The 111,658-nt window shown below is 68.8% G+C and carries 101 protein-coding genes (1 of these 101 cut by a window edge); 32 read left to right on the top strand and 69 right to left on the bottom strand.

Going from position 1 to position 111,658, the window contains the following annotated elements; genetic code table 11:
• Positions 1-843: 843 nt before the first annotated feature.
• The 4 genes from ACZ5PO_RS04965 to ACZ5PO_RS04950 all read right to left on the bottom strand — a co-directional run bounded on the left by ACZ5PO_RS04965 (position 844) and on the right by ACZ5PO_RS04950 (position 7,511).
• Positions 844-3,105, bottom strand: a complete 2,262-nt coding sequence (locus ACZ5PO_RS04965) for a glycosyltransferase (RefSeq protein ID WP_464190876.1) — start codon at positions 3,103-3,105, stop codon at positions 844-846.
• Positions 3,099-4,175 carry an FkbM family methyltransferase gene (locus ACZ5PO_RS04960; protein ID WP_464190874.1) on the bottom strand — a complete coding sequence of 359 codons (1,077 nt, stop codon included), beginning with the start codon at positions 4,173-4,175 and terminating at the stop codon, positions 3,099-3,101. Before ACZ5PO_RS04960 ends, ACZ5PO_RS04965 begins: the two co-directional genes overlap by 7 nt.
• Positions 4,176-4,446: 271 nt before the next feature.
• The gene (locus ACZ5PO_RS04955; RefSeq protein ID WP_464190872.1) at positions 4,447-6,690 is read right to left on the bottom strand and encodes a glycosyltransferase; all 2,244 of its coding nucleotides are present in this window, start codon (positions 6,688-6,690) and stop codon (positions 4,447-4,449) included.
• A complete protein-coding gene (locus ACZ5PO_RS04950; RefSeq protein WP_464190870.1) occupies positions 6,684-7,511 on the bottom strand; it encodes a hypothetical protein in 828 nt (275 codons plus the stop codon). Before ACZ5PO_RS04950 ends, ACZ5PO_RS04955 begins: the two co-directional genes overlap by 7 nt.
• A gap of 208 nt (positions 7,512-7,719) precedes the next feature.
• On the opposite strand from ACZ5PO_RS04950, the gene ACZ5PO_RS04945 reads away from it, so the two are divergent.
• Positions 7,720-9,129, top strand: a complete 1,410-nt coding sequence (locus ACZ5PO_RS04945) for a DUF5939 domain-containing protein (RefSeq protein ID WP_464196678.1) — start codon at positions 7,720-7,722, stop codon at positions 9,127-9,129.
• A gap of 93 nt (positions 9,130-9,222) precedes the next feature.
• Here the strand turns inward: ACZ5PO_RS04945 and ACZ5PO_RS04940 are convergent, their stop codons facing one another.
• The 8 genes from ACZ5PO_RS04940 to ACZ5PO_RS04905 all read right to left on the bottom strand — a co-directional run bounded on the left by ACZ5PO_RS04940 (position 9,223) and on the right by ACZ5PO_RS04905 (position 17,437).
• Positions 9,223-9,984, bottom strand: a complete 762-nt coding sequence (locus ACZ5PO_RS04940) for an SDR family NAD(P)-dependent oxidoreductase (protein WP_464190867.1) — start codon at positions 9,982-9,984, stop codon at positions 9,223-9,225.
• Positions 9,985-10,005: 21 nt separating this feature from the next.
• Positions 10,006-10,716, bottom strand: a complete 711-nt coding sequence (locus ACZ5PO_RS04935; RefSeq protein WP_464190865.1) for an ABC transporter ATP-binding protein — start codon at positions 10,714-10,716, stop codon at positions 10,006-10,008.
• A complete protein-coding gene (locus tag ACZ5PO_RS04930; RefSeq protein WP_464190863.1) occupies positions 10,706-11,431 on the bottom strand; it encodes an ABC transporter ATP-binding protein in 726 nt (241 codons plus the stop codon). The genes ACZ5PO_RS04935 and ACZ5PO_RS04930 overlap by 11 nt, the downstream gene beginning before the upstream one ends.
• Before the next feature lies 1 nt (position 11,432).
• Positions 11,433-12,521 carry a branched-chain amino acid ABC transporter permease gene (locus ACZ5PO_RS04925; protein ID WP_464190860.1) on the bottom strand — a complete coding sequence of 363 codons (1,089 nt, stop codon included), beginning with the start codon at positions 12,519-12,521 and terminating at the stop codon, positions 11,433-11,435.
• Positions 12,522-12,613: 92 nt separating this feature from the next.
• Positions 12,614-13,480 carry an ABC transporter permease subunit gene (locus ACZ5PO_RS04920; RefSeq protein WP_464190858.1) on the bottom strand — a complete coding sequence of 289 codons (867 nt, stop codon included), beginning with the start codon at positions 13,478-13,480 and terminating at the stop codon, positions 12,614-12,616.
• A 93-nt stretch (positions 13,481-13,573) separates the two neighbouring features.
• Positions 13,574-14,824, bottom strand: coding sequence for an urea ABC transporter substrate-binding protein (locus tag ACZ5PO_RS04915; RefSeq protein WP_464190856.1), 1,251 nt, complete (start codon positions 14,822-14,824; stop codon positions 13,574-13,576).
• Between the two features lie 177 nt (positions 14,825-15,001).
• Positions 15,002-15,997 (bottom strand): acetamidase/formamidase family protein, encoded by a 996-nt coding sequence (locus tag ACZ5PO_RS04910; protein ID WP_464190853.1) that lies wholly within the window; start codon positions 15,995-15,997, stop codon positions 15,002-15,004.
• A 12-nt stretch (positions 15,998-16,009) separates the two neighbouring features.
• Entirely contained in the window at positions 16,010-17,437 is a 1,428-nt protein-coding gene (locus ACZ5PO_RS04905; protein ID WP_464190851.1) for an amidase, read from the bottom strand.
• A 533-nt stretch (positions 17,438-17,970) separates the two neighbouring features.
• On the opposite strand from ACZ5PO_RS04905, the gene ACZ5PO_RS04900 reads away from it, so the two are divergent.
• Both ACZ5PO_RS04900 and ACZ5PO_RS04895 read left to right on the top strand, forming a co-directional pair.
• Positions 17,971-19,164 (top strand): transporter substrate-binding domain-containing protein, encoded by a 1,194-nt coding sequence (locus ACZ5PO_RS04900; RefSeq protein WP_464190849.1) that lies wholly within the window; start codon positions 17,971-17,973, stop codon positions 19,162-19,164.
• Positions 19,161-19,757, top strand: coding sequence for an ANTAR domain-containing response regulator (locus ACZ5PO_RS04895; RefSeq protein ID WP_464190847.1), 597 nt, complete (start codon positions 19,161-19,163; stop codon positions 19,755-19,757). Before ACZ5PO_RS04900 ends, ACZ5PO_RS04895 begins: the two co-directional genes overlap by 4 nt.
• Before the next feature lie 18 nt (positions 19,758-19,775).
• Here the strand turns inward: ACZ5PO_RS04895 and ACZ5PO_RS04890 are convergent, their stop codons facing one another.
• Positions 19,776-20,744: an SDR family NAD(P)-dependent oxidoreductase gene (locus tag ACZ5PO_RS04890; protein ID WP_464190845.1), complete on the bottom strand. Its 969-nt coding sequence runs from the start codon at positions 20,742-20,744 to the stop codon at positions 19,776-19,778.
• A 135-nt stretch (positions 20,745-20,879) separates the two neighbouring features.
• Between ACZ5PO_RS04890 and ACZ5PO_RS04885 the strand changes: the two genes are divergently transcribed.
• Positions 20,880-21,464 carry a TetR/AcrR family transcriptional regulator gene (locus ACZ5PO_RS04885; RefSeq protein ID WP_464190843.1) on the top strand — a complete coding sequence of 195 codons (585 nt, stop codon included), beginning with the start codon at positions 20,880-20,882 and terminating at the stop codon, positions 21,462-21,464.
• 297 nt (positions 21,465-21,761) lie between these two features.
• On the opposite strand, the gene ACZ5PO_RS04880 is transcribed toward ACZ5PO_RS04885, so the two are convergent.
• Positions 21,762-23,144 (bottom strand): aminotransferase-like domain-containing protein, encoded by a 1,383-nt coding sequence (locus ACZ5PO_RS04880; protein ID WP_464190841.1) that lies wholly within the window; start codon positions 23,142-23,144, stop codon positions 21,762-21,764.
• A 360-nt stretch (positions 23,145-23,504) separates the two neighbouring features.
• On the opposite strand from ACZ5PO_RS04880, the gene ACZ5PO_RS04875 reads away from it, so the two are divergent.
• The 9 genes from ACZ5PO_RS04875 to ACZ5PO_RS04835 are packed head-to-tail and all read left to right on the top strand — an operon-like array spanning position 23,505 to position 30,692.
• Positions 23,505-23,987 carry an MSMEG_0572/Sll0783 family nitrogen starvation response protein gene (locus tag ACZ5PO_RS04875; protein WP_464190838.1) on the top strand — a complete coding sequence of 161 codons (483 nt, stop codon included), beginning with the start codon at positions 23,505-23,507 and terminating at the stop codon, positions 23,985-23,987.
• Positions 23,988-24,033: 46 nt separating this feature from the next.
• Positions 24,034-25,104 carry a Nit6803 family nitrilase gene (locus tag ACZ5PO_RS04870; protein WP_464190836.1) on the top strand — a complete coding sequence of 357 codons (1,071 nt, stop codon included), beginning with the start codon at positions 24,034-24,036 and terminating at the stop codon, positions 25,102-25,104.
• On the top strand, positions 25,013-26,149 hold the full coding sequence (locus tag ACZ5PO_RS04865; RefSeq protein ID WP_464190833.1) for an MSMEG_0568 family radical SAM protein: 1,137 nt from the start codon (positions 25,013-25,015) through the stop codon (positions 26,147-26,149). Before ACZ5PO_RS04870 ends, ACZ5PO_RS04865 begins: the two co-directional genes overlap by 92 nt.
• Positions 26,146-26,688, top strand: a complete 543-nt coding sequence (locus ACZ5PO_RS04860; protein ID WP_464190831.1) for an MSMEG_0567/Sll0786 family nitrogen starvation N-acetyltransferase — start codon at positions 26,146-26,148, stop codon at positions 26,686-26,688. Before ACZ5PO_RS04865 ends, ACZ5PO_RS04860 begins: the two co-directional genes overlap by 4 nt.
• A complete protein-coding gene (locus ACZ5PO_RS04855; RefSeq protein WP_464196676.1) occupies positions 26,688-27,668 on the top strand; it encodes a sll0787 family AIR synthase-like protein in 981 nt (326 codons plus the stop codon). Before ACZ5PO_RS04860 ends, ACZ5PO_RS04855 begins: the two co-directional genes overlap by 1 nt.
• A complete protein-coding gene (locus ACZ5PO_RS04850) occupies positions 27,668-28,822 on the top strand; it encodes an MSMEG_0565 family glycosyltransferase (protein WP_464190829.1) in 1,155 nt (384 codons plus the stop codon). Before ACZ5PO_RS04855 ends, ACZ5PO_RS04850 begins: the two co-directional genes overlap by 1 nt.
• Entirely contained in the window at positions 28,815-29,102 is a 288-nt protein-coding gene (locus ACZ5PO_RS04845; RefSeq protein ID WP_464190827.1) for an MSMEG_0570 family nitrogen starvation response protein, read from the top strand. The genes ACZ5PO_RS04850 and ACZ5PO_RS04845 overlap by 8 nt, the downstream gene beginning before the upstream one ends.
• A 16-nt stretch (positions 29,103-29,118) precedes the next feature.
• Complete coding sequence (locus ACZ5PO_RS04840; protein ID WP_464190825.1) at positions 29,119-30,396, top strand: MSMEG_0569 family flavin-dependent oxidoreductase; 1,278 nt, start codon at positions 29,119-29,121, stop codon at positions 30,394-30,396.
• A gap of 38 nt (positions 30,397-30,434) precedes the next feature.
• Positions 30,435-30,692 (top strand): hypothetical protein, encoded by a 258-nt coding sequence (locus tag ACZ5PO_RS04835; RefSeq protein ID WP_464190822.1) that lies wholly within the window; start codon positions 30,435-30,437, stop codon positions 30,690-30,692.
• 59 nt (positions 30,693-30,751) lie between these two features.
• Here the strand turns inward: ACZ5PO_RS04835 and ACZ5PO_RS04830 are convergent, their stop codons facing one another.
• Entirely contained in the window at positions 30,752-31,321 is a 570-nt protein-coding gene (locus tag ACZ5PO_RS04830) for a dihydrofolate reductase family protein (RefSeq protein ID WP_464190820.1), read from the bottom strand.
• A 51-nt stretch (positions 31,322-31,372) separates the two neighbouring features.
• Here ACZ5PO_RS04830 and ACZ5PO_RS04825 point away from each other — a divergent pair, with 51 nt between their 5' ends.
• On the top strand, positions 31,373-31,945 hold the full coding sequence (locus ACZ5PO_RS04825; RefSeq protein WP_464190818.1) for a TetR/AcrR family transcriptional regulator: 573 nt from the start codon (positions 31,373-31,375) through the stop codon (positions 31,943-31,945).
• 124 nt (positions 31,946-32,069) lie between these two features.
• Here ACZ5PO_RS04825 and ACZ5PO_RS04820 read toward each other — a convergent pair whose 3' ends face one another.
• The 16 genes from ACZ5PO_RS04820 to ACZ5PO_RS04745 form a co-directional block, all read right to left on the bottom strand.
• Entirely contained in the window at positions 32,070-32,393 is a 324-nt protein-coding gene (locus ACZ5PO_RS04820) for a VOC family protein (protein WP_464190815.1), read from the bottom strand.
• Positions 32,394-32,856: 463 nt separating this feature from the next.
• Complete coding sequence (locus ACZ5PO_RS04815) at positions 32,857-34,113, bottom strand: beta-ketoacyl-[acyl-carrier-protein] synthase family protein (RefSeq protein ID WP_464190813.1); 1,257 nt, start codon at positions 34,111-34,113, stop codon at positions 32,857-32,859.
• Between the two features lie 26 nt (positions 34,114-34,139).
• On the bottom strand, positions 34,140-34,838 hold the full coding sequence (locus tag ACZ5PO_RS04810) for an ABC transporter ATP-binding protein (RefSeq protein ID WP_464190811.1): 699 nt from the start codon (positions 34,836-34,838) through the stop codon (positions 34,140-34,142).
• Positions 34,825-35,550, bottom strand: a complete 726-nt coding sequence (locus ACZ5PO_RS04805; protein WP_464190809.1) for an ABC transporter ATP-binding protein — start codon at positions 35,548-35,550, stop codon at positions 34,825-34,827. Before ACZ5PO_RS04805 ends, ACZ5PO_RS04810 begins: the two co-directional genes overlap by 14 nt.
• Positions 35,550-36,584: a branched-chain amino acid ABC transporter permease gene (locus ACZ5PO_RS04800; protein ID WP_464196674.1), complete on the bottom strand. Its 1,035-nt coding sequence runs from the start codon at positions 36,582-36,584 to the stop codon at positions 35,550-35,552. The genes ACZ5PO_RS04805 and ACZ5PO_RS04800 overlap by 1 nt, the downstream gene beginning before the upstream one ends.
• A gap of 5 nt (positions 36,585-36,589) precedes the next feature.
• Positions 36,590-37,456 carry a branched-chain amino acid ABC transporter permease gene (locus tag ACZ5PO_RS04795; RefSeq protein ID WP_464190807.1) on the bottom strand — a complete coding sequence of 289 codons (867 nt, stop codon included), beginning with the start codon at positions 37,454-37,456 and terminating at the stop codon, positions 36,590-36,592.
• A 10-nt stretch (positions 37,457-37,466) separates the two neighbouring features.
• Positions 37,467-38,624, bottom strand: a complete 1,158-nt coding sequence (locus ACZ5PO_RS04790; RefSeq protein WP_464190805.1) for an ABC transporter substrate-binding protein — start codon at positions 38,622-38,624, stop codon at positions 37,467-37,469.
• A gap of 122 nt (positions 38,625-38,746) precedes the next feature.
• Entirely contained in the window at positions 38,747-40,348 is a 1,602-nt protein-coding gene (locus ACZ5PO_RS04785; protein WP_464190803.1) for a class I adenylate-forming enzyme family protein, read from the bottom strand.
• Between the two features lie 50 nt (positions 40,349-40,398).
• Positions 40,399-40,917, bottom strand: a complete 519-nt coding sequence (locus ACZ5PO_RS04780; protein WP_464190801.1) for a MaoC family dehydratase — start codon at positions 40,915-40,917, stop codon at positions 40,399-40,401.
• Between the two features lie 172 nt (positions 40,918-41,089).
• Positions 41,090-42,346 carry a beta-ketoacyl-[acyl-carrier-protein] synthase family protein gene (locus ACZ5PO_RS04775; RefSeq protein WP_464190799.1) on the bottom strand — a complete coding sequence of 419 codons (1,257 nt, stop codon included), beginning with the start codon at positions 42,344-42,346 and terminating at the stop codon, positions 41,090-41,092.
• 30 nt (positions 42,347-42,376) lie between these two features.
• Complete coding sequence (locus ACZ5PO_RS04770; RefSeq protein WP_464190796.1) at positions 42,377-43,120, bottom strand: ABC transporter ATP-binding protein; 744 nt, start codon at positions 43,118-43,120, stop codon at positions 42,377-42,379.
• Positions 43,117-43,920: an ABC transporter ATP-binding protein gene (locus ACZ5PO_RS04765; RefSeq protein WP_464190794.1), complete on the bottom strand. Its 804-nt coding sequence runs from the start codon at positions 43,918-43,920 to the stop codon at positions 43,117-43,119. Before ACZ5PO_RS04765 ends, ACZ5PO_RS04770 begins: the two co-directional genes overlap by 4 nt.
• The gene (locus tag ACZ5PO_RS04760) at positions 43,917-44,918 is read right to left on the bottom strand and encodes a branched-chain amino acid ABC transporter permease (protein ID WP_464190792.1); all 1,002 of its coding nucleotides are present in this window, start codon (positions 44,916-44,918) and stop codon (positions 43,917-43,919) included. The genes ACZ5PO_RS04765 and ACZ5PO_RS04760 overlap by 4 nt, the downstream gene beginning before the upstream one ends.
• Complete coding sequence (locus ACZ5PO_RS04755; protein WP_464190790.1) at positions 44,915-45,769, bottom strand: ABC transporter permease subunit; 855 nt, start codon at positions 45,767-45,769, stop codon at positions 44,915-44,917. Before ACZ5PO_RS04755 ends, ACZ5PO_RS04760 begins: the two co-directional genes overlap by 4 nt.
• A gap of 10 nt (positions 45,770-45,779) precedes the next feature.
• Positions 45,780-46,922, bottom strand: coding sequence for an ABC transporter substrate-binding protein (locus ACZ5PO_RS04750; protein ID WP_464190788.1), 1,143 nt, complete (start codon positions 46,920-46,922; stop codon positions 45,780-45,782).
• A gap of 182 nt (positions 46,923-47,104) precedes the next feature.
• Positions 47,105-48,685, bottom strand: coding sequence for a class I adenylate-forming enzyme family protein (locus ACZ5PO_RS04745; RefSeq protein ID WP_464190786.1), 1,581 nt, complete (start codon positions 48,683-48,685; stop codon positions 47,105-47,107).
• A gap of 202 nt (positions 48,686-48,887) precedes the next feature.
• Here ACZ5PO_RS04745 and ACZ5PO_RS04740 point away from each other — a divergent pair, with 202 nt between their 5' ends.
• Both ACZ5PO_RS04740 and ACZ5PO_RS04735 read left to right on the top strand, forming a co-directional pair.
• Entirely contained in the window at positions 48,888-49,679 is a 792-nt protein-coding gene (locus ACZ5PO_RS04740; protein ID WP_464190784.1) for a TetR/AcrR family transcriptional regulator, read from the top strand.
• 165 nt (positions 49,680-49,844) lie between these two features.
• Complete coding sequence (locus ACZ5PO_RS04735; RefSeq protein WP_464190782.1) at positions 49,845-51,200, top strand: AmpG family muropeptide MFS transporter; 1,356 nt, start codon at positions 49,845-49,847, stop codon at positions 51,198-51,200.
• Positions 51,201-51,242: 42 nt separating this feature from the next.
• Here the strand turns inward: ACZ5PO_RS04735 and ACZ5PO_RS04730 are convergent, their stop codons facing one another.
• From ACZ5PO_RS04730 to ACZ5PO_RS04710, 5 genes are all read right to left on the bottom strand, one after another.
• Positions 51,243-52,781, bottom strand: coding sequence for an OpgD/OpgG family glucan biosynthesis protein (locus ACZ5PO_RS04730; RefSeq protein ID WP_464190780.1), 1,539 nt, complete (start codon positions 52,779-52,781; stop codon positions 51,243-51,245).
• A 153-nt stretch (positions 52,782-52,934) separates the two neighbouring features.
• Complete coding sequence (locus ACZ5PO_RS04725) at positions 52,935-53,948, bottom strand: NADP-dependent oxidoreductase (protein WP_464190778.1); 1,014 nt, start codon at positions 53,946-53,948, stop codon at positions 52,935-52,937.
• A gap of 312 nt (positions 53,949-54,260) precedes the next feature.
• The gene (gene tehA, locus ACZ5PO_RS04720) at positions 54,261-55,283 is read right to left on the bottom strand and encodes a dicarboxylate transporter/tellurite-resistance protein TehA (protein WP_464190776.1); all 1,023 of its coding nucleotides are present in this window, start codon (positions 55,281-55,283) and stop codon (positions 54,261-54,263) included.
• A 41-nt stretch (positions 55,284-55,324) separates the two neighbouring features.
• Positions 55,325-56,047 carry an alpha/beta hydrolase gene (locus ACZ5PO_RS04715; protein ID WP_464196672.1) on the bottom strand — a complete coding sequence of 241 codons (723 nt, stop codon included), beginning with the start codon at positions 56,045-56,047 and terminating at the stop codon, positions 55,325-55,327.
• Positions 56,048-56,246: 199 nt separating this feature from the next.
• Positions 56,247-57,056, bottom strand: coding sequence for a DJ-1/PfpI family protein (locus tag ACZ5PO_RS04710; RefSeq protein ID WP_464190774.1), 810 nt, complete (start codon positions 57,054-57,056; stop codon positions 56,247-56,249).
• A 241-nt stretch (positions 57,057-57,297) separates the two neighbouring features.
• Here ACZ5PO_RS04710 and ACZ5PO_RS04705 point away from each other — a divergent pair, with 241 nt between their 5' ends.
• The gene (locus tag ACZ5PO_RS04705; protein ID WP_464190772.1) at positions 57,298-58,224 is read left to right on the top strand and encodes a LysR family transcriptional regulator; all 927 of its coding nucleotides are present in this window, start codon (positions 57,298-57,300) and stop codon (positions 58,222-58,224) included.
• 189 nt (positions 58,225-58,413) lie between these two features.
• On the opposite strand, the gene ACZ5PO_RS04700 is transcribed toward ACZ5PO_RS04705, so the two are convergent.
• The 3 genes from ACZ5PO_RS04700 to ACZ5PO_RS04690 all read right to left on the bottom strand — a co-directional run bounded on the left by ACZ5PO_RS04700 (position 58,414) and on the right by ACZ5PO_RS04690 (position 60,727).
• Positions 58,414-58,734: a CYTH domain-containing protein gene (locus tag ACZ5PO_RS04700; protein WP_464190770.1), complete on the bottom strand. Its 321-nt coding sequence runs from the start codon at positions 58,732-58,734 to the stop codon at positions 58,414-58,416.
• Positions 58,735-59,050: 316 nt separating this feature from the next.
• Entirely contained in the window at positions 59,051-60,040 is a 990-nt protein-coding gene (locus ACZ5PO_RS04695; protein ID WP_464190768.1) for a zinc-dependent alcohol dehydrogenase family protein, read from the bottom strand.
• Positions 60,041-60,148: 108 nt separating this feature from the next.
• On the bottom strand, positions 60,149-60,727 hold the full coding sequence (locus tag ACZ5PO_RS04690; protein ID WP_464190766.1) for a TetR/AcrR family transcriptional regulator: 579 nt from the start codon (positions 60,725-60,727) through the stop codon (positions 60,149-60,151).
• A 237-nt stretch (positions 60,728-60,964) separates the two neighbouring features.
• Here ACZ5PO_RS04690 and ACZ5PO_RS04685 point away from each other — a divergent pair, with 237 nt between their 5' ends.
• Positions 60,965-62,680: a Na/Pi cotransporter family protein gene (locus ACZ5PO_RS04685; protein WP_464190764.1), complete on the top strand. Its 1,716-nt coding sequence runs from the start codon at positions 60,965-60,967 to the stop codon at positions 62,678-62,680.
• Positions 62,681-62,695: 15 nt separating this feature from the next.
• Positions 62,696-63,745: a phosphate ABC transporter substrate-binding protein PstS gene (gene pstS, locus ACZ5PO_RS04680; RefSeq protein ID WP_464190762.1), complete on the top strand. Its 1,050-nt coding sequence runs from the start codon at positions 62,696-62,698 to the stop codon at positions 63,743-63,745.
• A gap of 7 nt (positions 63,746-63,752) precedes the next feature.
• Here pstS and ACZ5PO_RS04675 read toward each other — a convergent pair whose 3' ends face one another.
• Positions 63,753-64,502: a glycosyltransferase family 2 protein gene (locus tag ACZ5PO_RS04675; RefSeq protein WP_464190760.1), complete on the bottom strand. Its 750-nt coding sequence runs from the start codon at positions 64,500-64,502 to the stop codon at positions 63,753-63,755.
• Positions 64,503-64,657: 155 nt separating this feature from the next.
• Positions 64,658-64,933, bottom strand: coding sequence for a hypothetical protein (locus ACZ5PO_RS04670; RefSeq protein WP_464190758.1), 276 nt, complete (start codon positions 64,931-64,933; stop codon positions 64,658-64,660).
• A 180-nt stretch (positions 64,934-65,113) separates the two neighbouring features.
• Between ACZ5PO_RS04670 and polA the strand changes: the two genes are divergently transcribed.
• Complete coding sequence (gene polA / locus ACZ5PO_RS04665; RefSeq protein WP_464190756.1) at positions 65,114-68,188, top strand: DNA polymerase I; 3,075 nt, start codon at positions 65,114-65,116, stop codon at positions 68,186-68,188.
• Positions 68,189-68,217: 29 nt separating this feature from the next.
• The gene (locus ACZ5PO_RS04660; RefSeq protein WP_464190754.1) at positions 68,218-68,952 is read left to right on the top strand and encodes a phosphodiester glycosidase family protein; all 735 of its coding nucleotides are present in this window, start codon (positions 68,218-68,220) and stop codon (positions 68,950-68,952) included.
• Positions 68,953-68,972: 20 nt separating this feature from the next.
• Here ACZ5PO_RS04660 and ACZ5PO_RS04655 read toward each other — a convergent pair whose 3' ends face one another.
• Positions 68,973-70,181 (bottom strand): MFS transporter, encoded by a 1,209-nt coding sequence (locus tag ACZ5PO_RS04655; protein WP_464190752.1) that lies wholly within the window; start codon positions 70,179-70,181, stop codon positions 68,973-68,975.
• 205 nt (positions 70,182-70,386) lie between these two features.
• Between ACZ5PO_RS04655 and ACZ5PO_RS04650 the strand changes: the two genes are divergently transcribed.
• Positions 70,387-71,091 carry a hypothetical protein gene (locus ACZ5PO_RS04650; protein ID WP_464190750.1) on the top strand — a complete coding sequence of 235 codons (705 nt, stop codon included), beginning with the start codon at positions 70,387-70,389 and terminating at the stop codon, positions 71,089-71,091.
• A 186-nt stretch (positions 71,092-71,277) separates the two neighbouring features.
• Positions 71,278-71,511 carry a hypothetical protein gene (locus ACZ5PO_RS04645; protein WP_464190748.1) on the top strand — a complete coding sequence of 78 codons (234 nt, stop codon included), beginning with the start codon at positions 71,278-71,280 and terminating at the stop codon, positions 71,509-71,511.
• Between the two features lie 27 nt (positions 71,512-71,538).
• Here ACZ5PO_RS04645 and ACZ5PO_RS04640 read toward each other — a convergent pair whose 3' ends face one another.
• The 7 genes from ACZ5PO_RS04640 to urtA form a co-directional block, all read right to left on the bottom strand.
• Positions 71,539-71,865 carry an FmdB family zinc ribbon protein gene (locus tag ACZ5PO_RS04640; RefSeq protein ID WP_464190746.1) on the bottom strand — a complete coding sequence of 109 codons (327 nt, stop codon included), beginning with the start codon at positions 71,863-71,865 and terminating at the stop codon, positions 71,539-71,541.
• Positions 71,866-72,059: 194 nt separating this feature from the next.
• Complete coding sequence (fmdA, locus tag ACZ5PO_RS04635; RefSeq protein WP_464190744.1) at positions 72,060-73,289, bottom strand: formamidase; 1,230 nt, start codon at positions 73,287-73,289, stop codon at positions 72,060-72,062.
• Positions 73,290-73,318: 29 nt separating this feature from the next.
• The gene (gene urtE, locus ACZ5PO_RS04630; RefSeq protein ID WP_464190742.1) at positions 73,319-74,008 is read right to left on the bottom strand and encodes an urea ABC transporter ATP-binding subunit UrtE; all 690 of its coding nucleotides are present in this window, start codon (positions 74,006-74,008) and stop codon (positions 73,319-73,321) included.
• 12 nt (positions 74,009-74,020) lie between these two features.
• On the bottom strand, positions 74,021-74,776 hold the full coding sequence (urtD, locus tag ACZ5PO_RS04625) for an urea ABC transporter ATP-binding protein UrtD (RefSeq protein WP_464190740.1): 756 nt from the start codon (positions 74,774-74,776) through the stop codon (positions 74,021-74,023).
• A gap of 10 nt (positions 74,777-74,786) precedes the next feature.
• Complete coding sequence (urtC, locus tag ACZ5PO_RS04620; protein WP_464190738.1) at positions 74,787-75,923, bottom strand: urea ABC transporter permease subunit UrtC; 1,137 nt, start codon at positions 75,921-75,923, stop codon at positions 74,787-74,789.
• A gap of 15 nt (positions 75,924-75,938) precedes the next feature.
• Complete coding sequence (gene urtB, locus ACZ5PO_RS04615) at positions 75,939-76,865, bottom strand: urea ABC transporter permease subunit UrtB (RefSeq protein ID WP_464190735.1); 927 nt, start codon at positions 76,863-76,865, stop codon at positions 75,939-75,941.
• Between the two features lie 236 nt (positions 76,866-77,101).
• The gene (urtA, locus tag ACZ5PO_RS04610) at positions 77,102-78,355 is read right to left on the bottom strand and encodes an urea ABC transporter substrate-binding protein (RefSeq protein WP_464190733.1); all 1,254 of its coding nucleotides are present in this window, start codon (positions 78,353-78,355) and stop codon (positions 77,102-77,104) included.
• A gap of 303 nt (positions 78,356-78,658) precedes the next feature.
• Here urtA and ACZ5PO_RS04605 point away from each other — a divergent pair, with 303 nt between their 5' ends.
• A complete protein-coding gene (locus tag ACZ5PO_RS04605) occupies positions 78,659-82,018 on the top strand; it encodes a hybrid sensor histidine kinase/response regulator (protein ID WP_464190731.1) in 3,360 nt (1,119 codons plus the stop codon).
• Positions 82,011-82,922, top strand: a complete 912-nt coding sequence (locus ACZ5PO_RS04600) for a response regulator (RefSeq protein ID WP_464190729.1) — start codon at positions 82,011-82,013, stop codon at positions 82,920-82,922. The genes ACZ5PO_RS04605 and ACZ5PO_RS04600 overlap by 8 nt, the downstream gene beginning before the upstream one ends.
• Before the next feature lie 88 nt (positions 82,923-83,010).
• On the opposite strand, the gene ACZ5PO_RS04595 is transcribed toward ACZ5PO_RS04600, so the two are convergent.
• A complete protein-coding gene (locus tag ACZ5PO_RS04595; RefSeq protein WP_464190727.1) occupies positions 83,011-83,265 on the bottom strand; it encodes a Txe/YoeB family addiction module toxin in 255 nt (84 codons plus the stop codon).
• Positions 83,262-83,516, bottom strand: coding sequence for a type II toxin-antitoxin system Phd/YefM family antitoxin (locus tag ACZ5PO_RS04590; RefSeq protein ID WP_464190725.1), 255 nt, complete (start codon positions 83,514-83,516; stop codon positions 83,262-83,264). Before ACZ5PO_RS04590 ends, ACZ5PO_RS04595 begins: the two co-directional genes overlap by 4 nt.
• Positions 83,517-83,901: 385 nt before the next feature.
• Between ACZ5PO_RS04590 and ACZ5PO_RS04585 the strand changes: the two genes are divergently transcribed.
• From ACZ5PO_RS04585 to ACZ5PO_RS04560, 6 genes are all read left to right on the top strand, one after another.
• Entirely contained in the window at positions 83,902-84,774 is an 873-nt protein-coding gene (locus ACZ5PO_RS04585; RefSeq protein WP_464190722.1) for a branched-chain amino acid ABC transporter permease, read from the top strand.
• Positions 84,775-84,777: 3 nt separating this feature from the next.
• Complete coding sequence (locus ACZ5PO_RS04580) at positions 84,778-85,914, top strand: branched-chain amino acid ABC transporter permease (RefSeq protein WP_464190720.1); 1,137 nt, start codon at positions 84,778-84,780, stop codon at positions 85,912-85,914.
• A complete protein-coding gene (locus ACZ5PO_RS04575) occupies positions 85,911-86,669 on the top strand; it encodes an ABC transporter ATP-binding protein (RefSeq protein ID WP_464190718.1) in 759 nt (252 codons plus the stop codon). Before ACZ5PO_RS04580 ends, ACZ5PO_RS04575 begins: the two co-directional genes overlap by 4 nt.
• 12 nt (positions 86,670-86,681) lie before the next feature.
• Positions 86,682-87,497: an ABC transporter ATP-binding protein gene (locus tag ACZ5PO_RS04570; protein ID WP_464190716.1), complete on the top strand. Its 816-nt coding sequence runs from the start codon at positions 86,682-86,684 to the stop codon at positions 87,495-87,497.
• Positions 87,498-87,617: 120 nt separating this feature from the next.
• Positions 87,618-89,435, top strand: coding sequence for an AMP-dependent synthetase/ligase (locus tag ACZ5PO_RS04565; protein WP_464190714.1), 1,818 nt, complete (start codon positions 87,618-87,620; stop codon positions 89,433-89,435).
• Between the two features lie 30 nt (positions 89,436-89,465).
• The gene (locus tag ACZ5PO_RS04560; RefSeq protein WP_464190712.1) at positions 89,466-90,662 is read left to right on the top strand and encodes an ABC transporter substrate-binding protein; all 1,197 of its coding nucleotides are present in this window, start codon (positions 89,466-89,468) and stop codon (positions 90,660-90,662) included.
• A 230-nt stretch (positions 90,663-90,892) separates the two neighbouring features.
• Here the strand turns inward: ACZ5PO_RS04560 and ACZ5PO_RS04555 are convergent, their stop codons facing one another.
• Positions 90,893-91,873 (bottom strand): hypothetical protein, encoded by a 981-nt coding sequence (locus tag ACZ5PO_RS04555; protein ID WP_464190710.1) that lies wholly within the window; start codon positions 91,871-91,873, stop codon positions 90,893-90,895.
• 219 nt (positions 91,874-92,092) lie between these two features.
• On the opposite strand from ACZ5PO_RS04555, the gene ACZ5PO_RS04550 reads away from it, so the two are divergent.
• Entirely contained in the window at positions 92,093-92,554 is a 462-nt protein-coding gene (locus tag ACZ5PO_RS04550; protein WP_464190708.1) for a YbaK/EbsC family protein, read from the top strand.
• Between the two features lie 139 nt (positions 92,555-92,693).
• On the opposite strand, the gene ACZ5PO_RS04545 is transcribed toward ACZ5PO_RS04550, so the two are convergent.
• The 17 genes from ACZ5PO_RS04545 to ACZ5PO_RS04465 all read right to left on the bottom strand — a co-directional run.
• The gene (locus ACZ5PO_RS04545; RefSeq protein ID WP_464190706.1) at positions 92,694-93,320 is read right to left on the bottom strand and encodes an FMN-dependent NADH-azoreductase; all 627 of its coding nucleotides are present in this window, start codon (positions 93,318-93,320) and stop codon (positions 92,694-92,696) included.
• A 12-nt stretch (positions 93,321-93,332) separates the two neighbouring features.
• A complete protein-coding gene (locus ACZ5PO_RS04540; RefSeq protein ID WP_464190704.1) occupies positions 93,333-94,901 on the bottom strand; it encodes an isochorismatase family protein in 1,569 nt (522 codons plus the stop codon).
• A 243-nt stretch (positions 94,902-95,144) separates the two neighbouring features.
• Positions 95,145-95,993: an MBL fold metallo-hydrolase gene (locus ACZ5PO_RS04535; RefSeq protein ID WP_464190702.1), complete on the bottom strand. Its 849-nt coding sequence runs from the start codon at positions 95,991-95,993 to the stop codon at positions 95,145-95,147.
• A gap of 39 nt (positions 95,994-96,032) precedes the next feature.
• On the bottom strand, positions 96,033-96,920 hold the full coding sequence (locus ACZ5PO_RS04530) for an amidohydrolase family protein (RefSeq protein WP_464190700.1): 888 nt from the start codon (positions 96,918-96,920) through the stop codon (positions 96,033-96,035).
• On the bottom strand, positions 96,917-98,035 hold the full coding sequence (locus ACZ5PO_RS04525) for a VWA domain-containing protein (protein ID WP_464190698.1): 1,119 nt from the start codon (positions 98,033-98,035) through the stop codon (positions 96,917-96,919). The genes ACZ5PO_RS04530 and ACZ5PO_RS04525 overlap by 4 nt, the downstream gene beginning before the upstream one ends.
• Positions 98,032-98,913 (bottom strand): AAA family ATPase, encoded by an 882-nt coding sequence (locus ACZ5PO_RS04520; protein ID WP_464190695.1) that lies wholly within the window; start codon positions 98,911-98,913, stop codon positions 98,032-98,034. Before ACZ5PO_RS04520 ends, ACZ5PO_RS04525 begins: the two co-directional genes overlap by 4 nt.
• Complete coding sequence (locus tag ACZ5PO_RS04515) at positions 98,913-99,935, bottom strand: xanthine dehydrogenase family protein molybdopterin-binding subunit (RefSeq protein ID WP_464190693.1); 1,023 nt, start codon at positions 99,933-99,935, stop codon at positions 98,913-98,915. Before ACZ5PO_RS04515 ends, ACZ5PO_RS04520 begins: the two co-directional genes overlap by 1 nt.
• Positions 99,936-99,937: 2 nt before the next feature.
• A complete protein-coding gene (locus ACZ5PO_RS04510) occupies positions 99,938-101,530 on the bottom strand; it encodes a xanthine dehydrogenase family protein molybdopterin-binding subunit (protein WP_464190691.1) in 1,593 nt (530 codons plus the stop codon).
• Between the two features lie 10 nt (positions 101,531-101,540).
• On the bottom strand, positions 101,541-102,020 hold the full coding sequence (locus ACZ5PO_RS04505; RefSeq protein ID WP_464190689.1) for a (2Fe-2S)-binding protein: 480 nt from the start codon (positions 102,018-102,020) through the stop codon (positions 101,541-101,543).
• Positions 102,021-102,039: 19 nt separating this feature from the next.
• Positions 102,040-102,858, bottom strand: coding sequence for an FAD binding domain-containing protein (locus ACZ5PO_RS04500; protein ID WP_464190687.1), 819 nt, complete (start codon positions 102,856-102,858; stop codon positions 102,040-102,042).
• Positions 102,859-102,874: 16 nt separating this feature from the next.
• Positions 102,875-103,318 carry an SRPBCC family protein gene (locus tag ACZ5PO_RS04495; protein WP_464190685.1) on the bottom strand — a complete coding sequence of 148 codons (444 nt, stop codon included), beginning with the start codon at positions 103,316-103,318 and terminating at the stop codon, positions 102,875-102,877.
• 235 nt (positions 103,319-103,553) lie between these two features.
• Positions 103,554-103,991 (bottom strand): SRPBCC family protein, encoded by a 438-nt coding sequence (locus ACZ5PO_RS04490; protein WP_464190683.1) that lies wholly within the window; start codon positions 103,989-103,991, stop codon positions 103,554-103,556.
• Positions 103,992-104,001: 10 nt separating this feature from the next.
• Positions 104,002-106,896: a flotillin family protein gene (locus ACZ5PO_RS04485; RefSeq protein ID WP_464190681.1), complete on the bottom strand. Its 2,895-nt coding sequence runs from the start codon at positions 106,894-106,896 to the stop codon at positions 104,002-104,004.
• A 25-nt stretch (positions 106,897-106,921) separates the two neighbouring features.
• Entirely contained in the window at positions 106,922-107,755 is an 834-nt protein-coding gene (locus ACZ5PO_RS04480) for a phosphoenolpyruvate hydrolase family protein (protein WP_464190679.1), read from the bottom strand.
• Between the two features lie 3 nt (positions 107,756-107,758).
• Entirely contained in the window at positions 107,759-109,969 is a 2,211-nt protein-coding gene (locus ACZ5PO_RS04475; protein WP_464196670.1) for a Tm-1-like ATP-binding domain-containing protein, read from the bottom strand.
• 1 nt (position 109,970) lies between these two features.
• Positions 109,971-110,753: an ABC transporter ATP-binding protein gene (locus ACZ5PO_RS04470; protein WP_464190677.1), complete on the bottom strand. Its 783-nt coding sequence runs from the start codon at positions 110,751-110,753 to the stop codon at positions 109,971-109,973.
• Positions 110,746-111,658: the 3' portion of a branched-chain amino acid ABC transporter permease gene (locus tag ACZ5PO_RS04465; RefSeq protein WP_464190675.1), read on the bottom strand. The gene runs 173 nt beyond the window's last position; only the last 913 of its 1,086 coding nucleotides appear in the window; the start codon falls outside the window, past its right edge — the gene reads right to left on this strand; its stop codon occupies positions 110,746-110,748. Before ACZ5PO_RS04465 ends, ACZ5PO_RS04470 begins: the two co-directional genes overlap by 8 nt.

The raw sequence follows: 111,658 nt of genomic DNA, 5'->3' as shown, positions 1-111,658 counted from the left end.
TCGTGTAGGGCTGCTTGCATTGCGCCCGCGCCTCCGCCTCGGTGCGCTTGCGGTCCTTCTCCGTATGGAAGGAAGCGACGCCCCAGCGCCCGATCAGGACGTCGCGCGAGATCCCGGCTGGAGCCGGTGCTCTTGCCGCGACGTTCGGGGACAGGCCTTCACCGCCACCGCAGCCGGCGAGCGCCAAGGACAGGAGGAGACTGCAAGCCGGTGCCGCAAGGGCCGGGCGCTGCGCGCTGCGCGATTCGATAGCTGTCTGTCTCATCTCTCCTCCATGATCACGTGGTACGGAACTGTCCGGACGTTACCGATGCTTTGACTCGGCCGCCACCCTTCGTGTCCGCCACCTATCTGCCCTGCGGAGGCTCGTCACCTCGACCTCTCCGGCCGCTTCACCACGGCAACGTGGACATCCGGCGCGACAAGCGCCGCGGGCAGAGGCGTCATGGTCCGACGCTTCTGATCAAGAAGTTCGCGGATCTCGCCCTCGTGATTTTGGGTCTGCTAGGCCTTACGCTTGGTTACCAGTATGGCTCAGGTTCGCTAACCTGGCTCGGTATACTAACTTTGGTGGTTGGCGCGGGTCTGCTCGTGCTAAAGATTATTCGCCGAAATCCTGGCTGAGGCACATTTTCGTCGGCGCAGGCAAAGGGTGCGGCTTCGGCGCCTTCATGCGCTGCTTCGCGGTTGCAATGCGAGATCATGCACACGTCTCGCCGTGGCAGGTTCTGCCGGCGTAGCGGCAGTTGGACCCGCCCCCACCAGTCCCTCCGCTTCGCTCTGTAGGGATACGGGTGGGGGAGGGCGCTCCAGCTTCTCCGCACCTTGAAGACAAAGACTTATCTAGCCGCTGGCCGCGCGTTCCGGGGCAGCTACGGCCGGCGCCACGGACTGCGTCTGCGCCTCGATATGCGCCAGCAGCCGCGTCTCCATGCGGCGCGCGAAGCTCCGGTGGTTGTCGCGGGTGCGGATGCGCTCGGCGCCGGCCTGGCCCATGCGCTCGCGCAGCCCGGCGTCGCGCATCAGCGTGCGCAGCGCCGCCTCGAGCGCCGGGACGCTTTCCGGCTCGACCAGGAGGCCTTCGATGCCGTCCTCGACGGTTTCCGGAAGTCCGCCGGCACGGCAGGCGATCACCGCTTTCCCGTATTGCATGGCCTCATGGTAGGCGAGGCCGAAGGACTCATAGAGAGCGGGAACGGCGAACAGGTCGCAGCTGCGGTAGTGGTCGTGCAGCGCCTGCGGCGCGCAGTAACCGTGGAACGTGACCCGTCGCAGCCAGGCCGCTCCGCGGTGCTCGCGCAGGAACCTCAGCTTGATCGGCGGCCCATCGTCGTAGGGCAGGGCATCGTTGCCGACGATGTGGCATTCCCAATCGGGGAATTCGTCGAGAATAGTCGGCAAAGCGGCGAGCAAGGTCTGGATTCCCTTGCGCTTTTCCAACCGGCCGACGAACAGCAGCTTGCGTCGTCCCTGGCGCGGGAGCGGCGGCAGGAACGTGCGCTCGATGCCCAGCGGAACCACCGACAGGTCGTGCAGCTCGGCCGGCGCAAGGCCGAGCAGGCTTTGGTAGATCTCCAGCACGGCGCGTGAGGGGGTGCAGATCATGGACGCGTTGCGCGCTTGCCAGAGATCGAGGCTGTTCCAGCGGTAGTGGTCCGCGTTGCACGGAAAGGTCTCGAGCTCCAGGTTCACCGCCAGAGGCGTCACCAGGTAGAGCGCCACCGGCCAGCGTCCGTCTCGGATGACCGCCAGCGCCTCCAGATCCCAGTTGCAGCCGACGATGACGTCGAACGGCTTGCCCGTGCGCTCGACCTCCTGGATGGCCTGATGGTAGTCGACCGCGGTCGCCAGGCGGCGGCTGACCGACGGCAGTGACGGGTCGTAGAAGGCCGGATCCTCGACGGCGGGCGAGCGCGAATGGACGGTGAAATCGATGCCGCCGGCCGCCAGCGGCGCGTCCGGGCGCGCGAACAGATGGACCTCGTGCCCCATGCCGTACAGGCCCTTGGCGAGGGCGTCGGTGTGCTGGCCGGGGCCGCCGTAGTGGGCCGTGCCGGGCAGCGTGCGCGAGATCAGGCCGATGCGCAGCTTGCGGTCCGGCTTGACGGCGCAGAACCCGACCCGCGGGCCCGGCGCCGGCGGATCGGTCCACAGGCGCCGTCGACCGAAAAAGCCGCGCCGCAGGCCTTCCAGGATGCCTGCGCCGGATAGGCCCAGGTACCAGAGCTTGCGCTTGCGGCCGATGGGCAGACTGCGTTGACGTATATGCAGGATGATGTGCTTCCAGCGCGCCGTCTTGGCGATCAGCAGAAGCTTTCGGAAGACCCCGTCGTAGCTGTTCTTGACGCAGAAATACGTGTCGCTGCGGAAGATCGTCGCCCACTTCCGCCTCAATGGGCTGGGCGCGGACGCGTGCCGGACGGCATTGCCGTCGAGGAACTTGATATCGTAGCCCTGCTTGGCGAGGCGGAAGCACATGTCCGTCTCGTCCAGATAGTAGGCGATATTCTCGTCGAAGCAGCCCACCTGGCGCACCGCGGCTGCCCGCATCGCGCAATTGCAGCCCATGACGCCGCGCACGACCCAGCCGCCGCTCGGCGCGAGGAAAACGCTGCCGTCCTGGGGCGACTGCTCCGCGTATTCGGAGGTCGATCCCCGGTAGAACTCGTGCTGGCCGCTGTAGGCATTGATGACCGGGCCGCCTGCCGCGGCGCAGTTGAGGTTGGCCGGGTCGGCGAAGAAGCGGCGATAGGCGACGAGCCACGAGCCCGTGGTGGGCATGGCGTCGTCGTCGATGAAGACGAGGATGTCGCCGGTCGCCTCCGCGACGCCGAGGTTGCGGGACCGGCTCAGGTTCGCAGTGGGGCAGCTCACCACCTTCGCCGCCCCGGTCCAGCCGGCGAGGAACTCCGTCGTCCCGTCCGTGGACGGGCCGTTGACGATGATCAGCTCGAAGTCGTCGTCGTCCAGATGGCTCAGCGCGTCCAGCAGCATCCTGAGGAACGGCTGCCGGTTGAGCGTCGACACGATGATGCTGGCGGATGGCAGCGCCGTGCCCGGAGTTGCCGCGATGTCCGGGCCGGTCGTCGACAGGGCCATCACCATGCGATGGTCCGGCGGAACATGCCGTCGGCCTTGACGAATGCGACGTCGACCTGGCCCAGCGCCCCATCGTGCGGCCGGCGGCCGTACTCGGTGATGTCGTAGACCTCGTAGCCGCGCTCGGCCATGAACATGATGGCTTCCCGCAGCAGCGGCTGGCGCGGCATGAACTCGAACAGCGCGATCTCCATGATGAAGAGCTCGGTGCGGCCGAACAGGGTCTCGGCGCCTGCCAGCGCCTCGAGCTCGTAACCCTGGATGTCGAGCTTGACGAGATCGGGCTGAAGCTTGCGGCACGGGCCTTTGAGCAGGCTGTCGATGGTCACCATCTTGGTGAGGCGCTGGCGCCCGCTCTTGAGCAGCGCGTCCTCGACCGGCGGGAGGAACGACGAGCCTCCCAGGTCCTCCCAGATGGTCTGCGCCTGCTTCCCCGGCGTGGCCGCCGCGCCGGCGTTGGCGAAGTGGCAGCCCGGCCGGTTCGCGAGCGCGGTCAGCGCCGCCACCATCTCGCGCTGCGGCTCGATCAGCAGGAACGGCATGTCGGGGAAGATCGACAGCGCCATCCGCGTCCAGTCGCCGGCGTTGGCGCCCACATCCACCAGGCCGCGGGGGGCGAAGCCCCGCGCTTTGACGTCCTCCAGGAACGAGCGCACGTTGCCGATCGGCCGTTGGATCGTGCCGGGCGCGCCATAATGGGGATCCGGCGGTCGGCGCAGATCCTCGATCGTCCGCTCGGTGGCGACAAGACGCTGCATCATCTGCTCGAGCAGCGCGGCGAGCTGGCCGAGCGCCGGCTCGACCGGAGGCGGCGCAGCCACGACAGGCGGCGCGAGCGACGGGTCGGCAGGCTCGTCATCGTTGGCCTGGACCATGCGGCCAAGCGCGAAGTCGCCCGCGTGGGCCGCGTCGAAGGCCGGTTGCGCGAAGCCCGGGTCGGCAGCCTCGTCGTGCGCGGCGTCGGCTGCGGCGGAATGCTCGATCGCGGGCTTGATCTTGGCGTCGAGAAAGCTGAGCGCGTCCGTGAGCTCGGCGGCTGAAGCAAAGCGCGAAAGGGGGGCGGGACGGGTCGTCATCTCGTCGCGTTCTCGGCTATCATTCGGCGCTGCTCCAAACGCGCTTCATGGCACGACCATAGCCATGGGCCGCGACCGCCGGAAGCACTTGCTCCGGCGCGCGGTGATGTGCGGTCATTTGTCCGATTTGGGCGACCGCGGCTCGTGCCCGGGCGTCAGCGACACCGTCCCGGTCGCCGTCGAGCGAGCGCGGCGGGTCAAGGTGTCGATCCGGAATGGCGCGTCAGATGTTTTCGCGCTGTTGGATGATCTCATCCAATTGCGGAATCCTCTAACCGTTGGCCACGCGCTCGGAGCTGGGCGCGGTCGGGGCCCGCGCCTCGATATGCGCCAGCAGCCGCGTCTCCATGCGGCGCGCGAAGGTCTGGTGATTGTCGCGGGTGCGGATGCGCTCGGCGCCGGCCCGGCCCATGCGCTCCCGCAGCGCGTCGTCGCGCATCAGCGTGCGCAGCGCCGTCTCGAGCGCCGCGACGTCCTCCGGCTCGACCAGGAGGCCCTCGACGCCGTCCACCACCGTTTCCGGCAGGCCGCCGGCGCGGCAGGCGATCACCGCTTTCCCGTACTGCATGGCCTCGTGGTAGGCGAGCCCGAACGACTCGTAGAGCGCCGGCACGGCGAACAGGTCGCAGCGGCGATAGTGCTCGTGCAGCACCTCGGTCGAGCAATAGCCGTGGAACGTCACCCGCGGCAGCCACGCGGCGCGGTGGTGCTCCCGCAGGAAGCGGGACTTGAGCGGCGGCCCGTCGTCGTAGGGCAGGGCGTCGTTGCCGACGATGTGGCATTCCCAGTCCGGGAAGGCGTCGAGGATGGCCGGCAGCGCGGCCAGCAGGGTCTGGATGCCCTTGCGCTTCTCCAGCCGGCCGACGAACAGCAGCCGCCGGCGCCCCTCGCGCGGGATCGACGGCAGGAAGGTCCGTTCGATCCCCAGCGGAACCACCGCGAGGTCGTGCAGCTCTGCCGGCCCGATGCCGAGCAGGCGCTGGTAGACCTCCAGCACGGCGCGCGAGGGGGTGCAGATCATCGAGGCATTGAGCGCCTGCCAGCGGTCGAGGCTGTTCCAGAGGAAGTTGTCGGCGTCGCGGGGCGACATGCCGAGCTCCAGGCTCACCGCCAGCGGCGTCACCAGGTAGAGCGCCACCGGCCAGCGGCCCGAGCGGATGAGCGCCAGCACCTCCAGGTCCCAGTTGCAGCCGATGACGATGTCGAGCGGCGTTCCCGCCCGCTCCAGCGCTTCGATCGCCCGGTGGTAGTCGGCCGTGGCCGCCAGGCGGCGGCTGACCGCCGGCAGCGCCGGGTCGTAGAAGGCGGGATCCTCGACGGCGAGCGCGTGCGAATGAACGGTGAAATCGACGCCGCCGGCCGGCAGCGGCCGCTCCGGGCGCGCAAACAGGTGGATCTCATGGCCGAGGCCGTAGAGGCCCTTGGCCAGGGCATCGGTGTGCTGACCCGGCCCGCCGTAGGGGCCCGCGCCGGGCAGCGCGCGCAGGATGAGGCCGATGCGCAGCTTGCGCTCCGGCCTGACGGCGCGGAACCTGACGCGCGCGCCAGGGGCGGCGGCCTCCGTCCACAGCCGCCGCGGGCCGAGGAGGCCGTGCCGCAGGCCCTCGGCGATGCCGACGAGCGACAGGCCGAGGTACTGGAGCTTGCGCCGCGGGCCGATGGGCAGGTCGGCGCGGCGGATCTGCAGGATGATGTGCTTCCACCGCGCCGCCCGCGCGATCATCAGCACCTTCCGGGCGAGGCCGTCGCAGCTGTTCTTGGCGCAGAAGTAGGTGTCGGCGCGGAAGACGGTGCGCCACCTGTCGCGGTACGGGCTGGGCGCGGACGCGTGGCGCACCGCGTTGCCGTCCAGAAAGCGGATGTCGTAGCCGCGGTGGGAGAGGCGGAAGCACAGGTCCGGCTCGTTCAGGTAGTCGGCGAGGTTCTCGTCGAAGCCGCCGACCTCGCGCACGGCGGCGGTGCGCAGGGCGCAGTTGCTGCCCATGACGCCGGGCACGACCCAGCCGCGGGTCGGAGCCTGAAAGACGCTGCCGTCCTGGGGCGAGGGCTCGGCGTATTCCGACCACGAGCCGCGATAGAACTCCAGCTGGCCGCTGTACGTGTTGATGACGGGGCCGCCGACGGCGGCGCAGGCACTATTGGCGGGGTCGGCAAAGAAGCGCCGGTAGGCCGTGAGCCACGACGCGGCGGCCGGCAGCGCGTCGTCGTCGATGAAGACCAGGATGTCGCCCGTCGCCTGGGCGATGCCCAGGTTGCGGGCCTGGCTCAGGTTCGCGGCCGGGCAGTTGACGATCTTCGCTGCCCCGGCCCAGTCGGCCAGGTACTCCGCCGTGCCGTCCGTCGACGGCCCGTTGACGATGATCAGCTCGAAGTCGTCGTCCTCCAGGTGGCCGAGGGCGTCGAGCAGCACCTTGAGGCGCGGCAGCCGGTCGAGGGTCGATAGGATGATGCTGGCGGAGGGCAGCACGGCGCCGGCGCCAGCCCGGACGGCATCCGGGAACGCGGCGATCACCATGCGCCGGCCTCGCGGAACATGCCGTCGGCCTTGACGAACGCGACACCGGCCCGGTCGGGTGGGCTGCACCCGAGGATGTCGTATACCGCATAGCCGCGTGCGGCCATGAAGGCGATGGCTTGCCGCAGCGGCGGCGTGGGCTGCCGTCGCGCCATCTCCACGATGAAGAGCTCGGTCCGGCCGTACAGGGGCCGGGCTTCCGCGAGCGCTTCGAGCCCGTCGCCGCGGAGGTCGAGCCTGGCGAGGTCAGGGCTGATATGCCGGTACGGCCCGTCGAGCAGGCCGTCGATGGCGGCGTCTTGGACGAGGTGGCAGCCCGGCCGATCGGCAAGCGCCGTCAGCGCCGCAGCCTTCTCCGGCCGCGGCTCGATCAGCAGGATCGGCGCATCGGGAAAGACCGAGAGCGCCGTGCGCGTCCAGTCGCCGGTGCCTGCCCCCACGTCCACCAGCCCGCGCGGCATGAAGCCTCGTGCCTTGAGGTGGTCGAGGAACGCGCGCGCCTCGTCGCTGGACGCCGGCGCCGGGGCGCGGCGCAGCTCATCGATCGCCTGCTCGTTGGCCACCAGGCGCTGCGTCAGCTGCTCGAGCTGCGCGGCGATCTCGCCGAGGGCCGGCTCGGCGGCCGGCGCCACCTGCGCGGGCGGGCGCCCGGGCTCATCGGCGTGCGCGGCGGCCAAGACCGCGACGCAGCCACCGTTGCTGGCGGCGGTTCCGGCGCCGTCGGGCGCGCTCGCCGGGGCGAGCTTCGCGTCGAGGAAGCTCAGGGCGTGGGCGAGGACCGCAGGTGGAGCAAAACGCGAGAGGGGGGCAGAACCGTTCATCAGGCCTCGTTTCACATCTCGTTGCCATGCCGCCCTAAAACGCGCTGTGTGACACGACCATATCGGTCGCCGCCGCCCGTCGGAAGCATCGCCGGTGCCCCCGACCCGCATCCATCTAATACCGCTGCACCGGGATTTTGATGGGGGCGGTGGACGGGTTGTTGTCCGGCGTGTCCCCTCGCGGCGCCGAATGGTCTATGCTGTGGTCATGCCGGATGCCGACGCGCTCTTCGAGGCCCTGCACCGTTCGGCCGCTCCCGAAGCGGCGGGGGCCGTCGCTGCGCTGGTGCGCACCGGCGGCGACGCGGCGCTGGCGCGCGTCAACGCGGTCCGTTTCGCCACCGAACAGGACCTGGACGAGGAGCAGGCCATCGCCGCGTTGCTGCATGCGGCGCGGCTGGGGCTGTTCGAGATGTCCTGGAACATCCTCTGCCCGAGCTGCGGCGGCGTCCTCGATGCCAACACCACGCTCAGGAGCGTGCGCCAGCAGGACTACCACTGCGCCTTCTGTTCCCTGACGAGCGAGCCGACCCTCGACGACACGGTGGAGGTCGCCTTCGCCGTGAGCCCGCGCGTGCGCCGCATCGCCGCGCACGAGCCGGACAGCCTCAGCTTCTGGGACTACCACCGCCAGGTCTTCTTCGGCTCCGGCGTGGTCTTCCCGGAGGGGCGGGCGTTCGAGGAGCTGAGCCGCGAGGCGACGCTGGAGGCGCTGGAGCTGCAGCCCGGCGAGAAGGCGATCCTGTCGCTCACCCTGCCGCCCTATCCGGTGATCGTCTTCGATCCGGTGAGCCACGAGGCCCATGTCATCGACGTCTCCGGCGATGCGGCGAACGCCCGCCAGGAGCAGGCGGTGGTGTTCAGCGGCGTGCGTGGCCAGGTCGGCCGCTCCGCCCTGGCGCCGGGGCCGCTCCGCCTGTCGCTCGACAACCGCACCGAGCGGCGCATCCTGCCGGGCGTGTTCGTGGCGCGGCCGGAGCTGGAGGGCCTGATCGGCGGGCGCCGCCCGTTCCTGACGGCCAAGCGCCTGCTCACCAACCAGACCTTCCGCGACCTTTACCGCACCGAGACGCTCGACGTGGAGCAGCGGCTCAAGATCCTGAGCCTGACCTTCCTGTTCACCGACCTCAAGGGCTCCACCCAGCTCTACGCCCGGGTGGGCGACCTCGTGGCCTACGACCTGGTGCGCGCCCACTTCGAAATCCTGAGCGAGATCGTGGCGTCGGAGGGCGGCGCCGTGGTCAAGACCATCGGCGACGCCGTGATGGCAACCTTCCCGGCGCCGCACCGGGCCGTCTCGGCGGCGCTGCGCATGCGCGCGGCCATGCGCCAGCTCAACGCGCGCCGCGGCGCCCAGGACCTGGTGCTGAAGATCGGCATCCACGAGGGGCCGTGCCTGGCGGTGAACCTCAACGACCGCCAGGATTACTTCGGCCAGACCGTCAACATCGCCTCGCGCGTCCAGGAGCTCGCCACCGGCGACAGCATCATCGCCACCGCCGCGGTGGTGAACCACGCCGACGCGGCGCGCGTGCTCACCGAGCACGGCGTCGCCGCCACGCCGTGGGACGTCAGCATCCGCGACGTGGAGGGTGTGCCGGTGTTCGCCATGGGGTGAGCCGCCGCGTTTCTCCAAGTCGATGGATGGCCGGGCTTGACCCGGCCATCCATCCGCTCAGAGAGACAGATCTTTGTGTCGTGCCACTCGGGCCTAAAACTGCACGCCGCGCGTCAGCGCGCCGTCGACCACCAGGTTGGTGCCGGTGATGAAGCTCGCCGCCGGGCTCGCCAGGAACACCGCGGCCCGCGCCATCTCCTCCGGCTTGCCCATGCGGCCGGTGGGGTTGAGGCCGAGCGCGGTCTTGAACAGGGCAGGGTTCCCCGTCTCGATCTGATGCCAGACGCCGCCCTCGAAATAGGTGTTGCCGGGCGACACGGTGTTGGCGCGGATGTTTTTCGCCGCGAGCTGGTTGGCGAGCCCCTGGGCGTAGTGGATGAGCGCCGCCTTGAAGGCGCCGTAGGGGCCGGCGGCGAAGTCGATCTCGCGGCCGGAGACGCTGGAGATGATGACGATGGCGCCGGCGTCGGATTTCTCCAGGAACGGCATGGCCGCGTCGACCGCCGCGACGGTGCCGAGGATGTCGGTGGCGAAGCCGCTCTTCCAGGCGGCGAGGTCGGCGCCGATGGCGAGCGCGCTGACGTTCGGCACGACGATGTCGAGACCGCCGAGCTCGCCGGCCGCCTCGGCGACCCACGCCTGCAACGCCGGTGTGTCGCTCACGTCGACGGCCTTGCCGGTGGCGGCGACGCCCTTGGCCTTCAGCGCCGCCACCGTGTCGGTCACCTCGTCCGCCTTGCGGGCGCAGATGGCGACGGCGCAGCCTTCGTCCGCGAGCAAGTCGGCGATGGCCCGGCCGATCCCCTTGGTGCCGCCGGTCACCAGGGCGCGCTTGCCGCTCAAACCCAGATCCATGGTTCCCTCCTGTGGTTTCGTTCAGATCAGCAGGTGCTCGCGCACGTGGTGGGCGTCGACCTCGCCGTTGCCGAGGCTCGCGGTGATGCGGCCCTTGTCCATCACGTAGCAGCGCTCGGCGATGGCCAGGATGGTGTCGAGGTTCTGCTCGACGAAGACGATGGTGGTGCCGAGCTCGTCGCGGATCGACTTCAACGCCTCGCAGATCATCTGCACGATGGACGGCTGCACGCCCTCCGACGGCTCGTCGAGCAGCATCAGCGCCGGATTGCCGATCAGCGCCCGGCCGATGGCCAACTGCTGCTGCTCGCCGCCCGACATGGTGCCGGCCATCTGGTCGCGCCGCTCGGCGAGGCGCGGAAAGTAGCCGTAGACGAGGTCGGTGAGCTTGCGGCCCTTGGGCCCGCCGATGAGGGTGCCGACGGTGAGGTTCTCGGCCACCGTCATGCGCGGGAAGACGTCGCGGCCCTGGGGGATATAGCCGATGCCGAGGCGGGCGCGGCCGTCGGCGCTCACCTTGGTGATGTCCTCGCCGAGGAAGCGGATCGTGCCGCGCGCCGTCCTGAGCAGCCCGATGAGGCAGCGCATGGTGGTGGTCTTGCCGACGCCATTGCGGCCGATGACGCCGACGATCTCGCCCTTGCCCACGTTCATGTCGACGCCCTGCAGGATGGGCGTGGCGCCGTAATTGGCCCACAGGCCGGAGACGTCGAGCACCGCATCACGCGTCATGGCCATGCCCCTTGCCCAGGTAGATCTCGATGACGCCGGGATCGTTGACGATGTCCTGGATGGCGCCGCGGGCGAATACCTTGCCCAGGTGCAGCACGGTGACCCGCTGGGCGATCTGGCGGATGAAGGCCATGTCGTGCTCGACGACGAGCACGGTCATGCCCGAAGCGTTCAGGCTCTTGATCAGCTCGCCGGTCTTGAAGGTCTCCTCCGGCGACATGCCCGCCGTCGGCTCGTCGAGCAGCAGGAGCTCGGGGCCGAGCGCCAGCGCCATGCCGATCTCCAGCCATTGCTGCTGGCCGTGCGAGAGCAGGCCGGCCGCCTTGTCGGCGTGGGCGGCGAGGTCGAGCAGCGCCAGCAGCCGCTCCTCCTCGTCGACCAGCGCCTGCCTGTGGAACTTCTGCTGGAGCGCGATGTGCAGGTTCTGCCGCGTCGGCAGCTCCTTGAACACGCTCGGCGCCTGCATCTTGATGCTCATGCCCCGTTGCACGCGGGCATACGGCTTCACCTGGGTGATGTCCCCGTCGCGGAAGCGGATCTCGCCGGCGGTGGGCGGATAGGTGCCGACGATCAGCTTGAACAGCGTGCTCTTGCCGGCGCCGTTGGGGCCGATGAGGCAGTGGATCTCGCCCGGCTCGATGCTGAGGTCCACGTCGGAGACGGCGGTGAGCCCGCCGAAGCGCTTGCTGAGCTGCCTGGTTTCCAGGATCGGCATGTCAGGCCTCCCGCGCCGGGGCATCAGGCAGGGCGCCGTCCGTCCGCCCCTTGGCCCGCAGCGCGCCGAACTGCCGGGCGATCAGGCGGGCCAGGCTGATGACGAAGCCCTGCGGCGCCAGCATCACCGTGGCGAGCAGCAGCGCCCCCATCAGCACCAGCGCCAGCTGCTGGCTGTAGATGGTCAGCGTCTGGAAGCCGAACAGCAGCAGGAACGAGCCGACGAGCGTCGCCGTGAGGTCGCTGCGGCCGGAGAACGCCACCCAGACGATGGGCATCGCCGCCGCCGGCAGGCCGATGCTGGAGGGCGTGATGAACTGGCCCCAGGAGGTGTAGAGCACGCCGGAGAGGCCGGCGAGGCCGCTGCCGATGGCGAAGGTGGCGAGCTGGTACTTGCGCACGTCGTAGCCGAGCAGCTCGGCCCGCTGCGGATCCTCGCGCACGGCGACGACGACGTTGCCGAAGCGAGAGTTCACCAGGATGCGCAGGCCCAAGTAGACCAGCACGATCAGAGCAACGACCAGGTAGTAGAGCAGCGTGCCCTCGAAGAAGATGTCCTCGTCGCCCCAGGTCAGGGTGAGAGGGTCCATGCCCTTCATGCCGTTGAAGCCGTTGAGGCGGGCCGGCCCGATGTGCCACTCCGGCCCGGCGGTCTGGCCCAGGAAGAAGGCCAGCACCAGGGTGGCCGAGAGGGTGACGATGCCGAAGAAGACGCCGCCGACGCGGCCCCAGATCATGAAGTAGCCGAGCACGATGGCGGCCACCATGGCGATCCCTACGGCGGCCACCAACGCCAGCCAGGTCAAGCTGCCGCCGCCGAAGTTGATGGCCAGCACGCCGTAGCTGTAGCCGGCGATGCCGAAGAAGAAGGTCTGGCCGAACGACAGCATGCCGCCGTAGCCCCACATCAGGCTGAGGCCCAGCGCCATGAACACCCAGATCAGGAAGTAGCAGAAGTTGCCGACGTCGTAGCTGTCGGCGAAGGCGGGATAGGCGAGGGCGGCGGCGAGCACGGCGAGGAAGCAGAGCCAGAAGGCCCTGCCGTTCCCCGTGGTCTGCTGGCCGTTGACCAGTTTCAGCAGTCTCAGCATCGGTTCGTTGCGCTCGCTAAGTGTTTGTCTTGAGCATGATCTCGTCCAAAGACCGGTGTCCGCGTCTTGGGATCGCGTCTTGGGATCATGCTCTAGCGGCCCCGGCGGACCAGCATCCCGGAGATCCCCTCCGGCAGGACGCGGATGATCAGGATGACGGCGACCAGCATGCCGATCTGGCCGATGATCTGGCCGTAGTTGGCATTGAGCAGCATGCGCACGGTGGCGAGCAGCACGCCGGCCGGCGCCGTGCCGAGCAGCACGTTGGCGCCGCCGACCACCACGGTGACGAAGCTCTCGACGACGAAGGTGGCGCCCATGGTGGGGATCAGCGTCATCGTCGGGGCGTAGAGCGCGCCGCAGAGGCCGGCCAGCGCCGCCCCCAGGCCGAAGCTCGCGGCATAGACGCCGCCGACCTTGACGCCGAGCGCCTGGGCCATGGCGGCGTTCTGCATGGTGGCCCGCGCCATCACGCCGAAGCGGGTGCGCATGAAGATGATGTAGATCGCCGCCAGCACGCCGATGGCGCAGGCGAACAGCACCAGGCGGTAGCTGGAGAACGTGTAGGGCCCGACGGTGAAGCTGCCCTCCGGCGTGCCGATGCCGGGGATCGACGAGCCGAGCAGGATGAGCAGCCCCTGGGTGACGATCAGGCTCAGGCCCCAGGTCGCCAGCAGCGTGTCGAGGGGGCGCTTGTAGAGCTTGCGCACGATCAGGATCTCTACGGCGACGCCGATCAGGCCGGCCGCGACGGTGGCGCAGGCCTGGGCCAGCGGCAGCGGCACGCCGGCATGCACGAGGCCCACGGTGACGTAGGCGCCGCACATGATGAACTCGCCGTGGGCCATGTTGATGACGCCCATCATGCCGAACACGATGGCGAGGCCGGCGGCGGACAGGATCAGGAACGCGAACACGTCGGCGAACTGGTAGAAAGTCGAGAACAGTTCAGCGAACACCTAGGGCCTCCAGCGGGAGAGAGGTGGGCGGCGCCGAGCCGCGGGACGGCACAGGCAATAGCCGTGCCGTCCCGCGGGGCGATCCGCCTGATCTTATTTCTTGGGCAGGCTGGTCGGCGTATACTGCTCCTTGTCGTTCTTCTTGGTCAGATCGCAGCCGATCTCACCAAGCCAATACGGCTGGATCACGCCGTAGTCCTTGTCGATGGTGATCTCGTGCTTGGGCCCCACCGAGACCAGGCGCATGCGGTGCGACATGTGCTGGCTCTTGGGGTCGATGCAGATCTTGCCCTCGGGGGCGTCGACGCAGGCCTGGCCGGTGGCGATGACCTTGCGCAGGTCGTCGAGCTTCAGCGACTTCGCCTGCTCGGCCAGGTTCTTGTAGAGGTAGAGCGCGACGTAAGCGTTGTAGCCCATGTCGTTGATGTAGGTCTCGTCCGGGAACTTGGCGCGCCAGCGCTTCTTGAACTCGTTGGCCTCCGGCGTGTCGAGCTCCTCGAACCAGTTCGCCGTCGCGTGCATGTTGTTGAGCGCCGGCGGCGCGAAGCGCTTGTGCTCGAAGCCCAGCATGATCTTGATGGACGAGCCCATGGGCAGGTTGAGCTTGGCGGCCGCGGCCTGCTCGAAGAACGAATCCTGGGCGGCGCCGACGTTGATGGTCAGCAGCCAGTCGGGCTTGGCCTTCTGGATGTTCTGGATGGTCTGGGCGAACTGGGAGACGCCGAGCGGGATGAACTCCTCGCCGACGACCTCGCCGCCCAGGTCCTTCATCAGCTTGCGGTTCCACTCGGCCGAGATCTGGCCGAAGTTGTAGTCGGCGGCGATGACGTAGACCTTCTTGCCGAACTTCTCGACCATCCACGGGATCAACGTCGAGAACTGCTGCTCGGGCACTGCGCCGACGCTGACCATGTTGGCGTCGCAGACGCCGCCCTCGTACTGGTTGGTGTAGAAATAAGGCGTCTTGGTGCGGTCGACGATCGGCCGCACGGCCTCGCGCGAGGCCGAGGTGATGCCGCCGATGAGCACGTCCACCTTGTCGCGATTGAGCAGCCGCCGCGCGAACTCCTGGTAGCGCGCATTGTCGCCCTGCGGATCCAGGTGGATCAGCTCGAGCGGCCGGCCGAGCACGCCGCCGGCCTTGTTGATCTCCTCGACGGCGAGCTCCGAGCCGTGCAGCTTGGGCAGGCCGATCAGCGCCAGGTCGCCCGAGATGTCCTCGAGCAGGCCGACCTTGATGGGATCGGCCGCCCTGGCGCCCGTCGGCGCCACCGCGACCGCCGCGGTTGCGGCCGCCAGCGCCAGCGCGCCGAGCGGACCTCTGATCCGATTGATGACCGACATCCCCGTAGTCCCCTTCGTTTGCCGGGCCTTCGCCCTGTCGCCTTGTCGTGATGCGTATGGCCCGGCCGTTGCTCGGGCGGCCAGGTCTTTGTTCAAGCCAAATCTCTGTTCAAGTCACGTCCTTGTTCAGGCCAACTCCTTCGTCAGGCCAAGTATTCGGTCAGGACGGGTCTTTCGTCAGACCAGATATTTCTTCAGAATGGACGCTCCCATCGTGTACTTGGGGTCGACCATGTTGCCGAGGCGCATGCGGCCGGCCTGGCTCAGCAGCATGTACGCGTCGATCTCGTCGAAGCCGTAGTCGGCCGCCATCCAGCGGGTGAGCTCGCGATAGGCGATGCGGGCGGCGTCCTCCAGCGGCCGGGCGCTGCCGATGGTCATGATGAAATCCTTGGTCTCCAGCCGCGGCCAGGCGAAGCTCCAGCCCTTGATCAGGTCGACGTGGAGGGTCACGGTGGCGCGCTGCTCGACGGCGACGCCGGAGAGCTCGCCGTCGCCCTGGGTGGCATGGCAGTCGCCGACGTAGAGGTAGCCGCCCGCGGTATGGACCGGCAGGTAGATGATGGCGCCGGGCGCCACGTCCGGCAGGTCCATGTTGCCGCCGTGGTAGTCCGGCACCAGCGACGAGATCGCCTCGATCTCCGGCGACACGCCGATGGTGCCGATGAACGGCTCGTACGGCAGGACGATCTTGTCGCTCCAGCGCACGCCGTTCGTGTCGACATGCATCTTGCGCACGCGCTCGGGCAGCGGCGGGTTGAGCAGGGCGGTGGCCGCGGTGCCGACCAGGCCGCCGAACTCGGGCATGATGCAGGTGGTGCCCGCCGGCTGCGCGCCGCGCGTCTCCACGGCGTGGATGTGCACGGCGAGGCAGTCGCCCTTCTCGGCGCCCTTGACGAAGATCGGCCCGCTCTGCGGGTTCAGGAACGGAAAGTTCAGCTTGGCCGTCGGGCTGTCCTGCTCCGACTGGATCACGCCGCCGAAGGCGTCCTCGGTCTCGACCACGACGATGTCGCCGGGGTCGATAGTCAGCTTCGGCTCCACGTAGGGGCCGTAGACGTAGTGGAACTGGCCCTGCGCCTCCACGCCGAGGGCGTGGCGGCCTCCGGGCTTGCCGCCGGCGACGGCGCGGCGGGCCATGATCGAATGCGTCAGCCAGGCTTCGTGGTCCATGGGCCGGTCCTCTCAGAGCGCCGGGTGGCGCTGGTGCCAGTCGGTCATGCGCTGGAAGGCGTCGCCGGCCTTGACCAGCAGCGCCTCGTCGAAGTGGCGGCCGACGAACTGGATGCCCACGGGTGCGCCGGCCTCGGTGATGCCCGCCGGCAGGGTGATGGTCGGGCTCCCCGTCATGTCGAACGGGCAGGTGAACTGCAGCAGGCCGCCGATCAGGCTGGCATTCTCGCCGAGCGATCCCATGGTCGCGATGGTCGGCCCGGAGAACGACTGGGCCGGCACCACCAGGAGGTCGATGTCGGCGAAGAGCGCGCGCACGCGGCCGCGGAAGGCTTCGCGGCGCAGCACGATCTTCTGGTAGTCCATCGCCGACTGGCTGCGGCCCAGGTCGATCAGCCCGGCGAGGCTCGGTCCGTACTCGTCCTTGCGTGACGGGTAGGTGGCCTCGTGGGCGACGGCGGTCTCGATGCCGCACAGCGGGAACCAATCCTCGACCATGGCGGCGGTGTCGGGGAAGGTGATCTCGATGATGTCGCCGCCCAGCGTCTGCACCACCGCCAGCGCGTCGTTCACCGCCTTGACCGCCGCCGCGTCGACCCCCTCGCTGGTCCAGCGCCGGTCGATGCCGATGCGCAGGCCCTTGAGGCTGCCGTCGAGCCCGGCGAGATAGTCCGGCACCGGCACCGGCACGGTGGTCGGATCGTTGGGGTCGGTGCCGGCGATGGCGCCGAGCATGGCGCCGCAGTCGGCGGCGCTGCGCGTCATCGGGCCGATATGGTCGAGGGTGGCGGCGAGCTCGAACACGCCGTAGCGGCTGACGCGGCCCCACGTCGGCTTCAGGCCGGTGATGCCGTTGGCGGCGGAGGGGAAGCGGATCGAGCCGCCGGTGTCGGAGCCGAGCGAGCCGTAGCAGAGGCCCGCCGCCGTGGCGACGCCCGAGCCGCTCGACGAGGCACCGGACCAGAGCTCGGCGCCCCAGGGATTGCGGGGCGGCACGATGTCCGGGTGGTGGTCGGAATAGGCGCCCTCGGTCAGCTGCAGCTTGCCGAGGATGACGGCGCCGGCATCCTTCAGGCGCCGGACCACGGTCGCGTCCTCTGCCGGGCGATTGTCGCGATGGATCGGCATGCCCGCCGCCGTCGGCGCATCGACGGTCCAGCACAGGTCCTTGACCGCGATCGGCACGCCGTGCAGCGGCCCGCGCTTGCGGCCGGCCGCAATCTCGCGGTCCGCTTCCGCCGCCGCGGCCAGCGCCGCGTCGGCCATGACGTAGGCATAGCTCTTCAGCTCGCCGTCGAGGGCGGCGATGCGGTCGAGCTCGGCCTGCGTCACCTCGGTCGACGTGGTCTGGCCGGACTGGACCAGGCGCCCGACCTCGAGCAGCTCCCGGTAGGGCAGATCGTCGGCGGCGGCGGAGCCCTTGGGCTGCGGATTACTCATATTCGTCTTGCCTCCCCTGCGGCAATACTGGGCCGACCGGCGTTCCGGTCGAACGACGTCGCGTCGACGGTCAATAGTTTGGCTATATTGCGCGCCTGCTTCGGCCTCGGCCGTGCGAGCTTGCTGGATAAATTGAAATACCAGGCGCGGCAGATCAGACCGTCATCGGGACATCCTGTTGTCGGCGGAGCGCAAACGCAAAAAGCCACCCGGTGCCCGGAAAGGCCCCGAATGGCTTCATCGCCCACGCGTATGTTCAGCGGCGTTCTGACAAGACGTCGGGATACAGATCGGCCAGCGATCTACTCAGGCGTCATCGGCTGAGAAATATATCCCGGTACGACCTCGATCAGCGAACATCTTCATCCTCGCGCGCCGCCGCAGCTCTTGTCAATCGTCGTCGCTGCAGTTTGTCGGGCGAGGTCTTGCGAAAGTGCATGCCGAATAAGCAGCGGCGCCTAATCGACAAGCATCCGCGCTATTGACGGAATGAGGCCTTTGGCGGACGCTTCCGCTGCCAACAGACGAAAATCATGCACATTTCAAAGAAACCGTCGATCTCCATCGGCCTCCTGTGCTCGCAAGCCGGCCCCTATCAAATGATGGGCACCGAGATGCTGAAGAGCGCCATGCTGGCGATCAGCGAGGTCAACGAGAGCGATGCCTTCGACTTCACCCTCGTCCCGCACGTGCGGGACCCCAAGGGCGTCGTCGAGAACTACCATGCCGCCTGCGCCGACCTGATCCGCAGCCCCGGGGTCGAGCACATCGTCGGCTGCTACACGTCGGCATCGCGCAAGCAGGTGCTGCCGATCATCGAGCGCACCGACCGGCTGCTGTGGTACCCGGCCCGCTACGAGGGCTTCGAGTGCAGCGACAACGTCATCTACGTGGGCGCCGCGCCGAACCACAACGTCGTCCCGCTGGTGCGCTACATGCTCGAGCACCTGGCCGACAGCGCCTTCTGCATCGGCTCGAACTACATCTGGACCTGGGAGACCAACCGCGTCATCCGCGAGATCGTGTCGGCGGCCGGCGGCCAGATCCTGGCCGAGCGCATGCTCGACCTGGGTGAGACGAGCGTCGCCCACATCGTCGACGAGATCGTCGCGCGCCGCCCGCCCGTGGTGTTCAACACGCTGGTCGGGCAGTCCAGCTACCTGTTCATGCGGGCCTTCCACGATGCGGCGAGGCGCGCCGGCCTCGCCGTCCCGGTGCTCAGCTGCAGCCTGTGCGAGCCGGAGCTCAAGCTGATCGGCGCCGACGCCTCGGTCGGCTGCATCACCTCGTCCGGCTACTTCGCCAGCATCGACCGGCCCGAGAACCACGCCTTCGTCGCCCGCTGGAAGGCGCGCTACGGGGCCGACAGCAGCCCGTCGGTCGACGGCCAGTACAGCTACGTCGCCGTCATGCTGCTGGCGCGCGCCATCCGCCGGGGCGGCGCCACCGACGTGGCCACGGTCCGCAGCGCGGCCGGCAACCTGCGTTACGAGGCGCCGCAGGGGCCCGTGTGGGTCGACCCCGGCAACAATCATTGCGTCGCCACGCCGCGTCTGGCACGCTCCGTGCAGGGCTTCCAGTTCGAGATCTTCTGGGAGGCCGCCCAGCCGGAGCGCGCCGACCCCTACCTCTCCGATCTCGATCTGTCGGCCATCGCCCGTGAGCCGGCCTCGAGCCAGAGGACAGCGACGATGCGGCGGCCAAGCTATCTGCGGGTCGTGAAATGAGCCGGGGCACGATTCCCACCGTCCGCGGCCGGCACGCCCTGGTGCTGCTCCGCGACGAGCCCGACATCGCGGTGGTGCGCCGGCAGCTCGACCGTCTCGGCATGGGCATCACCGTCCGCCGGGCGGACGACGGGGTGACGGAGGCGCCCGACGTCGACCTCGTCTTCCTCGACGTGGACGCGGCGCCGGAGGCCGGCCGATCCTGGAGCCTCGGCGAGCGCGTGCCGATCGTCGCGGTGGTCGGCACGGAGACGCCGAGCCGCCTCAAATGGATGCTCGACCAGGAGCCGGCAGCGGTGCTGATCAAGCCGCTCAGGTCCGCCGGTCTCTACACCGCCGTGGTCGTGGCGCTGCACCAGGGCCAGCGGCGGCGCGAGACCGATGCCCGCATCGAGAAGCTGGAGGGGCGGGTGCGCTCGCGCCGCACCGTCTCGGCGGCGATCGTCCGCGTCATGACCCGCTACGGCCTGAGCGAGCCCGATGCCTTCGCCCTGGTGCGGCGCGCCGCCATGCAGCGGCGCACCACCCTGGAGCAGGTCTGCGCCGAGATCGTCGACGACGGCGAGCTGCCGCTGCGGGCCGGCACCGGGTGATGCTGCGCGGCCGCGGCGTCAGAAGCGCTCGCCCACCATGTCCTCGCTCTTCGCCCACAGCGCCTTCGCGTGCTCCGCATCGAGCGCATAGGACAGCACGCCTTCGCTGACCGGGTTGATCGGCCCGTCCGTCACCGCCGACACGTGACAGTTCTCGCAATAGCGGCCTCCCACCTCCTCGGCCGGGGCGACGAAAGCGGCCCAGACCGAGGTCGCCGCGCCTTGAGGAATCGATTTCCACGCGAAGGGAGGCTGTCCCTCGGCCGCCAGCTGGGCGTTGATCTGCGCCAACATCCCGTCGAGCGCGCCGGGTGGCACGTGGCGTCCGAGCTCGGTCTGGATGCCGCCAGGGTGCAACGCCGTGGCACGGACGCCCCGCGAGCGATGGCGGCGGTCGAACTCGACCGCGAAGAGGACATTGGCGGTCTTGGATCGGCCGTAAGCGACCATGGGGTCGTAGGGCGTGCGCTCGAAATTGGGGTCGTCGAGATCGACATCCGCAAAGCGATGGCCGGAGGAGGCCAGATTCACCAGCCGCCCGCCCGGCGCGATCAGCGACGCAATCCGGTTCACCAGCACGAAATGGCCGAGATGGTTGGTCCCGAACTGCGTCTCGAAGCCGTCCGCGGTGTGCCCGAACGGCGTCATCATCACGCCGGCGTTGGCGATAACGACGTCGAACGGCCGTCCGTCGGCCACCAGTGCGTCGGCGCAGGCGCGCACGCTCGCCAGCGAGGCGAGATCCAGCTTCACCAGCTCGAGCCGGCCACCCTTCGCCGCCTGCGCGCTGACGTCGGCCGTCGCCCGCTCCGCCTTGGCGAGATCGCGGGCGGCGCCGACCACCTGAGCGCCGTGCGCGGCGAGCGCGCGCGCCGTCTCCACGCCCAGGCCGGCCGAGACGCCGGTGACGAGAACGCGTTTTCCGCTGAGATCGACGCCTGCCAACACGTCATCCGTGGTGGAGGTCGCCCCGAAAGGCCCGGCCATGACAATCTCCTTCATCGAGGACGCAAGCTCCCGATGCCGGCAAACCATTGTCTGCCGGCTTGATTCAGCGTAAGGGGAGAGCGTCTCCGTTTTAAATACGGAGACGTTCTCCGTTTATCAAGGGGTGTTGTGTGCGTGGCCGGGAAGGATGAACCTGTTGTTGTCCGTAGGCCGCGAGCCGACGCCGAGCGCAACCGTGTTCGCCTGCTCGAGACCGCCAAGGCTGCCTTTGCCGAGAAGGGCTCCGGTGCCAGCCTTGACGAGATCGCCCGGGCTGCGGGCGTCGGCGCCGGCACGCTCTACCGGCACTTTCCCACCCGGGACGCGCTGATCGAAGCCGTCTACCGCAACGAGACCGAGCAGCTTGTCGCAGCGGCCAGCCGTCTCGCCGCGGCGCATCCGCCGGTGACGGCGCTGCGCGAATGGCTGCTGCTCTTCGTCGACTATATGGCTGCCAAGCACGGCATGTCCGACGCGCTCAATTCGATCGTCTGCGGCCCGTCCGACCTCTACGCTGCGTCTGGGACCAAGGTGACGGAGACGATCGCCGGGCTGGTGGCGCGCGCCGTGGCGAGCGGCGACATTCGCCTGGAGGTCGAGCCGCTGGACCTGCTGCGGGCCCTGGCGGGGGTTGCGAGCCTGAGCCCGGGGCCGGAGCCGACCCAGGCCGCCAAGCATCTGGTCGACATCCTGATCGCGGGCATTCGGACGCGGCAATAGGCACGCGACGCAGCCGTTGCGGCGCGGCGGGTTCGGGAGAACGGTCCGCAACGTTCCCACCGTCATGGCCGGGCTTGACCCGGCCATCCATCCACTTGAAAGCATTCCCATACGGCCAGCCCTGGCGGGCTGACGTTGCCGCGATCGATGGATGGCCGGGTCAAGCCCGGCCATGACGCGCGTGAGGGGCAACCGCGCGCCTCCCTGCTGGAGGGGAGTGCCAAGCTGCTCTGTCGATGCAAAAGCTTCAGAATCACGATGCGGCGCGTGTAGCGCCTCCGTCATTCCTTGCGCCGCTCACAGGACGCTGAGCGCCATCTCCGGCTGGCCGGCCAGCGCGTGGGCCATGAACTCCAGCGCCGAGCGGATCTCGGCCCGGTTGGGCGGCCCGCCGAGGCAGACACGCACCGCCTCCAGGGGGGCGCCGCCGACGGTAAAGGCATCGCTCGCCACCACGCCGATACGGGTGGAGCTGAGGTGGCCGGCGAAGGCCGAGCGCGTCCACGGCGACGGCAGCTCGATCCACAGGTTGAAGCTCAGCGGATCGGCGCGATAGCTGCCCGCCGGCAGCAGCTCGCCAGCGAGCGCCTGGCGGGCCATGGTCTCGGTACGGATGAAGCGCAGGATGGTATCGGCGGTGCCGTCCTCGATCCAGCGCGTGGCCAGCGCCACCGTCAGCGGCGAGGCCATGACGTTCGCGGCCCTGAGCACGGCGGCAAACGGCCAGCCGGACCGGGCATCCGGCACGACGACGTAGGCGGCGCGCAACCCTGCGCCGATGCACTTGGAGAGGCCCGCCACGTGCCAGGTGAGGTCCGGCGCCATGGCGGCGAACGGCGGCGGTCCGTGCGCCGGAATGAAGCCATAGGCGTCGTCCTCGACGATGGGGCAGCCGAAGCGGCGGGCGACCGCGGCGATCTCGCCGCGGCGAGCCTCGGGGATGGTGAGGGTCGTCGGGTTCTGCAGCGTCGGGTTCAGGTAGAGCGCCTTCGGCCGGGCGGTGCGGCAAGCCTCGGCGAAGGCATCCGGGTCGATGCCATCAGCATCCATCGGCAGCCCGACCAGCTTGAGGCCCAGCTGCGCGGCAATGGCCCGCGCGCCCGGATAGGTGATGCCCTCGCAGAGCACCGTATCCCCGGGCCGTGCGAGGGTGGAGAAGATGCCGACCAGGGCCGGATGGGCGCCGGGCGTGACGAAGATGCGCTCCTGCGCCGGCACCAGGGCGCGGCGTCCGAGCCAGGCCGAGGCCGCATCCTTGTCGGCGGGCGAGCCGCCGAAGCCCTGATAGCGCAGCAACGACACGAGGTCGCCGCCCACCTCGGCCAGGCCTTCGCGCATGCGTTCGACGAGCGCGGCATCGTCCGGCTCGGGCGGCAGGTTCATGGTGAGGTCGACGGGCAGCAGGCGTCCGGGCCTGCCAGCCGCGGCTGCACGCGCCGGTGCCTTGACGAAGGTCCCCTGGCCCACGTGCGACTCTACCAAGCCGCGCTTCTGGGCCTCCACGTAGCCGCGCGCCACCGTGGTGAAGTCGACCGCCAGCCGCTTGGCCAGCGCCCGCTGCGGCGGCAGCCGGTCACCGACAGCCAGGCGGCCGTTCTTGATGTCCTCGGCGATCAGGTCGGCGATGGCGAGGTAGCGCGGCTTGTTGCTGCGAGCGAGGTCCGGCGTCCAGTCGAGCATGATGAGGATCGCGTGCACCGTCCGGGAGGGAGGCGGCGATTGACTGTATAATGTTGCACCGCCGGCTTGTCACGCGTGCAGGAGAGTGTCCAGCCGTCGCAGCGTCGATCCTGATGTTGCGCTTTCATGCAGTCAATTTTGCGCGATTTGATGGCAATTTGCCGGCATCGGTTTGGGCAATTGGATTCATTGTAAGCAGGGCCGAAGACCTCGGCATCGACATGAATTGACTGTATGAATGAATGCGTTTGCATGCATTCATTGGTGTTGAGGTGGTTGCCGTCAATCTGGCACGCCTGTTGCAATGCCTTGTGCGTCGGCCGGACCGTCGTCGGCCAGCCAAGTCTCAAGGAGTGCCTCATGCCTGCCGTTACGCTGCCGCCCCGTCAGAAAGGCGATTTCCTCGTCGACTACGAGGACAAGAAGTTCGAGGACGTGAAGGCCGCCCCGGGTGAGAAAGCCCTGGTCACCTTCCACACGGTCGCCTTCGAAGGCTCGATCGGCCTGGTCAACCTGCTGCAGGCGCTCAGGCTGCTGCGCAAGGGCTTCGAGACCTCGGTGCTGCTCTACGGCCCGGGCGTCACCCTCGGCGTGCAGCGCGGCTTTCCCAAGATCGGCGACGAGGCCTTCCCCGGCCACCAGAACTTCAACAACCAGATCACCAAGTTCATGGACGAGGGAGGCAAGGTTTATGCCTGCCGCTTCGCCCTGCAGGCGCTCTACGGCCACGGCGAGCCTTCGCTCATCCCCGGCATCATCCCGATCAGCCCCCTCGACGTGCTGGACCTGATCCTTCTGCACCGGAAGGACGACGCCTTCATGCTCCACACGTGGACGCTGTGAAGATTTGGACGCTGTGACCATTCGGATGCTCTGACGGAGGCCTGACATGGCGGAGACGACAAAGGTCCGGGTCGCGGCTGTCCAGATCGCTCCCGATCTGGACAGCGGCGCAGGCACGCTGGAGCGCGTTCTCGCCGCGCTCGACGAAGCAGCCGCCAAGGGCGCGAAGCTCGTGGTTTTCCCCGAGACCTTCCTGCCCTGGTACCCCTACTTCTCCTTTGTCTTGCCGCCGGTCCTCACCGGCGCCGAGCACCTGCGGCTCTACGAGCACGCCGTCGTGGTGCCCGGGCCGGCGACCGAGGCCGTCGCCGCCGCGGCGCGGCGGCTCGGTACGGTGGTCGTGCTCGGCGTCAACGAGCGCGATCACGGCTCGCTCTACAACGCCCAGCTGGTGTTCGACGCCGACGGCAGCCTGCTGCTCAAGCGCCGCAAGCTCACGCCGACCTTCCACGAGCGCATGATCTGGGGCCAGGGCGACGGCGCGGGCCTGCGCGTGGTGCCCACCGCCGTCGGCCGCCTCGGTGCGCTCGCCTGCTGGGAGCACTACAACCCGCTCGCCCGCTACGCCCTCATGGCGCAGCATGAGGAGATCCACGCCGCCCAGTTCCCGGGCTCGCTGGTGGGGCCGATCTTCGCCGACCAGATCGAGGTGACGATCCGCCACCACGCGCTCGAGGCCGGCTGCTTCGTCGTCAACGCCACCGGCTGGCTCACCGAGGAGCAGATCGCCCGCATCGCCCCCCAGGAGGCGCTGCGCAAGGCGCTCACCGGCGGCTGCATGACGGCCATCGTCTCGCCCGAGGGCAGCCACGTGGTGCCGCCGCTGACCCAGGGCGAAGGCATCCTCGTCGCCGACATCGACCTCGCCCTGATCACCAAGCGCAAGCGGATGATGGACTCGGTCGGCCATTACGCGCGGCCCGAGCTCATGAGCCTCGCGCTCGACAACCGCCCGGCCGCGCCCATGCGCGCCGCCACCTCCTTCGACTTAAGCCCTTTCCCTGCCAGCTCCGGGAGCCGTTCCGATGAAGGCGATCAGTCTGCGCACCGATCTCAAGCCGCTGCCGACGGAGACCTTGATCAACGAGTTGCAGTCCTTCGGAGTGCGGCTGGCTGATCCCAAGGCCGGGGTCGCCAGCCGCCGCGGCGGCGCCGGCCCCTCGGACCACAAGGCCCTCACCATCGACGGCGTCACCGTGATGGTGCCGGTGCATACGGCGCCGGCCTTCGAGAGCCCGTATCTGGTGGAAGAGCCCGACGCCTTCGGCATGAGCCGCATCAGCCGCGACGGACTGCCCATCGGCCAGGTGAGCTTCCCGGCGCAGCCGAGGTTCTACGGCCTCACCACGGCGGACGGCATTCCCTATTCCAAGATCGCCGTGCTGCACGGGCGCGACGTGCTGGCCACGACGGTGCTGCAGACCTGCATCCGCTACCAGAGCCGCACCAAGACCTGTCAGTTCTGCGCCATCGGCCAGTCGCTGGCGGCCGGCCGCACCGTCGCCCACAAGACGCCGGCGCAGCTCGCCGAGGTGGCCAAGGCGGCGGTCGAGCTCGACGGCGTCAGGCACATGGTGATGACGACGGGCACGCCGCCCGGCTCCGACCGGGGCGCTGCCGTCCTCGCTGCCAGCGCCGCCGCCGTGAAGGCTGCGGTCGAGCTGCCGATCCAGGTGCAATGCGAGCCGCCCGACGACGACGCCTGGTTCGGGCGCCTCAAGGCCGCGGGAGCCGACGCCCTCGGCATGCACCTGGAAGCCGTGGGCGAGGCGCTGCGCGCCCGCATCATGCCGGGCAAGGCACAGGTGTCGGTCGAGCGCTACTTCAAGGCGTTCGAAGCGGCCGTGCCGGTGTTCGGGCGCGGCCAGGTCTCCACCTACATCCTCGCCGGGCTGGGCGACACGGCCGACGAGATCCTCGCCGTCTGCCGGCGGCTCACCGCGATCGGCGTCTATCCGTTCGTGGTGCCGTTCGTGCCGATCTCCGGCACGCCGCTGGAAAGCCACCCCACGCCGACGCCGGGCTTCATGCACGCGATCCTCGGGCCACTGTCGCGCCTCCTGGTCGACAGCGGCCTGAAGGCGGTGGACGTCAAGGCCGGCTGCGCCAGGTGCGGCGCCTGCTCGGCCCTCTCCAGCTACGAACAGAGGGCCTGCGCATGATCTTCGAGCCGTTCGAGCGCTTCCTCGCCGCCGAGTTCCAGGTGAAGTACGCCACCGAGGCCTGGGAGCGGCGCGCCGCGGCACGGCTGCGGCGGCAGGTGTTCTGCATCGAGCAGCGCATCTTCGCGGGCGACGACCGCGACGCCATCGACGACGTGGCCATCCCGCTGGTGGCGCTGTCGCTCATGGGCGTCGCGGCCAACGACGTGGTCGGCACCGTGCGCATCCACGAGGCCGAGGACGGCGTTTGGTGGGGCTCGCGCCTCGCCGTCGACCGCGACTACCGCCGCGTCGGCGCGCTCGGGGCGACGCTGATCAGGCTCGCCGTCTGCTCCGCTCACGCGCGCGGCTGCCGGCGCTTCCTCGCCCACGTGCAGAGCCAGAACGAGGCGCTATTCCACAAGCTCAACTGGCGCACGACGGAGGCGATCGAGCTGCACGGCCATCCGCACGTGCGCATGGAGGCGGATCTCGACCATTACCCGCCGTTCACCGCGGTCGAGACCGGCTTCCATGCCCTGGCCCGGCGGGCCGCATGATGATCGGTCCAGCCGCGTTCGCAGCGCTTGCCGCGCAGATCCGCACCGGCCGCGGGCTGGCGGCGAAGGCCGACATCGGCCTTGCCGCAGCCGCGCTCGGCCTCTCCGGCGCCGGCGCCGTGCCGGTCGGCGACGACTGCGCGGCGATCCCCGACGGCGACGGCTTCCTGCTGTTCGCCATCGAAGGCTTCATGAACGAGTTCGTCGCCGCCGATCCGTGGTTCGCCGGCTGGTGCGGGGTCATGGTGAACCTGTCGGACATCGCCGCCATGGGCGGCCGGCCGGTCGCAGTCGTCGATGCGCTCTGGGCCAACGGCGCCGACGAGGCGGGGCCGGTGCTCCAGGGCCTGCGGGCGGCAGCCGAGCGCTATGGCGTGCCGATCGTCGGCGGCCACACCAACGTGCGCGCCGACCGCCGCCAGCTTTCGGTCGCCGTGCTCGGCCGGGCCCAGCGCCTGCTCACCAGCTTCGCGGCGCGGCCGGGCGAGCGGCTGATCGCGGCGGTCGACCTGCGCGGCCGCTACCGCGAGCCGTTCGCCAACTGGGAAGCGGCGACGGATGCGCCGGGCGACCGCCTGCGGGCGGACCTGGGGCTGCTGCCGGAGATCGCCGAGGCGGGGCTCGCCTGCGCCGGCAAGGACATCAGCCAGGCGGGCCTCGTCGGCACGGCGGCGATGCTCGCCGAATGCTCCGGCGTGGGCGTCGCTATCGATGTTGCCGCGGTGCCGACGCCTGCGGACGTCGACCCGGCCCGCTGGCTCATGAGCTTTCCGAGCTATGGCTACCTGCTGACCGCGGCGCCGGCGGACGTGCCGGCGATCGTCGGCCGCTTTGCAGCGCGGGGCATCGCGGCCGCGGACATCGGCGCCGTCAACGCGAGCGGGCTCGTCACCCTGGTCCATGACGGCGCCTGCGAGACGATCTGGAACGTCGCCGCCGAGCCGCTGCTCGGCTGCGGGCCCAGGCAGGAGGCGGCCTGATGCGTGCGCTGCGGATCGCCATCCTCGCCCACTCCGCCAACCCGCGCGGCGGCGTCGTGCATGCGCTCGAGCTCGCCGAGGCGCTCGTGCGCCTCGGCCACGAGCCGGTCGTGCATGCGCCCGACGCCCGCGGCACGGGCTTCTTCCGCGCCACCGCGGCGGCGACCGTGAGCGTGCCGGCAGCCCCGGTCACCGGCGACATGACGGCCATGGTGGAGACGCGGGCCGGCGACTACGTCAGGTATTTCGCCGACGCCGCGCACCGGCGCTTCGACGTCTTCCATGCCCAGGACGGCATCTCCGGCAACGCCCTCGCGACCCTCAAGGAGCGCGGACTGATCCCCCGCTTCGTCCGCACCGTGCACCACATCGACAGCTTCGCCGATCCACGCCTGATGGGGCTGCAGGCGCGCTCGATCGTGTCCGCCGACCGGCACCTCGTGGTCAGCCGCCTCTGGCGCGAGACGCTGGCGCAGCGCTTCGGGCTCGAGGCCGCCGTCACCGGCAACGGCGTCGACCTCGATCGTTTCCGCCCGGGCACCGACGGCCGCGAGGGCGTGCTGCGCGCCACCCTCGGGCTCGGCCCGGGGCCGATCGTCCTCGCCGTCGGCGGCGTCGAGCCGCGCAAGAACACGGTGCGCATCCTGGAGGCCTTCGCCCAGGTGCGGGCGGTGTTGCCGGAGGCCGAGCTGGTCATCGCCGGCGGCGTCTCGGTGCTCGACCACGCGGCCTACCAGCAGCGCTTCACCGAAGCCTTCGCCGCGAGCGGCCTGCCCACCTCCGCCGTGATCCACGCCGGCGCGATCGCCGATGCGGACATGCCGGCGCTCTATCGTCTCGCCGACGTGCTGGCCTTCCCGTCGCTCAACGAAGGCTTCGGCCTCGTCGCCATCGAGGCCATGGCGAGCGGCGTGCCCGTCGTCGTGTCGCGGACGGCGCCGTTCACCGAGCACATCGGCGACGACGCGGCGGTCTGGTGCGACCCGGCGAGCCCCGGGTCGATCGCCAACGCCCTGCTCAGCGCCTTGCGCGACCCGTTGCGCGGCCGGGTCGTGGCCCATGGGCTGGCCGCCGTCCGGCGCTTCGACTGGGCGGCCGTGGCGCGCGCCCACCTGCCCATCTACGCCAGCCTGCGGGAGCATTCGTATGCCTGAGATGCGCTTCCATGTGCGCTGGCCCGACGGCCGCGCCGAGGCCTGCTATTCGCCCTCCCTCGTCATCAAGGACTTTTTCGCGCCCGGCGAGGTCTATCCCATCGCCGACTTCCTGGAGCGGAGCCGCACGGCGCTTGCCATCGCCAGCGACCGCGTCGCGGCCCGCTACGGCATGCCATGCGCGCGCGCCAAGGCCCAGCTCGCCCGCATCGAAGCGGCGGCCGTGCCCTTCCTCGATCACCCCCACGCCCACGTCACCGTCGTTGCGTTCGACGAATAGACCCGGAGAACCAGCCATGCCCACGAATGCGAAGCCCCATGTTCCCGTCGCCGTCATCGGCGGCGGCCAGGCCGGCCTGTCCATGAGCTATTGCCTCAAGGACGCCGGGATCGACCACGTCGTCTTCGAGCGCCGCACCGCCATGCACGCCTGGGCCACCCAGCGCTGGGACAATTTTTGCCTGGTGACGCCGAACTGGCAGTGCCAGCTGCCGGGTCTGCCCTACGACGGCGCCGACCCGCACGGCTTCATGAAGCGCGGCGAGATTCTCGCCTATCTCGCCCGCTTCAAGGCAGCCGTCGACGCGCCCCTGCGCGAGGGCGTCGCCGTCGAGCGCGTCGCGCCGCTTGATGAAGGCGGCTATGCGATCGTCACCTCGGAGGGCGAGTACACCGCCGACCAGGTGGTGGTGGCCGCCGGCGGCTACCAGACGCCGATCATCCCGCGCGCGGCCGAGCGGCTGCCCGCCGACATCACGCAGATGCACTCCGAGCAGTACCGCAACGCCGACGCGCTGCCGGCCGGCGCCGTGCTGGTGGTGGGCTCGGGCCAGTCCGGCGCCCAGATCGCCGAGGACCTGCACCTGGCCGGGCGGCAGGTGCACCTGGCGGTGGGCGACGCGCCGCGCTGCGCCCGCTTCTACCGCGGCCGCGACGTCGTCGCCTGGCTCGCCGAGATGGGCTACTACGACATGCCGGTCACGTCCCATCCGCTGCGCGAGGGCGTCCGCGACAACACCAACCACTACGTGACCGGCCGCGACGGCGGCCGCGACATCGATCTGCGCAAGTTCGCGCTGGAGGGCATGCGCCTCTACGGCCTGCTCGACGGCATCGACGGCCCGCGCGTCAGCTTCCGCCCGACGTTGCAGGCAGCGCTCGACCAGGCCGACAAGACCTACAACGGCATCAACGCGGCGATCGACAAGTACATCGCCGAGCAGGGCATCGCGGCGCCTGCGGCGAGCGTCTACGAGCCGGTGTGGCAGCCCGACGGCGAGCCCGCGACGCTCGATCTCGCGGCCGAGGGCATCACCTCGATCATCTGGTGCATCGGCTTCACGCCCGATTTCCGCTGGCTCGACGCCCCGGTCTTCAACGGCCAGGGCCATCCCAAGCACGTGCGCGGCGTCACCGCCCAGGAGGGGCTCTACTTCCTCGGCCTGCCCTGGCTGCACACCTGGGGTTCCGGCCGCTTCTCCGGCGTCGCCCGCGACGCCGAGCACCTGGCCCGCTGCATCGAGGCGCGCGCGGGAAAGCCTGACCGGGCCCCGGCGCTGCGGCTGGCGGTGTGAGGGGGCGAATTGTCGGATGCCTCCGATATAGTCAGCGCATGACAAAGCTGCCGGGCAAGGCCATCAGAACGGTTCGCGATCTGCCCGCCGACGTGCAAGACGACATCGCCCGCGTCGTTTTGCAGTTGGCCGGAAGCAAAGAGCCCGCGCTATGGCTGGCCGATGAGGAAAAAGCCTCATTCGCCCAATCACGGGCAGAAGCTGCACGCCGGAGTTTGCGTCCGACGAGGATATACAGGCGATTTGGACGAAGCATGGCCTGTGAGAATTCGCGACACCCCTACCGCTCGCCGTGAACTGGCAGACCTATTTTAAGAAGACGAAGATCGAGGGCGAGATCCGGCATGAGGCGCCATCACGTCGTGCCACGCGATACGGCATCTTCGCTCCGCGAAGAGTGGTCGAAGGCGTAGTGAAGGCGAACGCAGCCTTGGTCGAGCGCGCTGGCCTGAAGCAAGCGCAGACCCGTCCGAAAACCTGTTGGGGGAAAGAGTGGTCTTCCGCCGCCTATGAGCTCCGGCATCACATAGATCTCGATTTCGTCCAGCGCGCATCGCTCGATGAAGGCCATCTGCAGTTTCCCTCCGCCGAGAAGCCAGACATCCCCGTCGCTGAGGCCTCGCAACTCCGTGATGAGATCGTCGACGTCGCTTCGCGTCTCCAGGCGTCCCTTTGGTGTCGGAATTGGTCTGGAGGTGACAACCAGAACGCGCTGTTCGTCGTAGGCCCAAGGAGAGTCGTCCTTTGCGAGAAAGTCATAGGTGCCTCGCCCCATGACAACCGTCCTGATGCGCTTGATGAACTTGCGGTAATCGTGCTCGCCAAGATCGAGATCGTCGTACGCGAACAGCCAATCGAGGCTGTCCTCTTCGGTGGCGATGAAACCATCGAGGCTGGTTGCGATGTACCCGTGAATCTTGGCCATGCGCTTCGTCGCCCCTTGTTTATAAACGAATGATCGTTTATAAATGTCGACATGGCTAGAAGCAAGACAATTTCGGATGGCGCTGTCCTCGACAGACTGTTGGCCGTTCTGAAGATGGCGGGCCCGGAGGGGCTGACTTTTTCCAAGGCTTCGAAGGCGGCGGGATTGTCCGCCGCAACGCTCGTACAGCGTTTCGGCACTCGCGAGGCAATGATCGAGGCGGTCCTATTGCACGCCTGGGACCGCCTCGACGCGGATACCGCCGCAGCCGACGCAGAAGCTCCATCCAGCCCGACAGGTGCCATCTCTATGCTGATGCGGCTCATGCCCGGCGACGCGGCTGAGCACAGCCTCACAGACGGACTGCTCCTATTGCGAGAAGACCTGCGAAATCCGACGCTTCGGGCGCGCGGATCCGCCTGGGGCACATATCTCGCCAAGGCCTTGGGCAGGCGGCTAACCAACCAAGCTGGGCTTGCCGAGCGGCTTGGCTGGCAGATGGCCAGCGTGTGGCAGGGAGCCCTCATCTGGTGGGCATTCAAGCGCGACAGTGATCCTGATGCCTCGGTTGAGACCATACTTGAAGACTGGTGCCGGAGCGTCGGCGCCATGATAAGACGCTGATCCCACGGCGCTGGCGGGAACAATCTCACGTCGTTCATGCGCTCGCCGCCAACATCCCCATCCGATCGCTCGGCAGCCAGGACGCACCGCGCGGCCCCGGCCATCGATCGGTTGTTCCCGCTGGTTAAATATCGGCAAACACCTCCAGCAGATTACCATCCGGGTCGCGGAAGAACAGCGTGCGATGTCCAAAGGTCTGATCGGTGGGCGGCGAAAGCAGCTCGACGCCTTGCTGCACGAGCTCATCGGCGCATCGGTCGACCTCGGGAGGAGAAACCTTGAAGGCCAGCTGAAGTGAGGCGCTGCCATGGGGTACCGGAGCATCCGCAGCGGTCCGGCTCGGCTTGGCCAACGTCAAGGTGTTGCCGCCAATTTGATACTCGATCCAATTTGGCGAGAGCTCTCGTATCAATGGAAAACCGAGGATGTCTTCGTAGAACCGGCGCATTGCCGTCATGTCGCGCGTGAAAATAATGGTATAGTCGACGGCCGGATGGCTCGAAAGGCCGATCCGGCGCGTGCATCATGTTCGTTTGACTGCATTTTCATCTCTGAACCCATGATAGTCTTGCTGAGGCGCAACTGTCGCATGGCCGACGGTGGACCCGCAATCGTTCAATCCATAAGAGCTTCAGCGCGCGCTTCAGCTTATTTGCTGGGAACACTGCACCGAGGTTTAAAGTATTTGAGTGGATGGATGGCCGGGTCAAGCCCGGCCATGACGCCGGAAGGCTTGCGTCTTACCTTCATGCCGTCATGGCCGGGCTTGACCTGGCCATCCATCCACTTGAAAATCAAGCCGTCGCCGTGGCCCAAACGGGCCATCTCTGTGCAGCATCACTGTTGCACATTCCTTGCAAATTGGCCTTGCAGATTGGCTGAAGCAAGCCACTAGGTTGATCCCTGATGCCCTAATCCCGCGTCACCACCACCGACGCATTCTGCCCGCCGAAGCCGAACGAGTTGGCCTGCAAGGTCCTCACCTTGGCGGCGCGCGGCGCGCGGATGACGATGTCGAAGCGCGCCTCGCGGTCGGGCTCGTCGGTGTTGGCGGTGTAGACGAAGCGGCCCTCGTCCATGCCGCGCAGGCCGGTGATGAGGCCCATGCAGCCCGACGACGCGCCGCTGTGGCCGAGGTGGCCCTTGATCGAGGCCACCGGCAGCGCCTCCCTGCGGTCGCCGTGCACCCGGTTGATGGCGAGGATCTCCGCCTCGTCGCCCTTGGGCGTGCCGGTGGCGTGGGCGATCAGCGCGTCGACGTCCTGGGCGGCGAGCCCGGCGTCGGCGAGCGCCTGCTCCATGGCCCGCGCCTCCCAGACGCCGCTCGGGTCGGGCGAGGAGGGGTGGTAAGCGTCGGCGAGCGAGCCGTAGCCGCGCACGTAGCCCAGGATATGGGCGCCGCGGGCCCGGGCGTGCTCGCCGCGCTCCAGCACCAGCATGGCCGAGCCCTCACCGACGACGATGCCCTTGCGCTTGACGTCGAAGGGCATCATGGCGAGCCGCGGCTCGTCGCGCGGCGCCACCATGCCGTAGAGCGTGCTGGTGTAGTAGAGGGCCGGCACGAAGCCGTTCTCGGGCTGCCCGTCGGCACGGGCGAGGCCGCCCTCGGTGCCGCCGGCGATGATCACGTCGGCGCGGCCGCTGGAGATCATGTGCGCCGCCGTGCCGATGGCGTCGAGCGACGAGGCGCAGGCCGTGGTGACCGTGAGGCTCGGGCCGTGCAGGCCGTAGGCCATGGCGATCTGCGACGCCGCCATGTTGGGATAGATCTGGATCTCGGTCTTGCGCGGCACCGCCTGCGGCCCTTCGGTGTCGAGGGCGTATTGCGCCTTCATCAGGGCGCGGGCGCCGCCGATGCTGGTGCCGTGCACCACGCCGGTGCGCACCGGATCGAGCGCGCCGAGGCCCGCTTCGCCGATCGCCTGGCGGGCGGCGGCGAGGGCGAACTGGGCGAACAGGTCGGTGCCGTCCTCGATGCGCTGGTCCATCCAGTCGGAGGGCTTGAAGTCGCGCACGATGGCCCACCAGGAGGGCTCGCGGCTGTCCTTCCGGTGCCAGGGCGCCTCGCGGATGGCGCTGGCGCCGGACATCAGGCGCTCGTGGAAGGTTCGCGAGCCGAAGCCGAGCGCGGAGACGACACCGGTTCCGGTGATGGCGACGTCATGCATGGCGTTCTCCTTCGCTGAGGCCCCAGCTAAATGCCGAGATAGGCACGGCGCACGTCCGCGTGGGCCATCACGACGGCCGGCGGGCCGGCCTGGGTGATGCGGCCGTTCTCCATGACGAGCAGGTGCTCGGCGATGGCGGTGGCGAACGACGCGTTCTGCTCGGCGATCAGGATGGTCAGGCCGGCCGCATGAAGGTCGCGCAGCACGCCGGCCACGCGGCGGATCATGATCGGAGCCAGCCCCAGGCACGGCTCGTCGATGAGCAGGATGCGCGGCTCGGACATCAGCGCCCGGGCGATGGCGACGAGTTGCTGCTCGCCGCCGCTCAAGGTGCCGGCGGGCTGCTCGGCACGCTCGCCGAGCAGCGGGAAGCTCGCCATCAGCTCGTCGAGCCGCCGCCGCTTGTCCGCCGCCGAGCGCAGGAAGGCACCGAGCTCCAGGTTCTCGCGCACGCTCATCAGCGGGAACAGCTGGCGGCCCTGGGCCACCTGCACCACGCCGTGGCGCACGATGGCGTCGGTCGCCAGGCCATCGAAGCGGATCTCACCCTCGGCGACCTTGCCGCGGCAGCGCACCAGCCCGGTGAGCGCGTTGAGCGTGCTGGTCTTGCCGGCGCCGTTGGCGCCGATCAGCGCCACGATCTGCCCTTGCGGCACGGCGAAGGAGATGCCGCGCACGGCCTCGACGCGCCCGTAGGCGACCTGGAGGTTCTCAACCGTCAGCAAGCTCGGCTCCCCCGAGATAGGCTTCGATGACGCGCGGATCCGCCGTGACGTCCTGGGGGCGGCCATCGGCGATCAGGATGCCGGAATCGAGCACGACGGCGCGGCTCACCAGGCCCATGAGGAAGTGCAGGTTGTGGTCGACGACGACGACGGTCGTGCCCGCCTGATGCAGCTCGCGGATCACTGCCTGGAGGTGCTCCATCTCCTCGCCGCTCAGCCCGGCGGCGGGCTCGTCCAGCAGCAGCATGTGCGCGCCGGTCGACAACGCCATGGCGATGCCGAGCACCCGCATCAGCCCGCTCGGCAGCGAGCCCGCATCCTCGCCCGCGTGGGCATCGAGGTCGAACAGCTGCTGCGCCGTGGCGATGACCCGCGCCGAGGCATCGCCGCGGCCGCCCTTGCGCGGCCGGCGGGCGATGGCGAGGCATTCGCGCACCGTCAGGTTGGGGAAGACGCGGGCGCCCTGGAAGGTGCGCACCAGCCCGTGCGCCGCGAGCACGTTGGGCTTCCAGCCGGTGACGTCGCGGCCCTCGAAATAGACGCGGCCGCTGACCGGCCGCTGGAAGCCGCTGATGATGTTGAACAAGGTGGTCTTGCCGGCGCCGTTGGGGCCGATCAGGCCGACGAGCTCGCCGGCGGCGATGGAGGTGTCGATCCGGCGCAGCACCTCCAGGCCGCCGAAGCGATGGCCGATGCCCTCGAGCCGCAGCATCAGCGCACCTCCCGGCGTTTGGGCCTGACGAAGCGGTCGATGAGGCCGGCCACGCCCTTGGGGGCGAACAGCACCACGGCGATGATGATCAGCCCGAGGATCACCAGCCGGTAGAGCTTGGCGACGCGCAGCAGCTCCGGCAGGCCCATGAAGATGAGCGTGCCGAAGATCGGTCCCGACAGCGTGCCGAGGCCGCCGACGATGAGCATGCCGACGACGGAGATCGAGTCGGAGGCGCTCATCATTTCCGGCGAAATGAAGCCGACGAACGGTCCGTAGATGGTGCCGGCCAGCGCCGCCAGCACCGAGGTGACGACGAAGGCGGCGACCTTGTTGACCGTGACGTTGATGCCGAGGGAGGAGGCCAGCACCTCGTCCTCGCGGATCGCCACCAGCGAGCGGCCGAAGCGGCTGAAGCGGATCGCGGCGGCGATGGCGAGCGAGATCACCAGCAGCCCCGCCGCCAGCGCGTAGATGCCGCGCGTCGAGCCGAAGTCGACGCCGAGCAGCGGCTCGGGGGCGAAGCTGAGCTGCATGCCCTGCGGGCCGCCGGTGACGTCGTGCCAGTTGGCCGTGATCAGGCGGATCAGTTCGCCGAAGGCGAAGGTGATCAGCGCGAAGTGGATGCCGCCGGTGAAGCGCAGTGACGGATAGCCGATCGCCGCCGCCAGCACGGCGGCCGCCGCCGCGGTGGGGGGCAGCGAGCCCCAGAAGCTCATGTCGAAGTCGCGGATGAGGATGGCGGAGATGTAGGCGCCGAGCCCGTAGAAGGCGGCGTGCGCCAGAGCGAACTGGCCGGCGAAGCCCATGATGATGTTGAGCGAGACGGCGAGCACGCCTTGCAGCGCCAGCAGCGTGCCGAGGTAGACGATGTAGCGCGAGCTCGCCGTCGCCGGCACCGCGAGCAGCGCCGCCAGCGCGGCGATGCCGAGCACGGTGACGATGGTGCGGCGCGCGCCGGTGGCGCCGAGTGCGGCGCGCCAGGCGCCGGGGGCCTTGGCCTGCGCGCCGGATGCGGTGGCGAGGTCGGGCATGTCGGTCACACGCGCGCCTTGCCGGCGCCGAACAGCCCGGTGGGCAGGAACAGCAGCGCCAGGATGAGCAGGATGAAGCCGTAGCCGTCGCGGAACGAGGCCGAGAGGTAGCGCGAGCCGAAGCTCTCGGCGATGCCGAGCAGGAAGCCCGCGGCGATGGCGCCGGGCACGCTGCCGAGGCCGCCGAGCGCCGCCAGGATGAAGCCCTTGGTCAGCGGCGTGTTGCCCATGTAGGGGGTCACCGCGAAGAGGCTGGCATAGAGCGCGCCGGCCGCACCTGCGAGCGCGCTGCCGATGGTGAAGATGGTGCGGCTGACCAGCGAGACGCGCACGCCCACGAGTGCCGCGCCCTGGCGGTTCTGGGCCATGGCGCGGATCGCCTTGCCCAATGTCGCGCGCTGCAGGAACAGGTAGAAGCCGCCGATCAGCGCGGTGGAGATGGCGAGCACCAGCAGCCGCTGGGAGGACAGCTGCAGCGGCCCCACCATGATGCTGCCGGAGACGGGCGGGTCGACGAAGCGCGGATCGGCGGTGAAGGTCGCAGCCGCCAAGTTCTCGATCACCATGATCAGGCCGAGCGACACCGCCAGGCCCGCCATGTGGTCGCCGAGCGTGCGGCGGAAGATCACCTGCTCCAGGATGGCGCCGAAGACGGCCATGGCGAGCACGGCGAGCGCCGCGCTCACCCAGAAGCCGAGCCCCGCCTGCACGCCGAAGAAGGTCACGTAGGCGCCGAGCATGACGCTCTGGCCATGGGCGAAGTTCAGGATGCCGACCAGGCCGAAGACGAGCGTGATGCCCAGCGCCACGGTGGCGTAGAGGCCGCCCACCATCAGCCCGTCGATCAGCGTCTGGGCGATGTCCAGTCCCATGGCCGCCCCCTCAGAGGATCTTCTGCGGGATGGAGTAGGTCTTGCCGCCCTTGAGCACGCCGATGTCGATATCGGTGACGGCACGGCCTTCGCCGTTGTAGCTCATGCGGCGCACGCCGTCGTAGGTCATGCCCTTGAGCTTGGCGGCGACGGCCGCCTGGTCGGTGACGGTGCCGGCCTCCTGCATCGCCTTCGCCAGCATGAAGACGGTGTCGTAGAAGGTGAGCGCCCAGTAGGTCTGGGGTGTCACGTCCTTCTTGGTGAAGGCCTTGTAGCGATCGATCCAGGACTTGACCTTGTCGTCGCCCGGGTTGGCGAGGTCACGGGTGAGGATCTGCCAGAGGAAGCCGTCGATCTTGTCGGCATACTTGGCCGCCGGGGCGCTGGAGCCGCCGCGGTAGACGAACTTCTTGGGCAGGCCGCCGATCTCGAGGCTCTGGCGGATGATCGCCTCGGCGTCCGGATCGGCATAGCCGATGAACAGGCCGTCGAGCTGCTGGTTCTGGAACTTGCGCAGCACGGGGGCGAAATCGGTGGTGCCCGGCTGGAACAGCTCGACCAGGGCGGTCTCGACGCCGTTCTGCTTGAACAGCGGCTCGTAGATCTTGACGATCGACTTGCTGACGTCGTCGTTGGGCAGCAGCATGCCGATGCGCTTCAGCCCGAGCTCCTTCGCGGCGGCGGGCACAAAGCCCTTGGCCGCCGTCTCGTCGGTGTCGAGGGCGCGCAGCAGGAGCTCCTTGCCCTTGGTGCCGACCAGCCCGTCCATGGCGGTGAAGCCGCCGACGTAGAGCACCTTGGCGCGCGCCATCTGGTTGGCCACCGGCACGCCGGGCGTGCTGGTCAAGACGCCCATGACGAAGCGGATGTCCTCGTCGCTCAAAAGCTTCTGCGCCGCGGTGGCGGCGATGTCGGGCTTGGACTGGGTGTCCTCCTGGACCACCGAGAACTTGTAGGTCTTGTCGCCGACCTTGAAGCCGCCGGCCGCATTGATCTCGCTCACGGCCATCTGGATGCCATCGCTCGCAGGCACGTCCCAGCCGGAATGCGGGCCGGTGAGGCTGCCGATGACGCCGAGCTTGACGGTGTCGGACTGGGCTTGCGCGCCCGGCGCCCATAGCGCCAGGCTCGCCAAGGCAATGACCGAGAACAATACTTTGATCTTCACGTCGTCCTCCCTCAGTTATTCCTTGTGTGATGGATGGCCGGATCAAGTCCGGCCATGACGTTGGACCGTATTCACCTCGTCATGGCCGGGCTTGACTCGGCCATCCATCTTTATTCAGAGCCTCATGCCGCCGTGGTCCGCGGCTCGCCCGCGTAACGCTCGCGCAACTCGCGTCGGAGCACCTTGCCCATGGCGTTGCGCGGCAGGGCCTCGAGGAAGATCACCGAGCGCGGGTGCTTGTAGCGGGCGAGCCGGCCGTCGCAGTACGATTGGACCTCCTGGGCGCTCGCCTGCTCGCCCGGGTGCAGGACGACGCAGGCGCGCGGCGACTCGCCCCATGTCTCATCCGGCACGCCGACGACCGTGACTTCCATGATCTTCGGATGCTGGGCCAGCACCCGCTCGATCTCGGCGGGGTAGATGTTCTCGCCGCCGCTGATGATCATGTCGTTCTTGCGGTCGACGAGGCAAAGGTAGCCTTCCTCGTCCATGAAGCCGAGGTCGCCGCCGCTTTCCCACTTGCCCTTGCGGGCCGCCTTCGTGGCCTCGGGATTGTTGTGATAGCCGAGGAAGGTGATGGGATTGGCGGCGTGGATCTCGCCCACCTGGCCGGGGCCGAGCTCGCTGCCGTCGGCGCCCAGGATCGCGACCTCGCAGCCGAAGGCCGGGCGGCCGACGGAGCGCTTGCCGCGGGCCAGGTCGGCGTGGCGGCAGATGGTCAGCCAGCCGGTCTCGGTCCAGCCGTAGGCGTCGGCCAGGCGCACGTCCGGCAGCTTGGCGAGGATGGCGTCGAGCACCGGCTGCGGCAGCGGCGAGCCCGAGCTCAAGAGGCCGCGCAGGGAGCGGCCGGCGCCCGGCGGCAGCGCCTCCATCAACAGCTCGATCATCTTGGGCACCAGGAAGCTCCAGGTGACCCCGCGGCGCTCGATCAGCTCCACGGCGCGTCCGGCGTCGAAGTCGCGGGTGAGGACGACGGTGCCGCCGACGGCGAGCGTGATCAGCGCGATGCCGGAGAACGAGCCGTGGAAGACCGGGCCCGGGACCAGGACGATGTCCTCGCGGTTGAGCCCGAACTCCCAGCCCCAGGACGACATGCGGGTCAGGATGTTGAGGTGGCTCATCGTGGCGCCCTTGGGGAAGCCCGTGGTGCCCGAGGTGTAGAAGATGACGGCGGGGGCGAGCGGGGGCAGCAGCACGGCGGCGGCGAGCGGGGCGCTCCTCGCCAGCAACGCCTCGTACGGCACGCGCCCGCCGCCCGTCTCGCCCACCCCGTCCGTCTCGCCCACCCCGTCCATCTCGCCAATGACCACGATGGCGTCGCCGGCCAGGTCCGGCAGTTGGCCGAGCAGGCCCTCGACGGCCGCCAGGTACTGGTCCTCGACGAGGAGGCCGTGGGCCTGGCAGTTGCTCAGGACGTACTGCACCTCGGCGGGCGCCAGGCGGAAGTTCACGGGTACCGCGACCAGGCCGGCGAGCTGCAAGGCGATGTAGCACTCGAGGTACTCGGGCCGGTTGGCGGACAGGATCCCCACGGCGTCGCCCGGCTTCAGCCCCAGCGACGCGAGCCCGGCCGCGAGCCTGCCCGCCCGCTCCATCAGCTCGGCATAGGTCCAGGTGCGCCCGTCGCACACCAGCGCGGCCGCCTGCGGCGCGGCGCGGGCCGCGACGCGGATCAGATCGGCGAAGCGCGACACGTTCGGCCGAACCGTCTCCTCGTGCCCCATCGTCTCCTCCCTGTATGGTCCTGGCGTCTCACCCATGCCGCGGTTGCCGGTCAGCCGGTGCTGCGGTCGTCGATGGAATTGAGGATCAGCCAGTCGGCGATCATGGCCGGCTGGCTCTGGTCCTTGATCTCGACGGTGATGGCGTAGCGGAACAGCCACGTGCCCGGCGACCGTTCGCTCAGCTGGGCCAGGGTGCAGCGGGCCCGGATCTCCGAGCCGGACGGCACGGGGGCCAGGAAGCGGATGCGGTCGAAGCCGTAGTTGATGCCCATGGTCTGGCCGGCGACGCGGGGGAAGACGTGCCCCATCTCGCCCATCAGCGACAGCGTCAGCAGGCCGTGGGCAATGGTGCCGCCGAACGGCGTCGCGGCGGCCCGCACCGGATCGACATGGATGAACTGGTGGTCGCCGCTGACGACGGCGAAGGCGTCGATGCGCGCCTGATCGACGACGATCCAGCGCGACATGCCGAGCTCGCGCCCGACCTGCTCCTTGAGCTCGTTCAGCGTGAGCTCCGCACCCGAGCGGGCTGCATCAGCGGCGTCTGCCCCCATGACGTCCTCTCCCATGACGTCCTCTCCCTTGCAGCGGCCTTTCGCGCGGCGGGTGCGTCGGCTGGGGCCGCGGCACCCGGACATCGTTGCGTCGAAGGCTCGTCCGTTTTCTTCACGCTAACATAAATTATGTTACGCCATCCAGCCGTGGATGGGCGATCTCGACGGCGGCCGAGATCGCCCGGGGTCAGGTCCGCGTCACCACGATCGACGCGTTCTGGCCGCCGAAGCCGAAGGCATTGACCTGGAGCGCTTCGTAGGCGAGCGGCCGCGGCTCCTTGATCACCACGTCGAACTCGGCCGCCGGATCGGGCTCGTCGGTGTTGGCGGTGAACAGGAAGCGGCCCTCCCGCATGCCGAGCAGGCCGGTGATGATGGCCATGCCGCCCGAGGAGGCACCGCTGTGGCCGACATGGCCCTTCACCGAGGCAACGGGGAGCGGTGTCGGCCGCTTGCCGTGTACGGTGTTGATCGCCAGGATCTCGGCCGTGTCGCCCTTCGGCGTCCCGGTCGCGTGGGCGATGAGGGCGCCGATCTGTCCGGCCTCCATGCCGGCATCGGCGAGCGCCAGCTGCATGGCCCGTGCCTCCCAGCGGCCGCTCGGCTCGGGCGAGGAGGGATGGTAGGCATCGGCGAGCGAGCCGTAGCCGCGCACGTAGCCGAGGATGTCGGCGCCGCGCGCCCGCGCCCGGTCGCCGCGCTCCAGCACGAACATGGCCGAGCCTTCGCCGACGACGATGCCGCGCCGCTTCACGTCGAACGGCATCATGGCGCGTCTGGGATCGTCGGAGGGGGCGACCATGCCGTAAAGCGTGCTGGAATAGTAGAGCGCCGGCACGAAGCCCTTTTCCGCCTTGCCGCCGGGCTGGGCGAGACCGCCGTCGGTGCCGCCGGCGATGATCACGTCGGCGCGGCCGCTGGCGATCATGTGTGCGGCGGTGCCGAGCGCATCGAGCGAGGAGGCGCAGGCGGTGGTGACGGTCAGGCTCGGGCCGTGGATGCCATACTCCATAGCGATCTGCGACGCCGCCATGTTGGGGTAGATCTGGATCTCGGTCTTGCGCGGGATCGCCGTCGGTCCACGCGCGTCGAGCAGGTGCTGGGCCCGCATCAGGGCCCGGGTGCCGCCCATGCTGGTGCCGTGCACGACGCCGGTGCGCTCCGCGTCGAGCGGGCCGAGGCCCGCCTGTTCGATCGCCTGCCGCGTCGCCGCCAGGGCGAACTGGGCGAACATGTCGGTGCCGCTCTCGATCTTGTCGTCCATCCAGTCGCGGGGCTCGAAGTCGCGGATGATGGCCCACCAGCTCGGGCGGTCGGCGTGGCCGTCGGCCCACGGCGCCTGCCGGATAGCGGTCTCCCCTGCCATCAGGTTCTGGTGGTAGGTGCGCGCGTTGCAGCCGACGGCAGAGACAATCCCGGTGCCTGTGATCGCGACGTCCAGCATGGTGGCCTCCTTCGGGCGAATACGGTCGAGCTAGTGCGGGGTGGGGCCGGCGCCGAGCAGGCGGGCGGCCGTTCCCGTGTGGTTGGCGAGTTCCGACGGATGGCCCTCGTGGACGATTTCGCCGCCGCGCAGCGCGATGAAGCGGTCGCCGAGGGCGGCGGCGAAGCGGACATTCTGTTCGGCGATGATCAGCGCCATGCCGAAGCTGCGCAGCCGGTTCACCGCCGCGACGATCTCGTCGAGCACCACGGGCGCCAGGCCCTGCGAGGGCTCGTCGAGGAGGAGCACGGAGGGCCGGCGGGCGATGGCGAGCGCCAGGGCCAGCATCTGCTGCTCGCCGCCGCTCAGCATCGACGCCACCTGCCGGCCGCGCTCGGCCAGGATCGGGAACAGCCGATGCAGGTCGGTGCGCATGCCGGCGCGCTCGCCGGACTTCAGGTGGCGCACGCCGAGGTCGAGGTTCTCGTCGACGGTCAGCGGGCCGAACAGGTTGCCGCGCCCTTCGGGCACCAGCGCCAGCCCGGCCCGGGCGCGCCGCTGCGGGCTCGCGCCGTCGATACGGCGGTCGCCGAGGCTCACCGTCCCGGCCGACGCCACGATGCCGGCGAGCGCGCCGAGCAGGCTGCTCTTGCCCGCCCCGTTGGCGCCGAGCACGATCAGGAACTCGCCCGGCGCGACCTGGAAGGCGATATCGCGGCACACCTCGATGCGCCCATAGCGGGCGCTGAGGCCGGCGACGGCGAGCGTATTCCGGGCAGGATCGCTGTGGGTCATGCGGCGGCCTCCGCAACGGCGAGGTCACCGATGGCGCCGAGGTAAGAGCGCATCACCCGCTCGTCGCGGACCACCGCCTCCGGCGTGCCGGCGCAGAGCACGCGGCCGGTCTCCAGCACCGTCGCGCTGTCGCAGAGCGCGCGCACGAGCCCGATGTTGTGCTCGACGATCAGCACGCCCACGCCGCCCGCCGCGACGGCGCGGACCTGTTCGACGAGCCGCTCCTGCTCGGCCGGCGTCAGGCCGGCGGCCGGCTCGTCCAGCAGCACGAAGCGCGCGCCGGAGGCCAGGCAGCGGGCCACCTCGACCAGCCGGATCAGCCCCATGGACAGCTTGCCGACCTCACGGTCGCGCAGGTCGGCCAGGCCCAGCCGCTCCAGGATGGGCTCGGCGCGCCGGTGCAGGCGGCGCTCCTCGCGCCACGCGCCCGGCAGCCCGAGCAGCGAGCCGACGAAGGAGGCGTCGACGCGCCCGTAGAAGCCGCACAGCACCGCCGACAGCACGGTGGCGCGCGCGTCGACCCGCGGCGTCTGGAAGGTGCGAGCGATGCCGTGCTTCACCACCCGGTCCGGCGGCAGCCCGGTCACATCGACGCCGTCGACGGTCGTGCGCCCGGCGCTTGGTCGCACGAAGCCGGTGATGCAGTTGAACAGCGTCGTCTTGCCCGAGCCGTTGCGGCCGATGAGGCCGGCTACCCGGCCGGGCTCCACGGCGACGTCGACGCCCTTGAGCGCGTGCACCCCGCCGAAGGCCACCTCGATGCCGGTGGTGACGAGCCCGGCGCTCATCCCGGCACTCATGGCAGCGACTCCTGCGCTCTCAGGTTGGTGGTGCGCGGCGCCGGCGCCGCGTCCGGCCGGCGCAGGTGGCGGGCGAGCTCGCTCAGCAAGCCCAGGATGCCCGTGCGGGCGACGAGCAGGATGACGATGAGGGCCACGCCGTAGAAGAAGCCCTGCAGCTCCGCCGTCGGCATCAGCCGCGTCAGGCCGTCGAACAGCAGCGTGCCGACGATCGGCCCGAGGATGTAGCCGGCACCGCCGATCACCGCCATCAGCAGGACGGAGATCGAGACGTGCGTGTCGAGCGACTCCGGGCTGAGGAAGCTGATGTAGTGCGCATAGAGCCAGCCGGCGGCGCCGGCGACCGCGGCCGAGACGGCAAAGCCCGCGCTCATCAGCGCCGGCACGTTGACGCCGTCGGCGCGGGCGCGCGCCTGGTCGACCCGCACCACGTTGAGCGCGCGGCCGTAGGCCGAGCACATCAGGTTCTCGTAGAGGAACACGGTGAGGATGATCATGCCCCACGCCAGGCAGGCATAGGCGGCGGGGGTATTGACGGCGCCGATGCCGGGGATGCCGGCGAGCCCGATATAGCCGCCGGTGAGGCTATCGGCGTTGCGGATCAGGATCTCGATCACCGAGCCCAGCGCCAGTGTGGCGAGTGCCGTCGCCAGCGGCGTGAGCCGCGTCACCAGGCGCGCCACGCCGTAGGCGAGCCCGGCCGGCAGCGCCATGGCGATGAGGAGGTCGGCATAGGGCGGCCAGCCGAAGCGCGTGGTCAGGATCGCGGCCGCATAGCCGCCGATGGCGGCGAAGCCGCCCTGCGACATGGTGAGGATTCCGGCCTGGCCGTAGCTGATGCCGACCGACAGGCCGAGCAGGGCATAGACGCCGAGCACCACGGCGCTGTCGGTCCACACCGGCCGCGTCAGCACGATCGGCAGCGCGACGAGCACGCAGACGGCGATGATCAGCGTATTGGGACGGGGGCCGAGCGCGCGCTTGCCGAGGGTGTTCATGGCCGGCCTCCGGCCAACGTCTCTTCGCCGAAGCGGCTGGTGGTCAGCACCAGCAGCACGAACAGGAACGGCAGCAGGCTCGCCACCATGGCCGAGGCGTAGCCGGCCGCCAGCGCCTGGGCGATGCCCATGGCGAGGCCGCCGAGGAAGCCGCGCAGCGGGCTGCCGATGCCGAAGATGATGGCGGCGCCGAAGCCGCTCAGGGTGAGGCCGAGGGGCGCGGTGAAGTCGAGGCCCGCCGAGTACAGCACGAGCAGGCCGGCCAGGCCCCCGAGCAGGCCGCCGACCAGATAGGTGCCGACCTGGATGGCGCGGACGGGGATCGACGCCAGCGCCGCGCCGGTCTGGTTGGCTGCCGCCGCCCGCATCATGCGGCCGAGGCTGGTGCGCTGGATGAGGAGGTGAAGGCCGCCCACCAGGACGAGCGTGAGGACGAAGTTCAGCACGCCCTGCGGCGCCAGGCGGATGCCGCCCACCGACCAGAAGTCCGAGAAGGATTCGCGCACGAAGGCCTGCGTGCCCCACCACCACAGCACCAGCGAGGCGAGCGCCGTGGCGAGCCCGAAGCTCGCCAGGGCGTAGACGATGTGGTCCTCGCAGCCGAGCCGCTTCAGGGCGAGGAAGATGGCCGCCATGACGGCGGCGCAAGCTATCGCCGCGCCGAGCCCCGCCACCGGGCCGAGCGCGCCGCCGACCGTCCAGCAGACCGCGGCGGCGATCAGCGCATAGCCCCCGACGGCGAAGTCGATGGTCCGCACGGTGACGAACATCAGGCTCATCGGCACCGCGAGGAGGGCGTAGATGGCGCCCGACAGGGCGCCGCGCAGGACGTATTCGGCGATGGCCAGCACGGCGCCCTCGTCAGTCCAGGGTCTTGAGCTGCTTGTTGCGAAGCTCGGTGATGACCAGGGCGTCCTCGCCCCAGCCGTCGTGCTTGTCCTTGGCGAAGCACGCCTTGCCGCGCGCGTAGGCCTTGAAGCCGCACATCGTCTCCAGCGTGTCGCGCATGCTCTCGCCGGTGATCTCCTTGCCCTTCTGCGCATCGATGGCGGCGATCGCGGCCATCAGCGCGTTGGTGCCGACGAGCTCGCCCCAGCCCTGGGGCACCTTGCCGTCGGCCTCCAGCATCTTGGCCAGCTCCACTTCGCCGCCGATCGGGCCGAAGGGGATGTTGCCGATGCTGAGCACGCGCAGGCCCTCCGCCTCCGGCCCGGTGTTCTCGGCGAACGAGCGCTGGGCGAGGCCGGCATTGGCGTAGATCGGCACGTTGAGCCCCACCTGCCTCGCCGCCTTGAGGAAGGAGCTGCCCAGCGCCGAGATCGACACCTGCAGGAACACCGCCTCGGCGCCGGCGTTGCGCAGCTTGGTCGCCTGCGCCGTCAGATCGGTCGCCGTATAGGGGGCGCTCACCGTGTCGAGCACCTCGAGCCCGAGCGTCGGCCCGAAGCTCTTGGCCTCCTCGACGCCGGTTTTCCCGTAGGCGTCCTCCTGGTAGAAGATGCCGATCTTCTTGGTCTTGCTTTTGGCCATGTCGCGCAGGATGACGCGGATATCGACGATATCGCTGGGCGCCACACGGAACACCCAGGGGTAGAACTCGTTCTTGGGATCGGTGATGGCGAGCGTTCCGGCCGGGCCGAGCAGCGGCACCTTGAGGCGCTGGGCGATGGGCCCGGCGGCCAGGATGCCAGATCCGGTGCTCGGCCCGATGATCGCCACCACCTTGTCGTTGTTGATCACCTGGGTGACGGCGCGGGCGGCCTCGGTCGGGTTGCTCTTGTCGTCGGCCAGCACCAACTCGATCCTGCGGCCACCCGGCGTGGTGAAGTTCATGTGCTTCAGCACGGCCTGGATGGCGTCCCGCTCGGGGATGCCGAACACGGCGGCCGGGCCGCTGAGGCTCAGCACGGCACCGAGCTTGACCGGCTCTTGGGCCAGCGCCGGCGCCGCCAGCCCGAGCGCGGCGGCAGCGAGCACAAAGCAGAGCTTCGCGGACCGGAACAAGGTTCCGATCCGCGAAGCTCTGCTATGATTGCCTGAATGACGCAGAACTTCCGAACCCGCCCGTTGGGCGAGCTCGGAAACTCTGCCGAGGCGTCGCGTCATCGATGTGATCATGGACTCGTCCTCCCCTCGTTCTGCCTCAGCCCCGATCTGGCGTCGGGGTCCGGCCTGCTGGCGCAGGCTCATGCATTGCCGCGCACCGTCTCGCGGACTTCCGTCTGGGCCTGCGCCCGGGCGCGGGCGCGCAGGTCGCCCTTGACGAGCTTGCCCAGCGCATTGCGCGGCAGCTCCTCGACGAACTCGACCCGGTCCGGGCATTTGATGCGGGACAGCCGGTCGCGGCAGAAGGCGATGAGCTCGGCCGCATCGGCGGCAGCGCCGTCGCGCAGGGCGACGAAGGCGTGGACGTGCTCGCCCCATTCCGGATCGGGCCGCGACACCACCGCCGCCTCGCGCACCGCGCCGTGCCAGCAGAGGACTTCTTCCACCTCCTTGCTCGACACGTTGAAGCCGCCGCTGATGATGATGTCGTTCTTGCGGTCGATGATGTAGACGAAGCCGTCCTCGTCGACTTGGGCCAGGTCGCCCGAGTGCAGCCAGCCGTCGACGATGGTCTGGGCGGTCCGTTCCGGGTCCTTGAAGTAGCCCGGCGTGATGTACGGGCCGCGGAAGATGATCTCGCCGAGCTCGCCGGGCTTCACGTCGTGGCCGTCCTCGCCGACGACGCGCAGCTCGCAGCCGAACACCGGGCGGCCGCACGAGGCGAGCCGCCGCCCGTCTCCTGCGAGCGCGCGCCGGTGCTCGGCCTTGTCGAGGGCGGCGGCGATCGACGACGTCTCCGTCATGCCGTAGCCCTGCACCAGGATGTTGCCGAAGGTGGCGCTGAGCTCCTCGACCCGATGCCTGGGCATCGGCGCCGAGCCGTAGCCCACGGTCTGGAGCGACGACACGTCGAAGCGGTCGACGGCGCCGCTGTCCAGCACGCGGATCAGCATGGTCGGCACCAGGTGGCAGTGGGTGATGCGCTCCTTCTCCACCTGGCCGAGCCAGCGCTCGGCCGAGAAGCCGCGGGCGTCCGACAGCACCACCGTCGCGCCCTGCATCCAGGCCGGGATGTAGTACATGTTCATCGAGGCGATGGAGTTGTGCGGATAGACCATCAGCAGGCGGCTATCCTCGCGGATGTCGTAGACCAGCACCGGCACCGGGGCGTGCGCCACGCAGTGCTTCTGCTTGTAGACGGCGCCCTTGGCGGAGCCGGTGGTGCCGCTGGTGTAGACGATGAGGAAGTCGTCCTCGCCGGTCACGTCCACGGTCGGCTCCGCATCGGACTGCCGGGCGAGCCAGGCCTCATGCTCCGATCCGCCGCGATCGCGCGGATCGTGCCGGATGACCCGCTTGAGGTCGGGCAGGGGGCCGATGCGGTCGAGCTGGTCGGCGAACTCCTGTTCGGCCAGGACGACGCGGGCGCCGCTGTGCAGCAGGATCTGCTCGATCTCGCGCGGCGACAGACGGAAGTTGATCGGCACGTGGACGAAGCCTGCTTTGGCCGCCGCCGCCAGCGCCTCCACCGCCTCGGCCGTGTTGTTGGCGATCACGGCGACGCGGTCGCCGCGGCCGAGGCCCTCGGCCAGGAGGCCGTTGGCTTGGCGGTTCACGCGGTCGTTGAATTCACCATAGGTGTAGCGGCGGTCGCCGGAGACGAGGGCGAGCTTGTCCGGCCGCCAATGGGCGTTGCGCCTGAGCCAGGCAGCGACGGTCATCGTGCGCCACCTGGGGCGAACCTGATCCCGCTGTCCCGATCCGCCGCGGCCAGCGATCGAACGTCGCCATCGCCCATCCCTGCGCTCCTGCCCTTTGTCACCGCCGGTCGAGGCGATAAGATCGCTGCGCTCTTCTGACTGAGCGCTTGCTTAGTTAGCCTGAGTTCCCGCGGCCTCCATGTCAAGCCTGGACCAACGAACCTTGCGACAGCGAACACCCCGGCGGCGAGCGAGCGCCGCAGACATCGCCGATGGACCGCCGCCTGCGGCGAAGGCGCGCAGCCTGGGGCTCGACGCGGCGCCCCCGCCGGTGCCCGGCGTCAAGCTCAGCCGGCTATCCGGCGAGGACATCATTTCCTTCACCGAATCGATCAACCAGGGGTTTTCGTCGGAGTTCTTGAGCGAGCAGAAACGTAATTCGGTGAAGAAGCTGCTCGTCGCGGCCATCGAAAGCTTCGCCGCCAAGGGCTACCACGGCACCACCACGCGCGACATCGCCAAGTCGGCGGACATGTCGCCGGCAGCGCTCTATGTTCACTTCGCCAGCAAGCGGGACCTGCTCTACAAGCTGACCGTGGTCATGGCGACGGCCATGCTCGAGGACCTGAGGCGGGCCCAGGCGCGCGAGGCCGACCCGGTCAAGCAGCTGCATGCGCTCGTGTCCAGCTATGCCCATTGCAATGCGCGCATGCATACGGCGGTGCACGTCGCGACCTTCGAGTTCGACGTGCTGAGCCCGGAGCAGCGCGCCAGCATCGTGGCGATCCGGCATCAGGTGAACGAGGTATTCGTCAGCTGCCTGCTTCGTGGCCGGGCCGCCGGGCAGTTCACGTTCGAGAACGTGCAACTGATCCGCCTGACCATCATGTCGCTCTGCATTTCGGTGGCGACGTGGTTCTCCGCCAGCGGGCCGATGAGCCCCGAACAGCTCGGCGACCACTACGGCGACCTGATCCTGCGCATGGTGGTGCCGAGCGCTGGGGCGGGCAGGTAGGCCCACAGTGCCCGCAGTGGGGTTGACCCCGCCATCCATCGATTCGACAAGACGCGGCTTGGCAGGGCTGGCCAGGTGCGGTTTCCAAGTGGATGGATGGCCGGTCAAGCCCGGCCATGACGCGAGCCGTTGAGCCCGTACGCTCCTCCCGTGCCAAGATGAGAGATGTCTTCGATTCGCGACCGCTGGGCCCACATCGTCCGCGCCTTCACCGAGCCCAAGCTGGCGATCATGCTGGCGCTCGGCTTCAGCTCGGGGCTGCCGTTCCTGCTGGTGTTCGGCACGCTGTCGGCGTGGCTGCGCGAGGCCGGCGTGTCGCGCACCGACATCGGCATGCTGAGCTGGGTGGCGCTCGCCTACTCCCTCAAGTTCCTGTGGGCGCCGGCGATCGACCGGATCGATCTGCCCGTGCTGGCGCGGCTGCTCGGCCGCCGGCGCGCCTGGATGCTGGCGGCCCAACTGCTGGTGGCGGCTGGTCTCGTCGGCCTGGCCTTCGGCAACCCCAGCAACTTCCTGCTCGGCACCGTGCTGATGGCGCTGCTGGTGGCCTTCGCCGGGGCGACGCAGGACGTGGCCATCGACGGCTGGCGCATCGACGCGGCGCCGACGGAAGAGCAGGGGATGCTCTCGGCCGTGTATCAGCTGGGCTACCGGCTGGCACTGATCTGCTCCGGCGCCGGCGCGCTCTACCTCGCCGAGTTCGTCGATTGGCGCACGGCCTATCTGGGCATGGCGGTGATGACCCTGGTCGGCATCATGGCCACGCTGCTCGCGCCGGTGCAGCGATCGGCCGGAGCGGCGAGCGTCTCGCCCGCCGCCGGTGCCCCGCGCTTCTCCTTCGCCTCGGCCGTGATGGAGCCGTTCACCGACCTCGCTCGCCGCAAGGGCGCGCTGGTCGTGCTGATCCTGGCGATGATCGCCATGTTCCGCCTGCCGGATTTCGTGTCCGGCATCATGGCCAACCCGCTCTACATCGACCTCGGCTTCTCCAAGGCGGAGATCGCCAGCGTCTCCAAGCTCTACGGCGTGTGGATCGGCATCCTGGGCGCCTTCGCCGGCGGCATCGCGGTCGAGCGCGCCGGGCTGATGCCGTGCCTGGTGGTGGGCGGCATCGCGGGTGCTGCCTCCAACCTGATGTTCGCGTGGCTCGCCACCGCGGGCCATCGCATCGACTTGCTGACGCTGTCGATCAGCCTCGACAACTTTGCCAGCGGCTTCGCCGGCACGGCGCTGATCGCCTACATGTCGGGGCTCACCTCGCCGGCCATGGCGGCGACGCAATATGCGCTGCTGAGCTCGCTCTATGCTCTGCCCGGCAAGTTCGTCGGCGGCCTGTCCGGCGTCATGGTCGACGCGTTCGGCTATCCGACGTTCTTCGTGATCACGGCGCTGATCGGCGTGCCCGTCGCCATCCTCTCCCTGCTCATCTGGCGCTTCGATCGCGAGACGGCGCAGGCGGGCAAGACGTCGGCCGGGGGCGAGAATGCGAAGCCGATGGAGGAGCGCTCGGCGCCAGCCTGATCGGCAAGGCGCCCGGATGCAGCCGACCCGTGTTCCCCTGCTTCAGGCTGGCGGCTCGACGTCGTACCGGTAGGTCCACGTCTCCGACACGGCTTCGTCGCCCATGCTGATGTAGGCGCGCAGATCGACGTCCTGCTCGGTCGGCAGGGCGACGTCGAAGGACGCCCGGATGCCGTCGATGGCCCGGTTGCGGACCAGGGTCGCGCCGGAGACGGTACCGGCCGACGCCGTCGCCACCAGCTCGAGGCTCGCCAGGGCGAGGCGGCTGGAGCCCAGCCGTCCGCCGGCGAAGTCGATGACGAAGCGCCTCAGGCCCGATTGTCCGGTGCTGGTGGCGGCGCCCACGTGGGTCTCGAAGGTCGCGACCGCCCTCCCTCCCGCATGCAGCGGCAGGGTCGCCGAGCGGATGGCGTAGGAGACCAGCAGCTCGCTGCCCGCCCGCGGCACCTGGTCCGGCATCCAGCACGCCACGATGTTGTCTTCGGCCTCCTTGTGCGCTGGCAGCTCCGTCAGGGCGACATACCCGGCGCCGCCTAGCGCCTTCGGCTCGATCCAGTAGCTCGGTCGAAGATGGTACTGCGCCTCCAGGTCCTGATAGCTGCGAAAATGGCGGTCGCGCTGGATCAGCCCGAAGGCCGACGGGGCGTCGTCCAGAAACGCCGACGTGGTCGGCTTGGCCGGGTTGCGCAGCGGCCGCCAGATCCATTCGCCGGCGGTGGTGCGAACCGCCAGCCCGTCCGAATCATGCACCTCGGGGCGGAAGTCCGGCGGCTTGCCGACGGTGTTCTCGCCGAACAGGAACATCGAGGTGAGCGGGGCGAGGCCCAGCCCTCGGAGCTCCCGGCGCGCGAACAGCGTCGCCTCGACCTGGACGTGCTCGTCGCCGCGCGGCGAGAACACGAAGCGATAGGCCCCGGTCACCGACGGGCTGTCCAACAGGGCATGCACCGTGATGACGGGCGCGAACGGGCGCGGCGTTTCGATCCAGAACTCGACGAAGTCGGGGAACTCCTCATGCGGGCCCCCCGATCCGAGCGAAAGGCCTCGTGCGGACAGGCCGTAGTGCTGCCCGGGGCCCAGCAGGCGGAAGTAGCTCGCGCCCAGGAAGGAGACGAGCTCGTCCAGCTTGTCGGGCTGATTGAGCGGAAACAGCAGGCGGATGCCACCGAACCCCAGATCGGCCGGCAGCCCCGGGGGGGCGCCCTGTCCGCCGAAATCGAACGCGGCCGGCACGTAGTTGAGCTCGGTGGCCGTGCCCTGGTCGACCACGTGCACACGGACCTTGTGCTTGAACAGGCCGCCGCGGTGGAACAGCTGAAGCCCGAAGCTCGATCCGTTGCGCCTCAGCAGCGTGCTGTCGCGGCGGAAGTTGATGCGGCGGAAATCGTCGTAGGTCAGGCGGTCGAGCGCGTCGGGCAGCGTCCTGTCGGGCCCCCGGTAGTCTCGAACAGCGAGATCGCGCGCTTTGTCGACGACGGTCGCGGGGCTGAAGGCGGCTGGGTCTGCCGCGGCGGTCCGGATGGGCACCGCACCTGCCGCAAGGGCCGTTGCTGCCAGGCGCAGCGTTCCGCGTCTCGTCACCTGCATCCGCTCGCCGGTCTCCGTCGGCCCCGCCCGGCGCTCGTATCGCGCCGGTAGAATCGCGTGGGCTCGCGGAACCATGCCATGTTCAGGCCGCTTGCGCGACCGGCGCGGCTCCCGGCCCCGGCGTGCCGGGGCCGGCCGCTTCGGCCGTCAGGCCACCTTGACCAGCAGCTTGCCGAGATTCTTGCCCTTGAGCAGGCCGATGAACGCCTCCGGCGCTTTCTCCAGGCCCTCGACGATGTCCTCCCGGTGCTTGATCTTGCCTTCGCGGATCCATTGGCTGACGTCGCGCTGGAAGGCCGGCTCGTCGGCGGCGAAATCCCAGACGATGAAGCCGCGCAGCGCCAGCCGCTTGGTCAGCGCCTGGCGCATGAAGCCCGGCAGGCGGTCGGGACCCGGGGGCACCTCGGTGTCGTTGTAGTGGGCGATCAGACCGCACAGCGGGATGCGGGCGAAGTCGTTGAACAGCGGGAACACCGCGCTCCACACGGCACCGCCGACGTTCTCGAAATAGACGTCGATGCCCTTGGGGCAGGCCGCGGCCAGCTTGCCGCGCAGGTCCGGGTCGCGGTGGTCCACGGCCGCGTCGAAGCCGAGCTCGTCGACGAGGTAGCGGCACTTGTCGGCGCCGCCGGCGATGCCGACCGCCCGGGCGCCCTTGATCTTGGCGATCTGCCCGACGATGGAGCCCACGGCGCCCGAGGCGGCGGCAACGACCACTGTCTCGCCCGCCTTGGGCTGGCCGATGTTGAGCAGGCCGGTGTAGGCGGTCATGCCGGGCATGCCGAGCACGCCGAGCGCGGTCTGGACCGGTGCTTGCGCCGGATCGAGCTTGCGCAGGCCGCTGCCGTCGGACACCGAATAGCTCTGCCAGCCCTCGTAGCCGAGCACGATGTCGCCGGCGGCGAACTTTGGATTGTTGGAGCTGACGACCTCGTTCACCGTGCCGCCGACGACGACGTCACCGGGCTCGAGCGACTTGGCGTAGGACTTGGCGTCGCTCATGCGGCCGCGCATGTAGGGGTCGAGGGACAGCCACAGGGTCTTGAGCAGCACCTGCCCCGGCCCGGGCGTCGGCGCCGCGGTCTCGACGAGGCGGAAATCGCTGGGCTTGGGCTCGCCCACCGGGCGCGCGGCGAGCTGGATCTGACGGTTGGTCGGCACGAGCGTCCTCCACACATATCTGGCAACTGGTTGAAATAGCGTCGCTTTGAAAAATGCCCGCGGTCCTGCCCCAACATCGACCTAACGGCCGTCAGAGCGCGGCGCCGCTGGTGCTTCGCTCGGCGGGCAGCCTATGCACACGAGATTCTGAGAGTCGAGACGTTCCGCGGCATCGCACGTCGTGCCTGCGGTGAATCGCCAAAGCCCTTTGCGCCCTGGCGCCGAGGCAAGAACGCTTTGCGACCGGGTGGACTCACCCGATCGCGAAATGCTCCGGCGTGGGCGTCGGTGGGCGAGACCCCGGTCGCGGTCTCAGCCTTCGGCCCGAGGGGGCGGGGCGGCGGACTGGGGCGCCAACGCGACTCGTGAGGGCAACAGAAGGGTCCGGGCCAATAGGCGCAGCGTCGCTGCCGCGATGATCACGACGATGCCGTTCGCCACGCAAAACAGCACGGGGGCAAGATAGCGTACGGTGCCGCCGTCGCCGAGCACGACAAGCCGGAGCGGTGCTGTTGCGAGGGCCGTGACACCGAACGTAAACGCCCAATAGGACGGCGAGAAGGGTTCGCGAAGGATCCACGGCAACAAGCGCAGCAGGACGAGCGCCTGGAGGATGCCGTAGCCAATCATCGCATGGGCCAAGAATATCGTATGGGGCAAGAATACCGGACTCTCCGGCGCGACGGCCAGCAGGGAGACCGCGCCGACCACGGGCGGCGCCAGCTGAATGCCGAGGGTCGGGCGCAAGGCGCTCGCCATGCTTGGCGCCGTGAGCAAGCGGTGCAGCAGCACCGATTCGATCGCGAGCCAGCCGAAGAGCCCCATGCCGAAGAAGAACTGGCCCAGATCGCCGAACCCCAGGGCGCCCCCCACCGTGCCGATGACGAAGCTGCCGGCAACCGTCGGCAAGTAGAGCACGGCCGTCGTATGGGCCGGATCGCGCTCGCCGAGCCACAGCCCTCCCGTCCGCCACACTGCGAACCCCAAGGTGAAAGCAGCGCCCGCCGCGAAGAGAGCGATCGATACGCCGTAAGAGTACGGAATGAAGCCTCCCGCAATCAGCATCGTCGCCACGCCAAAGAGGCCGAGGAAGCAGCACTGTACCGGATGGGCCACCTCCGCCATCGCGACCTGGCGTGCCACGACCCACTTCAGCCAGTAGAGGACGGCAAGGGCGAGCCACACGAGGCAGGCGACCAGCATGACCACCTCGCCGGCGAGGGCCGGCACCCCCCACGCAAGATGTGCGGCGCGCCAGGAGCCGCCAAGCCCGGCTAGTCCGAGGACGATCCCGAAGAACGAGGCCGGTACCAGCGGGAGGCTCGATCCGGCCATCTGGTCCTACTCGATCATGAAAGCCGTCGACGACGGCTTGTCTATTTCGAGCTATCGGCCGCGCTCGCGATGAAGTCGGCGACTTCCTTTGGATGCGACAGCATGACGGCGTGACTGCTCTTGATCTCCGCAGTTTTCGCGCCGGCTCGCTTCGCCATCGAGCGCTGCGTGCTCGGGGGGACCATGCGGTCTTCGGCCGTCACCATGAAGGCGCTCGGCTTTTGCTTCCACGCCGGGGTGGTGATCTTCGCCTGCACGGCACCGAGGCCCCAGGGGACCTGCGCCGACGCCATGAACTTTGTCATCGAGGGATCGACGTCCCCGGCGAAGGAGGTCGGAAATTTCTCGGGATCGACCAGGAGGAAGCCTTCCCTTGGAGGAAGGAGCGGCGCCTTGTCCTCGCCGGGCGTCGGGATGGACGCAAGGTCGAATACCGATTGGCCGGCCTCCGGCGCGAAGGCGGCGATGTAGACCAGCGTTCGGACCTTTGGATCGCTGCCCGCCTGGGTAATGACCGCTCCGCCATAGGAGTGACCGACCAGAATGACGGGCTTCGTGGCCTTCGCGATGACCTGCCGCGTGGCCTCGACGTCACCCTCCAGGGTGATGGTGGGATTCTGAACGGCCAGGACCTCGAAGCCGGTCTCCGTCAGGAGGTCGTAGACGGCCCGCCATCCGGAAGCATCGACGAAGGCACCGTGCACGAGGACGATCGAGACGGGCCTCTCCGCCGATGAAGCGGCAACCGGGACGGCGGTCGTCATCATGGCGGCGAGCAATCCAAGTACCACGCGCTCCATCGTCGTTTCTCCTCGGCGTCCATACGATCGTCGGGCGGCTCCCACCGGACCGGGCGCAAGGGGCGTGTGCCCGGCGAGCTCGTCGATGGCGGCCTCGCGACCGGGCTCGCCATGATCTCCGCATGCCTCGCCCCCACCCGATCGAGGGCGCCGGCGTCCCACCTCAGGTCGCGGTTCGATTGCGCTCGCGGTTGCGGTCCAATGCCGCGACGAGCGCCGCGGCGATCGGGTGGTCCGAACGGGGGTTCTGTCCGGTGATGAGCTCGCGATCCTCGACGACATAGGGCTCGAAGTCGACCGGGGTGGTGGTCACCTCGCCGCCGGCGGTCCCCAACGCAAAGGGCATGTCGAAGTAAATCTTCGCATGCAGGATCTGGTCCTCGACCACCTTCTCCTCGGTCGCCGAGAAAACCGTCATCCTATAGCCGGCGTACTGCCAGCCCTTGGCCCACTCCGCCGCTTTTGCCGGGTCTCCGGCGATCAGCGCCGCCCGAAATTCGCGTGCATGGGGCATCGCCGCGACGGATGCGATGGGCCCGTGACAGAGCAGCGCCGTGGGCTTCGCCTTCTCGTGGAAGTGGCGGAGGATCTCGCCGACCTCCTGGTCCTGCATGAGGTCGGCGACCGGCGCCTGGCCGCCGGGAACGAACACGCCGTCATATTTGTCCAGGCCCTCGTCGATAACCGCGCGTAGCGTCCGCGCCCGCATCGACGGGTCGTTGGCGTAGAAGGCTTTGGCGCGTTCGTATGCAGCCTTGTCGCCGCCGAAATGCGCCGGCGCATCCGAGGCGGCATCGATGTGCGGCTTCTCGCCGTTCGGGGTCGCGAGAACGACGTCGTAGCCGGCCTCGATGAACGCCATGGCCGGAACGACCGTCTCGTTGAGATATTGGCCCGTGGCTCCCCAGTAGCCCCCCTGGGTCTCGATCCTGGTTGCGTTGGAACCAAGTATGACGACTTTGCCCTTGCTCATAGCATTCTCCGTTCGAGACGTGTCGAGATGCGCAATGGCGAACTAATTGTTTCGGTCGATCAAGCCGATGACTTGCACGGATGACTTGCCCGGAGGCCATTGGCACTTGCTCTGCCGGGCTGATCCGCATCTGCGTCGAGAACACCGTTTCCTGGGCCCGAGGCATAGACGATTGTGGGCGGTGCCATCAGCTCCTAAGCTTGCAACGCAGCTTCTCATGTGACGGAAAGATCGCACTTTCATGGATCGGTTAGAGGCAATGTCCGTCATTGTTGCTGTTGCGGAAGCAGGGAGTCTGTCGGCTGCCTCGCGCAAGCTCGCCATGCCAGTTGCGACCGTCAGCCGGAGACTGTCGGAGTTGGAGGCGCATCTGAACGCGCAGCTGTTTCAGCGCTCGTCGCGGCAGATGAAGCTGACCGAGGCGGGGCGGTCCTATATCGAGGCTTGCAGGCGCATCATTCAACAGGTCGCGGATGCCGAGCGCGAGGTCTCCGGCGAGTATCGAACGCCCAGCGGTGATTTGACGGTCACGGCGCCGTGGGGTCTCGGACACATGCACTTGGTGCCTGTCGCTTGCGAGTTTCAGGCCGAGTATCCGGGCATCGGCTTGCGGCTCTTGCTGACGGACCGGGTGCTGCGGCCCCTCGAGGATCATATCGACGTGTCGATCCGCATCGGTCCGCTCGCGGACAGCAGCATGATTGCAACACGCATCGGATCCGTCCGATTGGTCGCATGCGCAAGCCCGCAATATCTCGCCATGCGCGGAACGCCGGCGAAGCTCAAGGATCTGTCGCGGCATGAGTGCATCACCATCGACGAGTTCGGAGTGCAGCGCAGCTGGAGGTTCATGAACGGAGGGAAGGAGGTTTCCACACCCATCCAGTCGAGATTGGCCGTCAACACGTCGGAGGCGGCTGTCGAGGCGGCAATCGCGGGCGCCGGCATAGCGCGTGTGATGAGCTACAAGATGGAAGCGGCGAGGCGCACGGACAAACTTGCCATCGTTCTTGAGCAGTTCGAGCTCGAGCCGATGCCGGTCCACATCGTCTACCCCGAGCGCAAGCCCATGCCACTGAAGCTGCGGGCGTTCCTCAGCTGGGGGACGCCGAGGCTCAAGGCGCGGCTTGCCGGGCCGGCGAACAGGACGAAGTCCTCGCAGCGATGAACGCCACGCCATAGCCGACAGTCACGGCTGCTTACGACCTCATTCCCTGGCTCCTGCCAAAAAAGGCTGCGTCGTCTGCGACATGACCTACGACGCTCGCAGGTTCCGCGAGGATCTCGCCTCTTGAGTCTGGAGGCTAAGCCGCTTGCGCCCTCGCCGCGGGATTCTCGGATGGCCAGACGCAAGCGCTCAGGGGCCGGCAACAATCTCAAGGCCTTGATCGGAGGGCCACGAAACGAACGGAAAGCGCGCCAAGTTGGAGTTGCCGTAGCGGATGTCGCTCGTGACTTCCTTACCGACCCAGGACGGCAACACCACCGCTTGATCCACCGTTTCGAGCTCGACCTCGGCGACGATGAGGCCTTGATTGGCGCCGTTGAAGACGTCGACTGACCAAAGCGTGTCCCGGTGCCTCACCTGATGGCGCACCTTCGATACCAGGGGTTCGATGCTGAACTGCTGGATGATCTCTTCGGCATCGGCCCGGGGGATCTCGTACTCGAATTCCAACCGCGCCCGCGGTCCAAGGTTGGCTCTTGATGGTGATGTAGCCCTTGTCCCCATAAAGCCTGATCCGCGCCCTGAGCAGCGGCGTGCGCGCAAAATAGCCCTGCATGATCGGCACTTCGTCGACGACATCCCGACGCCAGCCGTCATCGCGGACCAGGAACTTCCGTTCGATCTCGATGCCCATCGCCGTCCATGACATGGTTTTCGCGCGGGGCCGCGCACGGCACGCTATGCGTTGTTTCTAACAGTTCTAGGAAGGCCGGCAAAGCCGGCCCCCCGGCGGCGAGAGCCCGCCCGGCTCCGGTGCCGCCGCCCGTTACGCCGACGCGGCGGCCGGCCCCTCGAACAGCACCTTGCCCTTGGCCCGGGCCGCGTGGCTGATCGCCTCCTTGGCCGCAGCCAGCGGGTAGGTCGCCTCTACCGGTACCTGCAGCGCGCCGTCGGCGAGCAGCGGCAACAGCGTGCGCTGCACGGCGGCCACCTGCTCCGGCGGCGTCTCCTTGAGCCAGCGGATCAGCCAGAAGCCGCGGACGGTGAGGTCTCGGAAGATCAGGTGGGGCGGAAAAGCGAGCCCGGGCTGGGCGCTCATGCCGGCGTAGACCACCACGGTGCCGCCGTCGGCGATCGCCCCGGTGAGCGACATCAGGGCCTCGCCCGCCACCCCGTCGAGGCCGAGCCGGATCTTCGCCTTGCCGGTCGCCTCGGCCACGCGCTTGGGAAGGTCCTTGCCATCGACCAGCACCACGTCGCCCCCGAGCGCCGTCAGCTCGTCGACGGGCTCGGGCCGGCGCACGACGTTGACCGTCCGCAGGCCGCGGGCGCGGGCGATGGCGATGACAGCCCGCCCGACGCCGGAATTGGCGGCGTTCTGAATCACCCAGTCGCCAGGCGCCAGGGCAGCAAACTCCGTCAGCATGAGGTGCGCAGTCAGTGGGTTGATCATCGCCATGGCAAGCTGGCGCGGGTCGATGCCGGCGGGCAGGGCGAAGAGCCCGTCGGCAGGCAGCGTGAGGCGCTCGCGCCAGGCGCCGACGTTGCTGGGCACGAGCACGCGGTCGCCGGGCGCGAGCGCCACGCCGGCCCCCACGCGCTCGACGCGGGCGACGCCTTCGCTGCCCAGCACCGCGGGCAGCGAAGGGCGGACGCCGTAGAGGCCGCGCATCAGCAGCAGGTCGGCCGGATGGATCGGGGCGAACTCCAGCGCCACCTCAACCTCGCCGGGGCCGGGCGCCGGCGGCGCATCGACGTCGGCGGCTTCGACCACGTCCCATGGCTTGCCGTACTCGGCGATACGAACGGCCTTCATCGTGTGTCCTCCCTGCGGATGCCGCGGCGACGGCCCGGCGGTCATTAATATGACCAGTCGTCTTGGATCTGGAGTGCCGAAACCCGTCGTCTGACGCCGTTCGGGCGATCAAGTGAACAGGGCGGCGAACACCACGGTGTCGAAATGGTCGAAGGCGGCGCCGCTCTTCTCTACCTTCGTGCGCAGCACCGTCCCTTCCCAGGCGTTCACCAGGAAAGCGGCGGCGGCCTCCGCGTCGATGCCGGCGCGCAGCCGCCCGGCCCGCTGTGCCTCGCGCACGCAGCAGGCGATCAGGTCCGTCCAGGTGGCGTAGATGGTCGTCAGGCCGTCGCGGATCGGCTGGCTCTGATCGGCCATCTCGGCGCTGAAATTGCCGATCAGGCAGCCCTTTTCATAGTCGTAGCGGGCCACGATCTCGGACAGCGACCGAAAATGGCGCCGCAACCGCTCGACCGGGTCGAGGCTCGCATCGACCAGCACGGCGCGCCGCGAGGCGCCGCCGGCCCAGAACCGCTGCAGCGCTTCGGCCGCAAGCGCCTCCTTGCTCGCAAAGTGATTGTAGAACGAGCCCTTGGGAACGCCGGCCGCGTTGGTGATGTCCTGCACGCCGCTGCCGTTGAAGCCCTGCCGGTGCAGGGTCCTCAGTCCGGCCTCGACGATCTTTTCGCGGGCGCTGGGTCTGGGCATGGGCTACTCGCTGCTCGCTGTCGTGAGTAATATGACCGTTCATCTTAAGCCGGTCAACCGTGAAGGCGGGCAGTTCGTGCACGGCGCAGCTGCCCGATGACGTCACGGCGCCGTCGCACGGTGCCCGTACTTTCCCCCGGAAAGCTCAAGCTTCGTGTTTGACGCGGCACGGCCGGATCCGCCTTGCGCCGGAACCATCGTGCGCGCGGGCGGGATTCCAGGGACCAGGGGCAGCCGATGCAGGTGGATATCTTTACGCAGGTGATCGTGCCGGTGATCGGCGGGCTCGGCATCTTCATGCTCGGCCTCGAGTTCATGTCGAACGGCATCCAGTCGCTCGCCGTCAACAAGATGCGTGCCTTCCTCGGGCAGGTCGCTGGCACGCCGGTCAAGGGCGTGATGGCGGGCACCTTCATCACCGGCATCATCCAGTCGTCCACGGCCATGACGGTGATGGTGGTCGGGCTGGTCAACGCGGGCGTCGTCGGCCTGCGGCCGGCCATTTCCGTGATCATGGGCGCCAACATCGGCACCACGCTCGGCAACGGCCTCATCGCCCTGCCGCTCGGCCCGCTCGGCCTGCTGCTCGCCGGCATCTTCGCGCTCGTCTACATCTTCGCCAAGACCGACAAGGTGAAGAGCATCGCGCTCGCCTGCATGGGCTTCGCGCTGATCTTCTACGGTCTCAACCTCATGACCGGCGGCCTGCGCCCGCTGCGCAGCATGCCCGAGGTCATGAGCGTGATCTCCTCGCTCCGGGCCGACAATTACCTCGGCTTGATCTATTGCGTGCTGATCGCGGCCGGCATCACGGCGATGATCCACTCCTCGTCGGCCACCATCGGCATCGTCATGGGCCTGGGCGCCGCCGGCGTCCTCGACTGGAAGACCGCCGTCGCCTTCTCGCTGGGCGCCGACCTCGGCACCACGGTCACCTCGTGGCTGGCCTCGCTCAACCTGTCGAAGAACGCCAAGCGTGCCGCCTACGCCCACATTTCGTTCAACATCATCGGGGTGATGATCACCATCCCGCTGTTCTTCGTCTCGATGGATGTCCTGACCTGGGCGATGCAGTGGTTCGGCGGCGATCCGGGCGTGCCGGTGATGGTCAACGGTAAGGAGACCTTCCCGCTGGTGCCGGTGGCCGTCGGCCTCTACTCCACCTTCTTCAACATCTTCAACACGGTGCTGCTGTTTCCCTTCGTCGGCGTGTTCGAGCGTGTGCTGATGAAGGTCGGCGCGTCGGCCATCGATGACGTCGAGGACTATTCCCAGCCCAAGTTCCTCACGCCGGGCGCGGCCAAGGAGCCGGCGACGGCGGTTCCGGCGGTGCTGCGGGAGACCGGCCGCTACCTCGAGGCGGCGCTGAAGTTCCTCGACATCGCCCGCGGCAAGCCGGACGCGCCCGACAAGGTCGAGGAGCACTACGGGGCCATGGATGTGCTCAACCGCGAGATCCGGGGCTACACCGCCGGGATGTTCAAGGCGGACCTGCCCTACGCCCGCGCCGACCTCGTCGCCAGCCTGATCGAGGAAGAGGATTTTACGGCGAGCCTGGGCGAGACGCTGCATCAGATCGCCCGGCGCGTCGAACGCCAGCCGTTCGGGCCGGCCGGCCGCGCCCTGGTCGACACCATGCTCGATCAGGTCGCCGACGCCATGCGGGCCATCGTGCCCATCGATCAGACCAACCCGCCGGTGGCGGCGGACGCCGCGTCCCGGCTGCCGGCGCTTGCGGAGCTGCGCACGCAGGCGCTGCGGCTCGGCGCCGATCTGCCCTGGGTGGAGCGTGGCGCCATCCTGGCCCTGCTCGGCAGCGCCGAGCGCGCCTACTACCTGATCGAGCGCATCGACGCCGAGCGCCGCTCCGTCTCGCGCACCGTTCCGGCCGCCGCCGCGAGCGGCGCGCCGCAGCCGGGCGCGGGCGCGCTGGTGCCGGCGGTCCAGACCTGAACCGGCGGAGCTGACATGACGCGCTTGCTCGTGCTGGCGGCCATCATCGCATGGTCCGTCCTCCTTTCCGGGACATCGGCGACGGCCCAGGTCGTCACCGGTGCGGGCTCGACCCTGGCCCAGCCGCTGCTGGCGCGCTGGTCGCAGGCCTACCTGCGCTCCCAGCGTGACGCCGAGTACCAGCCGGTCGCGGCCGGGCTCGACTACGAGCCGGTGGGCTCGCAGGCGGGCATGATGCGCGTGCGCGATCGCGGCGTGGACTTCGGCGCGACCGAGCAGCCGCTGTCGGGCGAGGAGATCACCCGCTACGGGGTCATCCAGTTCCCGATCGCCGTCGGCGGCATCGTCGCCGCCGTGAACCTCGACGGCGTCGGGCCCCATCAGCTGCGCCTGACGGGCGAGCTGCTCGCCGACATCTACGGCGGCAAGGTGACGGCCTGGAACGACCCGGCGATCGCGGCGCTCAATCCGCAACTGCGGCTGCCGGCGGCTCCGATCACGACGGTGCACCGCTCGGATGGATCGGGCACCACGGCCATCGTCACCGCCTACCTGTCGCAGCACAGCCCCGCCTGGCGGGCTGCCATCGGCGAGGGCCTCACGGTCGCCTGGCCTGCAGGCGTCGCCGCCAAGGGCAACGACGGGGTGGCGGAGGCGGTGCGCCGCACGCCCAACGCCATCGGCTACATGGACTTCGCTTCAGCCCGGCGGGCCGGCCTCGCCACGGCGGTCCTGCGCAATCGCGACGGCCGCTTCGTCGCGCCCGAGCCCGCGAGCTTCCAGGCCACTGCTGCCGGCGCCGACTGGAACGGCGCCCGCGATTTCGTCGTCACGCTGGTGGATGTCCCGGGGGAGGCGGCCTATCCGCTGGTGGCGACCACCTACGCGATCATGCCGCGCGAGGGCGGCACCGCCGCCGGGCGCCAGGCGACGCTCGCGTTCTTCAGCTGGGCCTTCGACAACGGCAGCGGCATAGCCGCCGACCTCGGCTACGTGCCCCTGCCGACGTCCGTGGCGGCGCAGGTGCGGGCTTACTGGCCGACGAAGCTGTCGGACGCACGCTGAAGCGCCGTCAGTAGTTCAACCCATAAGCGGCGCGCAGCTTGTCCCGCAGGGGCAGGAGATAGTTGGCGCGGGACACGAGGCCGCCGCTCTCCTTGATGACCTCGGCCTCCTGGTGCGTGAGCCTCGACACGTACCAGGCGTGAAAGACGCCGGCCGCGACGGTCGGCACGTGCGGGTTGCCGACATCGAACTCGCGGCTCAGCTGCATCGGGCAGGCGACGATGTCCTTGCCGGCGCCGATCATGCGGATGGTCGATTCCTCACCCGTGTCGGTGTCGTCGCCCTGCAGCTTGCGAAGTGTGACCAGGGCGCCGTAGTCGCTGCGGAAGAAGCACATGTAATGGGGATGGACGTACCATCCGTGCGGGTTGCCCTTGTGGTTGTCGACGAACTTGGCGCCGGCGAGGCGGCAGGTGTCGCTCAGCCGGTCGACCGTATGGGCCAGCCAGTCGGGGCTCACGGGATGGGCATCCGAATCCATCAGCACGATGCGGTCGTAGCGGGCCGCCCGGATGCCCTTCTCGGCCGCTTCCGCGTGGCCATGCCCGCGCGTCCGCCATTGACCGTAGCGCAGCAGGCGGACGTCGGGCTGTGTCCGCATCCAGCGCCGCGTGCCGTCCTTGCTGCCGCGGTCGACCACGATGATCTCGTAGGCTCTGGCGCCGATGAACTCGCGCACCTTCTCGACCAGGAGCCGGGAGAAGAAGAGCTCGTCACGCGTCACCGTGACGATGCTGACCGGATCGTGCCCCACCATGGCTGCCCCCCCGAACGCCATACGCAGGGGATACTACAGCCGTCGGCGCGCGCGACAACGATCGACGAGTGCCCGGCCGTGCGATTGCCGACGGTGCGGCATCGGCCCGTCCATCGCAGGCTCACTACGGCGGGCTGACCGACCGCCGCGCGGGCTCAGCGTCCACGCAGCTGCGAGCCCGGGCTGCACAGGCTGACGCCGGGTCCGGCCGGGCCGCCCGAGCCGCCGCCGGAGGGGACGGTGGCATTGCACCACTCCGAGCTGACCCAGCGCCCGCCGATGTTGACCATGCCAGGTGGCGCCTGCTGCACGCTCTGGGGCGGGGGCGCGCGATAGTGTCGGCGGTACTGCGCCGCCGCCGGCTCGACCAGGGCGACCAGCGAGGTCGCGGCGAGGGCGAGCGCGATGGCCTTCGTGGATCGGTGGGACATGATTCGGCTCCCGGATTTCCCGGTATGTGGTGCCGCCTGCGGTTGTCCCTAGGGTTGCCGAAGGTGCGGCGTGCGCTGGCGCACGCCGTTTCGGCCGCGTCGCGATCTGCCGTCTTCGGGGGACCCTGGCCTGCCGCCGCCCGAGTAGCTGTCGCGGCCCGCAGTTGCTATCTACGGCGCATGACCGTTCCCGCTCTCAAGGCCGCGCCCGCCGCGCTCAAGGCTGGCGACCAGGTGCTCCTGGTCGATGGCTCCTCGTTCGTGTTCCGCGCCTATTTCCAGTCCATGAACCAGGATCGCCGCTACAATACGCGGCCGTCCGACGGGCTGCCGACCGGTGCCGTTCGCCTGTTCTGCACCAAGCTGTTCCAGTTCGTGCGCGAGGGCGCCGTGGGCATCAAGCCGACGCACCTCGCCATCATGTTCGACAAGTCGGAGGATTCGTTCCGCCGCGAGATCTTTCCGGACTACAAGGCGCACCGGCCCGACCCGCCGGCCGAGCTGATCCCGCAGTTCCCGCTGATGCGCGAGGCGGTGCGCGCCTTCGGCCTCATCCCGGTGGAGCAGGAGCGCTACGAGGCCGACGACATCATCGCCACCTACGCCTGCGAGGCTGCAGCCGCCGGCGCCGACGTGCTCATCGTCTCCGCCGACAAGGACCTGATGCAGCTGGTCCGCGACGGGGTGACCTTCTACGACTTCGAGTCGGGCATCAAGGGCAAGCCGGGCTACCGGCCCGAGCGCCGCCTCGACCGCGACGGCGTGATCGAGAAGTTCGGCGTGCCGCCCGAGCGGGTGCCGGACGTGCAGGCCCTCGTCGGCGATCCCACCGACAACGTGCCGGGCATCCCCGGCATCGGCATCAAGACCGCCGCCCAGCTCATCAACGACTACGGCGATCTGGAAACGCTGCTCGGTCGCGCCGCCGAAATCAAGCAGCCGAAGCGCCGCGAGATGCTGATCGAGCACGCCGAGCGGGCGCGGCTGTCGTTCAAGCTGGTGACGCTCGATTGCGCGACGCCGGTGCCGGTGCCGCTGGCCGACCACCGGGTCGACGTCATCGACGCCGGGCGGCTGATCGCCTTCCTCAAGGCGCTCGAGCTCAACCAGCTGGTCAAGCGCGTGGCGGACGGCTACGGCATTGACGCCGCCCAGGTGGAGGCCGACTCGGCGTTGGCTAAGCCCGGCGCCGGCCTCGACTGGCAGATACCGGTCAACTCGCTGTTGGCCGGCCAATCCGGATCCCAGATCGAGTCCGGAACCAAGGTCGAGGACGACGCGAGCCCGGCCGCGCCGCCGGCGAGCGAGCCGGGAGCCGCGGAGGGCGAGCCCGGCCGTACGGCTGCGGCGACGCCGGCGGCGCTGGCGGCGCAACGGCTGGCCGAGGCGAAGGCGTCACCCTGCGATCGCTCGCGCTACGAGACCGTCGCAACGATCGAGGACCTCGATCGCTGGATCGCGGCCGCCTACGAGGCCGGCGTCGTGGCGCTCGACACCGAGACCACGTCGGTCGATGCCATGGCCTGTGACCTGGTGGGTGTGTCGCTCGCGGTCGAGCCGGGGCTCGCCTGCTACATACCGCTGGCCCACCGCGGCGGCGCCGACCTGTTCGGCGGCGGCCTGCTGCCGGGCCAGATCGCCTTCGAGGAGGCCATCGCGCGGCTGAAGCCGCTGCTGGAAAACCCGACGGTGCTCAAGGTCGGCCAGAACTTCAAGTTCGACTGGCTGGTGCTGTCGCGCTACGGCATCGAGGTCGCCGCCTACGACGACACCATGCTGCTGTCCTACGTGCTGGATGCGGGCCGCATGGGACTCGCCGGCCACGGCATGGACGCGCTGGCGCTGACCTTCCTCAACCACCAGTGCATCGCCTACAAGGACGTCGCGGGCTCCGGCAAGAGCGCCGTCACCTTCGATCTGGTGCCCCTCGACAAGGCGGCTGAGTACGCGGCCGAAGACGCCGACGTGACGCTCCGGCTCTGGCGCGCGCTGAAGCCGCGCCTCGCCGCCGAGGGCAAGACCAACGTCTACGAGACGCTGGAGCGGCCCCTGGTCGAGGCACTGGCGCGCATGGAGCGGCGCGGCATCGCCATCGACCGACAGATCCTGTCGCGGCTCTCCGGCGATTTCTCCCAGACCCTGGCGCGGCTCGAGGACGAGGTCTATGCGCTGGCGGGCGAGCGCTTCACCATCGGCTCGCCCAAGCAGCTCGGCGACATCCTGTTCGGCAAGATGGGGCTCGCCGGCGCCAAGAAGACGGCGACCGGCCAATGGGCGACCGGCGCGCGCTTCCTGGAGGAGCTCGCCGCCGACGGTCACGCGCTGCCGCGGCGCATCCTCGACTGGCGCCAGCTCGCCAAGCTCAAGTCCACCTACACCGATCTGCTGCCGGGCTACGTCAACGCCCATACCCAGCGCGTGCATACGTGCTTCTCGCTGGCGTCGACCACGACCGGGCGGCTGTCGTCGTCCGAGCCCAATCTGCAGAACATTCCGGTGCGGACCGAGGAGGGGCGCAAGATCCGCTCCGCCTTCGTCGCCACGCCCGGGCACAAGCTGATCTCGGCCGACTATTCGCAGATCGAGCTGCGGGTTCTCGCCCACATCGCCGACATCCCGCAGCTCAAGAACGCCTTCGCCGAAGGTATCGACATCCACGCGCTCACGGCGTCCGAGATGTTCGGCGTGCCGGTCGAAGGCATGGACCCGATGATTCGCCGCCGCGCCAAGGCGATCAACTTCGGCATCGTCTACGGCATCTCGGCCTTCGGGCTGGCCGATCAGCTGGCCATCCCCCGCGAGGAGGCAGGCGCCTACATCAAGCGCTATTTCGAGCGCTTCCCCGGCATCCGCACCTACATCGACGAGACCAAGCGGCTCTGCCGCGAGCAGGGCTTCGTCACCACCCTGTTCGGCCGCGTCTGCCACTATCCGGACATCGGCACCTCGAACTACTCACAGCGTGCCGCGGTGGAGCGGCAGGCGATCAACGCGCCGATCCAGGGCACGGCCGCCGACATCATCCGCCGGGCGATGGCCCGCATGGATGGGGCGCTGCAGGCCGAGAAGCTCTCGGCCCGTATGCTGCTGCAGGTGCACGACGAGCTCGTCTTCGAGGTGCCCGACGACGAGATCGACGCCACCATCGCGGTGGTGAAGACGGTGATGATCGAGGCGCCGCATCCGGCCGTGACGCTGTCGGTGCCGTTGCAGGTGGATGCGCGCGCCGCCAGCAATTGGGACGAGGCGCATTGATGCTCGGCCGAGCTCGCCGGGCGCGTGCCATGAGGCTTGCGAGGCTCGCCGTCGCCGGCCTCGGACTGCTCGCCGGCGCCGATCGGGCCGCCGCGGCGGGGCCCTGTCGACAGCTTGCCTACGGCGGCGCCGACTACACGGTGTGCACGTTCGATCTCAAGTCCTACGCGCTCAAGCTGTTCTGGCGCGGCGAGGACGGCGCGGCGTTCGGCTCCTTCGACCGGCTGACACGCAGCCCCGCCGGGCGCGATCTCGTCTTCGCCATGAACGCCGGCATGTACCACGACGACCGGTCGCCGGTGGGGCTCTACGTGGAGGAGGGGCGGCAGCTGCACGCCGCCAATACCAATGCCGGCTACGGCAACTTCCACCTGAAGCCGAATGGCGTATTCTACGTGGCAGGCCAGACTGCCGGTGTGCTGGAGACCGGGCGCTACCTCGCGGCAAAGCCGCGCGCCACCTTCGCCACCCAGTCGGGGCCGATGCTCGTCATCGACGGCAGAATCCATCCGCGGTTTTCCGACAACGGCCCCTCGCTCAAGATCCGCAACGGCGTCGGCGTGCCGAACGGCCGCACCGTGGTCTTCGCCATCTCGGAGGGGCCGGTGAGCTTCGGCGAGTTCGCGCGCCTGTTCCGCGACGAGCTGAACTGCCGCAACGCCCTGTTCCTCGACGGCTCCGTGTCGAGCCTCTACGCGCCGGGCCTGCACCGCATGGACCGGCTGATGCCCCTCGGCCCGATCGTCGGCGCCGTTCCGCGGTAGGTCGGCGCCGCCGCCCGCCGTCAGGGCGGCGGGAGCGGCTTGATGAACGCCAGGCGCACGCCGATCACCAGGGCGGCGAACGTCAGCGCACCGACGAAGGCCACCACGCCCGGCCAGCCGGCGTGCGTGTAGAACAGGCCGCCGCTGGTGCCGACGATGCTCGAGCCCATGTAGTAGAGGAAGAGGTAGAGGGCCGCTGCCTGGGCCTTGGCGGTGCGGGCGCGGTAGCCCACCCAGCCGCTGGCGATCGCGTGCGCGGCGAAGAAGCCGCAGGTGGTGGCGATGATGCCGAGCACGAACAGCGGCAGGCTGTCGGCCAGCGTCAGCATCAGGCCCGCCAGCATGATGGCGACGCCGATCCACAGGAGCGGCCGCCGGCCGAGCCGGCCCGCCAGCGCGCCGGCCCACGTCGAGCTGACGATGCCGGTGAGATAGATGATCGAGATCGTGCTGGCGAGCGCCTGGGACAGCTCGAACGGCGGCGCCAGCAGGCGGAACGCGGCGTAATTGTAGACGGTGACGAACGAGCCCATGAGCAGAAAGGCTTCCGCGAACAGCAGCACCAGCCCGAGATCGCGCCAGTGCATCATCAGCGAGCGCAGCAGGCCGGAGAGCTCCAGCGGCTGCCGCGCGAAGTGGCGGGACGGCGGCAGGCTCCGCCAGAACAGCAGCGTCGCGATGACGGCGATCACGGCAATACTGGCCATCGCCGCCTGCCACGGCGCGACGTCGGCGATGGTGCCGGCGACGAGGCGGCCGGTCATGCCTCCCAGCGCATTGCCGCCGACGATGAGGCCCATGGAGAGCGGCATGCCGCGCGGGTGCATCTCCTCGCCCGCGTAGGCCATGGCCACGGCCGGCACCCCGCCCAGCGCCAGCCCCGTCAGCGTGCGCAGCACCAGCAGCGTCGTCCAGTCGGGCGCTGCCGCCGAGAGCAGGGTCAGGACGGACGACGCGGCCAGCGAGGCGACCATCAGCGGCTTGCGGCCGAGTGCCTCCGAAAGCGAGCTGGCGATCAGCAGGGACACCGCGAGCGCGGCCGTGCTGAGGGACAAGGCGAGCGAGCTTTCGGCCGCGCCGATGCCGAAACCGGCGGCAAAAACCGGCAGCAGCGGCTGCACGCAATAGAGGATGGCGAAGGAGGCAAAGCCCGCGGCGAACAGCGCCGCATTGGCGTGCCTGAAGGCCGCCGTTCCTGACTCGATCTGGGTGGTCGCTGGCGGCGTCAATTCGAGGCATCGTCGAGCCCGCGTGCGCGGCTGGGCGCATGGCGCAGCGGACCGCCCGGGGCGATACGGGTTTCGGGTCGGTCACGCATTTCGGATTTGGCCCGCGAGATCAACTGGATTGCGCGCATGGCTCGGGCCATCCACGCACATGCACAGGCCGCGGGCAGACCGCGCTGCCGCCGGTTGCAACCGGCGAGCGTACAAAATGCAGGCTGATCCGGCGTTCAATTATGGTGCTTCGGCAGTTGAATGTTGGGCCATGAACTATAGAGTGCGGCTCGGACTCAATAGCGCATATGACGCCGCTGTGATTCGAGTCCGTAATCGGAGAATGCTGGTGAAGAGAACGTTGCGCCCATTCGTGGTCGAAACGAAGCAAGGCAAGAAGCCGCGATCATGGATCGCCGAGCTGGACACCCAGGCCATGTCGCCGTCGCGCCAGAAGGCGGAGCTTACGGCCGCCGAGGTCTTCTCGGACACGCGGTCGAAATCGGCCGAGAAGGCCGCGTCGATCGCTGCGCCGCGGGTGCTGCCGGATCTCAGCCAGGACGTCGCTCCGCCTGTGCCCGTCGCGGCTGAGCCGGTGGAGCGGCCAGCCATCGAACCGGCGGCCGAGCGGCCGCGGCGTCCGCGTGTGCAGCGCGCCCGGCCCCCGGAGCCGGTGGTGGTCGAGGTGGTCGAGCCTTTCATCAGAGCGGTTCCCGAGCCGGAACAGGAGCCGGAACTCGAGCTGGAGCTGGACGTGGAGCCCGTGGCGGCCGAGGCCGTGGACGCACCATCCGCCGCCGGCGAGGTGGCGCCTGTGCGGGCCGAGGCGCGATCCCGCCGCCTTGGACGCCGGCGCCTCGCCAGGGCCGAGCTGCCGCTCGGCCAGCGCTGGAAACGGCGGCTGCATCCGGCGGCATGGTAAGCCGCGCTACGACCTGCACGCGAGCGCAAAGACGCGCTCCAGATTCAAATAGGTGGAGTATGTCTCTCCGATCAGATGGCCTCATCTGACCGGGGCCTGCTCTGGCGCGCGAAAGTGGCAAACCCGATATGAGCTGGGAACCCGGGGCCGTCGTCCGGGTTGATCCGCCAATGGGGAGTTGCTGCCGTGTTCCGTGGCTTCTTGTTTCCCTTGCTCGGTGTGTTCCTGGCTGCGCGCTCGGCGAGCGGCCGGCATTCGCGGCTGATGTCGGCGGCCCTCGCCATGCTGGCGGCCCGGCTCGGCGGCGCCCGGCCGCTGGGTCTCGCGGCGCTGCTGCTCGGCTTCCTGCTGCAGGGCAGGCGCGACGCCGCCAATCGAGCCGTGGTCGCACCCCGCTGGGATGGGCGGCGCGGGGCCTGACCTTCGCCTTCCGGGCGCCGCATCGCTTCAGTGGCTGATCATCCACGGCCGCGCGCTGGGGAAGCTCTTGGCGCCGGAGGCGCTCTGCCGCGTGCGTGACAGAGCCTTGCCGCTGCAGCAGCCGCAACCCGGCGCATGTGCGCCCGAGCGCCGCGGCTCGCTGCGGCTCCGCTCGTTGGTGGCGAAGGCTGTGCGCCGGCCCGCATCCATCTGCGCCAGTGCCGGCGCGCTCAACATGATGCGCGGCGCCGCCGCCGCGCAGGTCGGGCAATCCGTGGGCGCCTGGTAGTCCGCCATGGACCGCAGCGCCGAGAACGGGCCGCAACGGGCGCACTCATAATCGTAAACGGGCATCGGGACGTTTCTCCGCGGCGCTTCGCATTCTTAAGTCGATGGATGGCCGGGCCGAGCCCGGCCATGACGTTGGATGTAAAGGCTTTTCCGGCCCAGCTTTGTCATGGCCGGGCTCGGCCCGGCCATCCATCCAAAGAGCCAAAATCCCCTTGCATCCGACCGCAGGGAGCTCCTAGGCCCCAGCCGTGCTGCGCTCAGGCCAGGTCGGGCGCCAGCGGCATGTCGACGTCGCCGGTGAGGAACTTGGTCGGGCCGGCGGCGCTCGGGTTGATGTCGAACTCGAAGATCTGCGTCGGCAGCCACAGCGTGGCGCAGGCGTTGGGCACGTCGACCACGCCGGAGACGTGGCCTTGCACCGGCGCCGTGCCGAGGATCGAATAGGCCTGGGCGCCGGAGTAGCCGAACTTCTTCAGGTATTCGATGGCGTTGAGGCAAGCCTGGCGATAGGCCACGGTGACGTCGAGATAGTGCTGCGCGCCCTGCTCGTCGACGGAAATACCTTCGAAGATCAGATAGTCATTGTAGTTGGGCGTGATCGGGCTCGGCTTGAAGATCGGGTTCTTGATCCCGTACTTGGCCATGCCATCCTTGATCAGATCCACTTTGATGTGCAGCCAGCCGGCCATCTCGATGGCTCCGCAGAAGGTGATCTCGCCGTCACCCTGGCTGAAGTGCAGGTCGCCCATGGAGAGGCCGGCGCCGGGCACGTAGACCGGGAAGTAGATCTTCGAGCCGCGCGACAGGTCCTTGATGTCGCAATTGCCGCCGTGCTCGCGCGGCGGCACCGTCCGTGCCGCTTCGGCCGCGGCGCCCTCCTTGCCCGCCGTCATCTTGCCCATGTGGGCGGTCGGCCCGAACGGCGGGTTGGCGAGGCCGGGGACCCGCGTCGGGTTGGTGGCGATCAGGCCGGTCTCGCGCGTGTTCCAGGTGTCGAGCAGCTTCTTGTCGGGCAGGCAGCCGATCAGACCGGGGTGGATCAGGCCGGCGAAGCGCACGCCCGGCACGTGGCGGGATTTGGTGAACATCCCCTCGAAGTCCCAGATCGACTTCTGCGCCTGGGGGAAATGGTCGGTGAGGAAGCCGCCGCCGTTCTGCTTGGAGAAGAAGCCGTTGAAGCCCCACTGGCTGTCGGGCTTGGCGCCGATGTCGAGCAGGTCGACCACCAGGAGGTCGCCGGGCTCGGCGCCCTTGACCCCGATCGGGCCGCTGAGGAAGTGGACGATCGACAGGTCGATGTCGCGCACGTCCGAGGCATCATCGTTGTTCTTGATGAAGCCGCCGGTCCAGTCGTAGGTCTCGATGATGAAATCGTCGCCGGGGCTCACCGTTGCCACCATCGGGATGTCCGGGTGCCAGCGGTTGTGGACCATCTCGTTGTCGTAGGCCGACTGGGTGAGATCGACCTTGATCAGCGTCTCGGGCATGCTGCGCTCCTTGGATGGTGGCGTATTGGTCAGACGGACAGGAACTTGGCGATGGCGGCCTCGTCCGCCGTCGCGCGGGCGTCCTCGTGGACGATCTCGCCGTTCTCGATGACGAGCACGCGGTCGGCGATATCCAGGGCGAAGCTCAGCACCTGCTCGGAGACGAGGATAGACAGGCCGCGCTCGTCGCGGATGCGCTTCAGCGTGCGCGCCATGTCACGGATGATCGACGGCTGGATGCCCTCCGTCGGCTCGTCCAGCAGCAGCACCTTGGGCTTGGTCACCAGCGCGCGGGCGATGGCGAGCTGCTGCTGCTGGCCGCCAGAGAGGTTGCCGCCGCGGCGCCCCTTCATCTCCAGCAGCACCGGGAACAGCTCGTAGATGTCGGCGGGCACGTTCCGCTCGCCGGAGACCACGAGCCCCGTCTCGATGTTCTCCTTCACCGTCATGGTGGAGAAGATCATCCGGCCCTGCGGCACGTAGGCCAGGCCCTTGGCGACGCGCTCGAAGCTCTTCAGCCGGCTGAGCTCGGCGCCGTCCATGGAGAGCGAGCCGCTCCTGGTGGGCACGATGCCCATCATCGACTTCATCAGCGTGGTCTTGCCCATGCCGTTGCGGCCCATGATGGCGACGATCTCGTTGGGCGCCACCGACAGGTTGAGGCCATGCAGGACTTCGCTCTGGCCGTAGGCGACATGAAGATCGGAAATAGACAGCATGACGCGGTCCCTTCAGTGGCCGAGATAGACTTCGATGACCTTGGGGTCGTTCTTGACCTTGTCCATCGTGCCTTCCGACAGGATCTGCCCCTGGTGCAGCACCGTGACCTTGTGCGCGATGTCCTCCACGAACTTCATGTCGTGCTCGATCACCAGCACCGAGCGGTCCTTGATGATGCGCTTGAGCAGCTCGGCGGTCTTGACGCGCTCGCTGACGCTCATGCCGGCGACCGGCTCGTCGAGCATGAGCAGCTCCGGGTCCTGGATCAGCAGCATGCCGATCTCCAGCCACTGCTTCTGGCCGTGGCTGAGCAGGTCGGCGCGCATGGCGAGGCGGTCCTTCAGGAAGATCATCTCCGCCACCTCGTGCACGCGGTCGCGCACCGCCGCGTCGCGCTTGAAGGTCAGCGCGCCCAGCACCGAGCGGCCGCGGGGGAAGGAGATCTCCAGGTTCTCGAAGACGGTGAGGTCGTCGTAGATCGACGGCGTCTGGAACTTGCGGCCGACGCCGGCCTGTACGATCTCGTTCTCACGCATCTTGGTGAGATCCTTGTCGCGGAAGTGGATGGAGCCGGAGGTGGCTCTGGTCTTGCCGCAGATCAGATCGAGCACCGTCGTCTTGCCGGCGCCGTTGGGGCCGATGATGACGCGGATCTCGTTCTCGTCGACGTAGAACGACAGGTCGTTGACCGCCTTGAAGCCGTCGAACGACACGGTCAGTCCTTCGACCGAGAGCAGGAAGTCCTTGGGTTGGTGGCCTATGACCATGGTCGCCTCCTCACTCCGCCGGAGCGCCTTCGGTGGCGGGCTTGGCCGCCCCCCAGGCCCCCTTGCGCGCCACGAGCCGGTCGATCTGCGGCCGCACGTAGTCGCTCCACAGCCCGGCGAGGCCGTTGGGGAAGGCCAGGACGACGGCGATGAAGAGGCCGCCGAGGCCGAACAGCCACAGCTCGGGGAACGATTCGGAAAAGCTGGTCTTGGCGAAGTTGACCAGCAGCGTGCCGTAGACGGCGCCCAGGATCGACAGCCGGCCGCCGACCGCGGCGTAGATGACCATCTCGATGGACGGCACGATGCCGACGAACGACGGCGACATGAAGCCCACCTGCAGGGTGAACATGGCGCCGCCGATGGCGGCGAACACCGCGGCGATGCAGAAGGCGAAGATCTTGAAGTTCGCCACGCTGTAGCCCGAGAACCGCACCCGGTCCTCCTTGTCGCGCATGGCGACGAGGATGCGCCCGAGCTTGGAGTGGCGCACGAACTGGGCGATGAAGATGCAGGCGAACAGGCAGGCGACGCAGACGAAGTAGAGCACCACCTTGGCGTGGTCGGGACGGATGTCCCAGCCCTTCAGCGTGCGAAGGTCGGTCATGCCGTTGATGCCGCCGGTATAGCCCTGCTGGCCGATGATCAGGATGGTCATGATGGCGGCGATCGCCTGGGTGATGATGGCGAAGTAGGTGCCGCCGACGCGGCGCTTGAACATCGCCGCGCCGATGATCAGGGCGAACAGCCCCGGCACCAGGATGATCGCCGCGATGGTGAAGGTCAGGCTGTGGAACGGCTGCCAGAAGAAGGGCAGGGAGGTGATCTGGTTCCAGTCCATGAAGTCCGGAATGCCCGGCGTCGACTGGATCTTGGTGTTCTCCGGGCTCGATGCCTCGAGCTTGAGGAACATGGCCATACAGTAGCCGCCCAGCCCGAAGAAGACGCCCTGGCCGAGGCTCAGGATGCCGCCGTAGCCCCAGCACAGCACCAGGCCCACGGCCACGAAGGCATAGGTCAGGTACTTGCCGACGAGGTTGAGGCGGAAGACGTCGAGGGTGAGCGGCAGGACGATGACCAGCAGCAGGGCGAGCACCAGGATGCCGACAAGCTCCGAGCGGTTCGCGAAGCGTGTATTTTCAATCATGGACGTTCCGCCTTCCTACTTGCGGACCTTGAGGGCGAAGAGGCCCTGCGGCCGCAGCATCAGGATCGCGACGATGGTGAGCAGCGTGATGACCTTGGCCATCGAGCCCGACAGGAAGAACTCGAGCGTCGACTGGGTCTGCGAGATGCTGAAGGCCGAGGCGATGGTCCCGAGCAGGCTCGCGGCGCCGCCGAAGACGACGACCAGGAAGGTATCGACGATGTAGAGTTGGCCGGAGGTCGGGCCGGTGGAGCCGATCATGGTGAAGGCGCTGCCGGCGACGCCGGCGATGCCGCAGCCGAGGCCGAAGGTCAGGCGGTCGACCCGCTCGGTGTTGATGCCGACCGCGCCGGCCATCACCCGGTTCTGCACGACGGCGCGGACCTGGCGCCCCCAGCGCGACTTGTACATGACGTAGGCGACCGCGACGGTGATCAGCACGGTCAGGCACATCACGAAGATGCCGTTGATCGGCACCTCGATGGTGTCGGTGATCTGCAGCGACCCGAGCATCCACTGCGGCAGCTCGACCCCCACTTCACGGGCGCCGAAGATCGAGCGATAGGCCTGCTGGAGGATCAGCGACAGGCCCCAGGTGGCCAGCAGCGTGTCGAGGGGGCGGCGGTAGAGATGGCGTATCAGCGCCCATTCGGCCAGCATGCCGAGCGCGCCGGACGCGACGAAGGCCAGCGCCATGGCAATGAAGAAGTAGATCCCGAACAGGGCCGGCAGATGCGTCTGAAAAAACGACGCCGTCAGATAGGTGACGTAGGCGCCGAGGATCATGAACTCCCCGTGCGCCATGTTGATCACGCCCATCTGGCCGAAGATGATCGCCAGCCCCAGCGCCATCAGCACGTAGACGGAGAACAGGATCAGCCCGGCAAAGCCCTGCATCACGAAGATCGAGCCGAGCTGGGAGAGCGTATAGTCGCCGAACATGTCAGTCTCCGCTGAAGACCACGATGTATTCCCGACCAGATGGAGCTGCCGCTCTCCGCGTCATGGCCGCGCTTGACCCGGCCATCCATCGGCTTCGTAAAACATTCAATCCCTCAGGGCTGGCCGAACGGGCGTGTCCTGAGCGGATGGATGGCCGGGTCAAGCCCGGCCATGACGGGGGCCCCTCATCAAGCGCCGATCCGACCGTCCGGACGTGGCGCCCCCGTTGCTCGCGACTACTGGTAGCCCTTGGGGAACGGATCGGGCTCGACCAGGTCGGCGGTCTCGAAGATCACGTCGAACTGGCCGTCGAGGCGGGCGCGGCCGACGCGGGTCTTGGACCACAGATGGTGGTTGGGGTGAATGCGCACGTAGCCTTCGGGCGCGCCGGTGAACTCGACGCCGGGCGAGGCGGCGGCGATCTTGTCGACGTCGAAGCTGCCGGCCTTCTCCACCGTGAGCTTCCACAGCCACGGGCCGAGATAGGCCGCCTGCGTGACGTCGCCGATCACCGTCTTGTCGCCCCACATCTTGTGGAAGGCGTCCACGAACTTGGCGTTGTTGTCGTTCTTGAGCGATTGGAAGTACTTCATGCAGGCGTAGGCGCCGGCGATGTTCTCGCCGCCGATACCGTCGATCTCGTCCTCGGTGACCGAAATGGTCAGCAGGGCCTGCTTCGACAGATCGATGCCCGCCGCCTTGAGCTGCTTGTAGAAGGCGACGTTCGAGCCGCCGACCACGTCGGTGAAGATGACGTCCGGCTTGGTCAGCTTGAGCTTGTTGATCACCGAGTTGAACTGGGTGTGACCCAGCGGGAAATATTCCTCACCGACGACTTTCAGCTTGAGGAAGTTCTCGATGTGCTTACGGGCGATCTTGTTCGACGTGCGCGGCCAGATGTAGTCGGAACCGATGAAGTAGAACGACTTGGCGCCCTTCTCCTTGGTGATCCAGTTGATGCCGGCGAGGATCTGCTGGGTGGCTTCCTGACCGGTGTAGATGACGTTCTTCGACTGCTCCAGGCCCTCGTAGAACGTCGGGTAGTACAGCATGCCGTTGTACTGCTCGACCACCGGCAGCACCGCCTTGCGCGAGGCGGAGGTCCAGCAGCCCATGATCGATGCGACCTTGTCGTTGACCAGCAGCTTCTTGGCCTTCTCGGCGAAGGTCGGCCAGTCGCTGGCGCCGTCCTCCTGAATGAACTTGATCTTGCGGCCGAGCACGCCGCCCGCCGCGTTGATCTGCTCGATGGCGAGCTTCTCGGCCTGGATCGAGCCGGTCTCCGAGATCGCCATCGTGCCGGTGGCGGAGTGCAGGATGCCGACGGTCACCTCGGTGTCGGTGACGGCGAGGCCGGTCGTGTTGACGGCCGAGGTCGGCGGTGCGGCGGCGTAGGCGGCCCTGGGCAGCAGGCCCGCGAAGGGCAGGGCGGCCATGCCCATCAACAGTTTGCGGCGCGTATCGGAAATCGGGCCATCACTCGATGACATTCCACCCCTCCTTGCGTGCGGCGGCCGTCACGGCCACCGTGGCTCGCAGAAAAGGCTGAAAGACTTTTGCAGTGCAGCATATACGTCGTTTGACGTATTCTCCCCGATGGCCCCTCCCGCCCACTATGGGCGCCTCTGCTGGCGCGCGTAGGGAGGAGTCCCACCTGTTTCGTCGCGTTTGCCGATGCGAGGTATGAATCTGTCGCCGGGTCCGCTCCTCCCGCCTGCACCTCGGCCGCGCCTGCCGCTGCGGCGCACAATCGATCGGGCCGCCGGCGGCAGCCCGCCGCGGGGAGGCGCGTCATGACCGCGCGGCAGCGAATCATCCCGGTGCGGCGCCAGTACAACCAGTGGGTCGCCGACGAGACGCTCGAGGATTTCGCGCTGCGCTTCACGGCCAAGAGCGCACGGCGCTGGACGGTGGCGCGGGTCGCCAACACGGCGCTGGGGGCGGTGTCGTTCCTGGCGCTCGAGGCCATCGGCGGCACCGTCACGCTCGCCTACGGCTTCGACAACGCACTCGCCGCCATCCTCTGCGTCAGCGCGCTGATCTTCCTGACCAGCTTGCCGATCAGCTACTACGCGGCGCGCTACGGCGTCGACATCGACCTGCTCACCCGCGGCGCCGGCTTCGGCTACATCGGCTCGACGATCACCTCGCTGATCTATGCTTCGTTCACCTTCATCTTCTTCGCCATCGAGGCCGTCATCATGGCGCTGGCGCTGGAGATGTGCTTCGGGCTGCCGCTGCCGCTGGGCTACTTTCTGTCGGCCTGCGCGGTCATCCCGATCGTCATGCACGGGATCACCCTGATCGGGCGCTTCCACCTGTGGACGCAGCCGCTGTGGATCGTGCTGCAGCTGGTGCCGTTCGTCTTCATCGCCATGGCCGACGGGGCCGCCGTCTGGGAGGGCTGGACCAGGTTCGAGGGTGTGCACGGCGCGGCGGTGCCGTTCGGCCTGCTGGCCTTCGGCGCGGCCTCGTCCGTGCTCTTCGCGCTGATCGCCCAGATCGGCGAGCAGGTCGACATCCTGCGCTTCCTGCCGCGGGCGACGCCGGCCACCCGCCTGCGATGGTGGGCCTCGCTGCTGGCCGCCGGGCCGGGCTGGGTGGTGCCCGGGGTGGTCAAGATGTTCGCCGGCGGCTTCCTCGCCTATCTGGCGCTGAGCCACGGGGTGCCGGCGGCCACGGCGAGCGAGCCCACTCAGATGTACCTCATCGCCTTCGGCTACGTGTTCGCCTCGCCGCAGGTGGCGCTGGTGGTCACCGGCGTGTTCGTCATCGTGTCGCAGCTCAAGATCAACGTCACCAACTCCTATGCCGGCTCGATCGCCTGGTCGAACTTCTTCTCGCGGCTGACCCACAGCCATCCTGGCCGCGTCGTCTGGCTGGTGTTCAACGTGGCCATCGCCCTCCTCCTCATGGAGGTCGGCATCTACAAGACGCTCGAGCATACGCTCGGCCTCTACTCGGTCGTGGCGGTGGCCTGGGTCGGCTCGCTGGTCTCCGATCTCGTCGTCAACAAGCCGCTGGGGCTGAGCCCGCGCCACATCGAGTTCAAGCGCGCCCACCTCTACGACATCAACCCGGTCGGCGTCGGCTCGATGTTCATCGCCACTGTGCTGGCGGGCATCGCCGTCGGGGGCGGCTTCGGCGCCACCGCCCAGGCCCTGGCGCCGTTCATCGCGCTGGGGACGGCCTTCCTCGCCGCGCCGGCGATCGCCTGGGCCACGGATGGCCGCTACTACCTGGCCCGCAAGCCGCGCAGCGACTGGCACGATTCGCTGGCGATCCAGTGCTGCATTTGCGAGCGCGACTTCGAGCCCGAGGATATGGCCCATTGCCCGATCTACGCCGGGCCGATCTGCTCGCTCTGCTGCTCGCTCGATGCCCGCTGCCACGACGGATGCAAGAGCGGCGCGCGCATCCAGGACCAGGTGCGCGGGGTGCTCGCGGCGGTGCTGCCGCGATGGGCGACCGCGATGCTCTACACCCGCACCGGCCATTATCTCGGCGTGCTCGGCCTGTTCGCCGTGGTGCTCGGGCTGGTGCTGAGCCTGATCTACATGCAGGCGATCTACCGCAGCCCTGACAGCGGCATGGTGGTAGGCGCCCTCTGGGCGGTGTTCATCGTGTTGATGATCATCGCCGGCGTCGCTGCCTGGCTGTTCGTGCTGGCGCAGGAGAGCCGCAAGTTCGCTCAGGACGAGACCCAGCGGCAGACGTCGCTGCTGCTCCAGGAGATCGAGGCGCACAAGCGCACCGACGCGGCCTTGCAACGGGCCAAGGAGGTGGCGGAGGCGGCCAACCTGGCCAAGAGCCGCTACGTCGTGGGCATCAGCCACGAACTGCGCACGCCGCTCAACGCGGTGCTCGGCTACGCCCAGCTCCTGGACACCGAGGAGGCGGGGCCGCCCGGCCGCCGCAACGGCATCCGCGTCATCCGCCGTAGTGCCGAGCATCTGGCCGGCCTGATCGACGGCCTGCTCGACATCTCCAAGATCGAGGCCGGGCGCCTGCAGCTCAGCCGCGGCGAGATGCGTGTGCAGGAGTTCCTGGCCCAGCTGGTCGACATGTTCAGCCTGCAGACCCACGCCAAGGGGCTGGAGTTCCGCTTCTCCGGCGCCGAGAGCTTGCCGGAATCCGTCTACACCGACGGCAAGCGGCTGCGGCAGATCCTCATCAACCTGCTGTCCAACGCGGTGAAGTTCACCGACCGTGGCTTCGTCTCGCTGGCCATCAGCTACCGCAACCAGGTGGCGGAATTCGAGGTCGCCGACAGCGGCATCGGCATCCGCGGCGAGGACATCGGCCGCATCTTCGAGCCGTTCGAGCGCGGCGAGCTCACCAAGGCGCAGACCACGCCCGGCACCGGGCTCGGCCTCACCATCACCAAGCTGCTGGTCGAGATCATGGGCGGCGAGATCACGGTGACGAGCCGGCTCGGCCGCGGCACCTCGTTCCGCGTCCGGCTGATGCTGTCGGCTGTGCCGAAGGCGCAGCAGGCGGCGCGGCCGTCGCGCCGCGTCGTCGGCTACGACGGGCCGCGCCGCATGGTGCTGGTGGCCGACGACGACAGCGTCCATCTCCAGCTGATGCGCGAGGCGCTGGAGCCGCTCGGTCTCGTCGTCATGACCGCGCCGGACGGCATGGCCTGCCTCACCATCGCCGACCAGTGCAGCCCCGACTTGTTCCTGCTCGACGTCTCCATGCCCGGCATGGACGGCTGGGAGCTGGCGCGGCGGCTGCGCGAGAAGGGGCACGTGTCGCCGATCGTCATGATGTCGGCCAACATCGGCGACGGCAACGCGCCGCGCAGCCCGGACGACATGCACGACGAGGCCATCGCCAAGCCGTTCGACCTCGACCGCCTGCTCGACCGGCTGAAGACGCTGCTGAAGCTCGAGTGGATCACCTCCGACGAGGAGCCCGGAGCGCCGGCGCCGCCACCGGCCATGCTACGCCCCGGCGAGCGCCACGTGGAGGACCTCAAGCGGCTGGGCGAGATCGGCTACATCCGCGGCATCGAGGCGAAGCTCGCCGAGCTCGAGGGGGAATACGGTGACCACAGTCCTTTCGTCGCAGCGCTCCGGGCGCGCATCCGCGAGTTCGATCTCCGCGGCTACATGGCCGTTCTCGACGACGAGCCGCGCCATGACTGACGCGGTCGCCCGCCCCGTGGTGCTGGTCGTCGACGATTCGGCCGAGACCCTGAGCATGCTGACCAGCGCGCTGGAGGGGACCGGCGCCATGGTGCTGGTGGCGCGGGAAGGGGCCGAAGCGCTCAAGATCGCCGAGCGCATCACGCCCGACGTCATCCTGCTCGACGCCGTCATGCCGGGCCTCGACGGCTTCGAGACCTGTCGCGAGCTCAAGCGCAACGCGGCGCTCGAGCCGGTGCCCGTCATCTTCATGACCGGCCTCAGCGAGACCGAGCACATCGTGCGCGGCCTGGAGGCCGGCGGCGTCGACTACGTCACCAAGCCTCTGGTCATCGACGAGCTGCTGGCGCGCATGCGCGTGCATCTCGCCAACGCCCGGCTGTCGAAGAGCGCGCGCGCCGCCCTCGACACGGCCGGGCGTTACCTGCTGGCGGTCGACAGCGGCGGCCGCCTGTTGTGGTCGACGCCGCAGGCGAGCCGGCTGATGGGCCCCTCCGGCCGCCGCGAGGGCGAGCCGGTGCTGCCGCCGGAGGCGCAGGGCTGGGTCGCGGCCCAGGCCGGCAGCGATTTCCAGACGGCGCCGTCGATCAAGCTCAGCGGCGAGGGCGGTCGCACGCTGCGCCTGACCTTCGTCGGCCGGCTCAGCGGCGAGGAGCTGCTGCTGCGGGTGTCCGAAGACGACGCCACCTCCGACATCGCGGCGCTGCGCGGGCGCTATCCGCTCACCGCGCGCGAGGCGGAGGTGCTGGTCTGGGTGGCCCGCGGCAAGTCGAACAAGGACATCGCCGAGATCCTGGGCCTCAGCCCGCGCACGGTGAACAAGCACCTGGAACAGATCTTCGCCAAGATCGGGGTCGAGAACCGGGCCGCCGCGGCGGCCCTCGTTACGCGCACGCTGGGGTAGCAGGGGCAGGTGCCGCGCCCGCTTCAGAGCGGCCGATGCGAGCCGGCCTCATCGCGGTCCGAGGCAAGCAGCCGCGCCTTGCTGTCGCTCAATAGTGGTAGCGGCATTGAGCGATGAGCAGCTGATCGCCTTCGACCCGATAGACAAGCCGGTGTTCCTGCGACAATCGACGCGACCACCAGCCGGCGAGCGGGCCGCGCAACGGCTCCGGCTTGCCCGTCCCAGTGAATGGCGTCCGACTGGCTTCCTTGATAAGTGCATTCAGGCGCGCGAGCAGCTTCGCGTCCGAAGCCTGCCAGTGCAGATAGTCCTCCCAGGCTCGTTCGTGGAAAACAAGCCTCACTCGCTGAGCTCGTGCTCAGTCCCCTTGCCGGCATCGAGGTCGGCGACCGCTTCAAGCAGCCGCTCGGCGTTGGCGGGCGGGCGCAGCAGATAGCGCGTCTCCTCATAGGAGGCGAAATCTTCCAGCGACATCAGCACGGCGGCGGGCTTGCCCTTCTCGCGTGTGATGAGCACCGGGGCATGGTCGGCCGCCACGCTGTCAAGCATGGCCGCTAGGTTCTTGCGAAGCTCGCTGTAGGAGGTCGTACGCATAGGGATATCGTACAGAAATGCGTACGACATTTCAAACTCTAGTCCGCTTGCCGCAGGAGAGTTGGCAGCCCGACAGGACCGGGTCGAGGCAGACGTAGCGGATGGCGTAGGGCCATCTGCGTCTCGTCCATCACCACCGAGCCGAAGAACTGCGACATCGCCGACATCCTTGGCCTCGGCCCGCGCACCGTGAACAAGCACCTGGAGCGGATCTTCCCAAGGTCGCACGAGAACCGTGCCGCCGCGGTCGCCCTAACCGCCCGCACGCTGGGGTAGCGCAGACGCCGGATAATCGCGCTCCTTGACAATCTCGATCAAACGATAGTTAGGTGCGGAAAATGCCGCGTTCCACCTGGAGGCGACGGCAAGGGGGACGCGAGGGCGGATGCTGGATTTCATCCAACAGTCCATTGGCGGGATTGCGCTCGGCTGCGTCTACGGCCTGATCGCACTGGGCTTCGTGCTGATCTACAAGGCGACCGAAGTCGTCAACTTCGCGCAGGGCGAGCTGATGATGCTCGGCGCCTTCCTGTCCTTCACCTTCATCTCCACGCTCGGGCTCAACTACTGGCTGGGCTTTGCGCTGGCCGTGCTGTGCATGGCCGTGCTCGGCAGCGTCATGGAGCGGCTGGTGGTGCGGCCGATCCTCGGCTATCCGCAGTTCTCCATCGTCATGGCGACCATCGGCCTCGGCCTCGTCGTGCGTTCGCTCGCCGGCATGTTCTGGGGCACCGACGACCTGCGCATCGAGACGCCGTTCACCGGCGGCGTGTTCCGCATCGGCGGCCTCGTCATCGCCGCCGACAGCCTGTCGATCATCGTGGCGACGGTGCTGCTCTGCGCCGTGCTCTATTGGTTCTTCCGCTATACCAAGATCGGCATCGCCATGCAGGCCACGTCGCAGAACATGCTGGCGGCCTATTACATGGGTATACCAGTCAAGCGCATCTTTTCGCTGATCTGGGCGATCAGCGCGATGGTGGCCTGCATCGCCGGCGTGCTGCTGGCGCCGATCACCCTGATCCACGCCAACATCGGCTTCCTCGGGCTAAAAGCCTTCCCGGCGGCGGTGCTGGGCGGCTTCTCCAGCATCCCCGGGGCGCTGGTGGGCGGCGTCATCATCGGCGTGGTGGAGACGCTGTCGGGCTTCTACCTGCCCGAGGGCTTCAAGGACGTCGCCGCCTACGTGGTGCTGCTCGTGGCCCTGATGGTGATGCCGCAAGGCCTGTTCGGCTCCCGCGCGCTGAAGAAGGTCTGAGCGATGCACCAGCGGGTCAAGACCGAATACAGCCAGGATCTGCGCCTGTTCCGCAGCGCCGGGCAGGTGTGGAGCTACGCGGCGCTGGTCGCGTTTCTGCTCGCCGCCCCCTTCCTGTTCGGCAATTACCTGCTGAGCCAGATGGTGTTCGTCATCATCTATGCGATCGTCGGCATCGCCCTCATCATCCTGTCGGGCTACACCGGCCAGGTGTCGATCGGGCATGCGGCGTTTCTCGCCATCGGCGCCTACACGGCCGCCTATTGCCAGCGCCAGGGCATTCCCTTCGTCGCCTATTTCGTGCTGGCCGGCGCATTGACCGGCGTGGTCGGCTATCTCGTCGGCCTGCCGGCACTCCGGCTGCACGGCGTCTACCTCGCCATCGCCACGTTCGCCTTCGCCTTCATCGTCGAGGAGATCCTGGCCCGCTGGGAAAGCGTGACCAACGGCAACGAAGGCATCATGCTGCAATTGCCTGATCTTTTCGGCCTCAAGCTCGGCGACACCGGCTTCTACTATCTCTGCCTGGCGGTGGTGACGGTCATCATGCTCGGCGCCATCAACCTGCTGCGGTCGCCGACGGGCCGCGCCTTCGTCGCGCTCCGCGACAGCGAGACCGCGGCGAAGAGCATGGGCGTCAACCCGGCCCGCTACAAGACGCGCTCCTTCGCCATCTCGGCGGCGGTGACGGGCTTGGCGGGCGTGCTCTACGCCCACAAGCTGTCGTTCATCAGTCCGGAGATGTTCACGCTGTCGCTGTCGATCGAGTTCATCATGATCGTCATCATCGGCGGCATCGCCAGCCTGCGCGGCGCCGTCTTCGGGGCGATCTTCATGATCATGGTCGACCCGATGCTGGCCACCTTGAAGGACGACCTGCCGACCTTGGCCGCCAATCTGGCCTCGTTCGTCGGCCTGAACGGCGGAGCCGCCCAGGAGGCGGTCGGCCGTGTCGTCAATGCGCCCGGCCTCAAGACACTGATCTTCGGGCTGATCATCATCTTCTTCATCATCTTCGAGCCGTTCGGCCTCGCCGGCCGCTGGGAGAAGATCAAGCTCTATGTCCGCCTGTTCCCGCTCTACAAGGCGACGACGTTCAAGCGCCAGAAGATGTACCTCAAGTCCGAGCGCGGCCGATGAGCTACCTCGCCGTCGAAGGCCTCTCCATCCAGTTCGGCGGTCTCAAGGCCGTCGACGACGTCAGCTTCCAGGTGGCGCAGGGCGAGGTGTTCACCATCATCGGCCCCAACGGTGCCGGCAAGACGACGGTCTTCAACATGATCAGCCGTCTCTATACGCCGACGGCGGGCCGGATCGTCTTCAAGGACGAGGACATTACCCGGCTGCCCGTGCAGATGGTCGCAGCGCGCGGCATCGCCCGCACCTTCCAGAACATCGAGTTGTTCGAGAACGCCTCGACCCTGGACAACCTGCTCGTCGGCCGCCACCGGCACAGCAGCACGTCGCTCGTCGAGGACATCCTGTTTTCCCGGCGCCTGCGCCGCCAGGAGCTCGAGCACCGCGAGGCGGTGGAGCGCGTCATCGAGCTGCTGCGCCTGCAGCACTGCCGCGACATGCTGATCAGCGGCCTGCCCTACGGCGTGCGCAAGGTGATCGAGCTCGGCCGGGCGCTGGCCATCGGCCCCGAGCTGCTGCTGCTCGACGAGCCTTCCTCCGGCCTCAATGTCGAGGAGACCGACGACATGGCCTACTGGATCCTCGACATCCGGCGGCGGCTCGGCATCACCGTGCTGATGGTGGAGCACGACATGTCGCTGGTGAGCCGTGTGTCCGACCGGGTGCTGGCGCTGAACTACGGGAAGATCATGGCGCTCGGCACCGCCCACGAGGTGCAGACGCATCCCGACGTCGTCGCTGCCTACCTTGGTACGTGAGGCGCCCCGACCATGTCCGAGCCCGCCACCCGCGACCGCACCGCGACCTCCGCCCCCGACGGGCCACTGCTCAAGCTGAGCAACGTCGAGAGCTACTACGGCCCGATCCTGGCGATCCGCGGCATCAGCCTGGAGCTGGCGCGGGGCCGCATCGTCACCGTGCTCGGCGCCAACGGTGCCGGCAAGACGACGATCCTGAAGACCATCTCCGGCGTGCTGGATCCGGAAAAGGGCTCCGTCGAGCTGGAAGGGAAGCCGATCCAGCGCATGGCGCCCGACAGGGTGGTGCGCCTCGGCATCAGCCACGTGCCCGAGGGGCGCGAGGTGTTCCCGTTCCTGTCGGTGCGCGACAACCTGCGCATGGGCGCCTTCCCGCGCGCCGATCACGACGCCGTGCACCGCGACCTCGAGAAGGTGTTCGGCTATTTCCCGGTGCTGAAGGAGCGCGAGCATCAACTGGCCGGCCAGCTGTCCGGCGGCCAGCAGCAGATGCTGGCCATCAGCCGCGCGTTGATGGCGCGGCCCAAGGTCCTGCTGCTGGACGAGCCCTCCCTCGGCCTGTCGCCGCTGCTGGTCAAGGAGATTTTTAGGATCATCCGGCGGCTCAACGACGAGGAGGGCGTCTCGATGCTCCTGGTCGAGCAGAACGCTCATATCGCGCTGGAGACGGCGCACTACGGCTACGTGCTGGAGGTGGGGCGGATCGTCATGGACGGCACCTGCGCCGACCTGATGAAGTCCGACGACATCCAGGAGTTCTATCTCGGCATGAAGCAGGACGGCGATCGCGGCGAGCGGCGCTGGAAGAAAAAGAAGACGTGGCGGTGAAGATTTGGCGATGAAGATTTGGCGATGAAGATTTGGCGGTGAAGATTTGGCCGTGAGGAGTTGGCGGTGATGGCCCGGCTGCCGTTGCCGCGACGCCCATGGAGGGGAGAGAGAGGCCCGATGGCAGCGCAGATTGCCGTCCCCGCGCTGGCGGAGACCTTGCCGCACACGCTCGAGCGCAGCGCCCGCGAGCGGGCGACGGCCGTCGCCTTGCGCGAAAAGCGGCTCGGCGTATGGCGCAGCATCAGCTACGGCGAGCTGTGGGCCGCGGCCGGCCGCTGCGCGCGGGGCCTGATCGGCCGTGGCTTCGCCCGCGGCGACACCGCGCTGATCGTCAGCAGCAACCGGGCCGCCTGGGTCGTGGCTGATATGGCCGTGCTCATCGCGGGCGGCGTGTCGGCGGCCGCCTACCCCTCGCTGCCCGCCGACCGGCTCGCCGCCCTGGTGCGCCACATCGGCGCCAGCGTCCTCGTCGTCGAGGACGAGGAGCAGCTGGACAAGGCCCTCGCCATCAAGGCCGCCAACCCGGCCGTGACCACCATCGTCGTGATGGCGCCGGAAGCGCCGGTCGACGAGGATGCCACCGTCGTGCTGCTCGACCGGCTGGGGGAGGGGGATGGCGCGGCGTCCGAGCCGGAGCTCGTGGCCCGGCTCGCCGCGGCGAGCCCCGACGATATCGCCATCGTGGTCTTCACCTCCGGCAGCACCGGCCAGCCGCGTGCGGTGCCGTTGAGCAGCCGCAACGTCTGTTCGGCGCTGGCGCTGCGGCTCGCAGCGCTGCCGGCGCGGACCGACGAGGAGCAGCTGTCGCTGCTGCCGCTGGCGCTGTGTGCGGAGCGGATCCATGGCCTCTATGCCGCGCTGGCGACCGACACGTGCGTGCACTTCCCGGAGGGGGCCGACACCGTCTTCGACAATTTGCGGGAGCTGGAGCCGACATCGGTTGCCGCCATCCCGCGCGTGTGGGAGCGCTTCTATTCCAACGTCATGCTGGCGCTCGCCGCGGCGACGCCGCTCCAGCGTCTCGCCTATCGCGCTGCCATCGCCATCGGCTTTCGTGCCGCCGACCGGCGCACCGCCGGGCAGCGCGTGTCGCCGCCGCTGGCGCTGGCCCGGCTCGCCGCCGATTGGCTGGTGCTCAACGGCGTCCGCAAGGCCATCGGCCTCGGCCGTGCCCGCTGGCTGATGACGGGCGGCGCGCCGCTGTCGGAGGAGCTGACGCGCTGGTACGGCGCGCTCGGCCTGCCCGTGGTCCAGCTCTACGGCCAGGCGGAGACCGCGGCCACGGTCGCGCTCACGCCGCTCGACGCGCCGCGGCCGGGCACCGTCGGCCGCGTGCTGCCGGGCCTCGAGGTGAAGACCGCCGCGGACGGCGAGGTGCTGGTGCGCGGCGCCGGCGTCTTCCGTGGCTATCTGGGCGATCCCCGGGAGAGCGCGCGCGTGCTCGCGGACGGCTGGTTCCACACCGGCGATGTCGGCGAGCTCGGCGCCGACGGCTACCTCAGGATCATCGACCGGGTGAAGAACGTGATGGTGACCGCCACGGGCGCCCGCGTCATGCCGTCCGAGATCGAGAACCGGCTCAACCTGTCGCCCTACATCGCTGACGCGGTGGTGATCGGCGAAGGTCGCCGCAATCTCGCCTGCCTGATCCTGATCGACTACGACCACGTGGTGCGCTTCGCCCAGGACCACGGCGTACCCTTCACCAATTTCCAGAGCCTGAGCCGGTCACCCGCCGTGAGCGAGCTGATCGGGCGGGAGATCGACAGGCTGACCGCGGCGGCTCCCGGTGCCCGGATCGAGCGGTTCGGACTGATCGACGTCGAGCTCGCGCCTGGCGACGAGGAGCTGACGCCGGCGATCAAGCTCAGGCGCGGCCTGGTTCAGGAGCGGTTCAAGGGCCTGGTCGAGGCCATGTACCGGGAAGCGGCGTAACAGCGCCCACGCGATACGGAGGAGGAGACGATGCGGACGACATACCTGACGATCCTGGCGGCTGCCGCAGCAGCGTGGGCCGCGCAGCCGGCGGCGGCCCAGTTCAAGACCCAGGGCGTGACCGACACGGAGATCGTGTTGGGCACGCACCAGGATCTGAGCGGCCCGATCAAGGCGTGGGGCGTTCCGGCCGCCAACGGCCTGAAACTCGCCGCCGACGAGATCAATGCGGCGGGCGGCATCAACGGCCGCAAGATCAAGCTGGTCATCGAGGATTCCGGCTACGATCCCAAGAAGGCGGTGCTGGCGACGCAGAAGCTGATCGAGCGCGACGGGGTGTTCGCGATGATCTCGCCCATGGGCTCGGCGACGACGCTGGCGCCGCTGCCCGTCGTGCAGCGGGCCGGCATCCTGCATCTGTTTCCCATCACGGCGGCGGAATTCACCTACAAGATGGATCCGGCCAAGCCCGAGGATCGGCTGAAGTTCAATATCTTTGTGCCGTATTACGACACCATGCGCACCGGCATCCACTGGGCGCTGAAGAACAAGGGCTTCAAGAGCCCCTGCATCATCTACCAGGACGACGAGATGGGGAAAAACTTCACCGATGCCTACAAGGATGAAGTCGAGGCCCTGAAGCTCAAGGCCGGGACGATGGCCTCCTTCAAGCGCGGTGCCACCGATTTCGGCTCGCAGGTGGCCAAGGCCAAGGCCGACGGCTGCGACCTGGTGGCCCTCGGCTCCGTCGTGCGCGAGTCCGTCGGCATCGTGACGACCGCCAGGAAGCTCGGCTGGGAGCCCGGCTTCGTCGCCTCGACGCCGACCTACGTGCCGGACTTCCCCGACCTCGGCAAGGAGAACGCCGAGGGCGTCTACGGCGTCGGCCAAGTCGAGATCATCGACCCCGCCACCGCCACCGGCAAGGTCAAGGCCTTCATCGACGCCTACAAGGCGAAGTTCGGGGTCGAGCCGAACAACCAGGTCATCGCCGGCTACAACGGCCTGATGACCTTCGCCTTTTTCGCCGACCTGGCCGGCAAGAACCTGACCACCGAATCCATGCTGGAGGCGCTGGAATCGGGCAAGGCGTTCAACGACATCTTCGGCAGCCCGCCGATCAAGTTCTCCAAGACCGATCACCTGGGGGTGGCGGAGGCCCTCGTCGCCCAGGTCAAGGGCGGCAAGTGGGAGACGGTGGTCAAGAACCAGGACTACAAGGACTGAGGCCTGCCGTCTGCTGGCCGGGACACGGCTCCATCAGAACGACTGGAGGGCACTCCTCTCCCCGCGAGCGGCGATCGGATTCACACGTCTGTGGCGCTGGCGGCGCAGCCGCCTACCTCTCCCCGCAAGCGGGGCGAGGTGCGCGGCCGGGACCGTCAGAAGCCTTCTGCGACTGACCAAAGCGTCGGAGTCAAGATCTAAGCTTGTCCAACGCTTCTGAGGCGGACTTCCTACCTGGGCGCCACCGAGGCAGCCAGCCGTTCGAAGCGGCCCATGAAATCGGGCCGGTCGACCTGCGGCACGATGCCGACCACGCGCACGTAGCGCGCGCCGTCGAAGCGGATGCTCTGTTCCACCGCCATCGGCGCGTCGGTGTTGCGGTCCCGGGCGTGGCCGGACACGTGCACCCAGGTGGTGCCGTTGCCCTTGTCGGCGTCGACGCGGTCGATCTGCGCCGACTTCACGCCGGGAATCGAGAAGAACAGCTTGCGCGCGAAGCTCTCCCGCATCGGCGGCGCGGGCACCCGGCCCAGGCTGCTGCCGATGATGATCACCGGCTGCGAGCCGTCCCTCACCACGTCCTTGGGGCCGTCGGTGTAGTAGACGCTGGATCCGGCCACGACGCGGACCGGCCGTAGTCCGGCGTTGTCGCCGACCTGGAACGGCAGGGCGGCCATCTGCTCGCCGATGCTCAGGGGCGCCCGGAAGGTCAGCGTGCGCAGCGCGGCCTCGATGGCGCTGTCGGGCAGGGCGACCGGCCCGACCTGGTCGGGCAGGACGTTCTGCTCGTCGGCGCGGGCCTGCACCGTCACCAGAGCGCTGGCATCGGCCCCTTGCGCCATCAGGATCCATTTGCGGACGCGGATGCGGCCGGCCTGCTGCGTGCCGCGCATGAGCCTGCCCTCGACCCCGCCGGGCAGCGACACGTTCTCGATCGGCGCGGTGAGCTCGATGCCCTTGGTCTTGAGCGCGTCGGGCGTCATCCCGTCGGCGAGGGTGCGGTAAGCCGTCTTCGGCATTTCGACGATGATGATCGACGCCTGTGCGGCGCGGCTTTCGAAGCCGGCAAACATGGCCGACTGCTGCATCGCCGACGGCGGCACCATGCCGACGCTGCCGTTCTTGGGGAAGACGACGACCTCGGCGCGCAGCCCGCCGGCCGTCAGCATCAGGGCGGCGAGGGCGATGAGTAGGGTATGGGCCAGCCTCATTGTCAGTCTCCTCCGCGAGAGCATGTCCCGTTTAGATGTGCGCATCCGACCGGATGGGAATGCCCCGGCCCGCAAATTCTGGAGCGGTGCCACGAGGAGCGCCGGCACGGCGTCCCGGGCTCGAGCTTTGCAAAACCGCGCGACGTGTCTATCTGAGCGGGCGATCGAGCCTCCTATCGCATCGTCTGCGTCCACATCGCCCTCTTCAAGCCATCGACCATGAGCCTTGAATCCGTACGCGCCTTTTTCGCCGATAATGCGCCTGACATCGACATTATCGAGATGACCAACAGCACGGCGACCGTGGCCTTGGCCGCCCAGGAGCACGGGGTCGAGCCCGGCCGCATCGCCAAGACGCTGTCGCTGCGCGCCGGCGACCAGGTCGTGCTGGTGGTCGTCCGCGGCGACGCGCGGCTCGACAACAAGAAGGCCAAGGCGGCGTTCGGCGGCAAGGTGCGCATGCTCGGCACCGACGAGGTGGAGGCCGCGACCGGCCATCCGGTGGGCGGCGTCTGCCCCTTCGGGCTCGTCCAACCGCTGCCGGTCTATTGCGACGTATCGCTCAAGGCCTTCGACGAGGTGGTGCCCGCCGCCGGCTCGATCCACACCGCCGTCCGCATCGCGCCGCTGCGCATGGCCGAGCTCACCGGCGCCGCATGGGTCGACGTCTGCGCGGGTTGAGCTTGCACACAAGTCTTGACGGCTAAGCGCTTGGGCAGCCGCTGCGCACCCTCTCCCCGCAAGCGGGGCGAGGTACGCCGCTGGACCATTGGCCGCCTTTGCTGCGACCGAAGCAAGCGCCAACGTCCCTGTGGCGTAATCAAAACCCCGCCGCCATCTCGACCAGGTGGCGGTGTGCGGCCTCGCGGGCCAGCCGCGCCGGCTCGGCGGCGCCGGCCGTCGGCCCGATCAGGACGAAGCGAACGTCGCTGATGCCGATGAAGCGCAGGGCCTCGCGCAGATAGGGGGTCGCCATGTCGATGCGCCCGCGGTTCATGCCGGTGACGAAGTCGCTGCCGCTCGCGACGATCACGATCGTCGGCCTGTCCTTCAGAAGGGGGAGATAGCCCCGGTCAGGATCGAAGCGGAAGGTGAGCCCGGGCTGGATGATCAGGTCGAACCATTGCTTCAGCTTGTAGGGGATGCCGAAGTTCCACATCGGCGTGGACACGAGCAGGCGCTCGGCGTCGGCGAAGCGCAGCACCATGCGCTCCAGCATGGCGAACGCCTCGCGCTCGGCGCCGCTGAATGGACGCCCGCCCAGGCGCGCATACTTGGCCTCCAGCGCATCGCCGGTGAAGTCCGGCAGCCTCTCGTGCCAGACGTCCATCACGTCGATGTCCCAGCCGGGCCGCGTGGCGGCGAATCGCGCCAGGAAGGCCGCGGCCCCGGCCGAGGACTCCGAGGCCGCGCGCGGCGAGCAGCGCAGATGGAACAGCTTCGGCACGGCTCTGGGCCCTCACCCGAACGCCTTGATCACCGCATCCGCGCGCGTGACGACGGCGACGTTCTGCATGGCGAAATTGATCGAGGCGTTGTGCCATTCGGCGTTCATGGTCGAGCAGCAATCCTCGGGCACGATCATGAAATAGCCCTTGTCCGCCCCGGTGCGCGCGGTGTGCTCGATCGACATGTTGGTCCAGGCGCCGGTGTCGATCAGCACGTCGCGGCCGGTCGCCTTCAGGATCGTTTCCAGCCTAGACCCTTCCCAGGCGCTCATGCGCATCTTCTCGACGATGAAGTCGCCCGGGCGGGGCTCGAGGCCGGCGACCGGAGCTGCCCCCCAGGTGCCGCGCACCAGCGCCCGGGAATCGGCGAGGCCCTCGAACAGGGGCGCGTTCAGCGTCAAGCCCGGCGCGCCAGGCTCGACGATGAACCAGACGTGGATCACGACGACGCCGCGCGCGCGGGCGGCATCGGCCAGGCGGCGCACGTTGTCGACGACGCCCTGGGCGCGCGCGTGCGTCGGCGCGCCCGAATCCGCGAAGGCCCCCCCTTCCATGATCACATCGTTCTGCAGGTCCTGGATGATCAGCGCGCAGCGCCTCGGATCGAGCTCGATGCCGTCGGCCCGGAGGAGTGGGGCGGCTGCGGCCGACGCCGCGGCGGCGGCGCCTCTGGCGGTCATGTAAGGCTCGTTCCGCGGTCCGACCTTGGTCGCAACCGTGTAAACCGAATGCGTCGCCGTCATGAACAGGGTCCGGAAGTCGGCGCCGCCCCAGGCGAGGTTGGCCACGAGCTCGGGCACGCGGACCTTGCCCAGCAGGTCGCCGTTGGGCGCGTAGACCCACACGCCGCCGGGCGCCGTCACCCAGACGTTGCCGAACTGGTCGCACTTCATGCCGTCGGGCACGCCGGGCTCGAGCTCCGAGCGGATGCCGCTGGCGAAGACGCGGGCGCCGGACAATGAGCCGTCGGCTTCGACGTCGAAAGCGCGGATCAGCGCCTGCACGGTATCGTTGACGTAGAGCCGCTTTTCGTCCGGCGAGAAGCAAAGGCCGTTCGGCTGGTCGAACAGATCGCGCGCCACCACGAGCTGCGGCGGCCCGCCGCCGGGGGGCAGGCGATAGACGCCTTGAAAACCCAGCTGGCGCGGCCGCTCGACGCCATAGACCGGCATGCGGCCGTACCATGGATCGGAGAAATAGATGGCGCCGCTCGCATGCACGCAGACGTCGTTCGGGCTGTTGAGCTCCTGGTTCTCGAAGTGCGAGGCGAGCACCTCGCGCCGTCCGTCCGGGCGCTCGCGGATCAGCGACGACGTCGCGTGCTCGCAGACGATCAGGTTGAGCTCGGCATCGTAGGTCATGCCGTTGCATTTGTTCGCGGGGCGCTTGACCTCGGCGACACCGCGCGCCGCGTCCCAGCGGCGCCGGACATCGGCGGGCATGTCCGAGAACAGCAGGTACTGACCGACCGGGTGCCAGATCGGCCCCTCGGTGAAGGTGAACCCCGTGCCGAGCTGGCCGACGGGCGCGTAGGGATCGATCAGGTTCTCGAATTCAGGGCGCAGCGTGGCGTGGGTCATGGCGATGATCCGCTAATGGCACTGCACTGAGGGTGTGTCGGCTTGGCACCTGCTGAGCCACCGCGCACCCGCGCCCCGCTTGCGGGGAGAGGGCAGGGGTGAGGGGGCTTGCCGCGTGACGCGACCGACCCGGCGCCCTTTCCTGCACGCCCCCTCACCCGGCTTGCGCTTGCGCGCAATCCGACCTCTCCCCGCAGGCGGGGCGAGGGGCGAGGTGCGCGGTTGCGCTGTCGGCGGCCATGCTCAGGCCGGGAACCAGTTGCGGGCGGGCAGGGACTGGACGATCGGGCCCGGCACCTGGTCGTGCAGCCGGCCGACGACGTTGCCGCCCTCGATCTTGCAGGGGCGGTCGTGCACCGGCAGCAGGAAGCGGGAGCCGCTGACCAGCTTCTTGATCGCCGCCTTTTCCGCGCGCTTGGTAGTGCCGTGGTTGCCCGTGGTGCGCGGCTCCGCGTCGTGGATCTCGCGGAAGGGGTCCACGAGCTGATCGTTGATGTCGTAGAGCACGTCGCCGCAGATCGTCGCGATGCCCTCGGCGGTGTGGACGTGGATGTTCATCGAGCCTTCGGTGTGCGCGTTGGCCGCCTCGCAGTAGACGCCCGGCATCAGCTCGACCGGGCCGGTGATCTCGAGGTCCAGGAAGCGCAGCGCGCTCCGGGTGTGCAGCCGGTCGATCAGATGCTTGATGTCGGGGGCGGGATACTGTGGGTGCATCAGGCCGGAGACCGAGTATTCGAGCTCCTTGCGGTTGAGGACGACCGTGGTGTTCATGGGAAACAGGTCGTCCTTGCCGGCGTGATCGATGTGCAGGTGGGTGTGGCAGACGAAGCGGACGTCGCCCATGCGCACGCCGTGGCGCGCGAGCTGGTTCTCGATCATGTTCTCGTGGAACTGGAGGCCGCGCATGCCGAGCGTCTCCATGATCTGGTTGGAGCGGTAGCCGGTGTCGATGACGACCGGGTAGGGACCTCCGATGATGAGAAAACCGAGCGTCAGGACGCGGCGCGTGCGTCCACAGTCGCGACCGAGCACGAGAAAGCTCGATTCCAGCTCGATGTCTCCGTAGTCGAGGATCTTGATTTCGAGCGCCATGTCGTTTCCATTCCCATGATTGGTTTTTCTTGCACAAGACTATAGGGCGAGGCGGTAGACGCGCGTCGCCGTATGGCGAAAAATCGCGTCGCGTTGCTGCGGGCTCGCAGCCGTCGCAGCAAGATAGGCCTCGACCAGTTCGCGATAGCTGGTCCACAGCTTCTCGATCGGAAAGTTCGAGCCGAACAGGCAGCGCTCCGGCCCGAAGATCGCCACCGTGTCGGCGACGATCGCAGCGATATGCGCAGGGTCGTTGCGATGAAGGAAGGTGCCGAGCCCGGAGAGCTTGGAGACCACGTTCGAACAGGCGGCGAGCCGCACCATGCCGGCGCGCCACTCCGAGCGGCCGGCGACAGACAAGTCCTCGAGCATACCGGCGTGCTGGAGCACGAAGGTGACGTCCGGGCAGGCCTCGGCAAGAGCTGCCGCGCCCGGCATCTGCGGCGCAAACACCTGCAGGTCGAAGCTGAGCCCGTAGTCGGCCAACCGCGCGACGTTGCGGCGGATCACCGGATCCGCGCACAGATCCGCTCGGGCGGCGAAGCGGTAGAGCGGATTGTCGTGCCAGTGCAGCTGCATGCGCACGCCCCGCAGCAGCGGGTAGCGCTTCAGCCGGTCGAGCTGCGGGCGCACGTCGTCGACGCTGAGATCCGCGAAGGCCACGATCGCGTGCGGCCAGCCCGTCTCCTCGGCCGTGCGCTGCACCCAGGCCGTCTCCGCTTCGAACTGCTCCTTCGCCCAGTTGGTCTGAACGTAGACCGACTTGACGACGCCGGTGCCGGCGAGATCGTCCAAGAATTCGCGGATCGGGTAGTCGCGGCGGATCGCCTCGTAGGGGCCGAAGATGCGCGGCTGCATCGGCCCGACCAGCCAGGGCAGATCGGCCTGGCGCCAGATGTGGTGATGGGCGTCGACGATGTCGGTCACGCGGCCCTCCTGGTTCCGAGCGAAAGCATGTGCGACACGACCGCCGCGCTCGATCCGCCGTCGACCATGTCGTCGACGAAGCGGCTGATGGCGACCAGCGCTTCAGTCTGCGGCACGAAGCCCGGGCCGGTGGCCAGCGGCGTCAGCCAGCTCAGCCGCCAGGCGCGCCGCGAGAGCTTTGCCACCGCATCGCGCAGAGCCGACACGTCGCCGCGCTCGAGCCCGTCGGACAGGATCACGACGGCGGCGCCGCGGGCGTAGCCGCCGAAGCGCGGCACCGCGAGAAAGGCCTGCAGCGCGTCGCCGATGCGCGTGCCGCCGTCCCAGTCGCTCACTAGGTGCGCGGCGGCCGCCAGCGCCTGCTCGGTCCGCTTGAGCCGCAGCGCGCGCGTCACCCGCGTCAGGCGGGTGCCGAAGGTGAAGACTTCGGCATGCGGCGTCGCCTGGAGCAGCGCATGGGCCAGGCGCAGATTGTCCTCGGAGCGTGTCTTCATCGAGCCGGACACGTCGATCAGCACCAGCATCTTGCGCAGCCGCGTCCGCCGCTTCAGCCGCCTGAGCCGCATCACCTCGCCGTCGCTGCGGGTGGCCTCGCGCAGGGTTCGCCGCAGGTCCGCCCATGGCCCGCGCCGCCCGTGCATGCGGCGATGGCCACGCCGGCGCGGCAGTCGCCGTGGCGCCTCGCGCGCGAGGCGGCGCAGGGACAGGTCCGACCCGCCCGGGCCAAACCGTCGCTCGGACAGCGCCTCAGTGCGGACGGCCATGTCGCCGGATTCGTTGGCGTCGTCGGCCAGCAACGGCTCTTCGTCGCCGCGGCCCTCCTCCTGCAGCCGGACGGTCTCCTCGTCCTCGCCCTGGTCTCGCGAGATTTCGTCTCCGCCCAGGAAGTGAACGCGGAACAGCAGGTCGTAGGTCGCGCGCCGCTCGGGCGGCGGCGCCAGGGTCGCAAGCCCCGCCCGGTGGATGTCGCCTGGCCTGCGCGGGCCGAGCAGCGTGATCGCCTGCAGGAAGGCGGTGGTCTGCTCGGGCGCGACGGCAAAGCCGTTGGCGCGCAGCAGTGCCACGAACGACACGAAGGTGCCCGCGGCGCGCGGCAGGTCCGCCAGGGCGTTCATGCCGCGGCCTCCGCGATCAGCGCATCGAGCCGCGGCGAGATGAACGCGAGGTCCTCCTCGTCCTTCAGCGCGACACCGATCGATCGCCTGAAGGCATCCGGCCAGCGCGCGCCGCCCTTGTGGAGCAAGGTCGCCGCCTCCGCCCAGTCGACGGCCTCGGCGATGCCGGGCGCTTTGCTCAACGGCTCGCGCCGCAGCCGGCTCACGGCGGCGACCACCGCACGGGCCGTCGCCTCGGCCACGCTGGAGGCGCGCATCATGATGATGCGCGCTTCGCGCTCGGCGGTGGGGTAGTCGATCCAGTGGTAGACGCAGCGCCGGCGCAGCGCCTCGTGCAGGTCGCGGGTGCGGTTGGAGGTGAGCACCACCACCGGCCGCTCGGCCGCGCGCACGGTGCCGCGCTCGGGGATCGAGATCTGGAAGTCCGACAGGAATTCGAGCAGGAAGGCCTCGAACTCCTGATCGGACCGGTCGATTTCGTCGATCAGCAGCACCGACGCATCGGGCGCGCGCAGGGCCGCCAGCATCGGGCGCTCGATCAGGAAGGTCTCGCCATAGATGTCGATGGTCTCGTCGCCGGCCTGGCGGATCGCCAGCATCTGCCGCGGGTAGTTCCATTCGTAGAGCGCCGCCGAGGCATCGATGCCCTCGTAGCATTGCAGGCGGATGAGCCGGCGGCCGAGGATGGCGGCGATGGCTTTCGCCGCCTCGGTCTTGCCGACGCCCGGAGCGCCCTCGAGCAGCAGCGGCTTGCCCAGGGCCAACGCCAGATAGGCAGCGGTCGCGAGACCCTCGTCGGCGAGGTAGTAGGCGCCGCGCAGCGCCCGCTCCAGCGCCTCCGGGCCGTCGATCCCGGCGATGGTGCCGCGCACCGCCATCAGCGCCGCGCCTGCGGCCGGGCGCCGCCCTGCGCCTTGATGGCACGCAGCACCTTCTCGGGTGTGATCGGCAACTCGTCGATGCGCACGCCGACCGCGTTGAAGATCGCGTTGGCGACTGCCGGCAGCACCGGATTGGCGCACATCTCGCCGGGGCCCTTGGCGCCGAACGGCCCGTCCGGCGCCGGCCGCTCCAGCACCGCGATGTCGTGCGGGCAGATGTCCCCTGGGCCGGGCATCAGATACTCGACGAAGTCGCGCGGCCCGTGGCCGGGATCGGGGTAATAGGGCTCCGTCGTCTCGAACAGCGTATGGCTGATGCCCATCCAGGCGCCGCCGACGAGCTGCTGCTCGACCAGTCGCGGATTGAGCGCGCGCCCGAGCTCGTAGGCGCTGTCCATGCGCACCATCGCCACCTCGCCCGTCTCGTCGTCGACCTCGACCTCGGCGACGAGGCAGGCGTGCGCGTAGCAGGTCGCCGGCGACATCTCGCCGGTCTCGGGATCGACCGCCGAGAGCGGCACCAGGAAGATGCCGCGCCCGGAAATGGTCTTGCCCTGCTTGAACTGCGCCGCGATGGCCACGTCCTTGGTCGAGATCGAGCGGTGCGGCGCGCCCTTGACGTGGATGTTGCCGCGCCCGTCGGTGTCGAGGTCGGCGGCATTGACCTCGAGCTCCTCGGCCGCCGCCTCCATCATCACCCCGCGCGCTTCCCGTGCCGCCGCCATCACGGCGTTGCCGACGCGGTGGGTGCCCCGCGAGGCGAAGCTGCCCATGCAATGGGGGCCCGTGTCGGAATCGGCGGTGTCGACGTAGACGTCCTCGACCGGCACGCCGAGGGTCTCGGCGCAGATCTGCCGGGTCACGGACTTCATGCCCTGACCCAGGTCGATCGAGGACAGCGACACCGTGAACTTGCCGCTGGGATTGGAATGCACCAGGGCCTGGCTCGGGTCGCCGCCGAGGTTCATGCCGATGGGATAGTTGATCGACGCGATGCCGCGTCCGTGGTGACGGGCCATGGTCAGCGCCTCCTCGAGCCGAACACGGAGGAAAACCGCATGGCGCCGTGCGCTGCGGGCTGCGGCGCCGGCGGCGGGGTGACCGGGGGCGGCGCCACCGGGCGCGGCGGCTCGGGCCTGACCGCCGGCTGCGGCACGCGATCGTACGGCGTGCGCTGCTGCGCGGCCTGGTGCGACCGCGCCGCTCCGTCGAGCGCGGTCGCCGGGATCGCGGCGCGGGCGCCGCCGCCATCCCGGCGCGAGGACATGCGCTTGTACTCGTCCCGCAGCGGCCACTTGGCTTTCTCGGCGGCCACCTGCACGCATTCGATCAAGGCGGTGTTCTTGGCCTCGCGCCGATGCGCCTTCATGTCGCCGTCGCGGTAGGCGTTGAGGATGCGGAACTCCATCGGGTCCATGCCGACCAGATGGGCGAGCTTGTCCATCTGGCATTCGATGGCGAAATCCATGGCGGTGACGCCGAAGCCGCGCATGGCGGTGGCCGGCGTGCGGTTGGTGAAGACGCAGTAGACGTCGCCGTGCACGTTGGGGATCGTGTAGGGCCCCGGCAGATGCGCCACGCATTTGACGACGGCGTAGCTCGACAGCCGCGTATAGGCGCCGCTGTCGAAATAGGCGCGCACCTGGCGGGCGACGATGCGGCCGTCGCGCATGACGCCGTCCTTCAGGTAGATGCGCTCGGCGCCGCGGGGCGGGCCGTATTGCATCTCCTCCTCCCGGCTGAAGATGTAGCGCACCGGGCGGCCCGTCAGCATCGCGCCGAGAATGGCCAAGGGCTCGGTGAGCGTATCGACCTTGCCGCCGAAGCCGCCGCCCACCGTTCCTCCGATGAAATGGAAAGTATTGGACGGCACATCGAGGATCTTGGCGCAGGTATCGAGCGAGAAGAACAGCGCCTGGGTCGAGGTGTAGACGATGTAGCGTCCGTTGGTGTCGGGGGCCGCGATGGCGCCGTTGGTCTCGGTCGGCGCGTGCTCGATCGGAGACATCTGGTAGCGCTGCTCGAGCACGTGGTCGGCGCCGGCAAAGCCGCGCTCGACGTCGCCGAAGCGCAGCTTCTGGTGGTCGTACCTGTCGTGATAGGTAAAGGTGTTCTTGGGATAGGTCTCGTTGACGACCGGCGCGCCGGGCTTCAGCGCGGCTTCGACGTCGAAGACGGCCGGCAGCGGCTCATAGTCGACGCGTATCTTGGCAAGCGCTTCGAAGGCTTCGCGCGGGCTGTCGGCGACGACCGCCGCGACCGGCTCGCCCTTGTAGCGCACCTTGTCGACCGCCAAGGTCGGCTCGTCGTCCTCGCCGAAATTGATGAGGCTGAGCAGCGTGTTGAGATTGCGCGGCACGTCGGCGCCGCGGATGATCCGGCGCACGCCGGGGCTGCGCTCAGCCTCGGCGGTGTCGACGTGGCGGATGCGCGCGTGCGCATGCGGGCTGCGCAACACCTTCAGATGCAGCATGCCCTGCAGCAGGTGGTCGTTGAAATAGGTGGACGTGCCGGTGACGTGACCCAGCATGTCCTGGCGCTGGGTGCCCTTGCCGATCTCCTTGAGGTTGTCGTCACGCTCGTCGGCGAACAGATCCTTGCGCAGCTCCAGCATGGTGCGCTCCTTAGGCACGTACGCGGCCGCCGGACGCAGCGGCGAGCACGGCATTGATGATGGGCTCGTATCCGGTGCACCGGCAGATGTTGCCGGCGATCGCGTTCACCACCTCGTCGCGGGTCGGCGCGGGGTTGCGGTCGAGCAGGGCCTTGGCGGCCATCAGCATGCCCGGCGTGCAGTAACCGCACTGGGCCGCGAAGTGCTCCATGAAGGCGCGCTGCAAGGGGTGCAGGTTGGGCCCGTCCTTGAGCCCGTCGAGCGTCTCCACCGAGCGGCCTTCCACGGTCTCGGCCAGCGTCAGGCACGCCAGGTGCGCGTCGCCGTCGATCAGCACCGTGCAGGCGCCGCATCCGCCCTGGCCGCAGCCGAACTTGGGCGTCATGTCGCCGACGAGTTCGCGCAGGGTGGTCAGGAGATTGATGCCGCCGTCGACGAAGACGGCGACGTCGCGGCCGTTGTGACGAAACTGGAGGGCGGTCTTGGCCATGGGTCCAACCTCGCTCTGTCTAGGGTTGGCCGGAGAGAAGCCGGCGCAGATGCACGCCGACGACCTCGCGCCGGTACCAGGCGCTGGCGAGCGCATCGTCGGCCGGCGACGTCCCTTCGGCCGCCGCCGCGACCGCTGCCGCAATGCTGGTCGCGTCGAGGGCGCGTCCTTCCAGGGCGCGCTCCGCCGCCTTGGCGCGAACCGGGGTCGCCGCCATCGCGCCGAGCGCAATGCGCACGCCGACGAGCCGGCCGCCGCTCGACGGAACATGCGTCGCGAGCGTCACCACGGCGGCGCCCTTCGGCCTGATGCGCGCAATCTTGCGATAGCGGAACGCGTCCTCGCTCAGCGGGCGCTGGAAGGAGACCGAGCGCACGAGTCCGCCCGCCTGCCGGCCACGCCCGCTCAGGAACTCCTCGATCGGCACGTCTCGCGCGCCGTAGGCGCCCTCGACAGCAACGGTCGCGTCGAGCGCAAGCATTGCAACGGTGAAATCGCCGAACGGGCTCGGCGCGAACAGATTGCCGCCGATCGTGCCCATGTTGCGCACCGCAGGCCCGCCGATCGACGCGGCGACGGGGTGGAGGAAGGCGAGGGCGCGTTCGGCGAGGACACGCGCAAAGGTGACGCCGGCGCCGATCGTGATACGCGAGCCGGCGGCGTCGAGATGCGCGAGCGTGCGATCGGTGGCGCGCACGATGGTCGACACCGAGATGTCGCCTTCGTTGAGCGCGCGCATTACCAGCGTGCCGCCGCCGAGGTAGCGCGCGTCGCGCTCCGACGACAGGGCCGCAGCCGCCTCTCCCGATGTTCCGAAGGTCTTCACCGTGACGGGCATGATCTTGCCTCCGCGCTCAGGCGGCCTCCCTCAGATATTGGCGGATCGCGTCGAATCCGGCCTGGTAGATCTGCTCGCTGACCATCTTGGTGAGTTCTGCGGCTTCGGCCGGCCGCGCCGTGAAGCGCGACTCCCAGTGCCAGAACGTCCGGTCGCCATCGGTCACCGGCAGCAGCCGGACATGGGCGACATAGTTGAACATAGGTATCGGCGTATCGAGCAGGCAATAGCTGAAACTCTGTTCGAGATCCGAAAGCGCCAGCAACTGCTCGCGCAGCTCCGAGCCGTCCTTCAGCTTGAAGCGCCGCACGCAGCCGATGCGATCGGCCGCCTGCGCACGCTCGATCGTGCTGGTGGCGACCGCGGGATGCCAGCGGTCGTGGCCGTTGAAATCGCGCAGCAGGTCCCACACCACGCCGGTCGGCGCATCGAGGATCGTGCTCTTGACGATGTGCGGCACGGCTAATGTCTCCGCACCCGAGGTGGAACTGTTTGGCCGCGACGGAGCCGCCGCGCACCCTCTCCCCGCAGGCGGGGAGAGGGCAGGGGTGAGGGGGCTTGGTCGCGCGGCACGATCGGCCTTGATCCCTTTCCTGGACGCCCCCTCACCCGGCTCGCGCTGGCGCGCAAGCCGACCTCTCCCCGCAGGCGGGGCGAGGTGCGCGGCTGCACCGTTGGCGGGTCCTTCAGCATGGTCAGCCTCCGAACACGCGCTTCAACGCGTCGAAGCCGCCCTGGAAGACGCCGCCTCCGATCGAATTGACGAGCTCCACCTCCCGTTCTGGAGAGCAATCGAATTCCGCCGACCATTCGAGGAAGGTCTTGTCGCCGTCGGTGACCGGCGTCAGGCGCAGCGTCGCGACGTAGTTCTCGACGCCCATCGGCGATTCGAGAATAGAGTAAGTACAAAACATCTCGTAGTCGGAGAGGCCGAGCAGCTTTTCGCGGATGCGGTCGCCGTTGCGCAAGGTGAAGTCGCGCACGCAGCCGATCTTGTCTGCGGGCTCGCCGCCCTCGATGCGGCTCTCGGCGATCGCCGGGTGCCAGGTGGGCAGGCCGTTGAAGTCGCGCACCCGCGCCCAGACCCGGTCGTTACGGGCGTTGACGACGGTCGAGACGTAGACCCGGGCCATGGCGTCACCCTCAACCCTTCTTGGCCGGCGGCGAGGCAGGGGCCTCGCTGGAGGGGGCGGCCGTCGGCTTGCCCTCGCCTTCCTTCTTCGGCGCGGCCGCCTGGCGAATGCCCTGCATGTCGCGCGCCTCGCGGATGAGCCCCGGCAGCTTGGAGAGACTGCCGCCCTCCACGCCGATGTCGGCGAGGATGGAGTCGATCAGCGGCGCCTGGACCCGATAGCGCAGGGCCGAGTCGATCACCTCGTCGGTGGCGCTCCGTCCGCCGCCGTTGCCGTTGCCACCGTTGCCGCCGGCTAGACCATCGACGTGCAGGATGCGGATGCCCTCGATCTTCTCCATGGGCTTGACGCTCTCGCGCACGATGCCCTCGATCCGGTCGAGCAGCCGGCGGCGGAACAGCGAGTAGCGCGCCTGGTCGGTCAGCACGTTCTCCGCCTCGTTGAGCAGTTTCTGTGCCTCCGCCTCGACGGCCGCGCGTACGCGCTCGGCCTCGGCGGCAATGCGCTTTTCCTCGGCCTCCTTCTCGGCGATCAGCACTTCGACCGTCCTGCGCCGCCTGGCGATCTCGCTGTCGCGCACGGTGATGACGCGCTCGGCCGCCTCGGTCGCGCGCGCCCTTGCATTCTCGGCCTCCGCCTGCGCCGCGGATTGCTCGAGCGACTTCTGGTACAGCGCGATCGCCTTCTCCATCTGGGCCGTCTCGACCTCCTTCTCGCGGCTGACCTCCAGCTTGCGCAGATCGCGCTCGCGCCCGATGCGGGCCTCGTCGAGGCCGCGGTCGGAGGCGATGCGGGCCCGCTGGACCTCCTCGCTGGAGGCGATCTCGGCTTCCTGCAGCGCCTGGACGCGCGCGATCTCGAGCTGCTCGATGGCGCGCCGCCGCTCGATCCGCGCCGCTTCGAGCGCCTGCTCCCGCGACACGTCGGTGGTCTCCACGTCGCGGCGGGCGACGATCTCGGCCTGCTTGACCTTGCGGTCGGCGTCGATCCGCTCGGAGCGCTTTTCCGACAGCGCAATGATGCGGTCCTCGTCGGCGATCTCCACCGCCCGCTTCTGCTCGACGTTGAGCACCTCGCGCGTCTTGCTGGAGGCGATGCGCTCGGCCTCGAGCGCGAGCTCGACGCCGATGCGCTGGCGCTCGATGGCGTCGCGTCGCTTCAGCTCGGCCGCCTCGACCGCTTCCGTCCGCTCGACGTCCCGCTTCCGAGTCTCCTGCTCGCTGAGGATGCGGGCCAGCGCGATCTTCTTCTCCTGAAGGATGCGTGCCGCCTCGATTGCCTCGCGCGCGGCGATGTCGGCCTCCTCGACCGCGCGATGGCGCGCGATCTCCAGTGCCCGCACCCGCTCCTCCTGGGCGATGCGGGAGGCCTCGGTCGCCTCGCGCGCCGCAATGCCGGCGACCTCGAGCGCCTGCGTGCGGTCGATCTCCCGCTGACGCGTGCTCTGCTCGGCCGCGATGCGGCTCGTGGCGAGGGTCTGCTCGCGCGAGATGCGGGCGGCCTCCACCGCCTGCTGCGCGGCGATCTCCGCTTCCTGGATGGCACGGACCTGCTGGATCTCGAGCGCGCGGGTGTGCTCGTCGGAGGCGATGCGCTCGGCGTTGACCACCGTGGTCTGGGCGATGCGCGCTTTCTCGGTCGCCTCCTTGGCGGCGATCTCGGCTTCCTCCACGGCCCGCGTGCGCTCGATCTCGCGCCGGCGGGTCTCCTCCTCGTTGGCGATGCGGGCGTCGGTGACGACGCGCTCCTGCAGGATGCGGGCCTTCTCGACGAACTCGCGCGCCTGGATCTCGGCTTCCTCGATCGTGCGGGTGCGCGCAATCTCCTGCTGCCGCACCTCGCGCTCGGAGGCGATGCGCGCCGTATCGATCGAGCGCTGGTTGGCGATGCGGGTCTTTTCGACGTCCTCGCGGGCCAGGATTTCTCTGGCCTCGACCGCCTGCGTCCGCTCGATCTCCTTCTGCCGGGTCTCGCGCTCGGAGGCGATACGGGCCTCCGTGATCGCCTGCTCGTTGGCGATGCGCGCCTTTTCGATCGCCTCGCGCGCTGCGATCTGCGCCTGTTCGGCCTCGGTCTCGCGCAACGCGCGCTCGCGCGCCACTTCGGTTCGCTGCAAGGCGCGGCGCATCTCGATGTCGCGCTCCTGCTCCAGGCGCGCGGTCTCGCTCTCGCGTTCGATCTCGAGCGCCTGGCGTTCGGCTTCGAGGTTGCGGGTGCGGATCTTGATCATCGAATCCTGTTCGATGTCGTTGCGCAGCTTCCGCTTGGCCTCGATGTCCTCCATCAACTGGGTCAGGCCGTGGGCGTCGAAGCGGTTCGACGGGTTGAAGTATTCGAGGTCGGTCTGATCGAGGTCGGTGATCGCGACGGATTCCAGCTCCAGCCCGTTCTGGGCCAGCGCCTCGGCGGCCGCCGCCTTGACGCGGGCGACGTAATCGCCGCGCTTCTCGTGCATCTCCTCCATGGTCATTTCCGAGGCGACCGAGCGCATCGCGGAAATGAACTTGCCGGCCAGCAGGGCATGCAGCCGCTCGGGCTCGAGCGTGCGCCGCCCGAGCGTCGCGGCCGCGATGGCCACCGCCTCGCGCGTCGGCTGCACGCGGACATAGAAATCGGCCTCGATGTCGATGCGCATGCGGTCCCGGGAGATGACGGCGTCCTGCCTGGCGCGGACGATCGGCATCGGCAGCACGTTCATGTTCACCGGCGTGAAGTCGTGAATGAACGGCAGCACGAAGGCACCGCCGTTGATCACCACCCGCTCGCCGAGGAAGCCGGTGCGGACGAAGGACACCTCCTTGGAGGAGCGGTGGTAGAGCCAGTTCACGATGTAGACCGCCACGACGATCAAGATCAGCGCGACGATCAGCCAAAGGATCAACTGACCAATGAGAACCCCCGACATGGTGGCAACCTCCCCTAAGCGGCGCTCAACTCGTGGTGATCGCCTTGAATCGTCGAACCTGTTCCGTCAGCGCCCGCTCCACCGGCAGCCGTTCCATCGACGACGCTCCGTAGAAGCCGTGGCAGGTGCGGGTGTGCTTCATGATGAAGGCGGCATCCGACGGCTCGGCCACGGGCCCGCCATGGGCCAGCACCAGGACGTCGGGGTTGACGGCGAGCGCCGCCGCCGCCCAGGCGTCGATGCGGGCCGGACAATCCTCGAGCTTCAACGCGGTTTGCGCGCCGATCGCGCCGCCGGTGGTCAGGCCGAGATGGCAGACGATGATGTCGGCGCCCGCCTCCGCCATCGCCTTGGCCTCGGCGGCATTGAACACATAGGGCGTCGTCAGCATGTCCCTGGCGCGCGCCCTGGCGATCATCTCGACCTCCAGCGCATAGGACATGCCGGTCTCTTCGAGATTGGCGCGAAAGACGCCGTCGATCAGCCCGACGGTCGGAAAGTTCTGCACGCCTGAAAAGCCGAGCGTCTTCAGCCGATCGAGGAATTGATCCATGTCGCGGAAAGGATCGGTGCCGTTGACGCCCGCCAGCACCGGCGTGTGCTTGACCACGGGCAGCACCTCGCCCGCCATCTCGACGACGATCGCGTTGGCGTCGCCATACGGCATCAGGCCGGCCAGCGAGCCGCGCCCGGCCATCCGGTAGCGGCCTGAATTGTAGATGACGATCAGGTCGACGCCGCCGGCCTCCTCGCATTTGGCGGAGAGCCCGGTCCCGGCGCCGCCGCCGACGATCGGCTCGCCGCGCGCCGCCATGGTGCGGAACCTGTTCAGCAGCTCGGTGCGCTCAAACCGGGGCATCGCTCACCTCCCCGCCCGCCGGCGTGCGCCCGGGCGTCCGACCAGGCCGCGGAAGGCCGCAACGATCGCCGCTGAGAACTCGGGCTCGTTGATGTGATGCCTGAGCCGGATCAGCTGCCGGTTGCTGGTCTGGCGGACCGTCTGGTCGAGCGCGCGGAACAGCGTGGCGTCGGCCGCCGGGTCCCAGAACGGCTGCCCCGGTGCGTCGAGCGCGGAGACGCCGCCCTCGGGCAGAAAGAACCGCACCGGCCCATCCATCCGGTTGAGGCGCTCGCCGATCCAGCGGCCCATGCGCTCGTTCTCCTCCGCGGTGGTGCGCATCAGCGTGACCTGCGGATTGTGGGCGTGCAGCCGGCGGCCGCGGTAGCGCTCGGGAACGGTCTCGGGGGCGCCGAAATTGACCATGTCGAGCGCGCCGACCGAGCCCACATAGGGGATTCGGCTGCGGATGACGGCGCCGAAGCGATCCTCGGTTGCCGGAAACACGCCGCCCATGAGCAGGTCGCACACCTCCGTGGTCGTCAGGTCGATCACCCCGGCCAGCAGCGCGGAATCGACCAGCTTCTCCATGGAGCGGCCGCCGACGCCGGTTGCGTGGAAGACCAGGCATTCGTAGTCGGCGCGCAGCGCGGCCGCGATCTGCTGCACGGCCGGGGTGGTCACGCCGAACATCGTCAGACCGACCGCCGGGAGGCTGGCGTGCAGCGCCTGCGCGTTCGCCGCGCCGCTCTCGAGCCGTGCCTTGACCATGCCCACCAGCGCGTTGGCGCCGTTGGCGAGCACCTGGCGCGAGATCGCGTTCAGTCCCTGCACGTCGGTGACCGAGTACATCATGGTGATGTCGGCAGGCCCGACGTAGGGCGCGACGTCGCCCGAGGCGACCGAGGAGACGATCAGCTTGGGCACCCCGATCGGCAGCGCGCGCATGGCCGGCGCCACCAGCGACGCCCCGCCCGACCCGCCGGCGGAGATGACGCCGACGATGTCCGTCTGACGGCGCAGCCAGTTGGCGAAGGCCTCCGCCATCGCCGTCACGGAGGCGCCGCGGTCCGGCCCGAACACGGCGCCGCCGCCGCGCGGATGATTGAGCGCGATTTCTTGGGCGGAGACGTCGCAGGAGGAGGGCCTGCCGCTGGTCGAGACATCGACCAGCCGCGCCCGCAGGCCGCTGCCGGCGACGATGTCGCGGATGAATCTGAGCTCGTCGCCCTTGGTGTCCAGCGTGCCGACCACGAGCACGGCCGGCGGCCCGGAGCTGCGCGCGGCCGCGGTGTCGCGACGTGGGCGCGCCGCATCCTCCAGCCTCAAGATGCCGGTCGACAGCACCCGCGCGTTGGCCTCCATGCGCGCGATCGGCACCGGCTGCGACCATCGCGTCGGCAGCGTCGGATTGGAGACATAGATGCGCTTCGGCGCTGCCGCGGCCGGGCGCGGCGCCGTCCGCCGCGCCGCGCCGTCCTCGGCCGCGCCGGCCTCGACCTCTGGCCCGGCGTCGGCATGGCGCCCGACCCCGAGGAGGCGCTGTTGCAGCTCCCGGTCCGACGCCAGGCGCGACGACTCGATGAGGCGGTTGACGCGGCCGTTGACCATGATGGCGACATGCCGCGAGACCGCCGTCGCCACCCCGATGTTCTGCTCGATCACGAGCACCGCGATGTCGCCCTCGTCGCCGAGGCGCACCAGCATGTCCTCGACCTGCGCGACGATGACCGGTGCCAGCCCTTCGGTCGGCTCGTCCATGATCAGGAGGCGGGGGTTGACCACCAGGGCGCGCGCGATCGCCAGCATCTGCTGCTCGCCGCCCGAGAGCTGCCCGCCGCCGTTGTTCCTGCGCTCGGCCAGGCGCGGAAAGGTCTCGTAGACGCGCTCCACGGTCCAGGCGCCGCGCCGCATGCCCGCGATCATGCGCAGATGCTCGTCGACGGAGAGCGAGCGCCACAGCCGTCGGCCCTGCGGCACGTAGCCGACGCCGAGCCGGGCCACCTGCGCGGGTGACAGCGACAGCAGGTCCTCGCCGGCCAGGCGGACGGAGCCGCCCGTGGCGGGCACCAGCCCCATGATGGTCTTGCACAGGGTCGTCTTGCCCATGCCGTTGCGGCCGACCAGGGACAGCACGCCGGATCCCAGCGTCAGGTCGACGCCCTGCAGCGCATGCGACCTGCCGTAGTAGACATCGAGGCCTCTGACCTCGAGCATCGGGGTGGAGTGGCGCATCTCAGCTATGGCCGCCTCCAAGATAAAGCTCCTGGACCTCGGGGTCGGATTCGATCTCCCCCGGCGGGCCTTCCTTGAAGATGCGGCCGTTGTGCATCATCGTCACGCTCTCGACGACGCGCAGGGCGACGTCCATGTCGTGCTCGATGATGATGTAGCCGATGTGGCCGGGGAGCGCCGTGAGGATGTCCACCAGCTCGCGCCGCTCGGTCGGCGACAGGCCGGCGGCCGGCTCGTCGAACAGGATGAAGCGCGGCGCGCCGGCCAGCGCCAGCGCGATTTCCAGCTGGCGCTGCTGGCCGTGGGCGAGCTCGGCGACGCGCCGGGCGCTCACCGCGGCCAGATGCACCGCCTCGACCAGGTCCTCGGCCGATTGCATCAGCGCGTCGTTGGCGCGTGGGCGGAACGGCGAGAAGCGGCTGCGCGAGACCCCGCAGCAGGCGAGATAGACGTTGTCGAGAACGGTCAATCCCGAAAACAGCGCCGAGATCTGATAGGTCCGGCGCAAGCCGCGGCGGATCCGCTCGTAGGGCGGGAAATGGGTGACGTCCTCGCCGAAGAACCGGATGGTGCCCGAGGTGGGCGGGAAATCGCCGGTGATGCAGTTGAACAGCGTGGTCTTGCCGGCACCGTTGGAGCCGAGCACGGCGCGTCGCTCGCCGGGGCGGACCGTCAGCGTCACGTCGGTCAACGCCGCGAGCGCGCCGAACAGGCGCGTCACGCCGCGCAGTTCGAGCGCCGCGCCCGCGCCGGCGACGGCCAGGCGATGGGCGACGCTATCCATGGCGGTCACCACCGGTCTGCGCCTTGCCGGGCCGGGGCCGGGGCCGGCGCACCCACCGCTCCCAGAGCCCGACGATGCCGTCCGGGGAGAACAGCACGATGGCTAGAAAGCCAAGACCGATCAGCAGGCGGAAGCGGTTGCCGTCGAGCCCGAACGCGACCAGGACATCCAGGGTGAACGTGCGCAGCAGGACGAAGACCAGGGCGCCGACGAACGGGCCGATCGGGCGTGTCGTGCCGCCGACGACGGCGATGATCAGAATGTCGATCGCCCGCTCGACCCCCACCGAGCCGGGCGAGATCTGGCGATAGTTCCAGACCTGCAAGACGCCGCCGAGGGCCGCGACGGACGAGGCGAAGGCGTAGGCCGCGATGCGGTGCGCATTGACGTTGAAGCCGAGCGCGGCCATCCGGCGTGGATTGTCACGCACGCCCTGCAGGGCGAGGCCGAACGGCGCGCGCGCGAGGTAGCTGACCGCAGCGAAGCACAGTACTGCGACGGCGAGGATCACATAGTAGAAAATGATGTCGGCGCGCCAGTCGATGCCCCAGAAATGGGGCGTGACGACACTGTTGATGCCGGTGTGACCATTGAAAATGGCCCAGTTCTGGTTGGTGAAGTAGTAGAAGGCCGACGCGATCGCCAGCGTGATCATGATCGTGTAGATGCCCTCGGTGCGGACTGCGAGCGCTCCGCCGATGGTGCCGAACAGGGTTGCCAGCGCGATCGCCATGGGTGTTGCGAGCCACCAGGGCCACCCCAGGCTGATATTGGCGTTGCCGCTGGCGCCGAGCACGGCCGTCATGTAGCCGGCGAGGCCCGCGATGGTCAGCTGCATCAGGCTGACCATGCCGCCGTAGCCGGCCAGGAACATCAGGCTCAGCGCCACGATGCCGAGAATGAGG

Source organism: Chelatococcus sp. KU-N122, assembly GCF_055391085.1.
Note: the sequence above shows the minus strand (reverse complement) of the source record. Positions and strands in the feature narration are given on the sequence as shown.

What these genes read in the sequence shown, in the direction of transcription:
- ACZ5PO_RS04715 (WP_464196672.1), bottom strand. Translation starts at nt 56,047, where the DNA reads ATGACGACCGCCGTCCCGGTTGCCGCTTCATCGGCGGAGAGGCCCGTC.
- urtC (WP_464190738.1), bottom strand. Translation starts at nt 75,923, where the DNA reads ATGATTGAAAATACACGCTTCGCGAACCGCTCGGAGCTTGTCGGCATC.
- ACZ5PO_RS04555 (WP_464190710.1), bottom strand. Translation starts at nt 91,873, where the DNA reads ATGAGGCTGGCCCATACCCTACTCATCGCCCTCGCCGCCCTGATGCTG.
- ACZ5PO_RS04675 (WP_464190760.1), bottom strand. Translation starts at nt 64,502, where the DNA reads ATGGTGGGGCACGATCCGGTCAGCATCGTCACGGTGACGCGTGACGAG.
- polA (WP_464190756.1), top strand. Translation starts at nt 65,114, where the DNA reads ATGACCGTTCCCGCTCTCAAGGCCGCGCCCGCCGCGCTCAAGGCTGGC.
- ACZ5PO_RS04935 (WP_464190865.1), bottom strand. Translation starts at nt 10,716, where the DNA reads ATGACGCGTGATGCGGTGCTCGACGTCTCCGGCCTGTGGGCCAATTAC.
- ACZ5PO_RS04690 (WP_464190766.1), bottom strand. Translation starts at nt 60,727, where the DNA reads ATGCCCAGACCCAGCGCCCGCGAAAAGATCGTCGAGGCCGGACTGAGG.
- ACZ5PO_RS04560 (WP_464190712.1), top strand. Translation starts at nt 89,466, where the DNA reads ATGCGGACGACATACCTGACGATCCTGGCGGCTGCCGCAGCAGCGTGG.
- ACZ5PO_RS04710 (WP_464190774.1), bottom strand. Translation starts at nt 57,056, where the DNA reads ATGAGCAAGGGCAAAGTCGTCATACTTGGTTCCAACGCAACCAGGATC.
- ACZ5PO_RS04820 (WP_464190815.1), bottom strand. Translation starts at nt 32,393, where the DNA reads ATGCGCCGGTTCTACGAAGACATCCTCGGTTTTCCATTGATACGAGAG.
- ACZ5PO_RS04775 (WP_464190799.1), bottom strand. Translation starts at nt 42,346, where the DNA reads ATGCTGGACGTCGCGATCACAGGCACCGGGATTGTCTCTGCCGTCGGC.
- ACZ5PO_RS04800 (WP_464196674.1), bottom strand. Translation starts at nt 36,584, where the DNA reads ATGCCCGACCTCGCCACCGCATCCGGCGCGCAGGCCAAGGCCCCCGGC.
- ACZ5PO_RS04575 (WP_464190718.1), top strand. Translation starts at nt 85,911, where the DNA reads ATGAGCTACCTCGCCGTCGAAGGCCTCTCCATCCAGTTCGGCGGTCTC.
- ACZ5PO_RS04500 (WP_464190687.1), bottom strand. Translation starts at nt 102,858, where the DNA reads ATGCCCGTCACGGTGAAGACCTTCGGAACATCGGGAGAGGCGGCTGCG.
- ACZ5PO_RS04930 (WP_464190863.1), bottom strand. Translation starts at nt 11,431, where the DNA reads ATGCCGATCCTGGAAACCAGGCAGCTCAGCAAGCGCTTCGGCGGGCTC.
- ACZ5PO_RS04480 (WP_464190679.1), bottom strand. Translation starts at nt 107,755, where the DNA reads ATGCCCCGGTTTGAGCGCACCGAGCTGCTGAACAGGTTCCGCACCATG.
- ACZ5PO_RS04760 (WP_464190792.1), bottom strand. Translation starts at nt 44,918, where the DNA reads ATGAACACCCTCGGCAAGCGCGCGCTCGGCCCCCGTCCCAATACGCTG.
- ACZ5PO_RS04845 (WP_464190827.1), top strand. Translation starts at nt 28,815, where the DNA reads ATGCCTGAGATGCGCTTCCATGTGCGCTGGCCCGACGGCCGCGCCGAG.
- urtB (WP_464190735.1), bottom strand. Translation starts at nt 76,865, where the DNA reads ATGTTCGGCGACTATACGCTCTCCCAGCTCGGCTCGATCTTCGTGATG.
- ACZ5PO_RS04640 (WP_464190746.1), bottom strand. Translation starts at nt 71,865, where the DNA reads ATGCCCGTTTACGATTATGAGTGCGCCCGTTGCGGCCCGTTCTCGGCG.
- ACZ5PO_RS04925 (WP_464190860.1), bottom strand. Translation starts at nt 12,521, where the DNA reads ATGCTGAGACTGCTGAAACTGGTCAACGGCCAGCAGACCACGGGGAAC.
- ACZ5PO_RS04855 (WP_464196676.1), top strand. Translation starts at nt 26,688, where the DNA reads ATGATCGGTCCAGCCGCGTTCGCAGCGCTTGCCGCGCAGATCCGCACC.
- ACZ5PO_RS04870 (WP_464190836.1), top strand. Translation starts at nt 24,034, where the DNA reads ATGGCGGAGACGACAAAGGTCCGGGTCGCGGCTGTCCAGATCGCTCCC.
- urtA (WP_464190733.1), bottom strand. Translation starts at nt 78,355, where the DNA reads ATGTCATCGAGTGATGGCCCGATTTCCGATACGCGCCGCAAACTGTTG.
- ACZ5PO_RS04510 (WP_464190691.1), bottom strand. Translation starts at nt 101,530, where the DNA reads ATGCTGGAGCTGCGCAAGGATCTGTTCGCCGACGAGCGTGACGACAAC.
- ACZ5PO_RS04815 (WP_464190813.1), bottom strand. Translation starts at nt 34,113, where the DNA reads ATGCATGACGTCGCCATCACCGGAACCGGTGTCGTCTCCGCGCTCGGC.
- ACZ5PO_RS04865 (WP_464190833.1), top strand. Translation starts at nt 25,013, where the DNA reads ATGAAGGCGATCAGTCTGCGCACCGATCTCAAGCCGCTGCCGACGGAG.
- ACZ5PO_RS04765 (WP_464190794.1), bottom strand. Translation starts at nt 43,920, where the DNA reads ATGAGTGCCGGGATGAGCGCCGGGCTCGTCACCACCGGCATCGAGGTG.
- ACZ5PO_RS04795 (WP_464190807.1), bottom strand. Translation starts at nt 37,456, where the DNA reads ATGGGACTGGACATCGCCCAGACGCTGATCGACGGGCTGATGGTGGGC.
- ACZ5PO_RS04940 (WP_464190867.1), bottom strand. Translation starts at nt 9,984, where the DNA reads ATGGATCTGGGTTTGAGCGGCAAGCGCGCCCTGGTGACCGGCGGCACC.
- ACZ5PO_RS04585 (WP_464190722.1), top strand. Translation starts at nt 83,902, where the DNA reads ATGCTGGATTTCATCCAACAGTCCATTGGCGGGATTGCGCTCGGCTGC.
- ACZ5PO_RS04550 (WP_464190708.1), top strand. Translation starts at nt 92,093, where the DNA reads ATGAGCCTTGAATCCGTACGCGCCTTTTTCGCCGATAATGCGCCTGAC.
- ACZ5PO_RS04915 (WP_464190856.1), bottom strand. Translation starts at nt 14,824, where the DNA reads ATGTCGGTCATCAATCGGATCAGAGGTCCGCTCGGCGCGCTGGCGCTG.
- ACZ5PO_RS04735 (WP_464190782.1), top strand. Translation starts at nt 49,845, where the DNA reads ATGTCTTCGATTCGCGACCGCTGGGCCCACATCGTCCGCGCCTTCACC.
- ACZ5PO_RS04955 (WP_464190872.1), bottom strand. Translation starts at nt 6,690, where the DNA reads ATGGTGATCGCCGCGTTCCCGGATGCCGTCCGGGCTGGCGCCGGCGCC.
- ACZ5PO_RS04650 (WP_464190750.1), top strand. Translation starts at nt 70,387, where the DNA reads ATGCAGGCTGATCCGGCGTTCAATTATGGTGCTTCGGCAGTTGAATGT.
- ACZ5PO_RS04785 (WP_464190803.1), bottom strand. Translation starts at nt 40,348, where the DNA reads ATGGGGCACGAGGAGACGGTTCGGCCGAACGTGTCGCGCTTCGCCGAT.
- ACZ5PO_RS04520 (WP_464190695.1), bottom strand. Translation starts at nt 98,913, where the DNA reads ATGGCGGTGCGCGGCACCATCGCCGGGATCGACGGCCCGGAGGCGCTG.
- ACZ5PO_RS04505 (WP_464190689.1), bottom strand. Translation starts at nt 102,020, where the DNA reads ATGGCCAAGACCGCCCTCCAGTTTCGTCACAACGGCCGCGACGTCGCC.
- ACZ5PO_RS04515 (WP_464190693.1), bottom strand. Translation starts at nt 99,935, where the DNA reads ATGGCCCGTCACCACGGACGCGGCATCGCGTCGATCAACTATCCCATC.
- ACZ5PO_RS04685 (WP_464190764.1), top strand. Translation starts at nt 60,965, where the DNA reads ATGCAGGTGGATATCTTTACGCAGGTGATCGTGCCGGTGATCGGCGGG.
- ACZ5PO_RS04485 (WP_464190681.1), bottom strand. Translation starts at nt 106,896, where the DNA reads ATGTCGGGGGTTCTCATTGGTCAGTTGATCCTTTGGCTGATCGTCGCG.
- ACZ5PO_RS04780 (WP_464190801.1), bottom strand. Translation starts at nt 40,917, where the DNA reads ATGGGAGAGGACGTCATGGGGGCAGACGCCGCTGATGCAGCCCGCTCG.
- ACZ5PO_RS04475 (WP_464196670.1), bottom strand. Translation starts at nt 109,969, where the DNA reads ATGCGCCACTCCACCCCGATGCTCGAGGTCAGAGGCCTCGATGTCTAC.
- ACZ5PO_RS04950 (WP_464190870.1), bottom strand. Translation starts at nt 7,511, where the DNA reads ATGAACGGTTCTGCCCCCCTCTCGCGTTTTGCTCCACCTGCGGTCCTC.
- ACZ5PO_RS04605 (WP_464190731.1), top strand. Translation starts at nt 78,659, where the DNA reads ATGACCGCGCGGCAGCGAATCATCCCGGTGCGGCGCCAGTACAACCAG.
- ACZ5PO_RS04590 (WP_464190725.1), bottom strand. Translation starts at nt 83,516, where the DNA reads ATGCGTACGACCTCCTACAGCGAGCTTCGCAAGAACCTAGCGGCCATG.
- ACZ5PO_RS04695 (WP_464190768.1), bottom strand. Translation starts at nt 60,040, where the DNA reads ATGAAGGCCGTTCGTATCGCCGAGTACGGCAAGCCATGGGACGTGGTC.
- ACZ5PO_RS04600 (WP_464190729.1), top strand. Translation starts at nt 82,011, where the DNA reads ATGACTGACGCGGTCGCCCGCCCCGTGGTGCTGGTCGTCGACGATTCG.
- ACZ5PO_RS04905 (WP_464190851.1), bottom strand. Translation starts at nt 17,437, where the DNA reads ATGAGTAATCCGCAGCCCAAGGGCTCCGCCGCCGCCGACGATCTGCCC.
- pstS (WP_464190762.1), top strand. Translation starts at nt 62,696, where the DNA reads ATGACGCGCTTGCTCGTGCTGGCGGCCATCATCGCATGGTCCGTCCTC.
- ACZ5PO_RS04895 (WP_464190847.1), top strand. Translation starts at nt 19,161, where the DNA reads ATGAGCCGGGGCACGATTCCCACCGTCCGCGGCCGGCACGCCCTGGTG.
- ACZ5PO_RS04890 (WP_464190845.1), bottom strand. Translation starts at nt 20,744, where the DNA reads ATGGCCGGGCCTTTCGGGGCGACCTCCACCACGGATGACGTGTTGGCA.
- ACZ5PO_RS04835 (WP_464190822.1), top strand. Translation starts at nt 30,435, where the DNA reads ATGACAAAGCTGCCGGGCAAGGCCATCAGAACGGTTCGCGATCTGCCC.
- ACZ5PO_RS04490 (WP_464190683.1), bottom strand. Translation starts at nt 103,991, where the DNA reads ATGGCCCGGGTCTACGTCTCGACCGTCGTCAACGCCCGTAACGACCGG.
- ACZ5PO_RS04880 (WP_464190841.1), bottom strand. Translation starts at nt 23,144, where the DNA reads ATGCTCGACTGGACGCCGGACCTCGCTCGCAGCAACAAGCCGCGCTAC.
- ACZ5PO_RS04535 (WP_464190702.1), bottom strand. Translation starts at nt 95,993, where the DNA reads ATGGCGCTCGAAATCAAGATCCTCGACTACGGAGACATCGAGCTGGAA.
- ACZ5PO_RS04745 (WP_464190786.1), bottom strand. Translation starts at nt 48,685, where the DNA reads ATGACCGTCGCTGCCTGGCTCAGGCGCAACGCCCATTGGCGGCCGGAC.
- ACZ5PO_RS04770 (WP_464190796.1), bottom strand. Translation starts at nt 43,120, where the DNA reads ATGACCCACAGCGATCCTGCCCGGAATACGCTCGCCGTCGCCGGCCTC.
- fmdA (WP_464190744.1), bottom strand. Translation starts at nt 73,289, where the DNA reads ATGCCCGAGACGCTGATCAAGGTCGATCTCACCCAGTCGGCCTACGAC.
- ACZ5PO_RS04705 (WP_464190772.1), top strand. Translation starts at nt 57,298, where the DNA reads ATGGATCGGTTAGAGGCAATGTCCGTCATTGTTGCTGTTGCGGAAGCA.
- ACZ5PO_RS04960 (WP_464190874.1), bottom strand. Translation starts at nt 4,175, where the DNA reads ATGACGACCCGTCCCGCCCCCCTTTCGCGCTTTGCTTCAGCCGCCGAG.
- ACZ5PO_RS04580 (WP_464190720.1), top strand. Translation starts at nt 84,778, where the DNA reads ATGCACCAGCGGGTCAAGACCGAATACAGCCAGGATCTGCGCCTGTTC.
- ACZ5PO_RS04860 (WP_464190831.1), top strand. Translation starts at nt 26,146, where the DNA reads ATGATCTTCGAGCCGTTCGAGCGCTTCCTCGCCGCCGAGTTCCAGGTG.
- ACZ5PO_RS04660 (WP_464190754.1), top strand. Translation starts at nt 68,218, where the DNA reads ATGAGGCTTGCGAGGCTCGCCGTCGCCGGCCTCGGACTGCTCGCCGGC.
- ACZ5PO_RS04945 (WP_464196678.1), top strand. Translation starts at nt 7,720, where the DNA reads ATGCCGGATGCCGACGCGCTCTTCGAGGCCCTGCACCGTTCGGCCGCT.
- ACZ5PO_RS04900 (WP_464190849.1), top strand. Translation starts at nt 17,971, where the DNA reads ATGCACATTTCAAAGAAACCGTCGATCTCCATCGGCCTCCTGTGCTCG.
- ACZ5PO_RS04850 (WP_464190829.1), top strand. Translation starts at nt 27,668, where the DNA reads ATGCGTGCGCTGCGGATCGCCATCCTCGCCCACTCCGCCAACCCGCGC.
- ACZ5PO_RS04965 (WP_464190876.1), bottom strand. Translation starts at nt 3,105, where the DNA reads ATGGTGATGGCCCTGTCGACGACCGGCCCGGACATCGCGGCAACTCCG.
- ACZ5PO_RS04805 (WP_464190809.1), bottom strand. Translation starts at nt 35,550, where the DNA reads ATGCTGCGGCTCGAGGGCATCGGCCATCGCTTCGGCGGCCTGGAGGTG.
- ACZ5PO_RS04540 (WP_464190704.1), bottom strand. Translation starts at nt 94,901, where the DNA reads ATGACCCACGCCACGCTGCGCCCTGAATTCGAGAACCTGATCGATCCC.
- ACZ5PO_RS04470 (WP_464190677.1), bottom strand. Translation starts at nt 110,753, where the DNA reads ATGGATAGCGTCGCCCATCGCCTGGCCGTCGCCGGCGCGGGCGCGGCG.
- ACZ5PO_RS04825 (WP_464190818.1), top strand. Translation starts at nt 31,373, where the DNA reads ATGGCTAGAAGCAAGACAATTTCGGATGGCGCTGTCCTCGACAGACTG.
- ACZ5PO_RS04830 (WP_464190820.1), bottom strand. Translation starts at nt 31,321, where the DNA reads ATGGCCAAGATTCACGGGTACATCGCAACCAGCCTCGATGGTTTCATC.
- ACZ5PO_RS04525 (WP_464190698.1), bottom strand. Translation starts at nt 98,035, where the DNA reads ATGAACGCCCTGGCGGACCTGCCGCGCGCCGCGGGCACCTTCGTGTCG.
- ACZ5PO_RS04565 (WP_464190714.1), top strand. Translation starts at nt 87,618, where the DNA reads ATGGCAGCGCAGATTGCCGTCCCCGCGCTGGCGGAGACCTTGCCGCAC.
- tehA (WP_464190776.1), bottom strand. Translation starts at nt 55,283, where the DNA reads ATGGCCGGATCGAGCCTCCCGCTGGTACCGGCCTCGTTCTTCGGGATC.
- urtE (WP_464190742.1), bottom strand. Translation starts at nt 74,008, where the DNA reads ATGCTGTCTATTTCCGATCTTCATGTCGCCTACGGCCAGAGCGAAGTC.
- ACZ5PO_RS04910 (WP_464190853.1), bottom strand. Translation starts at nt 15,997, where the DNA reads ATGGACCACGAAGCCTGGCTGACGCATTCGATCATGGCCCGCCGCGCC.
- ACZ5PO_RS04670 (WP_464190758.1), bottom strand. Translation starts at nt 64,933, where the DNA reads ATGTCCCACCGATCCACGAAGGCCATCGCGCTCGCCCTCGCCGCGACC.
- urtD (WP_464190740.1), bottom strand. Translation starts at nt 74,776, where the DNA reads ATGGTCATAGGCCACCAACCCAAGGACTTCCTGCTCTCGGTCGAAGGA.
- ACZ5PO_RS04875 (WP_464190838.1), top strand. Translation starts at nt 23,505, where the DNA reads ATGCCTGCCGTTACGCTGCCGCCCCGTCAGAAAGGCGATTTCCTCGTC.
- ACZ5PO_RS04570 (WP_464190716.1), top strand. Translation starts at nt 86,682, where the DNA reads ATGTCCGAGCCCGCCACCCGCGACCGCACCGCGACCTCCGCCCCCGAC.
- ACZ5PO_RS04840 (WP_464190825.1), top strand. Translation starts at nt 29,119, where the DNA reads ATGCCCACGAATGCGAAGCCCCATGTTCCCGTCGCCGTCATCGGCGGC.